Genomic DNA, 115,343 nt, shown 5'->3' with positions numbered 1-115,343 from the left:
CCGCCCGCGCCCACCCCGGCGGCCAGCACGACGACGACCGCCGCCAGCCGCCCCCGCACTCTCTCCGCCAGGGCCGGCACGAGAGCCGCCCCCCGCCCGATCAGCCGGCGCGGCCGACCGGCCGGAGGCGACGGGGAGGGCGGGTCAACGGCCCGCCGTCCCGGACGCCCGCCCGGACCATGCGGGCGGGCCGGTCGGACCGGCCGGTCGGCCGGAGGTGGGGGCGACGGCGGCACGGCGATCACGTGGCGCGCCGCGCGGCCCGGCCGATCAGGGCGGCCGGGCTCGGGTGGTGCGGGCGACGGCACGCTAGCTGCACGCCGCCTGGATGTCGGAGAGGTACTTGGCGGTGTCGGTGGCGGCCTGCTGGGCGCTGTCGATCGCGCTGTTGACGTCGCTGACGTCGAGCTTCTGGTAGGCGTCGGCCAGGCCCTGCAGGGCCTCCTGCAAGGTGGTGTCGCCGGCCTTGGCCGCGGTCTCCTCCAGCTTGGCGGCGCCTTCGTCGAGGGCCTTGCCCAGCTCCTCGGGGTTCTGCGCCAGGCCGGCGAACTTGCTGCTCACCTCGCCGACGACCTTGGTGGCCTCCAGACACGCCTGGGCCTTGTCCAGGGTGTTGGAGACCTCCTGAACCTCGCTGCACGCGGTCAGGCCGCCGATAAGGGCGGCGGCGGACAACGTCACTGCCAGTCGCGGGAGGAGTCGCATGCCTGGAACCCTACCCAAGCCGGGCCCCTCCCGCGCGATCCACGGCCGAGCCGGGCGGTCACAACTTCTCGTAGCAGGGGCCGTCCATGGTGTAGGACTGGGCGGTCGGGCCGGTGTAGAAGCCCTTGACCTCGGTCACGCCGGTCGGCGCGGCGTCGTCGGGCTTGTTGATCACGGTCTGCCTGAAGGTCGCGGCGTTCGGGTCGCCCGCGTAGTTGCCCGCCTCTGGCGGCAGCATGCCCTCGTAGTCCACGGTGGTCAGCGACTTGACCGCGGCCAGCAGGCCCTTCCTGCTGATGTCGCCGCCCGCGACCATCTTCTCCAGCGCGGCCTTCAGCGGGTAGGACCAGGCCCAGCCGGAGGTGTAGCCGTCGTTGGGCTCCACATCGCCCAGGGCCTCGCGCATCGCCCGGTGCCCGGGGGTGTCGGCGCCCCACGCGCGGCCGGGGGCCGACTGCTCGTACAGGGCCTTCAGCGCGGGCGCGGCCGGGCTGTCCAGCAGGGCGGGGTTCCAGGTGGGGCCGGTGCCGATGAAGCGGCCCGAGAACTTCGCCGCGGCGGCCTGACCGACGATCGCGGCGGCGTCGGCGGGGCCGGTGGTCAGGATGACCAGGTCCGGCTTGTTCTTGGTGATCTCGGTGATGGCCCGGCCCTGCTCGGTGGCGCCCTGCGGGGTCTCGACCGCGGTGAACTCCAGCCCGTTGCGCTCGGCGGCCACCTTGGCCCCGGCCGCGGCGTCGGCGCCGTAGTCACCGGCGTAGTGCACGGCCATGACCGACTTGGGCTTGTAGGTCTCCACGGCGTAGTCCACCGCGTTCATCGACTCGATGCAGTAGTTGGCGCCGGTCTCGACGATGACGTCCTCGAACTCCCAGCCCGAGGTCCACGACGCGGGCGCGGCGACGACGCTGTTGGCCTTGAGGTCGTTGATGATCGCGGCGGTGGTGGGCGAGCCGAGCGTCTGGGCCAGCCCGAGCACGTTGTTCTTGATCTCCTGATAGACCTGGTTGTGCACCTCGGGGTTGTACTTGTTGTCGCGCACGTACGCCTGCACGTCCACCTCGTACTTGCCGCCGATGCCGCCGGCCCGGTTCACCCGCTGCCAGAACGCCTTCTGCGCGTTGGTGATCGGCACGGCCTGCGCCGCGAACGGGCCCTGCGTCAGGTCGGAGACCGTGCCGAGGTAGATGCAGCCCTTGTTCTTGTCCACCGCCAGCGGGCACGGCTCCCGGGTGACGCCCGTCGTCACGGCGCCCCTGCTGTCCTCGTCGTCCCCCCGGATGACGCCGCACGCGGACAGAAGGGGAGCCGCACCCACCAGCAGTGCGGTCAGCAGCGCGAGGTGGCTCCTCTTCATCGCGGATTCCTTTCCAGTCGGCGGCCCGGCCCTTCAGTAGGAGAAGGGCCAGCTCTTCCAGTAGTTGCGTACGCGGATCCAGACGCCGAACAGGCCGCGCGGCTCGAAGACCAGGAACAGCACGATGAGCAGGCCGTACAGCACGGTCTCGACCTGGAACACGTTGGGCGTCTGGGTGGTGTCGGCGCTGATGACGGGCACCAGCGCGGGCAGCTCCCGGGTCAGGCGCGGCAGCAGCGTGATGAACAGCGCGCCCGCGATCGAGCCGGAGATCGTCGCGACGCCGCCGATCAGCACCATCGCGATGAACTGCACCGACATGAGCAGGTTGAACGAGCCCGGGTCGAAGAACCCGGTGACGGTGTACAGCAGCGCGCCCGCGCATCCGGCGTAGAAGGAGGAGATCGCGAAGGCGAGCAGCTTGTAGCGGGTCAGGGGGACGCCGATCACCTCGGCGGCGATGTCGCGGTCGCGGATCGCGGCGAAGCCGCGCCCGATCCGGGAGCGGGCCAGGTTGCGGGCGGCCACCGCGAACACCACGAGCAGCACCAGCATCAGCAGGTAGAGCTGCTGCTCCTTGGAGCCCAGCGGCCCCGGCCGGTCCAGCCGCAGCCCGAACAGCTCCACCACCGCGGCCGGCCGGCCCACCCCGGGGCCGCCGGTGAGCTGGTCCCACTCCTTGAAGATGTGCTCGCCGAGGAAGACCAGGCCCAGGGTGACGATCGCGAGGTACAGGCCGCGCAGCCGGGTGGCCAGCGGCGCCACGATCACCCCCGCCAGCGCCGCGGCCAGCCCGGCGGCGGGCAGCCAGACCAGGATGCTGGTCACGCCCAGGCCGAGCACCCTGCCGTCGGGGTCGCCGGAGATCGCCGCCCCGGTGTAGGCGCCGATCGCCAGGAAGAAGGCGTGGCCGAGCGAGACCTGCCCGGCGTACCCGGTGACGATGTTCAGGCCGATGGCGCCGATGGCCACGACGTACGCCATGGCCAGCAGCGACAGCATGTCGTCCACGAGCACCTGCGAGGCGAGCAGCGCGGCCAGGACGATCCCGTAGAACCAGATCTTCTTCGCCCGGGTGTCCAGCAGCGCCATGTCCTGGGCGTAGGAGGTGTAGAGCAGGGGGCGCCCACCGGGCCGCCGGGCGCGGCGGCGGGCGGCGGCGGGGCGTCCGGCCGCCTCCGGGCGGGCCGTCTCGGGCGGGGCTCCGGTGCTCATACCCGCTCCACCTCCCGGGTGCCGAACAGCCCGTACGGCCGCACGAGCAGGACCAGCAGCATCACGACGTACGGCGTGACGATCGCGAAGTTCTGCCCCAGCCACGGCGCGAGGTCGCTCTGGTAGGACTGGACCAGCGACTCCACCACCCCGACGATCAGCCCGCCCGCGACCGCGCCGCCGAGGGAGTCCAGGCCGCCGACGATGATCGCGGGCAGCGCCTTGAGCGCGATGATCCAGGTGAGCTGGTCCACGCCCTGGCCGGTGCCGACGAAGGTGCCCGCGATGGCGGCCAGCCCGCCCGCGAACGCCCACGACAGCGCGAACACCGTGCCCACCGACACGCCCTGCGCCAGCGCGGTCTCCTGGTCCAGGGCGGCGGCCCGCATCGCCAGCCCGTAGCGGGTGTAGCGGAAGAACGCGAACAGCAGGCCGACCAGCAGCGCGGCGGCGGCCAGCATGGCGAGCCAGCGCTGCTGCACGGCCAGCCCGCCGATCTCGACCAGCGACAGCCCCCACGGGTCGCCGACCTGGCGCACGTCCAGGCCGATGAAGCCGTTGACCACCACCCGCACCACGACGTCGATGCCCAGCGTGATGATCGCCACCACGAAGACCGGGCGGCCGACCATGGGCCGGATCGCGACCCGCTCGATGCCCAGCGCGACCGCGGCCACCAGCAGGGCCGCCAGCACCATCGCCAGGTAGAAGCCGGTCACCTCGGCCAGGTAGCTGACCGCGACCGCGCCGCCGATCATGAACGACGGCTGGGCGAAGCTGATCACCCTGGTCGCCTTGTAGACGATCACGAAGCCGAGCGCGAGCAGCGCGTACACCGACCCGTTGCCCAGCCCCCGGATGAGCGACTCCAGGAGTGCCTTCACGTGCGGTACATCCCTTCGACCAGGTCCTCGAAGAGGTTCGCTATCGCCCCGCGCCTGACCTTCTGGGTGGCGGTCAGCTCGCCGTCCTCGTGGTCGAGCTCCTTGGGCAGGAACGCGAACCTCTTGATCTGCTCGACGCGGGCGAACCGCGCGTTCACCGCGGTCACCACGCCCTGCACCAGCTCCCGCACCTCGGGTTTCTCCGACAGGTCGCGGTAGGTCGTGTACGGCAGGCCGCGCCGCCGCGCCCACTCCCCCACCGTGTCCTGCTCGATGCCGATCAGCGCGGTGAGGTACGGCCGCCGGTCGCCCACGACCACGGCCTCCTTGATGTACGGCGACGCCTTCAGCGCGTTCTCGATCTCGCTCGGCGCGACGTTCTTGCCGCCGGCCGTGATGATGATGTCCTTCATCCGGTCGGTGATCTTCAGGTGCCGCATCGGCTCCTCGCCGGGGCGGCGGGGCGGGGTCTCCACCCACTCGCCGACGTCCCCGGTGTGCAGCCAGCCGTCCTCGTCGAGCACGTCGGCGGTGGCGCGCGGGTCGCGCCAGTAGCCGGCGAAGTTGCCCGGGTGCCGGGTCAGGATCTCGCCGGTGGCCTCGTCCAGCCGCACCTCGACGCCGGGGTGCGGCTCGCCGACCGTGCCGAGCACCACGCGCCCGGGGCGGTTGCCGGTGGCGATGGCGGTGTTCTCGGTCATGCCGTACAGCTCGTGCATCGGCACGCCGATGCCCATGAAGAACTTCAGCACGTCCGGGGCGATCGGGGCCGCGCCGGAGGCGGCGTACCTGACGCGGCGCATGCCCAGCCGCTCGCGCAGCGCCCGGTAGCACATCACCCAGCCGACGGCGTACACCAGGCGGGTCAGCGGGGTGTGGTTGCCGTGGTTGCGGACCAGCGCGTCGCCGATCCGGTCGGCCACGCGCAGCCAGAAGCGGGTCAGCGCCCGCTTGGCCGGGGTCGCCGAGCCGACCCGGATCTCCACCGAGGCCAGCACCTTCTCCCAGATGCGCGGCACCCCGAACAGGATCGTGGGCTGCACCTCGCGCAGGTTGGCCTGCACGGTGTCGATGGACTCGGCGAAGTTCACCTGAACCCCGGCCGCCGCGTTGTACCAGACGGTGAAGGCCCGCTCGGCGACGTGGCACAGCGGCAGGTACGACAGCGACAGGTCGCGCTCGGAGGGCGGCGGCGAGGTGAACCCGCCGCCCAGGACCAGCCGCTCGACGGCGTACTCGATGTTGGCCACGGTCAGGATCGCGCCCTTGGGCGGGCCGGTGGTGCCGGAGGTGTAGATCAGCGTCATCGGGTCGTCCGGCCGGGCGGCGGCCATGCGCTCGGCGACCGCCTCGGGGTGTGCCCGCGCGTGCTCGGCGCCGAGCGCGAGGAAGTCCGGCCAGGCCATCAGGCGCGGGTCGGAGTACCGCCCGCGTACGCCGCGCGGCTCGACGTAGACGACGCGCTCCAGCGCCGGGCACTCGTCCGCGACCGCCAGCGCCTTGTCCACCTGCTCCTGGTCCTCCGCTACCAGCACCTTCGCCCCGGAGTGCCCCAGCAGGTACGCCACCTCCGGCGCCGGGTTCGTCGGGTACAGCCCGACCGTGATCCCGCGCACGGCCACGGTGCCCAGGTCGCAGTACAGCCACTCGCGCCGGTTCTCCATGTGCACCGCCACCCGGTCGCCCGGCTCGACCCCGAGCGCGAGCAGCGCGGCGGCGACCAGCGTGACCTGCTCCCAGTACTCCGCCCAGGTCACCTCGCGCCAGATGCCGAGCTCCTTCTCCCGCATCGCGACCCCGTCCGGGGTGGCGGCGGCCCGGTCCCGGACCCGGGTCACGATGGTCGTGGTGGTGGTCCTGATGGCCGTGCTCATGAGGAGCCCCCCAGGTAGGCTTCGATGACCTTGGGGTCGCGCTGGACCTCGGCGGGGGTGCCGAGCGCGACCCGGCGGCCGAAGTCCAGCACCAGCACCCTGTCGGCCAGGTCCATGACCAGGCCCATGTCGTGATCGACCAGCACGATCGGGATGCCCAGCTCGTCGCGGATGTCCAGCACGTAGCGGGCGGTGTCCTCGGTCTCCTCCAGGTTCATCCCGGCCACGGGCTCGTCCAGGAGCAGCAGCCGGGGCTCCATGGCCAGCGCCCGGCCCAGCTCCACCCGCTTCTGCACGCCGTACGGCAGCAGGCGGACGGGGTGGCGGCGCCAGGCGGCGAGTTCGAGGAAGTCGATGATGTCCTCCACCGCCGCCCTGGCGGCGAGCTCCTGCCGCCGGGCCCGGCCGAGCCAGGCCAGCGCGGCGAGGGCGCCGTAGCGGAAGTGGTGGTGGCGGCCGAGCATCAGGTTGTCCAGCACGGTCAGGTTGTGGAACAGCTCGACGTTCTGGAACGTGCGGGCCAGGCCCATGGCGGCGATCTCGTGCGGCCTGCGGGACAGGATGTCCTCGCCGAGGAAGCGCACCCGCCCGCGCTGGGGCCGGTAGACGCCCGACAGCACGTTGAAGACGGAGGTCTTGCCGGCGCCGTTGGGCCCGATCACCGCGAACAGCTCGGCCGGGCGCACGTCGAAGGACACCCCGTCGATGGCCGTGACGCCCGCGAACGCCAGCCCGACGTCCTCGACCTCCAGGACCGGCGTCCCGCCGTCGCCGGTCACGACAGCCACCTCTTGCGCCGCCTGTAGTGCTTGACCGCGCGGAAGGACCTGGCCGCGCCCTCCGCGCCGAGCCCGAGGTAGAACTCCCTGATGTCCTCATCCGACAGCAGGTCGGCGGCCGGCTTGTCCATGACGACCTTCCCGGTCTCCATCACGTAGCCGTGCGCGGCGATGGACAGCGCCATCGTCGCGTTCTGCTCCACGAGCAGGACCGTGGTGCCCTGCGCGTTGATCTCCACGACGAGGTCGCGGATCTGCCCGACCAGCGCGGGTGCCAGGCCCAGGCTGGGCTCGTCCAGCAGCAGGAACCTGGGCCCGGCCATCAGCGCCCTGCCGACGGCGAGCATCTGCTGCTCCCCGCCGGACAGGTAGCCGGCGATCCCCTTGCGCCGCTCCTTCAGCAGCGGGAACAGGCCGTAGACGCGGTCCAGGTTGGCGGCCAGGTCGCGGGGGGCGGTGTGCGCGCCGACCCTCAGGTTCTCCTCGACGGTCAGCTCGCCCAGGATGCGGCGCCCCTCCATGACCTGGCTGACGCCGCGGCGCACGATCTGGGCCGGGCGCAGGTGGTGCACGGGCTCGCCGTCCACCGTGACCGAGCCCTTGGTCACCTCTCCGTCGTGCACGCCGAGCAGGCCGGAGATCGCGCGGAGCAGCGTGGTCTTGCCGGCGCCGTTCGCGCCGAGCAGGGCGACGATGGAGCCCGCCGGCACGCGCAGGCTGACCCCGCGCAACACGAGCATCACGTCGTCGTAGACGACCTCAAGGTTGCGGACCTCCAGCATGGAGGGCTCCCAGGGGCTCGGTAATGTGGCCTATGTCACTCCCCGATGTAGCTCAGAGTCCTCCTCACCCCGACCCTGATCAAGGGCGGGGCACGAGTGGTCACCAAATTGGAATGTTGCTCTAGAAGTACGATCGTGAGGTGGCATGGCATGCCACCGAGACGCGTCACCGAGACGCGCCGCTCAGGCATGCCACCGAGACGTGCCACGAAGGCGTGTCACGGATGCCTCGTGCCAGTGAGGGGGAGACATGGAGATCTGCGAGCACATCGTCAAGGCGGGCGACCCGCCGGCCCGCACGCCCAACGGGTGCGAGGAGTGCCTGGCCGCGGGGAGCCGCTGGGTCCACCTGCGCCGCTGCCTCGACTGCGGCCACATCGGCTGCTGCGACTCCTCGCCCAACCGCCACGCCACCGCCCACTTCCGCGCCACCTCCCACCCGGTCATCCAGTCCTTCGAGCCGGGCGAGGACTGGACGTGGTGCTACGTGGACGAGGCCCTGGGCACCTGACCGCGGTCGGGGCGGGGCCTCAGGGGCGCTCCAGGATCGCCTCCTCGAAGTCCAGCTCCTGCATGACCCGCCGCAGCACCTCGTCGTCGATACGGCGCGCGTCGCGCAGCCGGACGAACACCTCGCGCTCGGCGCTGAGCATCTCGCGGCGCAGCCTGCGGTAGACCGCGCCCGGGGTCTCCTCGCCCTCGGGCCCGGTGCCGCCGCCCAGGCGCTCCCAGGCGTTCAGCGTGCGGCGCTCGCTCTTGCCGCGCAACTGGTCCAGGATGTCGGGGTACAGCTCGGCCAGGCCCTCGCGCTGCGCCACCTCCTCCAGGCGCTCCAGCCCGGCGCGGGCCGCCGCCTGCTGGGCGCCGGCCTCGGCGAGGTTGTCGGCGTACGCCTCGCGCTCGGTGCTCACCCGCAGCCGCCTGATCAGCGCGGGGAAGGACAGGCCCTGGAGCAGCAGCGTGCCGATCACGACCGCGAAGGTGAGGAACAGCAGCAGGTTGCGGCCGGGGAAGTCCTCGGGGATCGCGAACGCCGCCGCCAGCGACACCACGCCGCGCATCCCGGCCCAGGAGATGATCGTGGCCTCCGCCCACGGCGGGCGCGACTCCCGGGCCCGCACCCGGCGCGACAGCGCCCAGGGCAGGAACGTGCCCGGCAGCACCCACACCACCCGGGCGAGGACGGCCGCGCCGAACACGGCCAGCGCGTAACCGGCCAGGGTCCAGGGGTCCTCGTCGTCGAGCACGCCCATCACGATCGCGTGCAGTTGCAGGCCGATCAGCGCGAAGACCACGGTCTCCAGGAAGAAGTCGGTCACCCGCCACACGGCGTCCGACAGCAGCCGGGTGCCGAATCCGGTGCGGTGCATCCGGTTGCCGACGTACAGGCCGACGACCACCACCGAGATCACCCCGGAGGCGTGCACGACCTCCGCGGCGAGGTAGGACCCGAAGGGGATCATGAGCATGATCGTGTTCTCGACCAGGGCGTCGCGCACCCGGGCCAGGACCTGGCTCACCGCCCAGGCCACGGCCAGCCCGATCACCAGCCCGCCCGCGGCGGCGTACAGGAACTCGCCCACCCCGCCCAGCAGCGTGATGCCGTGCCCGGTGGCCGCCGCGATGGCCACCCGGTACGCCGTCAGCGCGGTGGCGTCGTTGAACAGGCTCTCGCCCACCAGCACGGTGATCACCCGGCGGGGCAGCCCCAGCCGCCGCGCCACCGCCACCGCGGCCACCGCGTCGGGCGGCGCGACGATCGCCCCCAGCGCGAACGCCGCCGCCAGCGGGAGCGAGGGCACCAGCAGGTGCGCCACGAGGCCCACGACCGCGGTCGTGAACAGCACCAGCCCCACCGACAGCAGCCCGATCGCCCGCTTGACGTCGCGCAGTCGCTGGTAGGAGCTGTCCAGCGCGGCCGAGTACAGCAGCGGCGGCAGGAACACCAGCAGCACGATCTCGGGGTCGAGCGCGTAGACCGGCACACCCGGCACGAACGACACCAGCAACCCGGCCACGACCAGCAGCAGCGGCGCGGGCCACCCCCTGCGCCGCGCCACCGCCGCCAGCGCCACCGCCCCGGCGGGCAGGGCCAGCAGTTGTATCGCCGCCACGGTGTCCAAGCCGCCCCCCAATCCCACGGTCGGCCCCAGCGTAAGGCCATCGCCCGCGAGGTCGCGCCCGGCGGTGCGCGCCCCGGGCGCGGCCACCGTACGGGCGGGCGCCCGCGGGCCCGGGCCGGGGTCACCAGTCGGTGCGGGAGTCCCGGTCGTCGTGGCCGGGGCGGCCGTGCTCGGGGCGCAGGCGCTCGCCGGTCGCGTACATGCCCTGGCCTAGGCCGAGCGGGTCGGCGGGGTCCACGGGGGCGCCGCGGCCCGGCTGCGGGTCGCCGTAGGCGGGGCGGTCGTCCGGGTAGGACGGGGTGCCGTACGGGTCGGGATGGGGCACCTGCCTGCCGTAGGTGCGCCCCTGCGCGTACGGGTCGTGCTGGTCCACCTCGTCGGCCGGGAAGCCGTACGGGTCGGTGGGCGGGCCGCCGCTCTGGGAGCGGGGGCCGGCCGGGGGACGGACGGACGGCGAGGTGCCGTACGCGTCCTGAGGCGGGCCGTACGGGTCGCCGGCGGGCATCGGGTAGCCGGGGTCGGTGCCGTGGTGTGACGGCTGGTGCGGGGGCTGGCCGTACGGGAGGGAGTCGCCCACGATCATGTTCTCGCGCGGGACGGCCGCGTCGGGGGCGGTGGAGTGGCCCGCCACGAGCTTGTCGGTGGGCGGCGTGCCCCGGGCGACGAGGACGTCGTTGGGGCCCAGGGCCGCGGCCGGGCGCTCCTCCTGCGGGGGCAGGGGACGCTCGGGCTCGCCGTAGTGGCCGCCGGGCTGGTGGTAGTCGGCGCCCGGACCGTAGTCGGCGGGCTGGTAGTCGGCGGGCTGGTAGTCGGCGGGCTGGTACTCGCCGCCCCGGTACTCGGGGCCGCCCTGGTAGTCGGGCGCACTCTGGTAGTCGGAAGCGGTCTGGTAGTCGGGCGCGCCCTGGTAGTCGGTGTTCTGGTAGTCGGTGTTCTGGTAGTCGGCGCCCTGGTAGTCCTGGGCCTGGTAGTCGGCCGCGTAGTCGCCCGGCGGGTAGTCGCCCTGGTAGTCGCGCTGCGGCGGGCGGGCGTAGTGGCCGGTCTCGGGGTAGTCGCCCTGGTAGTCGGCCGCGGGCTGCTGGTAGTCGGCGGCCGGCTGGTAGTCGGCGGGCTGGCCGCCGTCGGCCTGCGGGTAGACGACGTGCTGGCCCGACTGGACGAGCTCGTCGCCCCCGGCCTCGGCGTAGCCGTCGTCGAGCGTGTCGAGCAGGCGTCCGACGTCCTCCAGCGGCATGCGGAAGCTGGCGGTGCACATCTCGCCGCGCCACAGGCTCAGCACCAAGGTCCCCTCGTGCCAGGTGACCCGGAGGACCCGGTCCTGACCTCGGGAATCGAAGAACACCTCACCGAACGACGGCAATGGGACAACTTCCGACATGGCAGACATAGTGCAGTTACCAGCCTTTATTCGTCCACTCGACCCCGGAGAACCCTACCGAACCAGCCCTTTCGTCCCTATCTCTGACCCCCACCCATCACCGATGGCAGATCGTCTTCGATCATCGGGGAGAGCCGCTCGGGCTGGTGCCAGTCTGCCACGCGGCGTCCCGTCCGGCTCCGGGAATGCCGGGATGCGTCCAGCCGGTCACTGCCCGGACACCGTCCGGACACCCCCCGCCGGGGCGCGGGGGGCGCGTATCGGCGCGACTGTCCGTCCGAGCGGGTAGCGTTGACTGCCGTGCCGGACGCCACCATCGACCCCAGCCGCACCGCCGCCCCGTCCACCGGACGCGAGCGTTCCCCCCGCGCGAGGAAGGCGAAGGGCGCCGAGCTCCTGCCTCCTGTGGAGAAGCTGCTCGGCGCCGCCGTGAACGCGCTGGGCGGCAGCGAGCGGCCCGGCCAGGTGCGGATGGCGCGGGCCGTCCAGGACGCGATCGACCGCGAGGAGCACGTCGCCGTGCAGGCCGGCACGGGCACCGGCAAGTCGCTGGCGTACCTGGTGCCCTCGATCCGGCACGCGATGCTGTCGGGCTCGGCCGTGGTGGTCTCCACCGCCACGATCGCGCTGCAGCGCCAGCTCGTGGACCGCGACCTGCCCCGCCTGGCGGAGGCGCTGGCCCCCGAGCTGCCCCACCCGCCGACGTTCGCGATTCTCAAGGGCCGCAGGAACTACCTGTGCCGCTACAAGATGACCGCGTCGTGGCCGGAGGAGGAGCAGGACCAGCTCTTCGACCCGCGCGAGGTCAGCGCGACCGGGCGCATGGTGCAGCGCATCCAGGAGTGGGCCGAGGAAACCGAGACCGGCGACCGCGACGAGCTGGTGCCGGGGGTCAACGACAACGCCTGGCGGCAGTTCTCGGTCAGCGCCAGAGAGTGCCTGGGCGCGCAGAAGTGCCCGAGCGGCGCCGAGTGCTTCGCCGAGCTGGCCCGCGCGCGGGCCGGCGAGGCCGACATCGTGGTGACCAACCACTCCCTGCTCGCCATCGACACGATGGAGGACTTCGAGCTGCTGCCCGAGCACGACGTGGTCGTCGTGGACGAGGCGCACGAGCTGGTGGACCGGGTCACCTCCGTGGTCACCGGCGAGCTGTCCGAGGCCACGGTCAGCCTGGCCGTGCGCCGGGTGGGCCGGCTCATCGAGCAGCAGGTCGCCGACCGGCTGCAGGAGGCCGCCGAGGACCTCAAGGCCCTGCTCGCCGCCGCGCCCCCGGGGCGCGTGGACGACCTGCCCCCGGTGCTGGGCCAGACCCTCGCCCTGGTACGCGACGCCGCCCGCGCGTGCATCACCGCCCTCGGCCCGCGCGGCACCGGCAAGGACGACGCCGAGGCCGCGGGCGCCCGCAAGGCCGCCTTCACCGCGCTGGACGAGGTGCACGACACCGCCCAGCGGATGCTCGACGCGTACGGGCACGCCGAGGAGGTGGACCGCGCCGAGGTGGTGTGGCTGGACGAGGGCGGCGGCAGGTTCCCGCCGACGCTGCGCATCGCCCCGCTGACGGTCGCGGGCATGCTGCGCGAGAAGCTGTTCGGCAACCGGACCGTGGTGCTCACCTCGGCCACGCTGGCGCTCGGCGGCACCTTCGACGGCCTGGCCGCGCAGTGGGGCCTGGGCCGGAGCGGGTCGGACGACGCGTCCGAGTGGACCGGCCTGGACGTCGGCTCGCCGTTCGACCATCCCCGCAGCGGCATCCTGTACGTCGCCAAGCACCTGCCCCCGCCCGGCCGCGACGGCCTCCAGGACGCCTACCTCGACGAGATCGCCGAGCTGATCGAGGCGGCGGGCGGGCGCACCCTCGGGCTGTTCTCCTCCATGCGCGCCGCCAAGGCGGCCACCGAGGCCCTGCGCGACCGCCTGGACGTGCCGCTGCTGTGCCAGGGCGACGACTCCACGATGCTGCTCGTCAAGCAGTTCGCCGAGGACGAGCCCACCTGCCTGTTCGGCACCCTGTCGCTGTGGCAGGGCGTGGACGTGCCCGGCCCGTCGCTGCGCCTGGTGATCATCGACCGCATCCCCTTCCCGCGCCCCGACGACCCGCTCGCCTCGGCCCGGCAGCGGCACGTGATGGCCAAGGGCGGCAACGGGTTCATGGCCGTGGCGGCCACCCACGCCGCGCTGCTGCTCGCCCAGGGCGCGGGCCGGCTGCTGCGCGCGCAGACCGACAAGGGCGTGGTCGCGGTGCTCGACCCGCGCCTGGCCACCGCCCGCTACGCCGGGTTCCTGCGCGCCTCGCTCCCGCCGTTCTGGACCACGACCGACCCCGGCATGGTCCGCGCCGCCCTGAAGCGCCTCACCGCCGCCGGAGGCTGATCACCCCGGCCGATCACCCCGGCTGATCACCCGCACAGGTCGCCGGATCACTCGTACGGCGCCAGCTCCGGCCGCTTGGGCGTGATCGTGTCGCCGGAGGAGGTGCCCCTGATCCGGCGGCCCACCCACGGCAGCAGGTGCTCGCGCATCCACCGGGCGTCCTCGGCGCGCCGGTCCCGGGGCGCGACCACCGGGCGCGGCGGCCACTCCTTGCGCCAGGAGCCGCCGCCGGGCACGCCGAGCACGTCCAGCACCCGGGCCGCCACGAGCCGGTGGCCCTCCTCGTTCATGTGCAGCCGGTCCTCGCTCCAGGCCCGCCAGTCGCGCAGGCCCTGCATGGACCACAGGTCCACCAGGCGGCAGCCGTACAGGTCGGCGATACTGCGCACGTGCAGGTAGAAGATCGCGAACCGGCCGCGGGCGCGGCGCATGATCGGCGTGTCACGCGGATCGACGCCGGTGAACAGCAGCACCTCGGCGCCCGTGGCGCGCAGCTCGCGCACGGCGCGGGCGAAGGTCTTGGCCATCCGGTCGGGGTCGGCGCCCGGCCGCAGCAGGTCGTTGGCGCCGGCGCAGAAGCTGACCAGGTCGGGCCGCATCGCCACGGCCACGGGCACCTGGTCGGTGACGACCTGCTCCAGCAGCTTGCCGCGCACCGCCAGGTTGGCGTAGCGGAAGCCGGGCTCGTCCAGGGCCAGGCGCTCCGCCACGCGGTCGGCCCAGCCCCGGAACCCGCCGTCGGGGCCGGGGTCGTTCAGGCCCTCGGTGAAGCTGTCGCCGACCGCGACGAAGGAGGCGCGGGCACGCCCGTTGGAGGTGGCGCTCACGCCCCCGCGACCTCCAGGGACGCGATGGCCTGGAGCGCCAGCACGTACGAGTGCAGGCCGAAGCCGGCGATCGTGCCCGTCGCGACCGCCGCGACCACGGAGGTGTGCCGGAACTCCTCGCGCGCGGCCGGGTTGGAGATGTGCACCTCGACCAGCGGGGCGGTGCGCATGGCGATGGCGTCGCGCACGGCGTAGGAGTAGTGGGTGAACGCCGCCGGGTTGAGCACCACCGGGATCTTGCCGTCGGCGGCCTCGTGCAGCCAGCCGATCAGCTCGGCCTCGTCGTCGGTCTGCCGCACGTCCACCGACAGGCCCAGCTCGCGGCCGGCGTCGCGGCACAGCGCCGCCAGGTCGGCGAAGGTCTCGGCCCCGTAGACGTCGGGCTCGCGGGTGCCGAGCCGCCCCAGGTTGGGCCCGTTGAGTACGTACACCTGCCTCACGCCCGCCGCCCTTCCAGCCGCGCCGCCACTGCCTCGATCATCACCTGGACACCTCCGCGTACGCGGCCTCCAGCAGCTCCTCCGGCGGGTCCTCCAGCCTGCCCACCTCGGCCAGGCCGTCGAGCACCACGAACCGCTGCCTGGCGCCGCGGTTCTTCTTGTCCAGCCGCATGTGGTCGCGCAGCGCCGGCCACGCCTCCGCCCGGTACGCCGTGGGCAGCCCGACCGAGGTCAGGATCGACCGCGTACGATCCACGAGGTCGGCGCCGATCCGGCCCGACAGCCGCGACAGCTCCGCGGCGAACACCATGCCGATCGCGACCGCCTCGCCGTGGCGGATCGTGTAGTCCTCCACCCGCTCGATCGCGTGGCCCAGCGTGTGGCCGTAGTTGAGGATCTCGCGCAGCCCCGACTCGCGCAGGTCGGCCCCCACGACGTCGGCCTTGACCTGGATCTTGCGCTCGATCAGCTCGCGGGTGTGCCGGCCCTCGGGGGTGCGCGCGCCCTGCGGGTCGTCCTCGATCAGGGTCAGGATCGCCGGGTCGGCGATGAACCCGCCCTTGATCACCTCGGCCAGCCCGCCGACGTAGTCGTCGCGCGGCACCGAGACCAGCGTGGCCAGGTCGCACAGCACGCCCGCCGGCGGGTGGAAGGACCCGACGAGGTTCTTGCCCTCGGGGGTGTTGATGCCGGTCTTGCCGCCCACCGCCGCGTCGACCATGGCCAGCAGCGTGGTCGGGACCTGCACCACCTTGACGCCGCGCAGCCATGTGGCGGCCACGAACCCGGCCAGGTCGGTGGTGGCGCCGCCGCCGACGCCCACCACGGCGTCGGACCTGGTCATGCCGTGGCGGCCGAACTGCGACCACAGGCCCGCCGCGACCTCGGCGGTCTTGGCGCGCTCGCCGTCGGGCACCGGCAGCGCGACGACCTGGAACCCGGCCCGCTCGACGGGGCCGCACACGGGGCGGGCGATCTCGGGCAGGCTCTCGGGGTGCACCACCGCGACCGTGCGCACGCCCTCGCCGAGCAGCGACGGCAGCTCGCCGAGCACGCCGGTGCCGACCACGACGTCGTACGGCCGCTCGCCCTTGACCGGGATGCGGGTGACGGTCACCGGCCGAACACCCCCGCGATCTCCTCGGCGATGTCGTCGGGCTCGCGGTCGTCGGTCTTGACGGTCAGCTTGGCCAGCGCCTCGTAGACCGGGCGGCGCTCGTCGAGCAGCTTCTTCAACCTGCTGCGCGGGTTGAGCACCAGCAGCGGCCGGGCCGAGGCCAGGCCGACCCGCTGCACCGCCTGGGCCAGGCTCACCTCCAGGTACACCACCGGGTGGCCGCCGAGCAGGCGCCGGGTCTCCTCCTTCAGCACGGCGCCGCCGCCCAGCGACAGCACGCCGTCGTGGCTCGCCAGCGCCCGGCGCACCGCCTCGGCCTCCAGTTCGCGGAAGCGCTCCTCGCCGTCCTCGACGAAGATGTCGCCGACGGGCTTGCCCGCGACGGCCTCCACGTCGTCGTCGGTGTCGCGGTAGCCGACCCCGAGCCGGTCGGCGAGCAGGCGGCCGACGGTGGACTTGCCCGCGCCGGGCGGCCCGATGAGCACGGCGTGGATCATGTGGTCACCGCCGACTGCGGGTGTGGTGGCTTGAGCATGGAGGAAAGATAGCCGCTCAGGTTGCGCGCGACCTCCTCGACGGAGTCGCCGCCGAACTTCTCCACCGCGGCGTCGGCGAGCACCAGCGCGACCATCGCCTCGGCGACGACGCCGGCCGCCGGGACGGAGCACACGTCGGAGCGCTGGTTGATGGCCTTGGCGGGCTCGCCGGTGCGGACGTCCACCGTGGACAGCGCGCGCGGCACGGTGGAGATCGGCTTCATGGCCGCGCGCACCCGCAGCGGCTCGCCGTTGGTCATGCCGCCCTCGATGCCGCCGGCGCGGTTGGTGACCCGGCGCACGCCGCCCGGCTCACCGACGATCTCGTCGTGGGCGTGGGAGCCGCGGCGCCGGGCGGTCTCGAAGCCGTCGCCGACCTCGACGCCCTTGATCGCCTGGATGCCCATCAGCGCGCCCGCCAGGCGGGAGTCGAGGCGCCGGTCCCAGTGCACGTAGCTGCCCAGGCCCGGCGGCAGGCCGTAGGCCACCACCTCGACGACGCCGCCGAGCGTGTCGCCCTCCTTGCGGGCGGTCTCGATCTCGTTGACCATCGCGGCGCTGGCGTCGGGGTCGTAGCAGCGCACCGGGTCCTCATCGACCGCGGCCAGGTCGCCCGGACCGGGGATGACGCCCTCGGGGGCCTGGGCCCGGCCGATCGACACCACGTGGCTGACGATGTCCACACCCAGCGCCTGCTTCAGGAACGCGGTCGCGACCCGGCCGAGCGCCACCCGGGCGGCGGTCTCGCGCGCGCTGGCCCGGTCGAGCACCGGGCGGGCGTCGTCGAAGCCGTACTTCTGCATGCCGGACAGGTCGGCGTGCCCCGGACGCGGGCGCGAGAGCGGCGCGTTGCGCGCCTGCCCCTCCAGCACCTCGGGATCGACGGGGTCGGCCGCCATGACGGTCTCCCACTTGGGCCACTCGCTGTTGGCGACGCGCACGGCGACGGGGCTGCCCAGCGTGCGGCCGTGGCGCACCCCTCCGACGATGGTCACCACGTCCTGCTCGAACTTCATCCGCGCGCCCCGGCCATAGCCGAGCCGGCGCCGCCGCAGCGCCTCGGCGATGTCGGCGGTGGTCACCTCCACCCCGGCGGGCAGGCCTTCCAGGATCGCGACGAGTTCGGGGCCGTGTGACTCCCCTGCGGTCAACCAGCGCAACATGAAATCAATTGTTCCATGTCACTCGCGCGGCGCCGCCACGGCTCACCCGCCCGCGCCCGCGTGGCAGATCACCGCCAGCGCCCCGAGCAGCATGAACGGCCCGAACGGCAGCTCCGTCTTGCGTCCCGCGCCGCGCAGCGCCATCAGCCCCAGCCCGTACGCGGCCGCCAGCGCGTACGCCGCGAACGTGCCCGCGGCGACCTGCCCCCACCCGTACCAGCCCAGGGCCGTGCCCAGCGCGCCCGCCAGCTTCACGTCCCCCAGCCCGACGCCCGCCGGGCTGATGACGAACATCACAAGATAGAACCCCGCCAGCGCCACCCCGGCCAGCGCCGCCCGCCCCAGCGCGTCGTACCGCCCGGCCGCGACGGCGGCGCCCCCCAGCGCCGCCAGCACGCCCACGTACGCCAGCCCGGTCAGCGGATCGGGCAGCCGCAGCAGCCCCACGTCGATCAGCACGAGCGGCACCCCCACCACGACCAGCCACCCGGCCGCCACGACCTCCCCGGGCCGCCCGCCGAGCGCCACCCCCACGGCGAGGAGCCCGAGGACCGTGACCGCCGAGAACCGCCCCCACCCCAGCCCTCCGGCCCCGCCCAGCCCCGCGACCCCGGCCTCCCGCCACCGCTCGGCGACCACGCACTCCCGCTGCAACCGCCCCGCCGCGACCCCCACCACGACCGCCAGCCCCACCGCCCACCCCACCACGCCCCCGACCCTACGCCGCCCTCCCCCGCCCCACAGCGGTATGCCGAAGCCGGCATGCCCCGGGGCGGGGAGGGCCGACGCCTGCCAACGCCGGTCACTGCGCGGCGATAGCCGCCACCGGCTACTGCTGGCAACGCCCGAAGTCGACCACGTAGGTGCCTCCGCCGCTCCCGCCCGCCCCGGCCGGGTCCGCCGCTCCGGCCGCGACGCCCACGCCGAGCTGGGTCAGCGTCGGGCTCAGGACGATCTGGCGATGCCCGTACGTGCTGACGTGCACCCACCAGTGAACGGCGGCCCTCGGCGTCCCCGAGCCGCCCCACCCGGTGTACGTCGTCTCGGCGTAGGCCCACGACACCGGGTTCGGGCAGTAGCCCGCGCCCGTGATGCGGCTCCACGGCGTCGAACCGGTCTGCGGGTTGGTGTGCGAATCCGCTCCCGGGCTCCACCACTTCAGGCTCGCCGCGGCAGCGGCGTGCCCGGACGCCGCGGCGTCCAGCGAGCTCACCCGGGTCAGCGGGGGAAGCCCGGCCGCGGCCCGCTCGGCGTCGATGAGGCAGTGCACCGCATTGCTCACCATGGCGATGTTGCCGCTGTTCGGAGCCGTGTCGTAGTAGGCCGCCGCGACATCGCATCCGGGCGCGGCACTCACCGCCGCGCTCGCCGTAGCCCCCAGGCCCGAAACGCCCAGGACGAGGACGCCGGCGACCGCGGCGACTTCGAGAAAACGATTGGTGCGCTTCACCGTGATCTCCTTCAGTGAGTCCTTCAGTGAGCACGACACCGCCCGGCACGGGCGGTCGTGACAGGCCCCCTTCTCGCCGGTCCTCCAGTGATACGCCGCCCTCCGGCACACGGACATGAGTAACCCCCTACTCACCCGCCGTCCCGCCCAGCCCTCAGCGCGCCGGATACGGCGTACGCCCCCCACGTCAGGACGCCGCGTGTCAAGCCAAGGGGGAAGCGGCGACCACCCGCCACGTTCCGTCCACTCCTGAGGGGCAGCACGAGTCCTGAGGGGCAGCACGAGCAGCGGAGGCGCCGAGCGGCGGCGGTCACACGCCATGCCCCGTCCCCGCACAAAGGGTGCGGCGCGAGGGCCGGAGCCTTGGGGAAGTGGGCGCGCCCGTCCCCTGGAGGGTCAGCGGGGGCGGCGGAGCCAGGGGAAACGGCGGCGGGGAGGAGGGGTGGGGGCCAGGCGGGCGACGGTCACGCCGGTGCCGGACAGGCGGGCGGCCAGGGTCTCCGGGGGGCCGTCCATGGCGGCCAGGGCCTGGAGGAGGGTGCCTTCTATGACGAAGGGGACGGGACCCGCGACGTCCACGACCACGGCGGCGGCCTGTTCCTGGACGGCGGCGCGGCAGACCTGGGGGCCGGTGGCCTGGATGGGGCGGGCGTCGGGGCGCCAGCGGGTGAGGGAGTCGGTGCCGGTGAAGGCGAGCACCGCCTCGCGGCCGTCCTCGCCGATCAGCTTGGGGAGGGCCATCTCGCTCTCCTTCTCCTGCCGGATGCCGTGCGCGCCCACCTCGGACTCGGTGAGCAGCGCGACGACCGGCACGAGCACCCGGGCGGTGCTGAGCGCGGTGAGCACCTGCACGGCGTCCGCCGTGCCTGCGGAGAAGGCGGCCAGGGCGGCCGACACGGAGGCGTCGGCGCTGCCGTCGTCGTCGGGCACCAGGGGCCGGGGAATGCTCACCACGCTCATGCAGCGTAGTCGGTCGTGCGGGCGGGGCCGGGCGCAGGTCGTCAGGCTGCGCCCGGCCTGGGTCAGACTGCGTCAGGCTGACGTCAGGCGGCGATCAGCCTAGGTCGGCGATGGCGGCTACGGGGCCGCCGCCGGAGGGGCCCTGGTGGACGGCGGCCACGGAGACGAAGACGGCCGGGTCGCCGGTCACGCTGGCGGCCACGCCGCCGACGGTGGCCTTGATCTGGCGGTGCCAGTGGACGTCGCTGTCGTCGAGCATGATGTTGCGCCGCCCGCGTACGCGGCCCGTCGGGTCGGCCTCGCACTTCATGAACACGTTGACCAGGCGTCCGCGCAGGTCGCTGGGGTGGGGGCGCTCGGGCAGGTCGATGCCGCTGGAGCGGATCGCCTCCCAGATGCCGTCGGCGTCCAGGGCGTCCTTCATCACGCTGTGGCCGATGCGGTAGCGCCCGCCGATGCCGCGTACGTTGCCGACCACCACGATCTGCGCCCGGTCCAGCTCGACCCCGCTGGAGCAGGAGGCGACCGAGGAGTACAGGGACAGGTCGCGGTGGATCTGGTCGGCCCTGGGCATCTCGATCTCGCCCAGGGCGACGGCGATGCCGAGGGCGGTGGTGGAGTTGGAGATGTCCATGGAGGGGCCGGTGTCCTCGGTGACCACGTCCTGGCCGCGCGATTTGGCGTCGTTGATGGTGGCCAGCGTGAGCAGCGGGGTCTTGGTCTGCACGTAGTGGACGTCGGCGGGGTCGTCGATGCCGGCGATCTTCATGGCCTCGCGCACTCCCGCGGCGACCTTCTCCACCATGGCGGGCCTGCCGATGTCCTCCGGCAGGATGACCTCGCTCATGGCCACGCCCACCGAGATGCGGGGCTCCTCGGTACGCGGGGCGGTGGCCGGGTCCACGGTGGCGAAGATGGTCGCGTGCGGGCTGAGCACGCCGTCGGTGCCGCCCGACCACACCAGCGGGATCTGCGCGACCTCCTCGGGGGTGCGGGTGCCCTTGGCGATCAGCACCTCGCGGAACGCCCGGTCGGCGAGGATGCGGGTGTAGTCGTTCACGCCGCCGTTGCCCTCGGTCTTGCCGATGACGGCGAGCACCCGGTCGGCCTCGATCACTCCGTCGTCGATCAGCCGGGCGAGCCCGGACGCGTCGGTCACGCTCTCGATGGGAACCTTGCGTACCTCGATCGGATCCGGCATTTCCATCCCTCTGCTCAGCATGTCGTCATGGTCGGTGTCGGGCCTTTATCGGATCGCCTTCTATCGGACCGTCTTCTATCGGACCGTCTTCTATCGGACCGCCTTTTATCGGACCACCGTCCCGGCAGTGCCGGTGATCGCCGCGCCCAGGTCGTCCAGGGAGCAGATCACGGCGCGGGCGCCGCCGTGCTCGACGAAGCGGAGCGCGGCCTCGACCTTGGGGCCCATGCTGCCACGCGCGAAGTGGCCGGCCGCGTGCAGGAGGCGCAGCTCGGCGGCGGTGGTCTCGCGGATCGGGCGGGCGGCGGGGGTGCCGTAGCCGGCGACGGCGCAGGGCACGTCGGTGGCGATGACCAGGGCGCTCGCGCCGATGGAGCGGGCGAGCAGCGCCGCGGCCAGGTCCTTGTCCACCACGGCCTCGACCCCGCGCAGGCGCCCGTCGGTGCCGCGCACCACCGGCACTCCCCCGCCTCCCGCGGCCACCACGACGTACCCGCGGTCCAGCAGGGCGGCGGCGGCCGGGGCGTCCAGGATCTCGCGCGGCTCGGGCGAGGCCACGACGCGCCGCCAGCCACGCTCGAAGCGGCGCCAGGTCTGGCCGAGGCGTTCCAGGCGGCGGGCCTCCTGTTCGGTGAAGTAGCGGCCGATGGGCTTGACCGGGTCCTCGAAGGCGGGGTCGGCGGCGTCCACGAGGGTGCGGGTGACGACGACCGCGGCGGGGTGGGTGAGCGCGTTGAGGATCAGCGTGCCGATCGTGCCCTGGGTCTGGGCGCCGCACCAGTCGAGCGGGACCGGCGGCACCACGTCGGCGGCGATCTGGTTCTTCAGCAGCAGGTTGCCCACCTGCGGGCCGTTGCCGTGGGTGAGCATCACCTGATGGCCGGCGGCGGCGAGGGAGCCGACGTGCTTCATCGCCGCCTCGACGGCCGCGCGCTGGTCCTGCGGCGAGGCGCTGCCGTCGGGCGCGGTCATGGCGTTGCCGCCGAGCGCGATCACGAGCCGTTCTCCCACAGCGGCAAGCTAACCAGGTGCGGGGCCGGGTTCATTGGCAACATGCGCCCATAGACGGCGGCTTTTCCGGCAGGCCGTGTGCTCCGGGCGTGGCGGCGAGGTGAGGCCGGGCTGGTCCGGGTGGCCCGATCACCTGGTTGGGGCGGTCAGGCAAGCGGTGAAGACGGCGGTCAGGCGATCGACCACGGCCTCGCGGTCGTAGTCGCGTACGGCGTCGGCGCCGAAGAGCTGCCGCAGCGTGCCGGTGCCCATGATCAGGGCGGTGGCCAGGCCGGCGCGCAGGCGGGCGTCGGGGCCGGTGATCCGGTCCTGGAGAGGGCCGAGGATCGCGGAGTCGACCCGATCGCGGATCAGCTCGTGGATCTCGGGGCTGGAGGACGAGCGGCTGAGCGTGGCCACGACGGGGCTGCCGGTGTCGGAGGCGAGCCGGTCGGCGACGTACTCGGCCAGGGCGCGCGGCAGGTCGGCCTCGTCGCGCACGTCGAGCACCCCGGGGAAGCGGCCCTGCTGGGCCAGGACCTCGGCGAACAGCTCGCGCTTGGCGCCGAAGTAGCGGTTGATCAGGGCGATGTTGGCGCCGGCCTCGGCGGCGATGAGCCGCATGGTGACGTGCTCGTAGCCCAGCTCGGCGAACAGCCGCCGGGCGGCGTCGAGTATGCGCTTGCGGGTGCCCTCCTTGTCGCGCACCCGTACCTCGTCCACCTCCCCATCCTCCCAGATTTGACGGGTAAACACGCGTCTACTACTTTTATGTGCATCGTACAGGTATTAGGGGGGTTCCTTGCTGACCGAACAACCGGCCAAGACGGACGCCGCGCCACGCTTCACCCACAGGCAGGTGCTGGAGATCCTGGCCGGTCTGATGCTGGCCATGCTGACGTCGATGATCTCGACGTCGGTCGTGGCGACCGCGCTGCCCACGATCGTGGGCACACTGGGCGGGCAGGACCAGCTCGCCTGGGTCGCGAGCGCCACGCTGCTGACCATGACCGCGTCCACCCCGCTGTGGGGCAAGCTCTCCGACCTGTACGGCAGGAAGCGGATGTTCCAGGTCGCCCTGGGCGTGTTCACCATCGCCGCCATCGCCGCCGGGTTCGCCCAGAACATGGGCCAGCTCATCGCGGCCCGCGCGTTGCAGGGCATCGGCGCCGGCGGCCTCCAGGCGCTGCCGCAGATCATCCTCGGCGACGTCGTCGAGCCGCGCGAGCGCGGGCGCTACTCCGGCTACATCGGCGCGGTGTTCGGGGTCTCCACCGTCGCGGGACCGCTGCTCGGCGGGTTCATCGTGGACAACCTGTCCTGGCGCTGGTGCTTCTGGATCAGCATCCCGTTCGCCGTCGTCGCCTTCTTCGTCATCCAGCGGGTGCTCAAGCTGCCCTTCGTGCGCCGGGACGCCCGGGTGGACTGGTGGGGCGCCACGACCATCACCGGCGGCACCACGGCCCTGATGCTGCTGCTGTCCTTCGGGGGCACGGAGTTCGAGTGGAACTCCGGCTGGACCTACGGCCTGGGCGCGCTCAGCGTGGCGCTGTTCGGCCTCGCCGTGCTCGCCGAGCGCAGGGCGGCCGACCCGATCCTGCCGCCGCGGCTGTTCCGCAACCGCACCTTCGTGCTCACCTCCGCGGCGTCGCTGCTGGTCGGCGGCTCCATGTTCGGCGCGCTGATGTTCATGCCGCAGTACCTGCAGATCGTCAAGGGCATGAGCCCCACCACCTCCGGCCTGATGACCCTGCCGATGGTGCTGGCCCTGCTCGTCGCCTCGATCGCGGTCGGCCGGTTCGTCACCCGCACCGGACGCTGGAAGGTCTTCCCGGTCGCCGGCATGGTCCTGGTCGCGCTCGGGCTGTACCTGCTCTCGACGCTGCACGTGGACAGCCCGCTGGTGCTCATCGGCGTCTACATGGCCGTGCTCGGCGCCGGCCTCGGCGCCTGCATGCAGATCCTCATCCTCGCCGCGCAGAACGCCGTCACCCGCGCCGACATGGCCGCCACCACCTCCGGCGTGGCGTTCTTCCGCTCCCTCGGCGGCGCCGTCGGCGTGGCCGCCTTCGGCGCCATCCTGACCAACCGGCTCTCCGCCGAGCTGGCCTCCGGCCTGCGGGCCGCGCACATCCAGGTCGGCGGCGGCGGCACGCCCAACCTGGGCGCCCCCGAGGCGATCCGCGGCCTGCCCGCCCCGCTGCTGGAGGTGATCCTGGAGTCCTTCACCCGGGCCCTGCACATGGTGTTCCTGGTCGGCGTGCCGGTCGCCCTGCTCGGCGCCCTCGCCGCCCTGGCCCTGAAGGAGCTCCCCCTCCGCTCCGCCCGGTCGTCCTCCGCTCCCGCGGAGTAGCGCCCGTACGGACGTAAGCGGCCCGTACGAACGAAGGCGGCCCGTACGAACGAAAACCGCCTGTACGGACGAGAGCGGCCTGTACGGACGAGAGCGGCCCCGCGCGGCGTACGCGCGGGGCCGCTTCACGTGCCCGGGGCCGGGCGTGGCGAGGTCCGGCCCGGTCGATCAGACGGTGGCGGTCAGGGCCGCCTCGGCCTCCAGCGTGGCCGCGACCGCGTTCACCGTCGCGGCGATCCGCAGCGCCTCCTGGATCTGCTCGCGCGGCATGCCCGACTCGCGCAGCACCTTCTCGTGCGACTCCAGGCACCGCCCGCACCCGTTGATCGCCGAGACCGCGAGGCACCACAGCTCGAAGTCCACCTTGTCCACGCCCGGGTTGCCGATCACGGTCATCCGCAGCTTGGCCGGGAGGGTGGCGTAGGTCTCATCGCCGATCAGGTGGACCGAGCGGTAGTACACGTTGTTCATCGCCATGATGGCGGCGGCGGCCTTGGCCGCCTGGGACGCCTCGGCGGTGAGCCGCCCGGCGGCCTCCGCGGAGATCTCGGCGATCACCCGCGGCGACCGGGTGGCCGCGGCGCAGGCCAGCAGGGCGCCCCAGAGCTGCTGCTCGGTCAGCGACGAGGTCGTCACCACCGAGCCCAGGTTCAGCCTGATGTCCTTGGCGTAGGCGGGCAGGGCCTCCTTCAGCGCGTCGATGCTCATACGGCCAGCAGCGCCTTCGCGTCGAGGCCGGCCTCGCCCTTGTTCCAGTTGCACGGGCACAGCTCGTCGGACTGCAGCGCGTCCAGCACCCGCAGCACCTCCTTGACGTTGCGGCCCACCGAGCCGGCCGTCACCATCACGAACTGGATCTCGTTGTCGGGGTCCACGATGAAGGTGGCCCGCTGCGAGACGCCGTCCTTGCCGAGCACCCCGCACGCCTCCGACAGCTCGCGCTTGACGTCGCTCAGCATCGGGTACGGCAGGTCGCGCAGGTCGGGGTGGTTCTTGCGCCAGGCGTGGTGCACGTACTCGTTGTCCACCGACGCGCCCAGCACCTGCGCGTCACGGTCGGCGAACTCCCCGTTCAGCCGCCCGAACTCGGCCAGCTCGGTCGGGCAGACGAAGGTGAAGTCCTTCGGCCAGAAGAACACGACGCGCCACTTGCCCTGGTAGGTCTTCTCGTCGATCTGCTCGAACGCCTTGTCGGGGTCGAGCGAGACGCACGCGGTGAGGTTGTAGGACGGGAACTGGTCACCCACGGTAAGCAAGTTCGGATCTCCTTATCCTGATGACGGCACTGTCGTCCCGGCAAGATTGCCGCACCTACAATTGATTTGAGAAATCAAGGAGTCCGACCATTCCGAGAGGTGATTGTTATCAGTGAACCGCTGCCGACGGTCGCCCAACTGCGGGCTTTCGTGGCGGTTGCCGATCACCTCCACTTCCGCGAGGCCGCCGCGACCCTGCGCATGAGCCAGCCCGCCCTGTCGAGCGCGGTCTCGGCGCTGGAGGAGGTGCTCGGCACCCGGCTGCTGGAACGGACGACCAGAAAGGTGCTGCTGACTCCGGAGGGTGACCGCGTCGCGGTGCACGCCGCCCGGGTGCTCGCCGCGCTCGACGACCTGGTCAACGAGGCGGCGCAGAGCCGCGAGCCGTTCAGCGGCCCGGCCCACCTCGGCGTCATCCCCACCGTCGCGCCGTACGTGCTGCCCGCGCTGCTGCCGATGTTCGCCCGCAAGTACCCCCGGCTCTCGCTGACCGTGCACGAGGCCAAGACCGAGACCGTCCTCGCCGAACTGCGCGAGGGCCGCCTGGACATGGTGCTGCTCGCCCTGCCCACCGAGGTCGCGGGCCTGGTCGAGGAGCCCCTGTACGACGAGGAGTTCCTGCTGGCCGTCCCCGCCGGCCACCCCCTGGCCGAGGACCGCGGCCCGCTGGACCGCGACGTGCTCAAGGGCCTGGAGATCGTGCTGCTCAACCAGGGCCACTGCCTGCGCGAGCAGGCCATCGACGTGTGCCGCGAGGTCGGCGCCCACGCCGCCTCCACCACCTACGCCACCAGCCTGCCCACGCTGGTCCAGCTCGTCGCGGGCGGCCTCGGCGTGACCCTGGTGCCCGAGTCGGCCGTCCCGGTCGAGACCGGCAAGAGGGTGCGCATCGCGCTGCGCCGCTTCCGCCCGCCCGCGCCCGGCCGCACGATCGGCCTGGTCTACCGGGCCAGCTCCGCCAAGACCGCCGAGTACGTCGAGCTGGCCGCCGCCATCCGCGCGGCGATCGGCGCCAAGCGGGTGCCGGTCACGATCAGGAGGTGACCGCGATCGGGAAGTCGCGGATCACGAATTCATGAACACCGTGTTATCACGACAAGTCGGTCAGGTCCGCCATAGGGTGGAGCCACAGTCGGGGCGGCCGAACGTGGGGCGACTGACGCGATGGCACGAGGCGAGGGCCCGCCGGCGGGCCGGAGCACGGCGGAACAGACGAGCGGCGAGACGACGGGGCGGCGTCGGACGCGGCGGAGCCGCGGCGCGAGCGTGACCGACACGGTCGCGGGCATCTCCGTCGGCGCCCTGTTCGCGCTGGTCGCCTCCGCACCGCTGGAGGAGCTGCCCCTGCGTGCCCTGATCATGGCCGGGCTGGCCGTCCTCGGCGGCGTGCTGTTCAACGTCTTCGGGCGGATGCCCGGCCTGCTCGACGGCTTGCGCGCCGCCGCCGTCAAGTCGGCCCGATTAGCCGCCGCGGCCGTACGGGCGAGCGCCCGCGCGGGGGCCACCGTGCTCGGCCACCTCGCCCGCGCCTTCCTCGCCCTGGCCGGAGGCGCCGCGGGCCTGTTCAAGGGGGCGCCGCGGCGGGCCGGAGCCGCGTCGGCCGCCGTCGTCCTGGCCGCGGGCGGCGCCCTCCTCTACACCCACAACCCCTGGGCGTCCTGCCCCATCCCCCGCGAGATCCCGGTCACCGCGTCGAGCGAGACCGCCCCCGCCGTACGCCTGATCGGCGAGGCGTACGGCCGCGACAGCGCCGACTGGCGCGGCTGCCGCACCGCGCACGTCACCGTCACCGCCCCGGAGTCGGCCGAGGAGTTGCGCGCCCGCTTCGCCGGCGGCTGGAACGGCGAGGCCCCCGGCCCTCGCCCGGTCCTGTGGGTCGCCGACTCCCCCGCCGAGGTCGAGCAGGTCCGCCGCGCCGAGCCCGTCACCCTCGGCCGGGCCACCACCGTCGCCACCTCGCCGCTGGTCCTGGCCGTGCCCAGGGCCACCGTCGACTCGGCCGCCGACCCCCGGCCCGGCAGGCTCGACTGGGCCAAGCTGATCAACGGGGTCAGCAGTTCCCGTTCCGTCGTACGCACCTACGCGCGCACCTCCAACACCGGCCTGCTCGCCACCACGGGCATGTACGGCACGCTGGGCGGCGACGCCCGCGCCCCCGAGCGCGCCACGCTGGAGGCGCGCGTCTCCCGGGACGCCGGCCCGGCCGAGGACGCCCACGACGTGATGTGCCGCTACCTGCGCGCCGACGACGGGCCCGCCGGCCGCATCCCCGCGATGATCCTCACCGAGCAGCAGCTCTACGAGTTCAACAGGGCCCGCGCCGGAGCGGGCGGCGGCGCCTGGACCGGCGCCGACTGTCCCGCCCCCGCCCCGGCTCCCGGAACCGTCCCGCCCCTGTACCCGCTCTACCCCGCCGGCGGGCACGCCCTGAGCTACCAGTGCGTCCCCGTCACCTGGCCCGACCGTCCCGAACTGGGCGACGACCTCGGCGGCCTGCTCGCCGGCCTGTGCGACCGCCTGGCCCGCGACCTGCCCGGCCTCGGCTTCCGCGACGCCGACGGCGACCTGCCCCGCCTGGACCACGCCGAAGGGCTGGCCCGCGACGCCGCCGTCACCCCGGGGTGGCCGCCCGAGATCGACACCGCCCTGGCCCAGGCGGGCACGGCCGTGTTCGGCGACCACGTCCTGATGGCCCTGGACGTCTCCGGCTCCATGAGCAACAAGCTCGACACCGCCGGCTCCCGGCTGCGCGCCGCCACCGACGTCGCCCGGGAGCTGGTCACCCACATGCGCGGCCGGCTGACCACGGGCCTGTGGACCTTTCCCTCCGGCCCCGGCGGCCCGGACGCCCCGCACGCCGAGGCGGTCCCGCCCGAGTTCGTCCGCGACGACGGCGCGCGGCTGCTCGCCCTGCTCGACCCGATCGCCCTCGCGGGGCCGCACCCCGACGGCTCCCTGCGCGAGCTCGTCCGCGACGGGATCGCGGCCCTGCGCGGCAAGGACGGCCGCCGCGTACTCGTGATCCTCACCGACGGCGGACGCCCCGACGGGCTGAGCGCCGCCGACCTCGCCGACCACGAGGGCACCGAGGTCGTCGTGCTCGCCTTCGGCGGCGCCGGCTGCGGCAAGCCGGCCATCGCCGGCCTCGCTACCGACGGCCTGCTGACCTGCTACCAGGTCGATGGAACCCCTCCCGACGAGGCGCTCAGCACGATCAGGACCGACCGCGCCACGGGCGCCACCGGAGGCACCGGGAACACCGGGAGCACGGGGAGCACCGGGAACACGGGGAGGACGCCATGACGGCCCGCCCCGCCCGCGCCGCCCGCGCCGCTCGTGCAGCCCATGCCGCCCATGCCGCCCGCGCCGCGCATGCCGCCCGCGCCGCCCATGCCGCCCGCGCCGCCCATGCCGCCCGCGCCGCCCATGCCGCCCGCGCCGCGCATGCCGCCCATGCTGGCCGCGCCGCGCGCGCCGCCCTGGCCGTCCTGCTCGTGCTGGTGTGCGCCGCCGCCTGCACCGGCGGGGCCGCGCCCGAGCCCGGCAACTGCGTGCTCACCATCGCCACCGGCGTGGACGTCTCCGGCGGCGTGCGCCAGCAGGTCCTGGACCGCTGGAACGCCGGCCACCCGGCCACCCGCGCCTGCTTCCGCACGATCTCGCCGGTCGCCGACGAGCAGCGCGGCGAGATGATGGCCGCCGCGCAGTCGGGCGGCGGCGCCTACGACGTGTACAACCTGGACATCCAGTGGATCCCCGAGTTCGCCCAGGGCGGCCACCTCGCGGCGCTGGACGGGTGGCGGCACGAGGCCGTCGCCGAGGTGCCCGGGGCGGTGTGGCGGGCGGGCGCCTGGGACGGCGTGCAGTACGCGGCCCCGTTCAACACCGACGTCCCCCTCCTGTTCCACCGCGCCGACCGCGTACGCGCCGCGCCGCGCGACTGGGCGGCGCTGATGGCCGAGGTACGCGCCCACGCCGGCGCCGCCCCTACCAGGACCGGGCTCGCCGGCCAGTACGCCGCCTACGAAGGGCTCGTGGTCAACGCCATGGAGGCCGTGTGGGCCCACGGTGGCGCGTGGGCCGGTCCGGAAGGCGAGGTGACCATCGACACCGCCGAGGGCCGCGCCGGGCTCGACGCCCTCATCCAGGCCGTACGCCCCGGCAGCGGCGGCGGCCCCGCCGCGATCCCGCCGCACACCCTGTGGCACACCGAGGACGACGCGCTCACCGAGTTCCGCGAGGGCCACGCCCTGTTCATGCGCAACTGGGCCTACGCCTACGAGGTGCTGTCGGGCGAGGAGCGGGAGAACCGGGTGCCGTTCGCCGCCGAGCCGCTGCCGTGGCCGGGCGTCCTCGGTGGGCAGTACCTCGCGGTCTCGGCGGCCACCGACCACCCGGCCGAGGCGCAGGACCTGGTGGCCGCGCTCACCGGCCGCGAGGCCGCGGCCCGGCTGTACCACTGCGGCGGCTTCGCCCCGGCGCGGCCCTCGGCCTTCACGGCCACGGTGTCGTGCCCGAACCGGCCCACGCCGGAGGCCACCGCCTCGCCCTCGGCCCCGGCGCAGACCCTGTCGGCCATCGCCCCGGCGGGGGTGCTCGAAGCCGCCCTGCGCACGGCCAGGCCGCGCCCGCCCACGCCGTACTACACCCAGTTCAGCCGGCTGCTGCAGGACGAGCTGCACCGGCTGCTGCGCTGCCACGCCGCCGGTGAGGCCGACTGCGAGAGCGCCGCCGCGTTCGCGCGCAGGGTGACGCCGCTGCTGGAGGCCGCGCTGGACGGCAAGATCAGCGGTTAGACCCTTTACCAAGTAAGGCAAGGCGTCTCGCGGCCTCGTCGATCACCTCGTCCTGCTTGCAGAAGGCGAAGCGGACGAAGTGGCGGCCGTACTCGGGCCGGTCGTAGAAGACCTGGGTCGGGATCGCCACCACCCCGGCCAGCGACGGCAGCTCGCGGGTGAGGGCGAGGCCGTCCTCGAAGCCCAGCGGGCGGATGTCGGTCTGCACGAAGTAGGTGCCCGACGGGCGCAGCACGCCGAACCCCGCCGCCGCCAGCCCCGCCATCAGCCGGTCGCGCTTGGCCTGGAGGTCGCGGCGGAGGGCGGCGACCCAGGGCAGCTCGTGGGTGAGCGCGTGGGCGACCGCGAGCTGCCACGGCGCGCTCGCGGTGAACGTGGTGAACTGCTTGACGGTCTGCACCGCGCGGGTCAGCTCGGGCGGCGCGCACACCCATCCGGTCTTCCAGCCGGTGACCGAGAACGTCTTGCCCGCCGAGGAGATCATCACCGTGCGCTCGCGCATGCCGGGGAAGGTGGCCAGCGGGATGTGCTCGACCCCGTCGAAGGTGAGGTGCTCGTACACCTCGTCGGTGATCGCGATCAGGTCGTGCTCCCGGCACACCGCCGCGATCTCGGCCAGCTCCTCGCGGGTGAACACCGTGCCGGTGGGGTTGTGCGGGGAGTTGACCAGGATCGTACGCGTGCGCGGTCCCACCGCCGCCCGCAGCTCGGCGGGGTCGAAGGTGAAGCGGCCCTCGACCGGCCGCAGCGCGACCGGCCGGCGCACGGCTCCGGCCAGCGCCACCGCCGCGGCGTAGGAGTCGTAGTAGGGCTCGAACAGCACGACCTCGTCGCCCGGCTCGCACAGCGCGAGCACCGCCGCCGCGATGGCCTCGGTCGCGCCCACCGTGACCAGGATCTCGCCGTCGGGGTCGTAGGCCAGGTCGTAGTGGGCCTTGCGGTGCTCGGCGACGGCCTGGCGCAGCTCCGGGACCCCGGGGCCGGGAGGGTACTGGTTGAACCCGCCGTTGATCGCCGCCACCGCGCGCTCCAGCATCGCCGGCGGCCCGTCGGTGTCGGGGAACCCCTGCCCGAGGTTGATCGACCCCGTGCGCACGGCAAGCGCCGTCATCTCGGCGAAGACGGTCGTGCCGAACTCCCTCATCCTGGCCACCAGACGCTCAGTCACGACTGCGCCCACCGGTTCGCTCGCTCCGCTCACTCACGGCAGCCAGCCTACGACCCCCACTCACGAGGACGCGCGGATGTGCTCGGCGAACCACCGGTAACTGGCCTTCGGGGTGCGCGCCTGGGTCGTGTAATCGACGTGCACCAGGCCGAACCGGGCGTCGTACCCGCGGGCCCACTCGAAGTTGTCGATCAGCGACCAGCAGAAGTAGCCGCGCACGTCCACGCCGTCGGCGATGGCCCGCCTCGTCGCGGCCAGGTGGTCGTCCAGGTAGGCGACGCGGCCCCGGTCGTCCAGCTCGCCGTGGTCGCCGTAGCCGTTCTCGGTGACGAAGACGGGCGGCAGCCCGGGGTAGCGGGCGGCCAGGCCGGTCAGCGTGTCGTACAGGCCCTGCGGCTCGACCACCCAGCCCAGGCCGCTGGTACGGGGATTCGGCGGCGCGACCGTGCGGGCGCCCAGGTCGAAGGCGGTGCGCCGGGCCGGGTCGGGCTCGGCGTACGGCGCGGCCACCGCGTGCAGCCGGTAGTAGTAGTTGACGCCCAGGAAGTCCAGCGGGGCGGAGATGACCTTCAGGTCGCCCTCGTGCTGGAAGGAGAAGTCGCTGATCGCGCCGTAGACCTCCGCCAGGTCCTCGGCGTACCTGCCGGCCAGCAGCGGCTCGGTGAACTGCCGGTTCACCATCAGGTCCATGCGGCGGGCCGCCGCGGCGTCCTCGGGCTCGGGGCCGCCGGGCAGGGTGGGCGACATGTTGAGCGTGACGCCGATCCGCTCCCCCTCGCGCGCGCCCGCGCGCAGCCGCTCGGCGGCCAGCCCGTGGCCGAGCAGCAGGTGGTGCGCGGCGGCCAGCGCGCCGTGCCCCTCGCGGGCGCCGGGCGCGTGCCGGCCCTCGGCGTACCCGACGATGGCGGAGCAGTAGGGCTCGTTCAGCGTGATCCAGTACGGCACCGCGCCGTCCATCGCCTCCTGCACCAGGGCCGCGTAGTCGGCGAACCACAGAGCGGTGTCGCGCGACCTCCACCCGCCGGTCTCTTCCAGGGCCTGCGGCAGGTCCCAGTGGTAGAGCGTGACGAACGGGGTGATGCCGCGCTCGTGCAGGGCGTCGGCGAGCCGCCGGTAGAAGTCCAGCCCGCGCCGGTTCACCGCGCCGCGCCCCTCGGGCAGCACCCGGGGCCAGGCCACCGAGAACCGGTACGCGCCCGCGCCGAGCCCCGCGATCAGGTCCAGGTCCTCGGGCCAGCGGTGGTAGTGGTCGCAGGCGGGCTCGCCGGAGGAGCCGTCGGCGATGGCGCCGGGCCTGGCGCAGAACGCGTCCCAGATGGACGGCCCCCGTCCGTCCTCGGTCACCGCTCCCTCGATCTGGTACGCCGAGGTCGCCACGCCCCAGACGAAGCCGGCCGGATACAGGCTCATCCTTTGACCAATCTTTTGTAACCGGTTTCATGAAAGCGGTTACAGAATATGGGCTAATGTGTCCCCGTGGCAACGATCCGCGAACTGGCCCGCCGCGCCGAGGTCTCGGTGGCGACCGTCTCGCGCGTGTTCAACAACCCCGACCTGGTGACCAGGCGGACCAGGGAGCACGTGCTGCGGGTGGCGGACGAGCTGGGCTACCAGCCCAACGAGTCCGCCCGCACACTCGCCACCGGCAGGTCCCGCATGGTCGGCCTGGTCTGGGACACCGGCCACCGCGGCCCCGGCTGGCGCCACCCGTTCCTCCAGGAGATCCTGATCGGCCTGAAGACCGCGCTCAGCGACCACGGACACCACCTGCTCATGCTGGCCGCCGAGCCGGGCGCCGGCGGCTACGCGCGCGCGGCGAAACGGCACGATCTGGACGGCATCGTGTTCATCGACGCCGGCGCCCCCGACCCCGCACTCGCCGACCTCGCCGCCTCCGGCCTGCCCTGCGTGGCCCTCGACAGACCGGTGACCGGCCCCCGGGCGACGTACGTGACCTCCGACAACGTGGGCGGCGCCCGTGCGGCCGTCGCCCACCTGCACGCGCGCGGCCGCAGGCGGATCGCCACCATCGCCGGCCCCCGCCGCACCTGGCCCGGTGCCGACCGCCTGGCGGGCTACCGCTTGGAGCTGAGCGCCCTGGGCCTCCCCTACCGCGAGGAACTGGTGGCCGAGGGCGACTTCTACCTCGACAGCGGCCACGCCGCCATGCGCCGCCTGCTGGCGCCGGACGAGCGCCCCGACGCCGTGTTCGCCGCCGGCGACCAGATGGCGATCGGCGCCCTGCGCGCCCTCGCCGAGGCGGGCCTGCGCGTCCCCGAGGACGTCGCGCTGGTCGGCTTCGACGACATCGAGCTCGCCGCCCTGGTCCCACCCGGCCTGACCACCGTCGCCCAGGACAAGACCGCCTTCGGCACCGCCGCGGCGCGGGCCCTGATCGCCATGCTGCCCCCGTCGCCCGCCACCCCGCACCCGCCCGCGATCCTGCCCACCCGCCTGGTCATCCGCGGCACCACCTGACCCACGCCGCACCAACGCGGCCTCGAACAGCAGGCGCCGCCCACGCCAGGCCGCTCCCCGCAGCGCGCGTTCACCTGCTCAGCATCAGGGCCGCAGACCGCTCCCCCGCAGCGCGGGTTCACCCCCGCCGTTCCTGACGGCCGGGCCGGCGCGGGCGGCCAGGCGGCCCGCGCCGGCGTCGGGGACCGGCCGCGTGTGGGCGGGGCTCAGGCGTGCAGGTTGCGGGTGAGCAGGTCGAGCAGGGGCTCGCGGCGGGCGCAGTTGCGCAGCGCGAAGGAGTCGGCCAGGGCGATCAGGTCCTCATCGCCCAGGCCGCGGAACAGCTCGGCGTACTCCGGCACCAGGGCCTGGGCGATCAGGACGTGCCTGATCAGGTCGTCGATCTGGTAGCGGGCGCCCCACGGGTAGGGGTTCCAGTTCGGGAACTCGCGCTCCATCAGGTCGTACAGCGGGGCGAGCACGTCCGCGGCCTCCTCCATCGTGGAGCCCCACCGGTCGGCGCCGAGGCGGCCCTTCTTGGCGATGAAGTCGCCGAACCTGCGCAGGTACGCGCCGTCGGAGTCGGCGTACACCAGGCCCTGAAGGCCCACGTCCTTGTACGTCCACAGCGACCAGCCCGCCTCGTGCTCGTCGTAGATCTCAAGCTGGTCGGTCAGGATCTGGTAGCGCTGGGCGTCCACGGCCGGGTCGCCGGTGTAGACCGGGCCGAACTCGCCCACCCACAGCGGCGTGCCGGTCTCGCGCTGGAAGCGGGTGCGGCGCTCGAACTCGCTCTCCAACTGGGCGCGGTCGCACCACTCGCCCCGGGTGTAGCCGGGGTACGGCCCGCCGTGCGCGAAGCCGGCCAGCGCGTAGTCGTGGCAGACGAAGACCGTGTTCGGATACAGCTCGCGGAAGACCGAGAAGTCGGTGGAGTAGGTGTTGCCGTCGAGGAACAGCACGTGCGACGGGTCGGCCCCGCGGATCGCCTTGACCAGCCGGTCGTAGAACGGGCCGATCACCTTGCCGGTGTCGTCGCCCGGCTCGTTGACCGGGTTGTAGCCCGCCACCCACGGGTTGTCCCGGTAGTGGGTCGCGATGGCCTCCCACAGGTTGACCACGCGGTCCTGGAAGCCGCGGTGCCGCCACAGCGCGGCGATGTGCGTGGGGTTGTCGGAGTGCCAGTGCTGGTTCTGCGAGCCGGGAAGCGCGTGCAGGTCGATGACCGAGTAGATGCCCCTGGACGCCAGCAGATCGATCACGCGGTCGAGGTGGCGGAATCCGTCCTGGACGATCTCCATGGGCCGCTCGTCGGACTCGAAGCGGCGGTAGTTCACCGGGATGCGCACGCAGTTGGCGCCGACGGCGGCCAGCAGGTCGGCGTCCTCCTCGCCGAAGAACGAGGTCAGCAGCCGCTCGAAGAACAGCTCGTAGCGTTCCTCGCCCAGGACGTCGCGCACGGCCGCGCGCATGGTGGTCTCGTTGGCCGGGTAGCCGGTGATGAAGTTCTCCATGTTCATCCAGCCACCGAGGCCGACCCCGCGTAGCCGTACCGGTTCGCCGGCGCCGTTGACGAGCCGCGATCCGGACACGCGCAGGGCCACCTGGTTGTCGAGCATCAACTCTCCTTCGTGGCGTCGTAACCCGGCCTGGCCTGAAAGTTTCGGATTGTCACCGAATGTTTTCGTGGATCGGAGCGTACGTAATCTTGGCGTTACGGTCAATAGATCCTGGTGAGATGCCTCGGCCTTCCCCGCGCCGCATGGCGACCCCGGGCTGCGAGATGCCGAAAGTTTTCGTTAGAATCGGCGGTGGCAGCGCCGGTCAGGGCCCTCGCAGGCAGGAACCCGCCCCGGTTCGCATCGCCATGACGAGGGGGTGGCCAGTGAAGAGACGAGTGACGATCGCGCTGATCGCGGAGGAGGCCGGGGTGTCGGTGCCCACGGTCTCCAAGGTGATCAACGGGCGGCCCGAGGTCGCGCCCGAGACCCGCCAGCGGGTGGAGAAGCTGTTGCACAAGCACGGCTACCAGCGCCGCGGCGGGCACGGCGACGGGCCGGTCGGGCTGGTCGACCTGGTCTTCGCCGAGATCGAGAGCCCGTGGGCGATGGAGCTGATCCGCGGCGGCGAGACGGCCGCCCGCGAGGCCGACGCCAGCGTGGTCATCTCGGTGATGCACACCCACTCAGGACCCGGGCGCGACCTGCTGGACCGCATCGCCGCACGGCGTACCGACGGGGTGGTGATCGTCGGCTCGCGGCTCTCGCCGGTGCAGCACGGCCAGCTCAGCGCGCGCATGATCCCGTTCGTGGTGGTCGATCCCGAGGGCGAGCCGAGCCCCGACGTCGCCTCGGTGGGCGCCACCAACTGGAACGGCGGCCTGTCGGCCACCCGTCACCTGCTGGAACTCGGCCACCGCCGCGTGGCGGTCATCGGCGGCCCGCCCGACATGCTGTGCAGCCGGGCCAGGATCGACGGCTACCGCGCGGCCCTGGAGACCGCGGGCATGCCGGTCGATCCCGACCTGATCCGCTACGGCGACTTCCTCGTCGGCTCCGGCCACGACCAGGGCCACGCCCTGCTCGACCTGCCCGACCCGCCGACCGCGATCTTCGCCGGCAGCGATTTGCAGGCGTTCGGGGTGTTCGAGGCCGCCCGCCAGCGCGGCCTGCGCATCCCCGACGACCTCAGCGTGGTCGGCTTCGACGACCTCCCGCTGGCCCGCTCGGCCTGGCCGCCCCTGACCACGGTGCGCCAACCGCTACAGGAGATGGCGGCCCTCGCCACCCGCATGGTCATGGCCATGTCGCGCGGCGAACCCCCGGAGACGCGCCGCGTGGAGCTCGCCACCGACCTGATCGTGCGCGACAGCACAGCGGCCCTCCGCCCCGCCGCCCACGACGGAGCCGCCCGCCGCCGCTGACCGGGGGACGGATCGGCGAGAGCCGGCGATCCGGGGCGGGCGCCGACGGTGATCCGACGACGGAGACCCGCCGCCCGTCGGGTCGCCATTCGCCCGGCCCGGCGCTCGTCAGGTCGCCGCTCGTCGGCTCGTTCGACCCGCGCTCGTCAGGTCGCCGGGGTGGGCGGCATCGACGGGGGCACGGCCGTCGGGCCCGGGTCCTCGGGCGGCTGGCCCAGCGTCGGGTTCTCCGAGGGCGTCTCCTCCGAGGGCGACGGCGCGGGCTTGGGCGACTTCGCGGGTGCCGGCGTCTTCTTCGGCGGGGCCTTGGTGCGGCTCTTGGACGGTTTGGGGGTCGGGGTCGGCTTGGGCGGCGGTGCGGGCCGCACCGGCGGCGCCTCCGCCCGGCGCGCCTGCGAGGTCGGCCGGGGCGCGGGCCGGGTGGCCTTGGCCGGTTTCGGGCTGCGCGTACGCGACGCGCTCGGGGCCGGCGCCGGGCTCGGGGCCACCGTCGCGGCCGGGGTGCCGGCGGCCGGGCTGCCCACGGTAGGACTGGGCACGGGCGTGCCCGCGGCGACCACGGCCTCGTCAACGCCCGCGGGCGTGTCATAGTGCATGGTGGCGAACAGCCCCGCCACCATGAGCACCGCGACGACCGCGGCGAGCACGGTGCTCACGCCGGGGTGCGCTCGGGCGCGCTCGACGGCGGAGTCGAGGAGGCTGCGCAAGTCGTGCATGGGTCGGACCGCCCTCGGGTGTTGCGCGGCCGTGGCCCGGCCGCCGCGCTTGGGTAGCCGTCGTCACCATGATGCCGCCACGCCCCCAGCGTCACACCCGCGCCCGCAGGGGTCAGGGCTCCCATGGCCCCCCGGATCACCTTTCCCACCCCGCCACCACCGGAAACGTTTCGACTCCGAGGCGGGGCGGGCTTCCCCTGCTCTGGTCGGCGCACCCATCGCTTCTCCGACACTTCTCGGTGGCTGTGCCGAAACTTTCATGAGCAATGGCGGCCAGGGAGCACCCCGACGCGGGCACCGGCCAGGTGCCGCCGCCACCAGTGCCTGCGGCCGACCAGGTGCCGCCGCCACCAGTGCGGGCGGCCGACCAGGTGCCGCCGCCACCAGTGTGTGCGGCCAGCCCGGCGCGCCTCGCCGGGCGTGGCCGGGACCGGGGGCGCGGGCGAGAACTCCAGACGCCTTCCTATGCTTCGCCACCGGCCCCGGCGATGACCGCGCTCGCCGAGCCCGGCCCTGTCGGCGGCTGCCCACCGATCCAGGAAGCCCACCAATCCAGGAAGCAGCGGCCCGAAGCATGGAGCAAGGCATGGGATGGGCGTGGGGTCACAACTCAGCGCCCGTCACGCCGGGCAGCGATCGTCGGCCCAGACGCCAAGCGGGTGCGATGGGCCTGGGCGCGGGTCATGTCCGGGCCAGCCGCCAGTGCCGAGCACGAGCGATGAGCACGCCCCGCCCGTGCCGAGCACGGGCCGCAGGCACGGCCCCCGTCCCGAGCAGGCGCCACAAGCACAGCCCACCCATGCCGGGCACGCGCCACAAGCACAACCCGCCCATGCCGAGCACGCACCACACTCCCCCCATGCCGAGCACGGGCGGCAGGCACAGCCACCCATGCCGGGCACGGGCCGGAGGCACAGTCCGCCTGTGTCGAGCACCCTCCGCGACCACACCCCGTCCAATGCCGAGCACGCGCCACACCCCACCCATGCCGGGCACGGGCCGCAGGCACGGCCCACCCGTGCCGAGCACCCTCCGCGACCACATCCGTCCAATGCCGAGCACGCGCCATGAGCACAGCGCCGAGCGCGGCATTAGCCTGGGTCCTTGTGATCCCCGCGCCAGCCGCCCGTGCCCCCGTCCCGATCGGCGCCGTGTTCGCGGCCGTGTCACCCTGGTCGTGGTGATGGCCGAGAAGGAGCGCATCCACGAGCTGGACGCCGTGCGGGGCCTCGCGCTGTGCGGGATCATGGTGGTCAACACCTGGCAGCACACCCGGGGCAGGCTGGGCAACGCGCCGCACGTCGGGGTCGACTGGGTGATCGAGAGTCTGCTGCAGGCCCGGTTCTACCCGATCTTCTCCTTTCTGTTCGGCATCGGCCTGGTGCTGTTCCTGCGTTCCGCGGACAGGATCCGGCTGGTCTGGCGGCTGGTGATCCTGGCCGGGTTCGGCTGTCTGCACCAGTTGCTCGTCCCGGGCGGCGAGGTGCTGCTGCCGTACGCGGTGATCGGGCTGGTGGTGCTGCTGCCGGCCTCGTTCCTGCCCAGGCTCGCGGTGCTGATCCTGGGCGTGCTGGCGACGGCGTTCGGGTGCTGGAAGGGCGGCGGCTACTGGGTGATCCCGGGGCTGTTCCTGCTCGGCATGGCGATGATGCAGTACCGGCCGCCGCGCGAGGTGGTGCCGCCGGTGTTCGTGGCCTCGGCCCTCGGGGGCGGGCTGCTCACCTGGCTCACCGTCTACATGCGCCTGAATCCGGGCGAGTTGTGGATCGCGGCCGTCCCACCGGTCGCGGGGCTGCTGGACGCGCTCGCGTACGCCACCGGCCTGCTCCTGCTGCTGCGCACCCGGTTGCGCCGCCCGCTGCTGGCCGTGCTCGCCCCGCTCGGCCGGATGGCGCTGACCAACTACCTGACCAGCACCCCGGTCATCCTGGCCGCGCTGCCGTTGCTGACCGCCGACCCGACGCGGCGCGCGGGCATCGTGCTCAGCGTGATCACGCTCGCCGTACAGGTCCTCTTCTCGCGGTGGTGGCTGTCCCGGTTCGACTATGGCCCGGCCGAATGGCTGTGGCGGCGTCTCACCTGGAACGCTCCGGTCCCGAATAGGGTGGAGAAGTGACGACCATCGCGCTGTGCCAGATCCCCGTCTCCGTCGATCCCGCCGTCAACCTGGAGCTCGCCCGCGCGGAGATCGCGCGTGCGGCCGCCCGCGGCGCCGAGCTGGCCGTCTTCCCCGAGTCCACGCTGACCAGGTTCGGCAAGCGGATCGCCGACCTGGCCGAGCCTCTCGACGGGCCGTTCGTCAGCGGGCTCGCGGCGGCGGCCCGCGAGCACGGCGTCGCGGTCATCGCCGGGGTGTTCGAGCCGGGCGACTCCGCCGACGGGCGGGTCTACAACACGGCGGTCGCGCTGGACGAGCGGGGCGCGCTGGCGGCGGCGTACCGGAAGATCCACCTGTTCGACTCCTTCGGCGCCCGCGAGTCCGACCTGGTGGTGCCCGGCGGCGAGCCGGTCGTCGTCGAGCTGGCCGGGCTGCGGATCGGCCTGATCACCTGCTACGACGTGCGCTTCCCGGAGCTGGCGCGGGCGCTGGTGGATCTGGGCGCGGAGATGTTCGCGGTCATCGCGGCCTGGGGCTCCGGGCCGTTGAAGGAGGACCACTGGGCGACGCTGGTGCGGGCGCGGGCGATCGAGAACACCATGTGGACGGCCGCGGTGGGCCAGGCGCACGACCCCGACAGCAGAGACGGCTTCGGCATCGGGCGCAGCATGCTGGTCGATCCGATGGGCGTCGCGCGGGCGACGCTCGGCTCGTCGGGTGAGGTGCACGTGTGCGAGGTGGACACCTCGGTCACGGCCGCGGCCAGGGCCACGCTCCCCTGTCTCGAACATCGCATTCTCGGGGTCGCCCGATCGTAAACTAGGGCTCGTGAACGAGCCGGGCCGCAGAACGCAGATGCTGAAGGTAATCCCGCCTCGCCTGCTGGTGCCCTATCTGTCCGGCAAACGCACGGTCATCTCCGGCTACGTCTACCGGGCGCAGGACTGCGCCAGGCTCACCACGCCGCGGCAGCTCTTCTACGCCCTCGACCTCCACTTCGAGGGCTCCGAGCTGACCGCGGACGTGCCCGAGCTGTACATCATGCGCTGGGTGGCCCGTGACGTCGATCACTACGTCGTGCCGTACGGCCCGCACATGGGCGGCGACTGGAGCGACAACCCGCCCTTCGCGGGCAACGCGTTCACCACCTCTCGCGAGCACGTCGTGCCGCAGTTCCACACCATGCCGATGCCGATCCCGGCGGGCGCCAGGATCGGCCACCTCACCGCCGAGGGCGAGAGCCTGTTCGGCGTGTACGACGGGCTCACCTGGCGGCCCGCCTCCGACGGAGGGGAGCGCCCGTGAGCGCGCACAGCCGGCGAACCGACGGGCACGGCCGCCAGGCGTTCACAGCGCCGACGAAGGAGATGTTGTGAACGCCGAGATCGAGGTGGTCGCCTCGGGTTTCGTCGCCCACTTCGGCGAGCGTTCCTACGCCGCCGCACTGGGCGGCGACCCCGACGAGGTGGTGCTGTTCAGCGAGGAGGCCGAGGAGGGCTTCGAGGCCGCCTCCGGCTACTGGCGGCGGGTCGTCTCCCGCGCCGACCTCGACTGGCTGGTCATGGTGCGCACGGTCGGCGCGTTCGGCGGCGAGCCGTGCGTGGTGCTCGACGAGGACGAGGACGGCCTGCACATCGCCTACACCGGGCACAACGGCATGAAGGCCGAGGCGCTGGGCTACTGGATGGTCGATCACGGCGCGTACGAGGTCGTGGTGCCGCGCGAGGAGGTCTTCTCCATCCGGATCGAGCGCATCCCCGTCTCGCTGACCCCCGAGCGCCCCGGCCCGTAGCGGCGTTCTCCCCAGGAGCCTCACGCGGCGCAGTCCAGACCAGAACCGGCACGGTCTGTCAACCCGCGGGCCCGCCAGGTGTCTTCCGTAGTGTGACCGGCGTTCACCCGGCGCCCGCGCGGGGCGGCGCCCGGCCGCGTCGCGAAGGAGGAGACCCGTGACCCCCGACCTGGAGGCCCGCCTGCGCGCGGCGCTGAGCGAGCGCGCGGACAGCTCCGAGATCAGCCCGGACGCCTGGTCGAACCTCCAGGCCCGCACCCGCGCGGTGCGCCGTAGGCGGCGCGCGGCCCTGACCACGCTCCCCCTCGCGGCGGCGACCGGCGCGGCCGCGCTGGCCGTGGCGCTGCAGGCCATCGCCCCAGGCGGGATGGACGGGTCCCCGGGCACTGCCGGCAAGGCCCCGGGCACCACCGGCGGGGCGACGGGCACGACCGGTGGGGCGGCCCCGGGGGCGTCCGGCCGGGCGCCGGTGGGCGAGGCGGCCTCGCTGCCCGTTCCCGGCCGGGCCGATCCGCTGCGGGTGTGGTTCGTGCGGGAGGGCGGGGGCGGGTACGCGCTCTGCTCGGCCGCCCGGTGCGTGCCGGCGGCGCCGGGGGCCGCGGGCGGTCTGGCGTCCGGGGGCAGCGTGGTCGCGTACGGCCCGGCGCCTGGGCAGGCGGCCCTGGTGACGGCCCGCACGCTCTCGGGCGAGCCCGTCGCCGGAACGTTCCACAGGCCGCCGGGCGCGCCCATGGCGGTGTGGACGGTGACCTACGCCGCGGACGCCGGGGTGCGGCGGGTGGAGGTGTGCGACGCGCTCGGCCGGGTGCTGGCCCGCGTGGACACCGTTCAGGCCGAGCCGAGGGCCCGGTAGCGGGCGGTGCGGGCGGCGAGCCGGTCGCCGGGGGGCCGGCCGAGCAGCCCGGCCAGCTCGTACTCCAGGGCGCGGGCGATCCTGCGGCAGAACGCCTCCGGCTCGTACGCCGCGTCGGGAAGCTCGGGCACGATCCGGTCCACGATGCCGTCGCGCTGCAGGTCGGCGGCGCCGACGCGCTGGGCGCGGGCGATCTCGGGGGCGAAGTCCACGCTGCGGTACAGGATCGCCGAGGCGCCCTCGGGCGGCAGCGGGGACAGCCAGCCGTGCTGCGCCGCCACCACCCGGTCGGCGGGCAGCAGCGCCAGGGCCGCGCCGCCCGCGCCCTCGCCCAGGATCAGGCAGACGGTCGGGGCGTCCAGGGTGACCATGTCGGCGAGCGAGCGGGCGATCTCGGCGGCCAGCCCGCCCTCCTCGGCCGCCTTGGACAGCGCCGCGCCCGCGGTGTCGATCACGGTGACCAGGGGCAGGCCCAGGTCGGCGGCCAGGCGCATGCCGCGCCGGGCGACCCGCAGCCCGCCGGGGCCGAGCGGGGCCACCGCCCGCTGCCGGGTACGGTCCTGGCCCAGCACGACGGCGGGCGCGGCGCCGAAGCGGGCCAGGGCGAGCAGCATGCCCGGGTCGGCCTCACCGGCGCCGCTGCCGTTGAGCGGGGTCACGTCCGTGGCGCCGAGCTTCAGCAGGGCCCGCACGCCGGGCCGGTCGTCCCGGCGGGAGCGGGTGATGGCCTCCCACGCCTCCACGGGACGCGCCGGGACCGCCGGCTCCGGCCCCTGCTCCAGCCCTTCAGTGGGCGCGCACAGCACCGACAACGCCCGTATGGCGGCCTGCCTGGCCTCGGCGGCCGAGACGACCGCGTCGATCAGGCCGTGGGCGTACAGGTTCTCCGCGACCTGCACGCCCTCGGGGAACGGGTAGCCGTGCAGCGACTCGAACACCCTGGGGCCGAGGAAGCCGATCAGCGCGCCCGGCTCGGCGGCGACGACATGGCCGAGCGAGCCCCACGAGGCGAGGACGCCGCCGGTGGTGGGGTGGCGCAGGTAGACGATGTACGGCAGGCCGGCCGCCTTGTGCGCCGCGACCGCCGCGGTGATCTTGATCATCTGGGCGAACGCGAGCGCGCCCTCCTGCATCCGGGTGCCGCCCGAGGCGGGGGCGGCCAGCAGCGGCAGCCGCTCACGGGTGGCGCGCTCCACGGCGCGTACGAGGCGGTCGGCCGCGGCCACGCCGATCGAGCCGGCCATGAAGGAGAACTCGCACACGGCCACCGCGACCCGGCGCCCGCCGAGCAGCCCCTCCCCGGTGACGACGGCCTCGTCGTAGCCGGTCTTGGCGCGCGCTGCGGCCAGCTCGTCGGCGTACGGGGAGCCGGGCTCGGCCGGGTCGGCGGGCGGCTCGTCCCAGGACCTCCAGGAGCCGGGGTCGAGCACGATGCCGATGAGTGTGCGCGCGTCGGGCCGGGGCGGGGGGCCCGCCGCCTCCCCTGCCCCCTGGCCTGCCGGCGTGGTAGCGGGGGGAGGCGTCACCGCTCCCGCTCCTCCAGCCACACCAGGACCTCGTCATTGTGCTGGCCCAGCGCGGGCGGCGCGGTGTGCGGGAAGGGCGGCGCGCCGTCGAACCGCAGCGGCGGGCCGGGCAGGCTGATCGTGCCGAGCACGGGGTGATCGACCTCCACCACCAGGCCCTGGGAGCGGGTCTGCTCCCACTCGTACACCTCGTCGATGCTCCGGATGGCGCCGGCGGGCACGCCGAGCCGGTCGAGCTCGGCGAGCCAGTGGGCGCGGTCGTGCTTGGCGAGCGCGGTCTCCATGTCCCGGATCAGGTCGTCGCGGTGCGCGAACCGGTCCCGGTTGGTCGCATATTGCGGGAGATCTGGGTCTATGTCGAGGAGGGTGGCGACTTTTCGCCATAGGGCGTCATTCGCCGCGGCGATCTGCACCATCCCGTCGGCGCACCGGAAGGCACCGTACGGCGCGATGGACGCGTGGTGGTTCCCGTTGGCCCGCGGCACCTGCCCGCCCACGGTCCAGGCGGTCCCGTGGTAGGCGTGCACACCGGTGATCGCGGCCAGCAGCGACGTGCGCACGACCGCCCCCTTTCCGGTACGCGCCCGCTCGTGCAGCGCGGCCAACACGCCGTACGCGCCGTACATGCCGGCCAGGACGTCCCCGATCGAGGCCCCCACCCGGTACGGCTCGTCCGGCGAGGGCCCGGTCAGGCTCATCAGCCCCGCCTCGCCCTGCGCGATCTGGTCATACCCCGGCCGCCCGCCCTCGGGCCCGTCGTGCCCGAACCCGGTGATCGACAACACCACCAGCCGCGGGTTCAGCTCCCGCAACCGCTCCACCGGGAACCCCAGCCGGTCCAGCACCCCGCTCCTGAAGTTCTCGATCAGCACGTCGCTCTGCCGCACCAGCCGCTCGACCAGCGCCTTGCCCTCGTCGGTCTTCATGTCCACGGCGACGGACTGCTTGTTGCGGTTGGCCGACAGGAAGTAGGTGGAGATGTCCTGCTCCGGCCCCACGAACGGCGGCCCCCACCCGCGCGACTCGTCGCCGCCCGCCGGATGCTCCACCTTGATCACCTTTGCCCCGAGATCCCCGAGCATCTGGGCGGCATGCGGCCCGGCCAACGCCCGCGAGAGATCGAGGACAACGATGTCGCCAAGGGGTCCCTGCAAGATCAACCTCCAGTGATGGTCGCCGAGCTTAGCCCACCGGCCCCCGAACCGCACGACTGCCCCCGACGATATCTCCCCGCCCTCAACACCCCCACCGCGGTACCCTTTCCCCGCCGCCTCCTGATGGGGGGAGTGGAAGTGAGCCGGGTGGACCGCCGGACGACGGAAGCCTGGGCTTCGCGCTGCCAGGTGACAGTCCGTGTCGGGACGGGTACACTAAGGGTGCCGCCCATCGCCGATGGGAGTGGAAGTGGGCCCGGGTGGACCGCCGGACGACGGGAGCCCGGGCTTCGCGTTGTCCGCGGTCAGTTCAGCTCGAAGCGCTCGATCGCCAACTCGGGTCCCAGCTCCTTCCAGAAGCGCTCCTGACCAGCCGTAGCCAGCGACGCCGCCCCGGCCACGATGTCGGGGATCCAGATCAGCGGCTCCCGCTCCGCCTCCTGCCAGCGCACCCTGAGCTGCGGAGACACCGAGTTCTGCACGCGCATGACGTCCACCACTCGGCGGTCGTCCTCATCGAGACCCCGGCCGCGCGACTCGAAGACGACCTCGCCGACACCCCGGGCGCCCAGTTCCCACAGCAGGCGTTCCATGCACTTGCGGCGGGCGCGCTCCTGCCGCTTCGGGTCCAGGCCCGACGCGACGACCACCACGCCGCTCAGCCGGAGGGCGGCCAGCGCCGTGATGAGGTGGGCGCGGCGGCGGTCGTTCTCGTCGCGCCAGTGCAGGCGGCGCTGGCGGCGGTAGAGCAGGCCGCGCAGCACCGCGCGATGGCCGTCGGCCCGGGTGGGGGTGACCAGGACCGCGGCCATGAGATCGCGGCCATGAGATACAGCCTGGCCGGGATGCGCATGGACTCGTCGGCGTACGCCGACAGAGGGGGGATCACCCGTGCATCGTAGCCAGGTTCGTCACTTTCCGCACACGGAAGTGCACGATGGGTCAGATGAGGTCCACGTCCGGGTGGGGGTGGCCGTTGGCCAGGCGGGGGTAGCCGGGGCCGCGGTCGAAGAAGGGGGCGTTGGCGGGGAGTGCGGCGCGGAGGCGGGTTCGCAGGTCGGTGGTGGCGGGCTTGTCCACCTCGCCGTCGGGGTCCAGGACCACGCCGTAGTCCGATTCCGCGCCCTCTCGCGAGACCTTGCCGTCTCGGACGTCCGCCGCGACGAGGTCCGGGTCGCGGTCGTACGGGCAGCCCCAGCCGCCGCCGCCCGTGGTTCTGATCCTGATCACCTCGCCGGCGCGTACCGGGGAGTCGTCCACCAGGCCGTCCATCTCGCGGCCCTCGATGGTGACCAGGAAGGGACGGCCGGCGCGGCCGCCGTTGACGCCCCAGCAGGACAGGATGGAGCGGTCGGCGATGGACATGAAGGAGGCGTCGCGGAGCATGCGGATGTGCTTGTCGTAGCCCAGGCCGCCGCGGTACATCCCCGGGCCGCCGCTGTCCACGGCGAGGCCGAGGCGCTCCACCCGGAACGGCCAGCGCGACTCGGCGAACTCCACCGGGATGTTGCGTGAGTCGGGCACGACGTGGATGGTGTCCTCGCCGTCGGCGTACCAGCGTCCGCCCGAGCCGCCGCCGAGGACCTCGCGCATCAGGTACGGCGCGCCGTCCTCGCCGGTGCCGTACACGCCGGTGTAGCGGATCGTCTCCTGGTCGGCGGGCATGCGCCCGCCGGTGGCCTTGGCCAGGACGCCGGCGAGCACGCCGAGCAGGCGCAGGATGACGAAGGTCCGGGCGTTGGTCGGGGCGGGGAAGACCGGGGTGAGCAGCGTCCCCTTCTCCGGGAAGATCATCTTCATCAGGGGGACGACGCCCTCGTTGACGTCCAGCTCGGCCATCCGCTCCGGCGTGTCGGCCAGGTTGCGCAGGATCGGGGCCAGCCACTTCTTCAGGAACACCCCGTCGGCGTAGTCGCCCGCGTGGTTGATCGGGCCCTTGGCCTGCGGTGAGGTGCCGGTGAAGTCGATGATCAGCGGCTCGGGGGCCGAGTGGTCCACGGTGAGGGTGATCCGCTGGGCGTGCAGGCGGGGCTCGTCCACGCCGTCGTGCTCGGCGTAGTCCTCCCACACGTACGTCCCCTCGGGGATCTTGGCCAGCAGCTCGCGGCGGAACGTCTCGGTGGTCTTGGCGATGATCGCGTCGAAGCACGCCTCGACGGCCTCGCGGCCGTACCGGTCGAACAGCTCGCCGAGCCGGCGCGCGCCCATGAGGCAGGCCGAGCACTCCGCGTCGAGGTCGCCGGCGAGCGAGTCGGGCATGCGCGAGTTGCGGGTCATGATGGTCAGCGCGGCCCGGTTGGGGACGCCGCGGTCCCACAGCTTGATCGGCGGGACCATCAGGCCCTCCTCGAACACGCTGGTGGCGTGCGAGGGCATCGAGCCGGGCACCGCGCCGCCGATGTCGTCGTGGTGGCCGAACGCCTGGACGAACGCGACCACCTCGCCGCCGTGGAAGACCGGCACGGTGACGCACAGGTCGGGCAGGTGGCCGATGCCGCCCTCCGACAGGTAGACGTCGTTGTGGAAGAACACGTCGCCGGGGTTCATCTCGGCGATCGGGAAGTCGCGCACCACGGGCTGGACGAGCGCGGAGTAGGAGCGGCCGGTCAGCTTGCGCAGCCGTACGTCGTGGATGCCGGCGCGGAAGTCGTGCGCGTCGCGGATCATCGGCGACCTGGCGGTGCGCGCGATGGCGGTCTCGACCTCCTTCTCGACCGAGGCGAGCGTGCCCTCCACGATCTCGATCAGAACCGGGTCAGCGGGCACGGCGGACCTCCAGGTTGCCGTAGGCGTCGACGGTGGCGGTGAAGCCGGGATGGACGGGCAGCGTGGAGCCGTACTCCTCGATCACGGCCGGGCCCGCGACCACGGTTCCCGGCCCGAGGGCGGCGCGCTGGTGGATCGGGGCCGGCTCCGGGGCGTCCTCGAAGCACACCGGGCGGGTGCCGGGCTCGCCCGGCGCGGCCGGGCCGGTCAGGGGGCGGATCACGGGGCGGGTGATCGGGCCGATGCCGGAGACCCGCAGGTTGACCCATTCGACGCCGTGCCGCGGGTCGTTCCGGTAGCCGTAGCCGTACAGCTTCTCGTGCGCTTCGTGGAAGGCGTCCACGACGGCCTGGCGCCAGCTCTCGTCCAGCGGCCCGGACGGCGCGGGCACGCGCACCTCGTACGCCTGCCCGTAGTAGCGCAGGTCGGCGCTGCGGGCGTAGACGTGGTCGGTGAAGCCCTCGCGGTCCAGCGCCTCGGCGGCCTGGGCCTCCAGCTCGCCGAAGATCGCGGACGCGGCGGCCAGGTCGAGGTCCCGGGTGACGTGCGTACGCACGTAGTCGTTCTTGACGTCCACGGTGAGCAGGCCGAACGCCGAGACGTTGCCCGGATCGGGCGGCACCAGCACCGAGGGCAGGCCGAGGATGTCGATCAGGCGGCAGGCCAGCAGCGGCCCGGAGCCGCCGAAGGCGACCAACGGGAAGTCGCGCACGTCCAGGCCGCGCTGGACGGTGATCTGGCGGATCGCGTTGCACTGGTTGAACGCGCTGATCTCCAGGATGCCGGTCGCGGTGCGCTCGGGGGTGAGGCCCAGCTTCGCGGCCAGCCCCTCGATCCCCGCGCGGGCCGCCTCGACGTCGAGCGGGATCTCGCCGCCGAGCAGGTGCGGCGGCACCCGGCCGAGGAAGACGTGCGCGTCGGTGACGGTGACCTCGGTCCCGCCCTTGCCGTAGCAGAGCGGGCCGGGGTCGGCACCCGCGGACCTCGGGCCGACCTTGAGCGTGCCCTCCGGCGAGATCCACGCCACCGAGCCGCCGCCCGCCCCGACCGTGACGATGTCGATCATGGGGATCTTGCACGGGTAGCGGCCCACGCTGCCCTCCGTGGTCAGCGAGGGCTCGCCGTCCACCACCACGGCCACGTCGGTGGACGTGCCGCCGCCGTCCAGGGTGATCACGCTCGGGTGCCCGGCCGTGGAGGCGATCAGCGCCGCGCCGAGCGCGCCCGCGGCCGGGCCCGACAGCACGGTGGTGATCGGCTGGTGCACGACCTCGGCCGCCGACAGCACTCCCCCGTTGCTCTTCATCACCGAGAACGGCGCCCGCAGCCGGGCGGAGAGGTTGGCGATGTAGCGGCGCATGGTGGGCTTGACCGCCGCGTCGACCAGGGTGGTGACGGACCGCTCGTACTCGCGGTACTCGCGCAGCACGTCGCTGGAGATCGACACGACCGCGCCGGGGTGCTCCCGGGCCAGTACGTCCCGCATGCGCAGCTCGTGCTCCGGGTTGGCGTAGGAGTGCAGGAAGCAGACCCCGATGGCGTCGATGCCCTGCTCGCGGAACCAGCGCGCGACCCGCGCCGCCTCCTCCTCGTCGAACGGCCGCACCTCGCGCCCGAGGTGGTCCAGCCGCCCGCCGACGGTCTTGACCCGGTGCACCGGCACGATCCGCGGGGGTTTGACCCAGAAGTAGGAGTTGCCGTAGCCGTCGGGCACGCTCTGCCGGGCGATCTCCAGTACGAACTCGAAGCCCTCGGTGGTCACGAAGCCCAGCCCGGCGATGCGGTCCTCCAGGAGCTGGTTGGTGGCCACGGTGGTCCCGTGCACGATCCCGGCCACGTCCGCGCCGGCCCGGTCACGCAGGATCTTCCCGATGCCGGCCAGGAACCCCTCGGCGGGGTCGGCGGGTGTCGAGGGGGTCTTGGTCGTGACGATCTCACCGGTCTGCTCGTCCACCACGACCACGTCGGTGAACGTTCCCCCGGTGTCGACACCGATACGGACGCTGCGCATGTCCCGTGTCTACCCATCCGCCTGCTGGGCCCGAATCGGCACACGCTGCCGAACAACCCGCGGGTACGTCGTCACCTTCCGCCCACGGCGGGGGCGGCGCTCACGTGGCGGCGTCCATGTCGTCCATGCGCGCCGCGAGCTGCGGCCCGTCGCCGTCCACCAGCGCGGACACCGCCCGCCACCAGGCGAACCACTCGCCGCTGCGCCACATCCAGTCGACCCGCTCGATGGCCGCGACCACCTCGCCCTTGCGCCGCCACGGGTCGCCGGTCTGCTCCACGGTGGCCCCGTGGCGCAGCGCCCAGGAGCGCAGCGTGTCGGCCGAGGACCGGTCCACCTGCGCCGCGTACGGGTCGGGGTCCTCCCCCTCCAGCGGGTGCGGCCCGAGCCCGGCCGCGACCCCCCAGCTCCACTGGGCCTCGGCGGGGCGGGAGTAGCGCAGGGAGGAGAAGTCGAGGTTGGAGCCGAGGCCGTCGTCGGCGCGGCGCACCACGACGGCGTCGAGCCGCCCGCCCGCGTCGAAGGAGACCACCAGCCGCTCGCCCGGCTTGACCCCGGCGGGCAGCCTGACGCGGTCCTCCGCCTGCCAGGAGTTGAGGTCCACCGAGCCGACCGCCCCGCCCCACCGGGCGTCGGCGGAGTCGTCGGCGATCCAGGCGGCCAGCATCTCCAGCACGGTGAGATCGACCCACGGCTCGATGGCCGTGCTCGACCACACCACCTCGTCGGGCGGGGGCAGCTTGCCGCCCCTGCTCCGCTCCCACCAGCCGGTGCCCAGCTCCCGGGTGCCGATCAGCAGCCCGGCCAGCGCGGCCAGCTCCGCCGAGCGCCGCGTCAGCGGCGCCCAGCGTACGAGGTCGAGACACCGGCGCGTCCGCTCGGCCCCGAGCGCCCGCTCGCTCTCCCGGGCCAGCGTGGCGACGGTGGGCCGCTCCTCGCCCAAAAGGTCGCGGATGAGCTGCCTGGCCTGGTTCCGGGCATCCTCCGCGCGCGCCTCCCGCATACTCGCCACGTTACGCCGAGAGATCCTCTTCCGCGAGGGCACGTAACACCCCCGCCCCCCGTCACGTGCCTAGCCGCCCTCACCGGTCGGCCAAGTCCGCGCCACAACAGGCCGGCGGCGGTCCCGCCGGCCGAGCAGCCAGGCCGAGCCCAAATGGACGGCCGCGGCGATCGTGGCGCCCGGGACCATGCCGAGCCGGCCGCTCACGACACCGACCAGGATGTCCGCGACCTGGACGCCGCCGGCGAGCACCAGCATGGGGAACACCCCGCGGCCGGTGGCGACGAGCCAGATCACCGCTGCGGCGATGAGCGCGGCGCGCACGCCGTACATCGCCGCGAAGAACGTGGCGGCGTGGGTCACCCCACCGGCGACGCCCGGGTAGCCGGCAGGGGTCAGCATGGCGAGCACCCCGAACGCCGCTGAACCCAGCGCCACCAGCACGTTCAGACCTCGCACGATGATGTCAGAACGTGAACCATTCAATATGTGAATCGTTCTGGGACGGTACCATCTTGCGAATGGCGAAGAGAAGCGCGCGCACGCCGGTCGGCACCGTCTCGTTCAGGCTCGGTGTGCTCGGCGCCGGCCAGGAGGCGCGCTACGCCGAGCGGCTCGCCGACCTCGAACTGAAGCCCAAGCATGTCGCCCTGCTCAGCGCGCTGCGCATCAAGGGCGCCGAGTCGCAGTTGGAGGTGGCCGCCGTGATGCGGGTCGCGCCGAGTCTGGTGGTCCTGCTCGCCGACCAGCTCGAAGCGCGCGGCGCGATCGAGCGGGTCCGCGACCCGTCCGACCGCCGCCGCCAGCGCCTGCACCTGACCGAGGAAGGCGTCCGCCTGCTCGACGCCGCCACGGCCGCCGCCGCGGCCCTCGACGAGGAGCTGACCGCGCCACTGGACGCGGCCGACCGGGCCGCACTCGCCCGCATCCTGGAGCGCCTCGCCATCGCCAACGACCTCCTGGCAGAGGACATCTAGCGCCTCAGCCCCGCCCGTGGCGGGGCAAGGGCCACACGTACGCCGTCAGGCGCGTCGGGTGGCGCGGCCGAGGAGCCAGCCGATGGTGGCGCTGCCGAGCGCCACGCCGGCGCCCATGCCGAAGGCGGCGAGCATCGTCCAGGCGGGCACGGCACTGCGCGGGGCGGGCGCGCGTTCCGGCGCCGGCCGTACGTACACCTGCCCGGCCTCCCGCGCCGGGACCTCCGCCGCGGCGGCCCCCTCCGTGACCGGGGCGGACTCGACGGCGGCGGGTTCGGCGGCGGGCTGGACGGCGGCGGGCTGGACGGCGGCGGGCTGGACGGCGGCGGGCTGGACGGCGGCGGGCTGGACGGCGGCGGGCTGGACGGCGGCGGGCTCGGTCACGGGCTCCTCGGTGAGGTGGCGTTCCAGGGCGGTGAAGAACTCGTCGGCGGTGCGCTTGGCGACCGAGGTGAGCATCCGCTGGCCGACGCCGCCGATCATGCCGCCGACCACGGCCTCGGCGTCGTAGTCGATCCGCGTGCCGCCGCCGTCGGCGTCGCTGAGGCGGATGTTCACGGTCGCGTCCACCGTGCCCGGCGCGCCCTGGCCGCCGGCCTTCATCACGAACGCCTCGGGCTCGCGCATGTCGGTCAGCGCGACCTCGCCCTGATAGACGCCCTTGATGGAGGCCACCCCGGCCGTCACCGTCATCCGGTACGCGTCGCCGCCCAGCGCCTCCAGCCGCTCGCAGCCGGGGATCGTGCGCACGAGCACGTCCGGATCGAGCAGCGCGTCCCACAACCGCCGCCTGCCGACCCCGACCAGGGCGCTTCCGACGACCTTCATGACCACCTCCCAGACCCCAGAGACTAGACAATCCCCGCTCACGCCCAGAAGGGCAACATCTGCCCGCCGGACACGCCCCGGATTGTGGAGTGGGACGACTTCCCGGAGGGGAGACCCGGTCGGATGGGGCAGCCTGCGCGACAGGATGGAGGGCATGTCAGCTCGCCGGCGTGTGCCGGGTCGCGATGATCTCGGCGTAGACGGACAGGGCGATCTCGGCGGGGGTGCGGGCGCGTAGGTCGAGGCCGGCGGGGGTGTGGACGCGGCTTCCGCCGTCGAGTGCGGACACCACGGCGGCGCCGCGCTCGCGGCTGGCGATCAGGCCGATGTAGGGGACGCCGGCCTGGAGCGCCGCCTGGAGGACGGGGGGCTCGTTGACGCCGTGGGAGGCGACGATCAGTGCGATGGTGTCGGGGGCGATGGGCGCGCTCGGGGCCGTGGTCAGGGTCACCTCGTACGCCAGTGCCTCGCCGAGCGTGCGGAGGGCCTGGGCGATGGGGCCGTCGCCGTACACGTGGACGAGGGCGGGCGGGAGCACGGCTTGCAGGAAGATCTCCAGGGTGCCGCCGGACAGGCAGGGCTGGCCCACCGCGACCAGCCCCTCCTCCTCGTACGGCTCGGCCGCCTCGGGCGTGATGCGCAGCAGCGTGGACGCCCCGCGGGCGAGGACGCGCATGCTCTGCGCGCGCACCGCCGAGGTGGCGCAGTGGCCGCCGACGAAGCCCTCGATGGTCCCGTCGGCGAGCACGAGCGCGCGGTCGCCCGGTTTGGCGCTGGTGGGGCGGGCGGCGCGCACCACCGTGGCGATGACGTACGGCTGCCGGGACCCGGGCTCCGGGGAGGGGCGGCGGGGTCCGGGCATGCCGAGGAAGTCGGTGCTCATGGGATCGCCAGGTCGGTCCTGAAGGGGCGGCCCTGGATGGTGAGCCAGACGTTGGCCGGGGTGAGCGGCATGTCGGCGTGGCGCACGCCGTACGGGCGCAGGGCGTCGACGACCGCGTTGACCACGGCCGCCGGGGAGCCGACCGTGGCCGACTCGCCGACGCCCTTGGCGCCGATCGGGTGGTGCGGCGAGGGGGTGACGGTCTCGCCCAGCTCCCAGGAGGGGCACTCGACCGCGGTGGGCAGCAGGTAGTCCATGAAGGACGCGCCCAGGTGGTTGCCCTCCTCGTCGAAGGCCATGAGCTGCATCAGCGCCATGCCGACGCCGTCGGCCAGGCCGCCGTGGATCTGGCCCTCCACGATCATCGGGTTGATCCGGACCCCGCAGTCGTCCACCGCGACGAAGCGGCGCACCTTGACCTGCCCGGTGCCGGGATCGACGTCCACGACGCACACGTACGCGCCGAAGGGGTAGGTCAGGTTGGGCGGGTTGTAGACGCACACGGCGTCCAGGTGGCCCTCGACGCCCTCGGGCAGTTCCAGGCCGGAGTGCGCGGCGAGCGCGATCTCGGCCATGCTCTTGCCGGTGGCCGGGTCGCCGCGCACGGCCCAGCGGCCCTCGGCCCACTCCAGGTCCTCCGGCGACGCCTCCAGCATGGCGGAGGCGACGACCCGGGCCCGCTCGCGCACCTTGCGCGCCACCATCGCCGTCGCCGCGCCGGAGACCGGGGTGGAGCGGGAGCCGTAGGTGCCCAGCCCGAACGGCGTCTGGTCGGTGTCGCCGTGCACCACCTCCACGTCGCCGGGGGACATGCCCAGTTCCTGGGCCACGATCTGGGCGAAGGTGGTCTCGTGGCCCTGGCCCTGCGACTGGCAGGAGACCCGCAGCACGGCCTTGCCGGTCGGGTGCACCCGCAGTTCGGCGCCGTCGGCCATGCCCAGGCCGAGGATGTCCATGTGCTTGCGCGGGCCCGCCCCGACGGCCTCGGTGAAGAAGCTGATGCCGATGCCCATCAGCGGGCCGCCGGCGGCGCGCCGGTCGGCCTGCTCGGCGCGGAGCTTGTCGTAGCCCGCCATGTCCAGGGCGAGTCTGAGCGTCCTGGGGTAGTCGCCGGAGTCGTACTCCCAGCCGGTCGGCGAGGTGTAGGGGAACTGGCCGGGCTTGAGCAGGTTGCGCATGCGCAGCTCGGCCGGGTCCATGTCCAGTTCCACGGCCAGCACGTCCACCAGGCGCTCGACGAGGTAGACGGCCTCGGTGACCCGGAACGAGCACGCGTACGCCACGCCGCCCGGGGCCTTGTTGGTGTAGACGCCGGTGACCTCGCAGTGCGCGGCGGCCAGGTCGTAGGAGCCGGTGAATACGTGGAAGAAGCCGGCCGGGTACTTGGTGGGCTGGGCTGTGCCGTTGAAGGCGCCGTGGTCGGCGAGCACCTTGACGCGGATCGCCTGGATGCGGCCGTCGCGGGTCGCGGCGATCTCGCCGTGCATGTGGTAGTCGCGGGCGAAGGAGGTGCTCATCAGGTTCTCCGAGCGGTCCTCCATCCACTTGACCGGGCGGCCGGTGACGATCGAGCCGACGATCGCGCACACGTACCCGGGGTAGATGCCGACCTTGTTGCCGAAGCCGCCGCCGATGTCCGGCGAGATCACCCGGATCTTGTGCTCGGGGATGCCCGCCACCATCGCGTACAGGGTGCGGTGGGCGTGCGGGGCCTGGGTCGGGCACCACACCGTGAGCTTGCCGGTGACCCTGTCGAAGTCGGCGACCGCGCCGCAGGTCTCCAGTGGAGCCGGGTGCACGCGGGGGTAGAGCATGTCCTGGGCCACGGTGACCTGGGCGCGCTCGAAGATCGCGTCGGTGGCGGCCTTGTCGCCCGCCTGCCAGTCGAAGATGTGGTTGTCGGCCTTGCCGTCGAGGTCGTCGCGGATGACCGGCGCGTCCTCGTCCAGGGCGCGGCGGGCGTCCACGACGGCGGGCAGCGGCTCGTACTCGACGTCGATCAGCTCCAGCGCGTCGCGGGCGGCGTACCTGTCCTCGGCGACGACGAAGGCCACCTCCTGGCCCTGGAAGCGCACCTTGTCGGTGGCGAGCACCGCCTGGGTGTCGCCGGAGAGCGTGGGCATCCAGGCCAGCCGGAGCCCGGCCAGGGTCTCGCCGGTGATCACGGCCTTGACCTTGGGGTGCGCCTCGGCGGCGGAGGTGTCGATGGAGACGATGGCGGCGTGCGCGTGCGGGCTGCGCAGCACCGCGCCGTGCAGCATCCCGGGCAGGTTCACGTCGTCGGTGTAGGTGCCGCGGCCCCGGATGAAGCGGGCGTCCTCCTTGCGGTGCATCCGGCCGTACGCGCTCATGACGCCGCCTCGCTCTCCGCCGCCCAGCGCACCGAGCGGACGATGTTCTCATAGCCGGTGCACCGGCAGAGCTGCCCCGAGATCGCCTCGCGGATCTCGGCCTCGGACGGGTCGGGGTCGCGGTCCAGCAGCCAGCGGGCGGTCAGCATCATGCCCGGGGTGCAGAAGCCGCACTGCAGGCCGTGGCACTCCACGAAGCCCTTCTGGACCGTGTCCAGCTCGCCGTCGCGCTCCAGGCCCTCGACCGTGGTCACCTCGTGCCCGTCGGCCATGACCGCGAGCACGCTGCACGACTTGACCGGGGTGCCGTCGAGATGGACGACGCACACGCCGCAGTTGGAGGTGTCGCACCCCCAGTGGGTGCCGGTCAGGCGCAGCTCGTCGCGCAGGAAATGCACCAGCAGCATCCGGGGCTCGACGTCCCGGGTGTGCGCCTGGCCGTTGACCGTGACCGTGATCATCATCGGAGGCCTCCCCGGCCTGCTCGTTCCGCGGCCCGCGCCAGCGCGCGGCGTACCAGCTCACCGACCAGGTGCCGCTTGTAGTCGGCGGGGCCGCGCTGGTCGGACTGGGGCTCGCAGTGCGCGGCGGCGAGCGCGCCGGCCCGCGCGTACGCCTCCTCGCCGGGCACCTGCCCGATCAGCGACTCCTCGGCCTCCGGGGCGGCGAAGTGGGCCGCGCCGACGGCGGTCAGCCCGATCCCGGCCTCGGCGATCACGCCGTCGTGGATCACCAGCACCGCGCCGGCCGCGGCCACGGGCCAGTCACCGACCCGGCGCTCCACCTTCTGGTACGCGCTGCCGCTCCCCGGCCTGATCGGGACGCGCAGCTCGGTGAGCAGTTCGCCCGGCTCGACGGCGGTCTCGTACGGGCCGGTGTGGAACTCCCGGATCGGCACGGTGCGGGCGCCGCCCGGCCCCTGGATCACCGCGGTGGCCCGCAGCGCGCTGAACGCCGCCGACAGGTCCTCGGACGGGTCCGCCTGGCACAGCGAGCCGCCGACCGTGCCCCGGTTGCGCACCACGGGGTCGGCGATCACCCGCTCGGCGTCGTGGAGTATGGGGAACAGCCGCCCGGCCTCGGCGTCGGCGAGCAGCCGCGCGTGCCGTACCAGCGCTCCGACCACCAGCTCGTCGCCCTCCACGGCGAGGTGCGACAGCTCGGCGAGGTCGTTGATGTCCACCAGCGCCTCGGGCTGGGCCAGCCGCAGCTTCATCATCGGGATGAGGCTGTGGCCGCCCGCGACGACCCTGGCCTCGGGGCCGAGTCTCTCCAGCAGCATGAGGGCGTGGCCGACGCTGGACGCCCTCTCGTACTCGAAGCGTGCGGGGACCTGCATGCGGACACACTGATCCCGTGGCCGCTACCCGACAATCGAGAAATAAGGGATTCCTTAATGTGGCTCACGGCTCTATGAAGGGACTGTGACCCTCACGCAGTTGAGCGCGTTCGTGTTCGTCGCGCGGCTCGGCTCGGTCAAGGCGGCGGCCCGCGCCCTGGGCGTGAGCGAACCCGCGGTCTCGCAGGCGCTGGGGGCGCTGCGCCAGCGCTTCGGCGACCCGCTGGTCACCCGCGGCGGCGACGGGATGACGCTCACCGAGGGCGGCCGGCGGCTGCTCGGCATCGCCGCGCAGATGGTCGCGCTCGGCGCGGAGGCGGAGGCCGCGGTGCGGTCCGGCCGCCCGGAGCGGCTGCACCTGGTGGTGGGCAGCGAGCTGGGCGAGTTCGTGGCCGGGCCGCTCGGCCTGGCCTACGCCGCCCGCCGCGCCATCGAGGTCACCAGCGGGGTCGCGACCAGCGGCGAGATGCCGCTGCTGCTGTCGGCCCGCCTCGCCGACGTGGCCCTCGGCCCGCCGCTGTCGGGCTCCGGGCTGGTCTGCGAGCCGGTGCTGCGCTGCCGGATGATCGCCGTCGGCGCGCCGGGCGGGCGCAGGGACACCTGGCTGGTGGACCCCTCGGGCACCGACCCGGGCAGCGACGCGGCGCGGCTGCTGCGCAGACTGCGCATCCCGGAGGACCGCGTACGCGTCTTCGCCAACCAGGCCGTCGCCTGGGACGCCGCCGCCGACGGCGCGGGCGTGGCCCCGGCCGTGGGCCACCTGGTCACCCCCCGGCTGCGCCGCGGCGACCTGACCGTGGTGGAGACCGCGGCCACGCCGATGGACGCCTGCTGGTACGCCAGCACGCTGGTACGCACCCGCCGCTCCGGCGCCGCCGGCTCGCTGCTGGACTTCCTCACCACCCCGCCCGCCACCCAGGTCATGCTGTCACCGGCCGCCGGGGTGCCGCGCGCCCGCTTCCGCCCCACCGTACGCGTGTCCATCTGGGATTGAATGGGGCCATGAGACATCTCGTGGAGACGGTCGGCAAGTGGCGGGCCGGGGGCGTTCGCGCGGTGGTGGCCAGGCCGGTCAGCGAGCACGGGCTCGGCGCGCGCGACGCCGGGCAGGCGATGGCGATCAGCGAGGAGGGCGCGACCGCGGGCGGCCTGTACGGCGGCGTCGCCGACGCGGCGCTGCGCCGCGGCGCCGAGGAGGTCCTGGCCGGGGGGACGCCGCGGCTGCTCGACGTCAGCGTGACCGAGCCCGAGGCGGTCGCCGCCGGGCTGGTGTGCGGCGGCCACGCCACCGTCCTGCTCCAGCCGCTGCCCGCGATCCCGCCCGCGTGGTGGGAGGCCATCGCCGACCCGTCCGGCGCCGCGCTGGTCACCGCGCTCGACGGCGGGCCGGGCACCTCGGCGGTGGTGCGGGCGGACGACGTACAGGGCTCTCTGGGCGATCCCGGGCTGGACGCCGAGGCGGTGCCCGCCGCGCGCCGGGTGCTGAGCCGCAGCCGCGGGGCGCGCGAGATCCGCGAGATCGCCGGGCGCAGGGTGCTCATCGAGAGCGTGGCGGCGGCGCCGCACCTGGTCGTGGTCGGCCGCGGCGACCTGGCCGGGGCGCTGGACGCCCAGGCCCGCCTGCTCGGCTGGGCGGCGAGCGTGGTGGACGACCCGGTGGCGGCCTCGGCGCTGTTCGCCGCCCACGGCCGCTCGGCCTGCCTGGTCGTGCTCAGCCACGACCCCGCGATCGACACACCGGTGCTGGCCGAGGCGCTGGCGGCGGGCATCGGCTACGTGGGCGCGCTCGGCTCCCGGCACACCCAGGCCGGCCGCGCCGAGCGCCTGCGCGAACGCGGCGTTCCGGCCGAGGCGCTGGCGGTCATCCGCGGCCCGGTCGGCCTGGACCTCGGCGCGCGCAGCCCGCAGGAGACCGCCCTGGCCATCTGCGCCGAGATCCTGGCCGTGCTCGGCGACCGCGCCCCCACCCCGATCCGCGACACCCAGGGCCCCATCAACCGCTGACCGGAGCCAGCCGCTCGCACAGTTCCCACACCGCGGCCCGCACCCGAGGGTCGCCGGTGGTGGGCGGCCATGCCGCGTTCTCGCCCTTGATGTCGAAGTACGCCCCGGTCACCCCGTCCAGCGCGGGGTCCGACGCCAGCCTGATCCCGTTGCGCGCGGGCTTCTCCAGGTCGCCGTAGACGTACGGCATGATCAGCCGCAGCACCGGCACGATCGGCCGCAGCAGCACCGGGAAGGCGCTCATGCGGAGCGCCCGGTTCATCGACGTGTACGCGTGCCCGGGATAGGCCACGTTGACCGTCACGTCCCCCTCGCCCGCCGCCACCTCGGCCAGCGTCCGGCTCATGGCCATGAGGGCGAGCTTGGACCGGTTGTACTGCGTGTCGGTGAGCCATCCGATGAAGAACTTCTCGGCCTGGAGGTTGGCCGGATCGAGCCTCCCTCGTGGCACGCCGCCGGTGATGTTCACCACCCGTCCCCGCCCGGAGGCCCGTAGCAGCGGCAGCAGCAGCCGCGTCAGCAGGTAGGGCGCGACGACGTTGCCGGCGAAGGTGGTCTCCACGCCGTCCTCGGTCAGGGTGCGGCCGGGCGGGCTCACGCCGGCGTTGTTGAGCAGCACGTGCAGCGCGCCGATCTCCTCCACCCGCCGGGCCAGCGCGCGCAGGTCCTTCTGCCTGGTGACGTCGGCGGTCAGGGCGCGTACGTCGTCGTTGCCGGTGTCGCGCCGCAACTCCCGCGCCGCCGCCTCCGCCCGCGCCGCGTCGCGCCCCACCAGCAGCAGCCTGGCCCCCAGCCGCGCCAGCCCGCGCGCCGTCTCCTTGCCGATCCCTCCGGTGCCGCCGGTCACCAGCACGGTACGCCCGTTCATCTGAGTCATGCCGTCCAGCCTGTCATCGAGTGACACTAACGTCAACCAATGCCAGTAAGTACACTTTCGGTCGTGACCGACGATGGCGGGGTGCGCGGCCGGGCGAGGCGCGCCGTACGGGCCGAACTGGCCGAGCTGGCCCTGAAACTGTTCGCCGAGCGCGGCTTCGAGGCCACGACCATGGACGACGTCGCCCGCGAGGCGGGCCTGTCCAAGCGCAGCCTGTTCCGCTATTTCGCGACAAAAGAGGACATGGTGCTCGGCGCCGTGGACGCCATGGGCGAGGGCTTCGCCGCCGAACTGGCCGCCCGCCCCGAAGGCGAGGACCCCTGGGACTCCCTGCACGCCGTCACCCTGTCCTGGGAGGCGACGATCAGGCAGTCCACCACCCAGGTGCAGCGCCTGCGCCTGATCGAGTCCACCCCCGCCCTGCGCGCCCGCTTCCACCAACGCCGCGAGGAGTCCCGCCGCCTGATCACCGCCGCCCTCCGCGCCCGCCCCGGCACCGACCTGGACGACTTCACCGCCGCCCTCTACACCGCCGTGGCCGGCGCCGCCCTCGACACCGCCACCGCCGAATGGGTACGCACCAACGGCACCACCGACCCGGCCACCCTCATCACCCGAGCCTTCACCGCCTTCCGCCCCGGACACGGCCACGACAGCCCTCCGGCCTGAGGCGCGGCGACACCCCGCGCGCAGACCGAGACAGCCGGCAGGCAGTGCGCGAGCGGGGTCAGGTGGCGGCACCGCACGCAAGCGGGGCGTCCGAAACGGGACGGCGCGCGCATCGGCGGGACCAGCGGACCAGCCGGCACCGGAGCGGGGTGGGACGCACCGCAGGCACAGGACACGGAACCGGCCGGGCATGCCGCATGGGCGCCCGGGCGGGACCGCCGCACGCACAGGACACGGACCCGGCCGAGGCATCCGGCACGGGCGCCGCCCGCAGCACCGGGAGGCGCTGCCGCCCATGACCGGCGACGCGGCGAGCACCGCGCACCGGCCGGCTCCAGGGCCACCGCAGACGAGTGGGTTGGGGGACGGGGACGGGGGGATCAGCAGACAGCGCGGCATGCGAACAGGCCGGGGCGACGTGGCACGCGGGCGCGGAGCCGGACGACCGCGGTGAGAGCCGGGTGGAGGCGCGGAGCACGCGCCACAAGCACACCCGCGCCGGCACGCTCCACCGGCGCACCACCGTCGCGCGCACGCCCCATGAGCACAGCCGCCGTCAGGAGCACAGGCGAGCCCGGCCGGGCGGCCGGCTTCGGCAGGGCCGCAGCGCGGCGGACGCCCCCCGACGGAGGCCACCCTGGTGGCCAAGACGCAAGCCACACTGCCCGAGCGACGCGGGTCTTCCGCCAAGGCGGATGGAGGTGGATGCCGACACCTGCGAAAACGCGACGCCCGCCCACCGCCTCCTCCCCGAACGGGGACACACTGGGGCGCACCCATGCCGGGGGCGTGGCCGCTCGGCGCGCGCATGCCGGGCCGGTCAGCCCGCCCACCCCCGCCCCGGCCCGCGACCGGCGCGGCGGCGTATGGGGGGATCAGCCTGGAGGGGGACGACCCCCGGGGGCGGGGTGCGGGAGTATCGGGCGGGGTCGGGCGGCCGGGGGCGGAAGTCCCCGGCATGACCGCAGCCCCATCGCAGCACGCGCCATCAGCGCAATCCCCCATCGGCGAGCACGCGCCATCAGCGCAGCCCCCATTGGCGGCACGCGCCATCAGCGCAGCCGGGTAGCCCTGGGCACGGGCTCTGAGTCCAGCCGGGGAGCGACCTCCCCCGGGCGGTGTATGGGGGGATCAGCCTGGAGGGGGACGACCGCCGGGGATGGGGTGCGGGAGTATCGGGCGGGGCCAGGGGGCCGGGGGCGGGGGCGTCGGTGTGACGAAGATCGCAGAGGGTTGGGGGCCCGTCTCTGCGCGTTGCTCTACGGGCTGTAGTACTACTTGGAGTAGAGCGGTCCCGCCGGGGCTCCGAGAACCGTGAGGGGATGATGGACGCACTTGATCTGGCGCGGTGGCAGTTCGGGGTGACCACCGTGTACCACTTTCTGTTCGTGCCGCTGACGATCGGGCTCGGGGTGTTCGTCGCGGGGCTGCAGACCGCGTGGCATCGCACGGGGAAGGAGCACTACCTCACGCTCACCAAGTTCTTCGGGAAGCTGTTCCTGATCAACTTCGCGATGGGCGTGGTGACGGGGATCGTGCAGGAGTTCCAGTTCGGGATGAACTGGAGTGAGTACTCGACGTTCGTGGGGGACGTGTTCGGGGCGCCGCTGGCGCTGGAGGCGCTGCTGGCGTTCTTCATGGAGTCCACGTTCCTGGGGTTGTGGATCTTCGGGTGGGGGCGGCTGCCCAAGCGGGTGCACCTGGCGACGATCTGGGCCGCGGCCATCGGGTCGAACCTGTCGGCGTACTTCATCCTGGCCGCCAACGCCTGGATGAAGCACCCGGTCGGGTACGAGGTCGTGGACGGCCGGGCGCGGATGACCGACCTGTGGGCGGTGCTGACCAACTCGACGGCGCTGGCGCAGGTGCCGCACGTGATCGGGGCCGCGTTCGTGGTCGCGGGCGGGTTCGTGATCGCGGTGTGCGGCTACCGGATCGTCAAGGAGCGGCGGGCGCGGGGCTTCCGCGGCGGCGACGCGGTGATGTGGCGCAGCGGGATGCGGGCGGCGCTGCTGATGACCGCGGTCGCGGGGGTGATCGTCGCGGGCACGGGCGACATGTCGGCCAAGCTGCTGCACGAGCAGCAGCCGATGAAGCTGGCCGCCGCCGAGGGCCTGGAGCGTGACACAGCGGGGGCGCCGTTCTCGGTGGTGCCGGGGATCGAGATCCCGCAACTGCTGAGCTTCCTGGCCACCAACGACCCGAACGCGACCGTGGCCGGGACCGAGGATCTGCAGGCGCGCTTCGAGAAGGAGTTCGGCCCCGGCGACTACCGGCCGAACCTGCCCGTGGTGTTCTGGTCGTTCCGGGTGATGATCGTGTTCGGGCTGTCCACGGTGGCGCTTTCGGTGCTGGGGCTGTGGCTGACCCGCCGCCGGCGGGAGGTCCCCGGCTGGTTCGCCCGCGCCTGCCTGCTCGCGCTGCCCCTGCCCACGCTCGCGATGGTCGCGGGGTGGCTGCTGAGCGAGATCGGGCGGCAGCCGTGGACCGTCGCGGGCGAGCTGCTGACCGCCGCCAGCGTCTCGCCGGGGGTCACGCTCACCGAGGTCGCGGTCTCGCTGACGATCTTCACGGTCCTGTACGGCGCCCTGGCCGTGGGCGAGGGCGTGCTGCTCGTCAAGTACGTGCGCAAGGGACCGGACGTCCCGCAGCCCGCGCCCGCCGACCCCGAGCCCGTGACCGGCGAGAGCCGGCTGCAGCCGACGCTGATGTACTGAGGGGCCTACGACGATCATGGAACTGACCACCTTCTGGTTCGTGCTCATCGCCTTCCTGTGGACCGGCTACTTCCTGCTGGAGGGGTTCGACTTCGGGGTCGGCGTGCTGGCCCCGGTCCTGGCCCGCGACGAGGCGCAGCACCGGCAGATCGTGCACACGATCGGGCCGGTGTGGGACGGCAACGAGGTCTGGCTGATCACGGCGGTGGGCGCGATGTTCGCCGCCTTCCCCGCCTGGTACTCCGGGATGCTCAGCCAGTTCTACCTGCCGCTGGTCCTGGTCCTGTGCGGGCTGATCGTGCGCGGCGTCGGCCTGGAGTGGCGGGGCAAGGTGACCACCCCGGCCGGGCGCGCCTGGTGCGACCTCGGCGTCATGGCGGGCAGCGGCCTGCCCGCGTTCCTGTGGGGCGCGATCTTCGCCGACCTGCTGCTCGACAGCGGGCTCGCGGCGCTGGTCGGCGGGCTGTTCTCGCTGTCGATGTGCCTGCTGCACGGCGCGGTGTTCATCGCGCTGAAGACCGAGGGCCCCGTACGCCGCAGCGCGCGCAGCGCCGCCGTGGCCGCCGCGCTCGCGGCCGTGCCGCTCGGCGTGGTGTCGCTGTCGGCGATCCCGGGCGGCGGGCCGTGGCCGGTGTGGGCGCTCGCCCTGGTGGCGATGGCCGGGCTGGCCGCCTCGGTGGCGCTGATCTGGCGCCGGCGCGAGGGCTGGGCGTTCACGGCCACGGCGACCGTGATCGTGGCGGGCACGGCGGCGCTGTTCACCTCGATCTGGCCCGAGCCGCTGCCGGGGCTGACGGTCGCCGAGGCGGCCTCGGGGCCGTACACGCTGAACGTGCTGACCTGGATCGGGCTGGCCGCGCTGCCGTTCGTGGTGGGCTACCAGGCGTGGACGTACTGGGTGTTCCGCAAGCGGCTCACCCAGGAGGCCGCCGCAGTCTGAGCTCGTGCAGCTCCGACGGCGAGATCGGCATCCGGGTGATCGGGATGCCCTCGGCGTCCTCGATCGCGGAGGCGATCACGGCGGGGACGGGGATCACCCCGGCCTCGCCGGCGCCCTTGATGCCCAGCGGGTTGAGCGGCGACGGGGTCTCCAGGTGGGCGGTCTCGATCCGGGGCACCTCGGTGGCGTACGGCATGAGGAAGTCCATGAACGAGGCGTTCAGGAGCTGGCCGTGCGAGTCGTACACCATGCGCTCGTACAGCGCGCCGCCCACGCCCTGCGCCACTCCCCCGTGGATCTGGCCCTCCACGATCATGGGGTTGATCAGCTTGCCGCAGTCGTGCACGACGGCGTAGCGGAGGATCTTGATCTCGGCGGTGCCGGGGTCGGTCTCCACGATCGCGGCGTGCATGCCGGAGGCGAACGTGGAGCGCACGGGCGAGTAGTAGTCGCGGCCCTCCAGGCCGGGCTCCTGGCCCTCGGCGACCGGCGGGCGGTCCAGCGCGGCCGTGCCGGTGAACTGGGTGGCGCGGCGGGCCTCCTCGTCGAAGGCGTAGCGCAGCGGGTTGGCCAGCACCGCGACCGTGGCCAGCGGGATCGAGGCGGTGGGGGTGCCGGCGACGTGCACGATGCCGTCGTCGATCTCCAGGTCGGCCGGGTCGGCCTCCAGCGCGTCGGCGGCGATGCGCAGCGCCTTCTCGCGCACCTTGCGGCAGGCCAGGGCGATGGCGTTGCCGCTCATCACGGCGGCGCGCGAGGCGAAGGTGCCCACGGCGTAGCCGAACCTGCGGGTGTCGCCGGTGACCACCGAGACCCGCTCGATGGGCACGCCCAGCTCGGTGGCGGCGATCTGGGCGAAGACGGTCTCGTGGCCCTGCCCCTGTGAGGTCAGGCCGGTGGAGACGTGCACCCGGCCGTCGGAGGTGATCTGCACGTGCCCGCCCTCGTACGGGCCGACGCCGGTGCCTTCGACGTAGCAGCCGATGCCGATGCCGATCCGCCGCCCCTCGGCCGCCGCGGCGGCGCGCCGCTCCTCGAAGGAGTCCCAGCCGATCAGCTCCTTGAGCATCCGCAGCGACTCGGGGTAGTTCCCGCTGTCGTAGATCAGCGGGCGGCCGTCCTGGAACATCATCCCCTGGTCGTAGGGGAACTCCTCGGGCTGGATGAAGTTGGCCGCGCGCACCGCCGTACGGTCCAGGCCGAGGTAAGCGGCGATGCGGTCCATGGTGCGCTCCATGCAGAACACGCCCTGCGGGCGGCCCGCGCCCCGGTACGGCGTGACCTGCACCGTGTTGGTGTAGATGGAGGAGAACTCCACCCGGTACGCCCCGATCTTGTACGGCCCGAGAAGCTGGGTCGCGGTCACGATCGGCACGATGATCCCGTACGGCGTGTAGGCGCCGTGGTCGTGCAGGATCGTCACGTCCAGCCCGAGCACCCGGCCCTCGTCGTCGAAGCCCACCTTCACGTGTTGCACCTGGCCGCGCTCGTGGGCGGAGGAGACGAAGTGCTCGCGCCGGTCCTCGGTCCACTTGATCTCCCGGTCGAGCAGCATGGCCGCCCACGGGATCAGCACCTCCTCCGGCCACGGGTGCACGATCTTCACGCCGAAGCCGCCGCCGACGTCGGGCGCGATCACCTCGACGGAGGGCAGCGGCAGGCCGAGCTTGGCGGCCAGGGCCATCCGGACGCTGGTGGAGGTCTGGGTGCTGGAGTAGACGCGCAGCGACCGGTCGTCGGGATCCCACCGGGCGTACACGCCGCGGCCCTCCAGGGGCATGGACGCGCTGCGCTCGATGTCCAGCCGGAAGCTCAGCGAGTGGGGCGCGGCCTCGATCTCCTCCGCGGCCGTCCGGCCGCGCGCCGAGGGCACCTCCTGCACCAGGTGCGCGCCCACGTTGCCGGGCACGTCCTCGTGCACCCGGTGCGCCCCGACCAGGGCCTCCTCGACCCCGACCACCGGCTTGAGCGGCTCGTAGTCCACCCGGATCAGCGCGCAGGCGTCCTCGGCGAGGTAGCGGTCGCGGGCCACCACCATCACCACGGGTTCGCCGACGTGCCGCACGGTGTCGCGGGCCAGCGGGTACGCCGTGCGCCCGTGCGTCAGCGCCGGGTGCGGGATCAGCAGCGGCAGCGGCTCGGCGACCCTCGGGGGCAGGTCCTCCCAGGTGTAGATCGCGACCAGCCCGTCCACGTCGAGCGCGCCGGAGACGTCGATGTCGCGGATGCGGGCGTGCGCGTGCGGCGAGCGCACGAACGCGGCGGCCAGCGCGCCGGAGCCCAGGTCGTCCAGGTAGCGGCCCTGGCCGGTGAGCAGCCGGGGGTCCTCGCGGCGCTGCACCGGCTCGCCGAACAGCTTGGTCGTCACCGGGACTCCTCTCCGCGGGGCGCGTGCCGGGGCGTCACGACTCCTCCGCGATCAGCTCGGCGGCGCGGTGGACCGACTTGACGATGTTCTGGTAGCCGGTGCACCGGCACAGGTTGCCGGACAGGCCCTCGACGACCTCGGCGTCGGTCGGGGCCGGGTTCTCGCGCAGCAGGGCGGTCACCGTGCACAGGAAGCCGGGGGTGCAGAAGCCGCACTGCAGGCCGTGGCACTCGGCGAAGGCCCGCTGCACGGGCGACATCCGGCCGCCGGGCCCGGCCAGCCCCTCGACCGTGGTGATCTCGTGCCCGGACACGGTGACGGCGAAGGTCAGGCAGGAGCGTACGGGCTCGCCGTCGAGCAGGACCGTGCAGCAGCCGCATACGCCGTGCTCGCAGCCCACGTGGGTGCCGGTGAGGCCGAGGTCGTGCCGCAGGCAGTCGGACAGCAGGCGGCGCGCGGGCACGGTGGCGTGCCGCACGACGCCGTTGACCGTCAGCGTGATGTCGTGCGTGCGCTCAGGCATTGGCGCGTCCCTCCAGCGCCGCCTCGCGCAGCGCCTGCTCGGCGAGTACCCCGGCCAGGTGCCGGCGATACCCCGCGGTGGCGTGGATGTCGTCCTCCGGCTCGGCCCGCTCGCGTACGGCCCGCGCCGCCGCGGCCCAGTCGTCGCCCGCGGACTCCTCGGTGACGTCCAGCACCAGCGGCACCGGGCCGACCCCGACGCAGGCGACCCGGGCCTGCGCCACCCGCAGGTCGTCGTCCAGCGCGACCAGGGCGGCGACCCCGGCGAGGGCGTAGTCGCCGTGCCGCCGGGCCACCTCGCGGAACGCGGTGCCCGAGCGGGGCGGCGGAGCGGGGAAGAACGCCGAGACGGCCAGCTCGCCGGGGCGTACGGCCGACTCCATCGGACCGGTGAAGAACTCGGCCGCGGGCACGTCGCGTGGCGCGGCCCCGGCGCGCGCCAGGCGTACGGAGCCGCCGAGGAGGGCCAGCACGGCCGGCAGCTCGGCCGCCGGGTCGGCGTGCACCAGGCTGCCGACCACCGTGCCCCGATTGCGGATCGCCGGGTGGGCGACCAGCCGCAGCGCCTGGCCGAGCAGCGGCTGCGCCTCGGCGGCCTCGGCCGACCGCTCGACCCGGGAGTGCCGGGCCAGCGCGCCGACGGTGACCCCGGCGGGCCCGGCCTCCAGCGTGTCCAGCTCGGCGACGCCGTTGATGTCGATCAGGTGCTCGGGCGCGGCCAGGCGCATGTTCAGCATGGGGATCAGGCTCTGCCCGCCCGCGAGCACCTTGCCGCGCGCCCCGGCCTCGGCGAGGGCGGCGAGCGCCGCCCCGAGGTCGCGGGGCGCGTGGTGGTCGAAGGGCGGTGGCTTCACGAAGCTCCTTCCGTCGGGGCCGGCGGGATCACGTCGCGGCCCCCTTCTCGAAGCCGATCTCGCCGGCGGAGACCTGCTTCGGCGGGGCCCCGCGGTTCGCCAGGGCGCGCAGCACGTGGTAGCCCACCAGCACCACGATGGTGCCGAGCGCGATGCCCTCCAGCGTGAAGTCCTCGGTGATCATGTGCCGCACCGGGCCGATCGCCAGGATGATGCCCGCCCCGATCGGGACCATGTTCACCGGGTCGGAGAAGTCGACCCGGTTCTCGACCCAGATCTTCGCGCCGAGCAGGCCGATCATGCCGTACAGGATGACGGTCACGCCGCCGAGGACGCCGTTGGGCGTGGCCGCGATCAGCGCGCCGAACTTCGGGCACAGGCCGAACAGGATCGCGATGACCGCCGCGATGTAGTACGCGGCGGTGGAGTAGACGCGGGTGGCGGCCATGACGCCGATGTTCTCGGCGTACGTCGTGGTGGGCGAGCCGCCGACCGCGCTGGTGACCATGGTACCGACGCCGTCGCCGATGATCGCCCGGCCGACGTACGGATCGACGTCCACGCCGGTCATCTGGCCCACGGCCTTGACGTGGCCGACGTTCTCGGCGATCAGCGCGATCACCGCGGGCAGCACCAGGACGATCGCGGAGACCTGGAACTCGGGGCCGTGGAAGCTGGGCAGCCCGAACCAGGGGGCGTCGGCGACGGCGTCGAAGCTGACCCGCATGTGCGTGTCCACCTGGCCGGTGCCCGCGTTGAACGCGGTGATCGCGCCGAAGATCCGGTCGGCCGCCCAGGAGAGCGCGAAGCCGACGATCAGGCCGAGCAGGATGCCGATCCGGCCGAGGAAGCCGCGCAGCAGCACGATGAACAGGAACGTCGCGACCATCGTGATCAGGGCGATCCACGGGTCGGACGGCCAGTAGACGTCGGCCACGACGTAGGCCAGGCCGAAGCCGATCAGCATGACCACGGCGCCGGTGACGACCGGCGGGAAGATCCGGTGGATGATCTGGATGCCGAGGAAGTGCACGGCCACACCCGCCAGCGCGAGCACCAGGCCGGCCACCAGGATCGCGCCGGTGACGGTGGCGTCGTCGCCCTGCGCCGCCCGGATCGCGGCCACGGCCCCCACGAAGGAGGCGCTGGTGCCCAGGTAGCTGGGGATCTTGCCCTTCACGATCAGCAGGAACAGGATCGTGGCGACGCCGGACATCATCACCGCGACGTTCGGATCGAGCTCCATCACCAGCGGGAACACGAACGTCGCGCCGAACATCGCGATGACGTGCTGGGCGCCGAAGCCGACCATGCGCGGCCAGGACAGCCGCTCGTCGGGTCTGACCACCTCTCCGGGAGCCAGATGCCGTCCGTCACCGTGTTTGGTCCAACCCGCAACCATGCAAGCCCCTTTTCCGCTCGGGCCGTCGGTCGGTGGCCGCCCCGCAGGCTTCCTCCGCGGCGGATATCTCCCTGTTAGCCGGGCACATTAGGCCAGCCGTAACCGGCCTTCACGGGCATGATCTGCCAAATTCGCGCGGTTGACCAGCGTTCCGCTCGCGCACTTTCGGCGGGCCGGGCGGTGAGCGCTTGATTACGGGGCGGCAACCACGGTGATGCGGAAATCCTCGCCGGTCACGGTATGGCCGGGCCGGATCTTGCGGGCCTTGCGCAGTTCGACCTCGCCGTCCACCTTGACCTCGCCCGCGGCGATGAGGTGCTTGGCGGCGCCGCCGGTGTCGGTGATGGAGCAGACCTTCAGCAGGTCGCACAGGGGGATGTAGTCGGTGTCCAGCTCAAAGGTCTCGTCCACGGTTCCAGCATATGGACCTGGGTCAGATGCCCCGCATGCGCAGTACGTGCAGCGCCAGGGTCAGGTTGAGCCGCAGGTGGGCGTCCTCGGTGAAGTTGCCGAGCAGGCGCTCCAGCTTGCCGATCCGGTAGCGCAGGGTGTTGTAGTGGAAGTGCAGCCGCCGGGCGGTCTCGGCGACGTTCAGGTTCGTCTCCAGCAGCACCTGGAGCGTGCGCCGCAGGTCGGCGTTCTCCGCGTCGTCGTCGGCGGCGAGCGGGCCGAGCGTCTCGCGGACGAAGGCGTGCAGCTCGGCCGTGTCGTTGACCAGCGACAGCAGCCGGTAGACGCCGAGCTGGTCGAAGTGCGCGACCGCGCCCGAGCCGTGGAGCTGGCGGCCCACCCTGGCCGCCTTCAGCGCCTGCCCGTACGCCTCCGGCAGCGCGTCCGCGCCGGGGGCCGTGCGGCTGGTGCCGGTGGAGAACGTCGCGGGCAGCGCCTCGGCGAAGGAGGCCGCGGCGTCCTTGGCCAGCCGGGCGGCGTCGCAGGACGCCCCGACGACCGCGACCACCTCGTGCGAGAACCCGGCGACCGCGCCGCGCGGGTCGTGGCGGCGCATCGCGGCGGTCCAGGACGACACCAGCCGGTCCTGCGCCGTGCGCTCGTCGCACTCGGGGTCCAGCTCGGCCACCATCACGGTGACGGAGCGCTCCAGGTCCCAGCCGAACGCGCGGGCGCGGGCGGCCACCCGCTCCGCCGTGCCCGCCCGGCCGGTGAGCACGTCGCGCAGGAAGTCGGCACGGTACTTGCTCTCCACCGCGTTCACCGCCTCCTGCCGGGTCACCACCAGGGCGGCGACCGTGGCGGCGCGTTCCAGGATGCCCACATCGCTGTCGCGTATGCCGCCGGTGGGGCTGTAGGCGACGATCCGGCCGTGGTGGTGGCCGCCCGCCACCACGGGCACGGTGGCGAAGGCGCGCCCGCCGGGGTGGGCCGAGGGGGTGTGCGCCACGCCGTACGGGTACGGGCCCGGCCCGGCGGCGGCCATCTCGCGCAGCGCGGCGACGTGCTCGGCCGGTCCCGCGGCGGCCAGCACGTGCCCGGCCCCGTCCAGCGCGGCCACGGCGACGTCCAGCAGCCCGGCCACCTCGGCGCTCACCTCGCGCAGCCCGCCGCCCGCCAGCACGACCTGCACCATCGCCCGGTGCGCCTCCTCGGCGCGGGCGAGCACGGCCGCCTGCCGGTTGAGGATGTCGGTGAGCACCTGGTTCAGGATGTCGTCGAAGCCGACGTCGTTGGGGAGCTGGATCAGCGGGAAGCCGAGCCGGTCGGCCTGCTCGACCATGTCGTCGGGCAGCTCGTCGAGATAGCGGCCGAGCTTGATGGCCAGCGCGGCGAGCCCGCGCTCGTCCAGGTCGGCGACCAGCCGGTCCAGCGACTGCGGGGTGTTGCGCAGCGGGTAGCCGGTGGTGAGCAGCAGCTCGTGCGGCTTGACCCAGGCCAGGATGTCCGGCACCTCCATCACGTTGAGGCGCTGCACGATCCTGCCGAGGCCGCTCTCCCCCGCGATCAGTCTCGCTCCGGCGAGGGTCGAGACGCCCAGCACCTCGCCGACTGCGACGCCGTGGATGATCGTGCCGGTGCTGGCCAGGCGCACGGGGGGTTCCATGAGGGGAATTGTGACTGATGTCCTGTCTGGCAGGAAGAGCCAACAGATGAGCTGACTGTTGGCAGCTTTTCCCGTACGGAGGTCGTAGAAGCTCGTTCTACCGTCGGGTTCAGGGTTCGCCGCGCGGGGGCAGGCATCCGTACGGGGCGCGAAGCACGCGCCCGACGTGCGCGAACCGCTGACGTCTTGGAGGTCTGGTGACCATTGGAACGCGCCCGAGGGCGCGGCGAGCCCCGGCGCGGGCGACCGCCCGTACGAACGTGTCCGGCGCCGCGAGCGCGGCGCTGCGTCCGGTCCTCGACTCGCCGCGCAAGCCCGCGCGCGTGCTGGCCGCCTTTCCGGCCGGGCTGTATCTGGAGGTCAGGACCGAACTCGAACCGCACGTGATCGCGGTGCTGACCGGCGAGGCCACCCGGCTGCCCAACGCCGTCGTCCTCGCCGGCGAGCTGCCCCGGGTGACCGTCGGCGACGAGGCGGTGGTCGGCGACGGCGCGATCGAGGTCGGCCGGATCAGCCTGCGCGCCCGCCGCTGGTGGAACCCGGCCCCGCCGCTCGGCTCCGCCGACCCCGCGCGCCTGGCCCAGGCCGCGCCCGCGATGGCGCAGATCTGCCGCGCCTCCTCGCGCCGCCCCGGCCTGGAGCACAACGGCGCCGCCGAGATGCTGGCCGACGGCTGCGTGACCGGCTCCCTGGTCGGCATGATCACCGCGGCCGAGCACCTCGTGGGCCTCGGCCCCGGGCTGACCCCGAGCGGCGACGACGTGCTGGCCGGGCTGATGGTGGCGCTGCGCCACCTCGGCCACGCCAGCGGCGCGCCCCGCGCGGTCTGGCTCGCCGACTGGCTGGCCGCCGCCGTCACCTTCGACGCGCGCACCCGCACCACGCCGATCTCGGCCACGCTGCTGCACTGCGCGGCGCGCGGCGAGGCGAGCCTGGAGGTGCTGGCCGTGCTGCGCGGCATCGCCGGCCGCCAGGCGCTGGAGCCCGCGCTCGCCCGGCTGCTCACCCTCGGCCACACCTCCGGGGCCGACCTGGCCTGCGGGCTGCGCATCGGCCTGGACGCGGTGCTCGGCCTGACCGCGGAACGGGCCGCTTGACCGCGCCCGGGGAGACGAACGTCATGAACGGCGACAACGGGGACGGCGAGCTGGTGCTCGTACGGGCCGGGGTGTACCACGACTCGGTCAGCCTGATGCGGGTCAGCCGGACCCTGAGCGCGATGCCCGGGGTGGATATCGCGATCGTGGCCATGGCCACCGAGCTGAACCTGGGCCTGGCGGCGGAACTCGGCTTCGCCGTGCCGCCGGCCGAGCCCGCCGACCTGCTGGTCGCGATCCGGGCCGCGGACGCCGCGGCGGCGTCGGCGGCGCGCGAGGAGCTGGACCGGCTGCTGGCCGCGCTGGGCCGCCCGGCCTCCTCCGGGCCGGGCGGCGCGGCCGATCCGCCCCGTACTGTGCGGGCCGCCGCCCGCGGCCACGACGCGACGCTCGCGCTGGTCTCGGTCCCCGGCGAGCACGCCTTCGCCGAGGCGCTGGACGCGGTGGAGGCCGGCCTGTCGGTGATGGTGTTCAGCGACAACGTGCCGGTGGAGCGGGAGATCGCGCTGAAGGAGCGCGCGGCGGAGCGCGGCGTGCTCGTCATGGGCCCCGACTGCGGCACCGCCGTGATCGGCGGGGTGGGCCTCGGCTTCGCCAACGTGCTGCGGCCGGGCCCGGTGGGCGTGGTGGCGGCCTCGGGCACCGGCGCGCAGCAGGTCACCTGCCTGCTGGACGAGGCCGGCGCCGGGGTGAGCCACGTGCTCGGCGTGGGCGGGCGCGACCTGTCCGCCGAGGTCGGCGGGCGCTCCACGCTGCGCGCGCTCGCGGCCCTGGACGAGGACCCGGCGACCGAGCTGATCGTGCTGATCTCCAAGCCGCCCGCGCCCGAGGTCGCGGGCAAGGTGCGGGCCGCGGCCGAGAGGCTGGCGACCCCCGTGGTGACCGCGCTGCTCGACCCTTCCGGCGACGACCTGACCGCCGCGGCGGAGAAGGCGCTGCGCGCGCTGGGGGCCTCGGTGCCGTCCTGGCCCGCGTACCCGGCGCCCGGCGACCGGCCCGGCGCCTACCCCGGCGGCCTGTACGGGCTGTACTCCGGCGGCACGCTGTGCACCGAGGCACGGTTCCTGGCCGGCCGGGGCGAGTTCACCGACTTCGGCGACGACGCCTACACCCGGGGCCGGCCGCACCCCATGATCGACCCAGCGCTGCGCCTGGAGGCCCTGGCCGCGGTGCCCGGGGGCGCGGTGGCGCTGCTGGACGTGGTGCTCGGGCACGCCGCCGACCCCGACCCGGCCGCCGCGCTCGCCCCCGCCGTCGCGGACGCCGTGGCCCGGGGCACGGCCGTCGTGGTCGCGCTGATCGGCACCGCGGGCGACCCGCAGGGCCGCGACCGCCAGGTGGCCGCGCTCACCGGCGCGGGCGCCTCGGTCTTCGCCTCGAACGCCGAGGCCGCGAGGTACGCAGTGTCTCTCCTCGGCCCCGGCGAGGGGCAGCAGACGGGAGGGGTTCGATGACGCCGGCGCTGCTCGGGCGGGAGCCCGTGGTGATCACCGTCGGGGCGGAGCCGCTGGGCGAGGCGCTGGACGCGCAGGCCGTGCCGCGCGTCCCGGTGGCCTGGAGGCCGCCGATGGCCGGCACCGCCGCCGCGCTTGACACGGTGCTGGCCGACCCGCGCCGGGAGCGGGCCAACGCGCTCGCCGTGGACCGGATGACCTCGGCGCGCCCGCAGCTCGTCGGCGTGCGCCCGGCGCGCGAGGTGCTGGGGCTCACGCCCGGCGCGTTCCTGCACGCCGGGCCGCCGATCACGTGGGAGCGCGCCTCGGGCCCGATGCGGGGCGCGCTGGTCGGCGCGATGCTGCTGGAGGGGCTGGCCCGCGACCCGCAGGACGCCGAGCGGCGGCTGGCCGCGGGCGAGGCGTCCCTGGAGCCCTGCCACCACCACCGCACGGTGGGGCCGATGGCCGGGGTGGTCAGCCCGTCGATGTGGATGTTCGAGGTGCGCGACGCCGAGCACGGCGGCGTGGCGTACTGCTCGCTGAACGAGGGCCTGGGCAAGGTGCTGCGCTACGGCGCGTACGGCCCGGAGGTGCTGGAGCGGCTGCGCTGGATGGGCGCGGTGCTCGGCCCGGTGCTCGCGGCGGCGCTGGCCCGCTCCGGGCCCGTCGATCTGCGCGCGCTGACCTCCCAGGCGCTGCAGATGGGCGACGAGCTGCACAACCGCAACCGCGCCGCCACCTCGCTGCTGGTCCGCGAGATCGCCCCCGCCGTGGTCGAGGCGTCGCCGGAGCACGCGGCGGAGGTGCTGCGCTTCATCAACGGCAACGACCACTTCTTCCTGAACCCCGGGATGGCCGCGTGCAAGGTGAGCGCCGACGCGGCGCGGGGCGTGCCGGGGTCGTCGATGGTGGTGGCGATGGCGCGCAACGGCACCGACTTCGGCATCCAGGTCTCCGGCCTGGGCGACCGCTGGTTCACCGGACCGGCCGGGGTGCCCGACGGGCTGTACCTCGGCGCGTACGGGCCGGACGACGCCAACCCCGACATCGGCGACTCCACGATCACCGAGACGGCCGGGCTGGGCGGGTTCGCCATGGCCGCCGCCCCGGCGATCGTCCGGTTCGTGGGCGGCGACGTGTCCGACGCGACGGCCGCGACCCGGTCGATGTACGAGATCACGCTGGCCGAGCACCCGGCGTACCAGATTCCGGGGCTGGGGTTCCGCGGCACGCCGGTCGGGATCGACGTCGCGCTGGTGGCGCGCACCGGCCTGCTGCCGGTGGTCAACACCGGCATCGCCGGGCGGGTGGCGGGCACCGGCCAGGTGGGCGCGGGCCTGGTGAGCCCGCCGGCGTCGGCCTTCACCGAGGCGCTGGCCGCACTCGCCGACGCCGTTGATCGCGGTTCACAAGATCGGTAAGTGGCAGCAAATGCCGCAGTTCCCGGCAAGTTAACTTTTCGCCGTTTGCCATCCCGTAACCTACCGATCCCCATTACCATCCCGATAGCGTGGCCACCCTCGCAATCTGCACGAATCGCGGCTCATGTCGTGGGGCCTGAGAGACGGATGGGTCGGTTGGGACTGGATATAGGGGCCGTCGTATGACAGATCGCTTGCTCGGCGATCCCTCCGCGCCGGAGGGCCGCGACGCGGCCCGGGGAGTCCCCGACGGCCAGGGCAGACTGGTCGGCAGGCGCTACCGTCTGCTGTCGCCGGTCGGCCGTGGCGGCATGGGCATGGTGTGGCACGCCCACGACGTGCTGCTCGACCGCGACGTCGCGGTCAAGGAGCTGATCCTGCCCTTCGGCCTGGACCACTCGGGCAAGCAGGTCGCCCACCGGCGCATGATGCGCGAGGCCCGCTCGGCCGCGCGGCTCAGCCACCCCGGCATCGTCACCGTCCACGACGTCGTGGAGGAGGACGGCCGTCCCTGGATCGTGATGGAGCTGGTCCGCGCCTGGTCTTTGGAGCAGGCCGTGCGCACCAACGGGCCGCTGTCGGTCCTCCAGGCCGCCGAGATCGGCATCCGGGTGCTGGACGCGCTCAGGCACGCGCACGCCGCCGGCATCCTGCACCGCGACATCAAGCCCGGCAACGTCCTGCTGACCACCGACCGGGTCGTGCTCACCGACTTCGGCATCGCCGCCATCGAGGGCGACGTCACCATCACCCAGACGGGCCTGCTCATGGGCTCGCCCGCGTACATCCCGCCGGAGCGGCTGCAGGGCCACTCCATCACCCAGGCCGCCGACCTGTGGTCGTTCGGCGCCACCCTGTACGCCGCGGTCGAGGGCCGCCCGCCGTACGAGGGGCCGGACGCCGTGGCCGTGCTCGGCGCGGTGCTCACCCAGGAGCCCTCGCGCCCCGAGCGCGCCGGCGCCCTGCTGCCGGTGATCGAGGGCCTGCTGCGCAAGAACCCCGCCGACCGCATCTCCGCCGAGCAGGTCGCCGACCTGCTGGAGCGCATCCTGCGCACACACGGCTCCACCGCCGCGGGCCACACCACCGGCTCCCACGGCGTGCCCGTGGCGCCGCATCCCGCCGACTCCTACGCCCAGTACGCCGACCCGCTGGCCAAGACCGGCGACGCCCTGCCGGTGCACCTGATGCCGCCCCTCGACCCGCCGCCCGGCCCGATGCCGTCGCGGATCATCGAGACGCCCTCGGGCCCGGTGCGGGTGCCGTACGACCCGGGATCGGGCGGCTACGAGACCCCCTCCCGGCGCTCCCCCGCGGCCGAGACCACCGACGGCTACGGCAGGCCGGTGCCGTACGACCCGTTCTCCGGGCCGACCGGCACGTACAGCACCAACGCGATCCTGCGCCCCGTACAGCCGCTCGGCGCCCCCTACGACGCGATGAGCAGCCCTTCCGGCCCGCTGCCCACCACCGGCTACGACGCCTTCGGCAGCCCCTCCGGCCCCCAGCCCGGCACCGGCCCGCAACGCCACGACGACTTCGGCGGCCCGTCGGGACCTCACCGCTACGACGACTTCGGCGGCCCGTCCGGCCCTCAGCCGACGGCGCCCCCCGGCTTCGACGCGTTCGGCAGCACCTCCGGCCCGCAGCAGGCGGCCCCCGCCTTCGACGCGTTCACCGGCCCGTCCGGCCCTCACCCCGGCACCGGCGCCGGCCCACGACGGGCCCCCGGCCAGGACGCCGCGTTCGGCGGCCCGTCGGGCCCCCACCGCTTCGACGCCTTCGGCGGCCCGTCCGGACCCCAGCCGGCCGCGGCCCCCGGCTTCGACGCCTTCGGCAGCGCCTCCGGCCCGCAGACGCAGCCCCGGATGGGGGGAACGACCCCCGGGACGACCGCCCCGACCGGCCCCGGAGCGACCGGCGCTCCCCCGACCGGCCCCGGAGCGACCGGCGCTCCCCCGGCGGGCCGCATCAACAGCGGCGCCTTCGAGGCGATCCGCGCCGCCCGCGCCAACCGCGACCCGGGCTTCCCGGTCGGCGGCGACACGCGCCAGGCCGACCCCGGCACCCGCTCCGGCGGCACGGGCGGGCGCGGCGACGGCCCAGGCGCGCGTACGGGCGGAGCGCGGCGCACCGGCACGACCGGCGAGATCCCCCGCGTCGGCGCACGAGGCCGCGCGGCGGCCGAGGAGGGCCGCGCCAGGGGCGCCGCGAGGCGCGACGAGGGCCGTGCCCGCGGCGGCGGAAGGGGCGATTTCGGCAGGCCGCCCCGCCGCAGGCCGGACGGAGGGACCTGGTTCCGGCACGGCCGCCCGACCCCACGCCTGCTGCTGGCCGCGGCCGGCACGGCGGGCGCGGTGCTGCTGGCCGTGCTGCTCCTGCGGGCGGGCGGCTCGGGCGAGGAGCCCGCCCGGTTCACCTCCAGCGCCGCCCCGACCGCGCAGACCTCGCAGACCTCGCAGCAGCCGGTCAGCGGCACCGGCGAGGTGCCCGAGGGCTACAAGGCGCGCACCCAGATCGGCGTCACGGTCACGGTCCCCGAGGACTGGAAGGTGTCGGCGACCGACACCAAGGCGACGTTCAGCGACCCCGACGGGGGCCAGCAGACGATCACCGTGGAGAAGGCCCCCAGCGCCTCCGACGGCGGCCTGGCCACCCTCGGCGAGGAGCGCGAGAAGTCGGAGCTGGCGGAGTACATCCAGGTCCAGCTCCAGCCCGTCACCTGGGGCTCCTGGCGCGCGGCCGACTGGGAGTACACCCACACCCTCTCCAACGGCGTGCCCGCGCACACGCTCACCCGCTTCGTCACCGTGGACGCCGAACGCGCCTACAAGATCACCTTCTCCGCCCCGGACCTGAAGTGGGACGAGGGCGCCGAGATACGCGAAACCTTCTTCGCCGGCTTCACCCCCGCCTGACCCCGCTCCCGCCCCCGGCTTCCCGACCCCCGCCTGACCCGCTCCCGGCCCCAGCTTCCCGACCCCCGCCCGCCCCCGGCTTCCCGGCCCCCGCCTGACCCCGCTCCCGCCCTCGGATTCCCGGCTCCCGCCTGGCCCGCTCCCGGCCCCCACCTGACCCGGGATCCCTCGCTTCCCGGCCCCCGGCCTGACCCGCACCGGCCACCGTTTCCCCTTCGCCGGAAGGAAAACGCACGGCGGGAGGACTGGGGGGTTGGGGCGATGACACACTGCACTGGTGACGTTTGGGGCGGTTAGGGATGAAATCTCCGGGTCTCCTGATACGCGGAGAGTGCAGCGGCGGACGCTCGTGGTGCTCGCGGGGGCCCAGATCGTGGGCGGCGTCGGGGTCGCGGTCGGGCTGGCGCTGAGTTCGCTGCTGGTGTTCCGGCTGTCGGGGTCGGAGGCGATCAGCGGGCTGGCCGGGACGGCGACGGTGCTGGGCGCGGCCTCGCTGGCCGTGCCGACGGCCAAGGCGTCGGGGCGGGGCGGGCGGCGGGCGGGGCTCTCGCTCGCGTACGGCGCGGCGCTGGCCGGGTGCGTGATCAGCGTGGCCGCGATCGTGCTGGGGTCGTGGCCGCTGCTGCTCGCGGGGCTGGTCCTGGTCGGCGGCGGGAGCGCGGGCAACCTCGCCGCGCGCTACGCCGCGACCGACCTGTCCCCGCCGGGGCACTCGGCCCGGCACCTGTCGCTGGTGGTGTGGGCGGCGACCATCGGCTCGGTGGCGGGGCCGAACCTGGCGCAGCCCGCCGCGGACCTCGCGGGGGCGCTCGACGTCGTGCCGGAGGCGGGGCCGTTCACGCTGGCGGGGATCACGTTCGCGGTCGCCCTCGGCGTCGTGGTGCTCGGGCTGCGGCCCGACCCGCTGCTGCTGGCCCGCGCCACCGCGCGGACGGACGCGGCCTCGGGCCCCGGCGGGCGCGGGGAGCGGGCGCTGCGGCAGGCGTGGGAGGTGCTGCGCGCCTCGCGGGCGGCGCGGCTGGCGCTGCTGGCCATCGCGGTCAGCCACACCGCGATGGTGTCGGTGATGTCGATGACGCCGGTCCACCTGGACCACGGCGGGGCGAGCGTGTCGGTGATCGGCGTGGTGCTGAGCCTGCACATCGCCGGGATGTTCGTGCTGTCGCCGGTGGTCGGCTGGCTCGCCGACCGCGTGGGCCGGGTGCCGGTGCTGGTGCTCGGCATGGCGCAGCTCCTGGCCGCGGCGGCGCTGGCCGGCACCTCCGGCGAGCACGGCGTGGTGCAGATCACCGTCGGCCTGTTCCTGCTGGGGACGGGGTGGTCCTGCGGCCTGGTGGCGGGCTCGGCGATGCTGAGCGAGGCCGTGCCGATCGAGCGCCGCCCGGCCGTGCAGGGCCTGTCGGACCTGCTGATGAACGTGTGCGGGGCGAGCGGCACCGTGGTGGCCGGGGCGATCGTGGGCGGCCTGTCGTACGGCGCGCTGGGCGTCGCCGTGGGGGTCATGGTGGTGCTGTGCGCGGCCCGGCTGCTGACCTCGCCTGTTTCGCGGCCTATTTCGCGTCCGCGTAACACGTGACGGGCACGGCCTCCATGGGGAAGCGCACGGGCGTCGCGCCGAACAGCAGCCGGGTGGCCTCCTCGGCGGCGGCGCCCACCGCCGCGACGACCTCGGCGGCGAGGCCGGCCGGGCAGTGCACCATGACCTCGTCGTGCTGGAAGAACACCAGGCGGGCCGGCTCGGGCAGCCGGCCGCGCAGCACGGCCATCATGACCAGCGCCCACTCGGCGGCCGTGGCCTGCACCACGAAGTTGCGGGTGAAACGGCCCCGGTCGCGGGCCGCGCGGGCGCCCTCGGGGCCGGAGACCAGCTCGCGCCAGCGCGGCGACGGCGGCGGGGAGGTGCGGCCGAGCCAGGAGCGCACCACGCGGCCCTCCTCGCCGGCTCGGGCGGCGTCCTCGACGAACGCGTACGCCTGAGGGAAGCGCTGGCGCATCACGGCCAGCAGCTTGGGGGCGTCGCCGCTGGTGCCGCCGTACATGGCCGAGAGCATGGCGATCTTGGCGTGCTGGCGCTCGCCGCCGAACGCCTGGGCCAGCGCGGCGTACAGGTCGATCTCGCCCGCGGCGCGGGCCAGGCCACGATCGCCCGCCATGGCCGCGAGCACCCGGGGTTCGAGCTGCGCGGCGTCGGCGACGACGAGGGTCCAGCCCTCGTCGGCGACGACGACCCGGCGCATGACCTTGGGGATCTGCAGCGCCCCGCCGCCGCTGGTGGCCCACCGGCCGGACACGACGCCGCCCACGACGTACTCGGGGCGGAAGCGCCCGCCGCGCACCCACTGGTCGGCCCAGGTCCAGCCGTGGAAGCTGAACAGCCTGGCCAGCTCCTTGTACGCCAGCAGCGGCCCCACCGCCGGATGGTCCACGCCCTTCAGGACGTGGGAGCGGGTGGACGGGACGGACAGCCCGGCCGACTTGAACGCCTTGACGATCTGCTGCGGGGAGTCGGGGTTGACCGGGCGGCCGAAGGCGGCGCTCACCTCGTCGGCCAGCGCCTGCAGCTTGGCCGGGCGCATGCCGTGGACCGGGCGGGGGCCGAGCAGTCCGGTGAGCAGCTCGTCGTGGACGTCCTCGCGCCAGGGCATGCCGTCGTGGCTCATCTCGGCCGCGATCAGCGCGCCCGCGGACTCGGCGGCGACGAGCAGCCGGAAGCGGTGCGGGTCGGGGGTCTTGTCGATGCGCCGGAGCTGGTCGGCGTAGACCTCCTCGACGACGTCGATGGCGGGCACGGCGGGCCCCTCGGGCTCCGGCTCGAACAGCGTGGCCTGCGCGGGCCGGGCCCCGTCGTGCTCCTCGGGCACCGGCAGGCCGCGCAGCCGCGCGTACGCCGCCCGCGCCGATCTGGGCTCGCCGTACCGGCCCTCACTGGCGAGCAGCAGCCCCTCGGTCAGCGCGATGTCGTGGCAGCGGCCCAGGCGCACGCCGGCCGCGAGCAGCCCCGGGTAGACCTCGCCGGCGTCGGCCCACACCCAGCGCGGGCGGTCGCCCTCGCGCTCGCGCACCGCCGCGGCGAGGTCGGCCACGTGGCCCCCGGGACGCAGCTCGCCGCCCCCTCCGGCGGGATCGGCCGCCACCGCAACATGCACATCCCCAGGCTGCCATGAGGGTGTGACAGTCCGGCACGGCGGCGGGGGACGGCGGCAGGCGGCTCAGCGCAGCGGGATGCGCACCTCGTCCTCCATCGGGACCTCGATCTCCTGCGCCCGGCAGCCGGTGGCGGCGAAGCAGCGGATGACCAGCTCCGCGGGCGTGACCGCGATGTGCAGGAAGCTCTTGAAGAACGGCGGGGTGTCCCAGTCGGACAGCTCGGAGAGGTAGCGGTGGAACGCCCGGCCCACCGGCAGGCGCAGCGGCATCGGCCACGCCCCGAGCAGCCGCGCCGCCCAGCGCATGCGCCGGGTGATCCGCACCTGGCGCGAGACCGGGCGCACCGGATCGTTGCCGATCCGCTCCCGCATGATCGCCGCGGCCTCCTCCGGGCTCAGGTAGAGCCAGCGCATGCGCAGCCTGCGGCTGTAGAGCAGGCTGTAGAAGGACAGCGAGTCGCCGCGCAGGGGGTAGCAGCGGAAGTCGTCCTCGCGCACGCCCCCGACGTCCACCCGGCCGATCGTGTGGGTGGCGTGCATGAACGCCCCGGCGCCGCCGGAGACGATGTACTGGATGGTGCGCCCGCCGACGTCCACCGGGTAGCGCTGGTAGTTGTGCACGTCGCCGCCGATCGCGGCGACGTAGTTGTGGGCCGGGTCGCGCACGATGTCGTCCACGGTGCCGCCGCCCTCGATCGGGCCCGGCCTGCGCTCGTTGCGGACGTACAGCGGCTTGCCGGTGATGAGCAGCTTGGGGCGCGGGTCGGCGGACACCCGGCGCAGCCAGGCGCCCTGGTCGCGGTCGATCGCGCCGGTGATGCCGGTGTCGATGGCCACGATGAGCAGGCTCTCGGTCTCCATCACCCAGTACGGCCCCGGCTGCACCGCCCGCTGCTCCGGCCGGCCGCGTAACGCCCGCGCCTCGGCGAGGAGGTCCTCGTCGATCGGCTCCGGGCGGCGCCACAGCAGCCCGCGCAGGCCGCGCGGCGAGAGGCTGAAGCCCTCCTTCTGCACCTCCAGCGGGGGCGCCTCGCAGAAGACCCGCATGAAGCCGCCGAGCCCGTCGTACCAGTCGTGGTTGCCGGGGATCGCGTAGATCGGCCGGGGATAGTCCTGGTAGGGGCGGAAGAACTTCGCGCCGTACTCGTTGCCGGAGCCGGTGGGGTAGACCACGTCGCTGGCGACGACCGCGAAGTCGGTGCCGGCGCCGACCTTCAGCATGCCGGGCACCACGGCGTACTGGGACGCGTCGCCCTCGCCGGGGTCGCCGAGCAGCAGGAAGGAGAACTCCGGGCCGACGCCGGGGTCGATGCGGCAGCCGGGGTCGGCCCCGCGCGCCCGCTGCGCCTCCATCCAGCGCCGCCGCACCTCGCCGGACGGGTCGCCGAACAGCCCGGCCAGGATCTCGTTGCGGGAGCGCCACAGCGTGGCCGGGTTCAGCCAGCTGAAGCTCTCGTTGCCCGGCTGCAGGTCGCGGAACGAGCCGACCTCGGCGCAGGCCCACCCCGCGCCCTCCTCGGACACCCGTGAGGACGCCTGCCTACCGCGCTCCGCCGCGACTTCGACCATGGTCATATCTTCGCCGGGACGCCCCCGGCCGCGCGACCGATTCCCGGTCAAGAAGCCGGGAGAAGCGCGTCAGGGAACGCCGGGGATCACCAGGGATCGCCAGGGGACGCCGGTGACGAGGGCGTCAGGGGACCAGCACGCCCGGGTTGAGCACGCCCGCCGGGTCGAGGCGTTCCTTGACCGCGCGCAGGATCTCCACGCCCACCTCGCCGATCTCGGCGGCGTACGCGGCCAGGTGGTCGCGGCCGACGCCGTGGTGGTGGGAGATCGTGCCGCCCGCCGCGACGATCGCCTCGTTCGCCGCCCGCTTCGCCCGGGCCCACTCCCCCACCGGGTCGGGGCCCTGGGCGGTGACGACGGTGAAGTACAGCGAGGCGCCGGTCTCGTACACGTGCGAGATGTGGCACATGACCAGCGGCGAGCCGAGCGCCTCGCGCAGCGCCGCGCGTACGGACTCGTACAGGGCGGGCAGCGCGGACCAGAACCCGGCCGTCTCCAGGGTCTCGGCCGTGGCGCCCGCGGCGAGCAGCGCGTCGCGCAGGTAGGGCGCGGAGTAGCGCCCGCGCGCCCAGCCCTCGCCCGGCTCGGGGCCCAGGGGCTCGCCCCCGTACGCCGACAGCGCCGCGGCGGTCCGCTCGCGGGCGGCGGCGACGTCCTCGGGCGTGGCGCCCTCGTGCCCGGCCACCAGCAGGCAGCCCGCGCCGGGGCCGCCCTCGCCCAGCTCGTCCGGCCTGGCCAGGCCCACCATGGTCTCGGTCTCGTCGGACAGGCGCAGCACCGCGGGCAGGCGCCCGCCGCCCTGGGCGAGCGCGCGCACGGCCCGCGCGCCCTCGGTGAAGGACCCGAACCGCCACCCCTCGTACGCCGCCGCCCCCGGCCGGCGCCGCACCCGCAGCCGCAGCGAGGTGATCACGCCGAACGCGCCCTCCGACCCCAGCACGAGCTGGCGCAGGTCGGGCCCGGCGGCCGAGCGTGGCGCGCGGCCGAGGTCGAGGGTGCCGCGCGGGGTGGCCACGGTCAGCCCGGCCACCATGTCGTCGAAGCGGCCGTAGCCGGCCGACGCCTGGCCGCTGGACCTGGCCGCGGCGAAGCCGCCCAGGGTGGCGTACTCGTAGGACTGCGGGAAGTGGCCCAGCGTCAGGCCGTGCGCGCCGAGCAGCCGCTCGGCGTCCGGGGCGCGCAGCCCGGGTTCCAGCTCGGCCAGCATGGACTCCTCGTCCACCGCGACCAGCCGGTCCAGGCGGCGCAGGTCCAGCGCGATCACCCCGGCGAAGCCGCCGCGCTCGGGGGCGAGCCCGCCCACCACCGAGGTGCCGCCGCCGAAGGGCACCACCGCGATCCGGCGCCCGGAGCACAGGGCGAGCACCCGCTCCACCTCGGCGTGCGAGCCGGGGCACACCACCGCGTCGGGCGCGTCGGAGCCGTCGCCCCGCCGCATCCGGATCAGGTCGGGGGTGGACTTGCCGCGCGTGTGGCGGACCCGGGCCTCGGCGTCGTCGCGCACGTGCTCGGCGCCCACGGCGGCGCGCAGCTCCTCCAGGGCGCCGGCGCCGAGCGCGACCGGCGGCAGGCGCACCTCGTCCAGCCCGGCGGCGGGAGCGGCGGGCGCGCGCACGCCCAGCAGCGCCTCCAGCAGCTCGCGCACCGGCTCCGGCAGCGGGGCCTCCTTCTCGGGCTCGCCCCAGCCGCGCCACAGCATCTCGGGCCGCTCCGCCCGTCCCGGGTCATCCGCCATGACTACACTGTTACATATGACGTCCATCCGTCACAATCCGGGTCCGCAGCGCCCGCACGCGGACGCCGTGCTCGACGCGGCGCGGGCGTGCGTGCTGGCCGTCGGCGTGCGCCGGACCACGCTGACCGACGTGGCCAGGCGCGCCGGGCTGTCCCGCATGACGATCTACCGGCACTGGCCCGACGTGCGCGCCCTGGTGGCCGACCTGATGACCCGCGAGTGGACCGCGGTCACGGCCGGGGTGCGGGCGGAGGACCCGGTCGAGGCGGTGGTGGCGGGCGTGCGGGCGCTGCGCGCGCACCCCCTGTGGCGGAAGATCGTGGAGGTGGACCCCGAGCTGCTGCTGCCGTACCTCATCGACCGGCGCGGCGCGAGCCACGAGGCGATGCTGGCCACGATCGAGGAGATGCTGGCGGCGGGGCAGGCGAGCGGGCGGGTGCGCCCCGGGCGCACGGCGCCGATGGCCCGCGCGGTGCTGCTCACCGCGCAGTCGTTCCTGCTGTCCGCCCCCACGATGACCGACCCCGCGGTCTCGCTCGGCGACCTCGACGCCGAGCTGACCGCGCTCCTGGAAGGGTACGTGCGGCCGTGATCACACCCCCCGAGGGCACCTCGCTGAACGCGGCCAGGCGCGAGCGCGAACTGGCCGAGGCGCGCGAACTGGTGGCCGACGTGCTCGTCGTCGGCCTCGGCGCCACCGGCGCGGGCGCGGCGCTCGACGCGGCCTCCCGCGGCCTGTCCGTGGTCGCCATCGACGCGCACGACCTGGCCTTCGGCACCTCGCGGTGGAGCTCGAAGATGATCCACGGCGGGCTGCGGTACCTGGCGAAGGGCCAGGTGGGGGTGGCCCGCGAGAGCGCGGTGGAGCGCGGAATCCTGCTCGCGCGCACGGCGCCGCACCTGGTCCGGGCGTTCCCGTACCTGCTGCCGCTCACGCCCGGCGTCCCGCCGGGCAAGGCCGCCACGGTGATGGCCGGCTACGCGCTCGGCGACGCGCTGCGGGCCGCCGCCGGCACGCCGCGCCGCCTGCTGCCGGGGCCGTCGGCGATCGGGGCGGAGCGGGCGCTGGCGCTCGCCCCGCCGCTGCCCCGGCGGGGGCTGCGCGGGGCGCTGCTGTCCTGGGACGGCCGGCTGGCCGACGACGCGCGCCTGGTCGTCGCGCTGGCCAGGACCGCCGCCGGGTACGGCGCGCGGGTGCTCACCCGGTGCCGCGCGCTGGCCCTGTCCGGCGAGGGCGCCGAGGTCCGGGACGAGCTGACCGGCGCGGTCTTCGCGATCAGGGCCAGGGCGGTGGTCAACGCGGCCGGGGTGTGGGCGGGCGGGCTGGCGCCCTCGGTGGAGCTGCGCCCCTCGCGCGGCACGCACCTGGTGCTGCGCCCCGGCACCCTGCCCGGCCTGCGGGCGGGCCTGCACGTGCCGGTTCCGGGGACGGCCAACCGGTTCGCGCTGGTGCTCCCGCAGCCGGACGGGCGCGTGTACGTCGGCCTGACCGACGAGCCGCTGGACGGCCCGGTCCCGGACGTGCCCGAGCCCCCCGAGGAGGACGTGCGGTTCCTGCTGGAGCTGCTGGGCACGGTGCTGGAGTCCCCGGTGCCGCGCGGGGAGGTCGCGGGGGCGTACGCGGGGCTCCGGCCGCTGCTGGCGGGCAACGGGGCGCGCACGGCCGACCTGTCGCGCCGGCACGCGGTGCTCGCCTCGCCCGAAGGCGTGGTGACGGTGGTCGGCGGGAAGCTGACGACGTACCGGCGGATGGCGCAGGACGCGGTGGACCGCGCCGTGGCCCTCAGCGGCCTTCAGGCGGGCGCGAGCCGCACGGCCCTCCTCCCACTGGTCGGCGCGCCCGCGGGGCCCCTGAGAGGCCCCTGGGCCCCGCCGAGGCCCATGGACGCGCGCACGGCGCGCCTCGCGGCCCTGTACGGCACCGAGGCCCCGGCGGTGCTCGCCCTGAGCGAGGCCGACCCCGCGCTCGCCGAGCCGGTCGTGCCCGGCCTCCCGGTGACCCGGGCCGAGCTGGTCTGGGCGGTGCGCCACGAGGGCGCGCTCGACGCCGCCGACCTGCTGGACCGCCGCACCCGCATCGGCCTGGTGCCCGAGGACCGCGCCGCCGCCCTCCCCGCCGCCCGAGCCGCGCTCGCCTGACCCCCGGGCCGCGCCGCCCGATCGCTGCGTTTGCGCAACCGCTCCCCCAGACGTTAGGTTAGGGTTACCTAAGTCGAGGTCGGAAAGGGGACGACGGTGTCCGAGGGGCAGGGGGAGCGAGCGGCCGGGGAACCGGTGACGTTCAGGGGATGCACCCACCCGCCCTCGTGCCACACCGGCGAGGCGCCCGTTCTGGCCAGCGCCACCACCAAGGCCCGCTACTGGCTCCTGATCGAGCACAACGGCCCCTGGGCGGCGCAGGTCCCCGACACCCGGATGCCCGGCCACATGGCGGCGCTCATCGAGCGGGCCACCGCGCTGGGCATCCGCACGCAGCTCATCCGGCGCCCGGGACGGCGGCCCCGCGCGGAGGGGCGAGAGGTCCATGTGCTATTGGCGTACGGCGTCGGGCCCGCTCCGTGGCTGGCCGAGGGCGTTTTCGCTGATCCGGACGATCTTGACCTGGACGCGCTCGTGCACGGAGTGGTCCCGGAGTCCTGCATACTGGTGAGCGAGCCGGTATTTCTGGTCTGCACGCACGCAAAGCGCAACGCGTGTTGTGCCCGCATTGGACAGCCTCTGGCCCGACTCCTGGGGGAACGCCTCCCGGAATCGGTGTGGGAAACGTCACACGTTGGCGGCGATCGATACGCCGCCAACCTGGTGTGCTTGCCACACGGGCTTTACTACGGCAGCATGTCTGGGGCCGCCGCGATCGCGGCGGCTGACGCGTACCGGCACGGCGAGGTGGTTCTCGACCGTTACCGGGGACGCGCGGGCATCCCTGAGCCACTGCAGGCCGCTGAGCATTTCGTCCGTGAGCGTACGGGGGAACTCTCGGTCGGCGGAGTGGCCGTGGAATCCTCGAGGGCGGACGGCGACGTCACCGAAGCGGTAGTGCGCTCCGGCGACGTCCGGGTCCGGGTTGTGGTCGAACCGGTGGCGTTCCAAGCGCCGTGCGGTACGGCTTGCGCCGAAACGATCACGACCTACCGGCTGGTTTCGCTGGACAGGCTGGAGCCTGTGCGGTATGCCACGCCGGTCCTGACCTGACACCCGGGAACAACCACGGCCGTTCCACGCGTTGCAAACAGGGACGTCACAAGCGTCCAATGCGGCACAAACACGAAATACCTCTCACTAAGGTGGTTGTCTCATGTCTCAGGTACGTCGGCAGATCGCCCGCCCGCGGCCCAGTTGGGGCTGGCAGGATGATGCCGCGTGCCGGGGTGAGGACCTCGTACTCTTCTTTGGCCCCGACGGTGAGCGTCAGCCGGAACGGGACATCCGCGAGCGCAAGGCCAAGGCCATCTGCGCCCAGTGTCCGGTCCGCGCCGAGTGCCTCGACTACGCCCTGTCCCGGCCGGAGAAGTACGGCACCTGGGGCGGGCTGAACGAGGACGAGCGCGCCTCGGAGCGCCGTCGTCGTATGCGCCGCGCCGCCAGCGCCGGCATCAGCGCCGCCTGATCCCCCTTCACCCCGCACACCCCCGCCGCGCGCGTGATCTCGCCGATCCAGCGAGATCACGCGTGAGCATGCTCACGCACACCCCCGGGCCCCCGCGGGCACGCCCGCCCTACCGGCGCCCGAGGATGTCGAGCACATCCTCATCGGAAAGCTGGTCGAAGCGGTCATACCACTGACCGACCGCCATGAAACGTACCGGCGTGGCCAGCACGACGACTTCGTCGGCCTCCTGGAGCATCGACTCCACGGTGTCGCCGGCGCCCACCGGCACGGCCAGCACCAGACGCGCCGGCCCCCGCGACCGCGCCATGCGCAGCGCCGCCCGCGCCGTCACCCCCGTGGCCAGCCCGTCGTCCACGATCACCACGTCCCGCCCGGCCATCTCCGGCGGCGGCCGATCCCCCCGGTACGCCCGCACCCGCCGCCGCACCTCCTCCCGCTCGGCGGCGGCCACCTCGGCCAGATCCTCCTCCTCCAGCCCGAGCTTGCGCATCAGCCCCGCGTCGTAGACGGGCTCCCCTCCCTCGGCGATGGCCCCCACCCCCAGCTCGGGCTGCGGCGGATACCCGATCTTCCTGGTGACGAGCACGTCGAGCCTTCCCCCCACCCGCTCCGCCACCGGCCGGGCCACCTGCACACCCCCACGCGCCAGCCCCAGCACCTCGGCCCCGCCCAACTCCAGCTTCTCCAGCCGCCCGGCCAGCATCCGCCCCGCCTCCTCCCGATCGGCGAAGGGCAGGAAATCCGGCATTTCACTCATACCCGCCCCCTACCCCCACCCACCGCCCCCTCCCCTCGCCCCACCCCGGTACGCGGTCACCCGCCCCTCCCTCCGGAAGCAGGCGGCGGCCAGGGCGGGTGCCGGTTGCCCGCCCCCTTCCTCGGGGTGCGGCCATCCGCTCTTCCCCTCGGCGACCGCGAAGAGAGCGTGTAGGCATCCCTCCCCGATGCGGGACCAGGAGGCGGAGCAGGGATGCCCTCTCTCCCCGTGGGCGGGTGGCCTGGGGAAGGGCCCGGGCTCCGGTCAGGGGCGCTCGTGCTCGCCCACCTTCCCCCACCGACGACCGCTTGAAGGGGATGACCTGCGGCCGGTGCCCGTTGCGGTTGCCCGCCCCTCCCTATGAGAGGGACCGCAGGGAGGGAGTGGCATCCGCCCTGCCCTTCGGCCCGCTACCACGAAGAGAGCGTGCACGCGTCCTCTCCCCGATGCGGGCCCCGGAGGGCCCACCCCTGTCCCCCCCGCGACGGGCGGGGCTGCGATGCCGCTCCCTCCCCTTCGGCGGTGCCTGGGGAGGGGGCGGCTCCGGTCAGGGGCGCTTGTGGTCGCCCACGTCCCCGACGACCGCCGGCAGGAGACGACCGGTGGCCGGGGCCGATTGCCCGCACCACGCCCTCGGCCACCTCCGTGGCGAGCGCGGTGAGGGGAGCGGGCGGCCCGGGTCGGTGCGCTGTCGCCGGCTCTTTCCCGCGTCGGCGACCACGAGGAGGGGTGGTACCAGACCGGCCGGGGCCGGTTGCCCGCCCCTCCCTCCGGGAGCGGCCATAGGGAAGGGGCGGCGACGCCTGTTGCGGTCGCCCGCCTCTCCCCAGGAGGGGACGGGGCCGGGGCGGGGGTGGCCGCCCGGCCCTGGACCCGCGGCTACCTCGCTGAGCTGCGGCCGCCCGCCTCTCCCTCCCGGAGCGGGCGGCGGATGGGGCCGGGGCGGGGGTGGCGCGCCCGGCCCTCGCACTGGAGCCGCGGCCACCTCGACTGAGCGGTGGGGCCGGTTGTGCTCGGCCCCGCCTCAGTGGGTGGTGGGTCAGGGGCGGTTGCGGTTGCTTCGGCGGATCTCCTTGTGGATGATCTTCCACTTGCGGGTCTGTTCGGCGCGTAGGCGGGCGTCGGTGCGTGCGGCCATCCAGGCGGCCTCGCGCTGGAGCTTGTACCAGCTTGCCAGGCGGCGTTCGGGCAGGTCGCCGGACTCCACGGCCTCGATGACGGCGCAGCCGGGTTCGCCGTTGTGGCCGCAGTCGGAGAAGCGGCACCGTTCGGCCAGTTCGTCGATGTCGGCGAAGACCCGGTCCACGCCGTCGCTCATGTCGTACAGGCCGATCCGGCGGATGCCGGGGGTGTCGATGACGAGGCCGCCGCCCGGGAGGGTGATCAGCTCGCGGTGGACGGTGGTGTGCCTGCCGCGGCCGTCGCCGGCGCGGACCTGCTGGGTGACCATCACCTCGGCCCCGGCCATGGCGTTGACCAGGGTGGACTTGCCCGCGCCCGACGGGCCGAGCACGACCGCGGTCCTGCCGGGCGGCAGGTAGCCGCGCACGGTCTCCACGCCCTCCCCCCGGTGGACGGAGACGGCGTGCACGTCCACGCCCGGGGCGGCCGCCGCCACGTCGGCGAGGAGGTCGGGCAGGCCCTGGTCGAACAGGTCGGCCTTGGTGATGACGACCACCGGCGTGCCCCCGCTCTCCCAGGCGAGCGCGACCAGCCGTTCGATGCGTCCCAGGTCGGCGAAGTCGGTGGCGTGCATGGCCGGCTCGGCCACGAACACCACGTCCACGTTGGCGGCCAGGACCTGCCCCTGCCCGTCGCCGGACAGGCCGCCGCGCGAGTCGCGGCTCACGCCGCCGCGTACGAACGACGTGCGCCGCGGCAGCACGGCCTCCAGCTCGTAGCGGCCCTCGGCGAGCAGGCGCAGCGCCACCCAGTCGCCCACGCACGGCAGCGCGACGGGGTTCTCGGCGGCGGCGCGGCGCACCCGCGCGGAGTACTGGGCGTGGTGCGGCCCGTCGGCGGCGGCCACCTCGGCGGCCCCGCGGTCCACGCGCGCGACCCGCGCGGGGACGGTGCCGCCCGGCAGGGCGGCGGCGAAGGTGTCGTCCCAGCCCAGCGCGGAGAGGCGGGAGATACCGGAAGTACCAGTGGTCACTGGTGAAGACATCGGTGAAGCATCCTTTGCGGCGGGATGCCACGCGCAGGCGTCAGCGAGACGCGGGCATCCGGGTGGAAAGAGGAGTCGACGGGCACGTCAGAAAGACCCGCATAGTCCTCACCCCCTCGGATGCCGGGACCGCGCCGTTCGCGGCCACTGGAGCGGAAATCTAGCACACCCCTCCGCCGGGGCTCACCGGGTTTTCCCCGCACACGGCGACGCCGCCCTCGGCCTGGGGCCGGGGCGGCGTGCGGAGCGGGGTGGGTCAGGCGGTCAGGCCCGGCGTGGGGTACTTGCCGGTGAGGGCGCTGACCTCGGCGTGGACGCGGGTGATGACATCCTCGGCGTCGCCCTTGGCGACGGCGGTGACGACCTCGTCCATCCAGGCGGCGATCTGGCGCATCTCGGCCTCGCCCATGCCCCGCGAGGTGACCGACGGGGTGCCGATGCGCAGGCCGGAGGGGTCGAAGGGCTTGCGCGGGTCGAACGGGACGGTGTTGTAGTTGGTCTCCAGGCCGGCGCGGTCCAGGGCCTGGGCCGCGGGCTTGCCGGCGACGCCCTTGGAGGTCAGGTCGATCAGGATCAGGTGGTTGTCGGTGCCGCCGGAGACGAGGTCGAAGCCGCGGGCGAGGAGCTCGTCGGCCAGGGCCTTGGCGTTGGCGACCACCTGGTGGGCGTACGCGGAGAACTCGGGCGCCGCGGCCTCCTTGAGCGCGACCGCGATTGCGGCGGTGGTGTGGTTGTGCGGGCCGCCCTGGAGGCCGGGGAAGACGGCCTTGTTCAGCGCGGTGGCGTGCTCGTCGGAGTCGGCCATGAGCATGGCGCCGCGCGGGCCGCGCAGGGTCTTGTGCGTGGTGGTGGAGATGACGTCGGCGTGGCCGACCGGCGAGGGGTGGGCGCCGCCGGCGACGAGGCCGGCGATGTGGGCGATGTCGGCGGCGAGCACGGCCCCGACCTCGCGGGCGATCTCGGCGAAGGCCGGGAAGTCGATGGTGCGCGGGATCGCGGTGCCGCCGCAGAAGATCAGTTTGGGCCGGTGCTCGCGGGCGAGGTCGCGCACCTCGTCCATGTCGATGCGGCCGGTGTCGCGGCGCACGCCGTAGCGGACGGGGTTGAACCACTTGCCGGTGGCCGAGACCGACCAGCCGTGGGTGAGGTGGCCGCCGAAGGGCAGGCCCATGCCCATCACGGTGTCGCCGGGCGAGGCGAAGGCCATGTAGATCGCCAGGTTGGCCGGGGAGCCCGAGTAGGGCTGGACGTTGGCGTGGCGCACCCCGAACAGGGCCTTGGCCCGCTCGATGGCCAGGGTCTCGATCTGGTCGATGACCTGCTGGCCCTCGTAGTAGCGCTTGCCGGCGTAGCCCTCGGAGTACTTGTTGGTCAGGACGGTGCCGGTGGCCTCCAGCACCGCCTTGGAGACGTAGTTCTCCGAGGGGATCAGCTTGACGGTGTCGGCCTGCCTGCGCTCCTCGGCCTTGATGAGCTCGGCGATCTCCGGATCCACGTGGGCGAGACTCATCGCTCCTCCTTGAGTTGGCGTCCCGCGAAGACCCAGGCGCACGGCCTCCGCTCCTTCCGCTCCCCGGTGGTTTTCCCACCTCGATGCGCCAGTCGCGACCCTTACGACCCTATCCGATGGCGGACCCCGGCTTCAGGCCGTCGTACGCTCCGCGCGCCCCTGCCTGACGGCGCCCTGCACCGGCCACAGGCGGTCCAGCTCGGCGTTGAGGGTGGCGCCGATGAGCACCGCGAGCGCGGTGATGTACAGCCACAGCAGGACCGCGATCGGCGCGGCGAGCGAGCCGTACACCGACAGCGGCGTGAACCAGGCGGCCAGCACGGCGCGCAGCACCGCCGCGCACAGGATCCAGATGATCAGCGCGAGCACCGCGCCGGGCACCTCGCGCCACCAGCGGGTGCGCACCGGCACGCTCACGTGGTACAGCAGGCTCAGGAACACCACCGAGCCGACGATCAGCACCGGCCAGTACAGGATCGCGGCCATCGTGTCGTACGGCCTGGGCAGCACCTCGGCCACCAGCGTGGGCCCCACCACCAGCACCGGCACCACGATCAGCGCGATCAGCAGGGCCACGATGTACAGGCCGAAGGACATGATGCGGGTGCGGATGATCCCGCGCTCCTCCCCCAGCCCGTACGCCACCGAGATCAGGTCCACGTACACGAACAGGGCCCGCGACCCCGACCACAGCGACAGCAGGAAGCCCAGGGAGATCAGCGGCACCCGGCCGCCGCCGCTGAGGACGTCGTCGATGAGCGGGGTGACCACCCGGTCCACGGCGTTGTCGGTGAACAGCACGTGGGCCTGGCGCTCGATCCAGGCCCGGATCTCGTCGATCGTGGCCGGGCCGAGCGCGGTGCTCAGGTGGGCGAGGATGCCGACCAGCCCGAGCACGAACGGCGGCAGCGACAGCAGCGCGAAGAACGCCGCCTCGCCGGCCAGGCCGGTGACGCGGTAGGTGACCCCGGCCATGGTGGTGGCGCGCACCAGCGCCCAGGTGTTGGTGCCGCGCACCCACGACAGCGACGCCCTGGCCTGGGAGGCGGCCACCGAGGTCCTGGCGCGGACCGTGCTCAGCCGGGGCAGGCGCCTTCTGGGGCGGCGCTGCCTCGGCGGAGCGTCGGTCGAAGTCATGGCACACCAAGGTATTCGCAGGACGAAGCCGCCCGGACGGCCCTCGCGCAACGATCGGATCTCGTGTCGCCGGCCTGGAATTCCAGGTCGTCTACCCGGCGCGTGTGGACGGAAACGGTCACCCGGGGACCGGCCACGCGTCGTCGGAGTCCACGATGCGGGCCCCCAGGGGCAGCAGCGAGATCGGGATCATCTTCAGGTTGGCCCAGCCGAGGGGGATGCCGATGATCGACAGGAACAGCGGCACCGAGGTGACGACGTGGCCGATGGCCAGCCACACGCCGGCGAAGATCAGCCAGATGACGTTGCCGACGGCGGTCAGCGCGCCGGAGGACGGGTCGCGTACGACGCTGCGCCCGAACGGCCACAGCGCGTACGCCGCGATCCGGAACGAGGCGATGCCGAACGGGATGGTGATGATCAGGATGCAGCAGACGATCCCGGCGACGACGTAACCGATCGCGAGCCACAGCCCGGCGAAGATCAGCCAGATGACGTTCAGGAGCGTCCGCATGTCTCCAGCATGCCCGACCCGCCGTCGCGCGTCCCCCGCACGGAGCCGATAATGCGGTTGTGATCTGCGAGAAGTGCAAGGATCGCCGGCACGAGGAGTGCAAGGGCCGGTCGTGGTGCGACTGCCAGCACCAGGACCCCCGCAGGCCCGCCGAGCCCGGTGTCGGCTGGCGCCGCCAGGGCTGACCCCACGGGCCTCCCGTCCCTCTCGCGTTGTCCACAGTGTGGACCCGACATTGGACATCCGGGACGAGGAAGGTATCGTTTGGGACATGCCAGCGGATCCGCTTCTCGTCGTGCGACGCCACGTCGACTTCCTGCGTGTCCGCAGCGCGATCTGTATCGACGCCCGCTGACCATCGCCCCCGTTCTCTCTTCCGGGCGCGTGGAAGACCAGGCGTCGTTTTTCATGCCCGACCCCCGCACTCGACGATGAGGCGGGAGGCCGCCTGGCCCGCGCGTCCAGCACGCATCGGTTGACGCAAAGGACGCGCCATGACTACCCCGGCCAGGCCGGCGAACCGCCACCACAAGCGCCCGCGCGGCGAAGGCCAGTGGGCCCTCGGCTACCGCGAGCCGCTCAACAAGAACGAAGAGAACAAGAAGAACGACGACGGGCTCAACGTCCGCCAGCGGATCATCGACATCTACTCCAAGCTCGGGTTCGACTCCATCGACCCGGCCGACCTGCGCGGGCGCTTCCGCTGGTTCGGCCTCTACACCCAGCGCAAGCCCGGCATCGACGGCGGCAAGACCGCGATCCTGGAGCCGGAGGAGCTGGACGACCGCTACTTCATGCTGCGGGTGCGCATCGACGGCGGCCAGCTCGACCTGGCCCAGCTCCGCACGATCGCCGACATCTCCAACGACTACGCCCGCGGCACCGCCGACGTGACCGACCGGCAGAACATCCAGCTCCACTGGATCGAGATCGAGTCGGTGCCCGACATCTGGCGGCGCCTTGAGGCGGTGGGCCTGTCCACCACCGAGGCGTGCGGCGACACCCCGCGCGTGATCCTGGGCTGTCCGCTGGCCGGGATCGACCACGACGAGGTGATCGACGCCACGCCGCAGATCCGCGACATCTACGACCGCTACATCGGCGATCCCGCCTTCTCCAACCTGCCGCGCAAGTTCAAGACGGCGGTGAGCGGCTGCCCCGCCCACTGCACCGTGCACGAGATCAACGACGTGGCCTTCGTCGGGGTGGAGCTGGCCGACGGCACCAAGGGGTTCGACGTGTGGGTGGGCGGCGGCCTGTCCACCAACCCGATGCTGGCCAAGCGGCTGGGCGCGTTCGTCCGGCCCGAGCAGGTGCACGAGGTGTGGGCCGGGGTCTGCGGGATCTTCCGCGACTACGGTTACCGCCGGCTGCGCCACCGGGCCCGGATCAAGTTCCTGGTCAACGACTGGGGCGCGGAGAAGTTCCGCGACGTGCTGGAGAAGGAGTACCTCGGCTACACGCTGCCCGACGGCCCGGCTCCGGAGCTGCCGCGCGGCGGGCGCCGCGACCACGTCGGCGTCTTCCCGCAGAAGGACGGCAACTTCTACGTCGGGTTCGCGCCGAAGGTCGGCCGGCTCAGCGGCGACCAGCTCCACCAGATCGCCGACATCGCCGAGCGGCACGGCTCGGGCCGCGTGCGCACCACCGTCGAGCAGAAGATGGTCATCCTGGACGTCGCGCCGGCCGAGGTGGACGGCCTGGTGGCCGACCTGGAGGCCGCCGACCTCCGGGTCAACCCGTCCACGTTCCGCCGCCAGACCATGGCCTGCACCGGCATCGAGTACTGCAAGCTGGCCATCGTCGAGACCAAGGCCACGGCGAGCGAGCTGATCGACGAGCTGGAGCGGCGGCTGCCGGAGTTCTCCGAGCCGCTGACCATCAACGTCAACGGGTGCCCCAACTCCTGCGCCCGCATCCAGGTCGCCGACATCGGCCTGAAGGGCCAGCTCGTCGTGGACGGCGAGGGCAACCAGGTCGAGGGCTTCCAGATCCACCTCGGGGGCTCGGTCGGCGTCAACCCGGGCTTCGGGCGCAAGGTGCGCGGCCTGAAGGCCACCGCGGCCGAACTGCCCGACTACGTCGAGCGGGTGGTGCGCAACTTCGAGGCGCAGAAGAAGGACGGCGAGACCTTCGCGGAATGGGTGCAGCGCGCGGAGGAGGCGGACCTGAAGTGACCGAGAGAGCGGTGCCCTTCCACTGCCCGTACTGCGGTGAGGAGGACCTGGAACCGCACGAGGGCGACGGCGGCTGGTACTGCCGGTCCTGCGCCCGCGCCTTCAAGCTCAAGTTTCTGGGGATCGGAGTTCGTACGTCATGACGCTGGTGGACATCGAAATCGGCCTGCGAGAACAGCGGGGGACTCTCGACATGCAGGCCATCGTGGAGTCGGCCGCGGAGTACCTTGAGGAGGCATCCGCCCGCGAGATCATCCGCTGGGCCGCGGCGACGTTCGGCGACCGGCTGTGCCTGACGTCCTCCATGAGCGACGCGCTCCTGATCGACCTGGTCAGCCGGGTGAAGCCCGGGGTCGATGTGCTGTTCATCGACACCGGCTACCACTTCGCCGAGACCATCGGCACCCGCGACGCGGTCAAGCAGGTCTACGACGTTAACTTGATCGAGGTCAAGCCGTCGCGCACGGTGGCCGAGCAGGACCGCGACCTCGGGCCGCGGCTGTTCGGCCGCAACCCCGACCTGTGCTGCTTCCTGCGCAAGGTCGAGCCGCTGAACCGGGCGCTGGAGCCGTACCTCGCCTGGATCTCCGGCATCCGCCGCGACGAGTCGCCGAGCCGGGCGAACGTCAAGGTCGTCGAGTGGGACGCCAAGCGCCAGATGGTCAAGGTCAACCCGATCGCGCGCTGGACCCAGGAGGACGTCGACAACTACATCGCCGACAACGGCGTGCTGATCAACCCGCTGCACTACGACAACTACCCCTCGATCGGCTGCGCCCCCTGCACGCGGCAGGTCCTCGACGGCGAGGACCCGCGCAGCGGCCGGTGGGCCGGCACGGGAAAGACCGAGTGCGGCATTCACCTTTGATCCTCGATCCGGCCGTAGCACCGCGAGCGGGCCTGCCCCTGGTCGCGGTGGCACACGGGTCACGCGACCCGCGCGCCGCCGCGACCGTGGAGGCGATCCTCGACGAGGTACGCCGCCTCCGCCCGGCCTTCGACGTCCGCGCGGCCTACCTGGACCACTCCACGCCCACCCTCCGCCGGGCCCTGCACGGCCTGACGGAGGCGGTCGTGCTCCCGCTGCTGCTGACGGAGGCGTACCACAGCCGGGTGGACATCCCGGCCGCACTCGCCGAGATCACCGCCCGCCGCCCCCGCCTGCGCGTCCACCGCGGCGCCACCTTGGGCCCCGACCCCCTGCTGACCACCGCCCTGGAACGCCGCCTGGCGGAGGCCGGCGTGCCCGCGGGCGCCCCCGGCACCGCCGTGGTCCTGGTCTCGGCCGGCTCCAGCGACCCGGCCGCCAACCAGGTCGTCGCGCGCATGGCCCGCGCGTGGGCCCGTGAGCGCCCCTGGTGGGCCGTCATGCCGGCCTACGCCTCCGCCGCCTCCCCCACCCCCGCGGAGGCCGTGACGGCGCTCCTGGAGGCGGGCGCGCCCCGCGTGGCGGTCGCGCCGTACCTGCTGGCCCCCGGCTACTTCGCCGACAAGGTACGCCACGACGCCCTCGCGGCCGGCGCCGCCGTCGTCGCCGACGTCCTGGGCCCGGCCCCCGAGCTCGCCGACATCGTCCTCACCCGCTACGCCCAGGCCCTGCACGCCCGCCCGCGCGCGACCGCCTGACCGCCACCGGTCGTCCCCAATGCTCCGGCCTTAGGCCGAGGGTGAAGCGGATCCGGGGCGGGAAAGGCCGGCCGCCGCCGAGCCGGAACGGCGCTTGGCGGTAGGGCCGCTTCGGCGGCACAGGCCGGGCGAAGCAGGAGGCCACGGAAGCGCCGCACGCGCGGCACAGGCCGAATCCCCGGCCTGCACGCCGAATCGCGCGTCGATCAAGCGGGTCTGGCCGCTCGGGACCGAGATCGTCACCACACATCCGTAAGGCGACCCCGGCGCGGGCGGCATGCGCGAGGGGCGGCGTCCCGGCTACGGGGCGCGCGTGAGCGGCGAGCCGGTCCAGCGCTCGCCCACCAGCGGTGCCGCGACACGGAGCCCGGCGGCAAGCGCCACGCGCGACCCGGTGACAAGCGCCACGCACAGCCCACTGCATGCGCCACGCAGCCCACCGGCACGCACCACACGCAGCCCAGCGGCACGCGCCACGTACAGTGCGGCGGCAGGCGCCACCCGCACCCCCGCCACGAGCGTCACCCCCTCGGTCGAATCCCGTGCAGCACGATGGCGGGGCAGCGGTGCAGGCATCGCAGCGGCACCACCGCATCCGCCCCGAACGCGAGGCGAGAACGCGCCCTTCCAGCGCTGCCCAGCGCGCGGGTCACCAACGGGACGCGGCAGCGGCGCAGGCGCCGCAGCGGCACCTCCACATCCGCCTCGAACGCAAGGCGAGAACGCGCCCTTCCAGTGCTACAGGGCGCCGGGGGTGACCAACGGGACGCGGCAGCGGCGCAGGCGCCGCAGCGGCACCACCGCATCCGCCCCGAACGCGAGGCGAAAACGCGCCCTTCCGACGCTGCCCAGCGCCAGAGATCATCCACGGGACGCGGCAGCGATACAGGCGCCGCAACGGCACCACCGCATCCGCCCCGAACGCGAGGCGAGAACGCGCCCTTCCGGCGCTGCCCAGCGCCGAGGATCACCCACGGGACACGGCAGCGATACAGGCATCACAACGGCACCTCCGCATCCGCCTCGGAGGCGGGGCGAACACGGGCCCTTCCGGTGGTGCCGCGCGGGCGGTCACCAGCGGGGCGGGGAGGGCGGAGGGGGTGGGGGCGGGGGTGTGGGAGGGCGGTGGTGGCCGTGGGGCCACTGGTGGTGCGGGGGGCGGGGTGGGTGCGGGGGTGGGGGCAGGTGCGGAGGGCGCGGGGGGTGGGGTGGGATCGGGTGGCCGAAGAGGTCCTGGCGGAGCTGGTGCCATTGGTCGCGCCAGGCGGCCCAGGGGCGGTTGATGCGCTCGGCCCGCGAGTCGCCGATGATCTTCACGTCGCCCATCAGGGCGAACGCCTTGACCCGGATCACCGGGACGTTCATGCCGGGGGCCGCCTCGGCCACCTCGACGCGTTTGTCGCCCATGATGGCCATGCCGTCGAGATCGACGTCCACGCCGTCGGGAACGATGATCTTGACGTCGCCCATGACGGCGGTGGCCACGATGTCCACCTGGCCGGTGCGGACCTCGGCCTCGCGCAGGTCGAGGGTGACGTCGCCCATGACGGAGACCGCGCCGAGCTCGCGGTCGATGCGCCACTTGCCGCGGCGCTTGGTGTCGCCCATGATCGCCACGAACCAGCGGCGGGCGCGGCCGGTACGGGCCGGCGGCGCCGCGGACCCGGGCGCGACCGCGTCGGCGGGCCCGGGGAGGTCGGAGAGGATGACGTCGAGCTCGGCACGCGTGGTCGCGGAATAGGCGGCCTCGGTGCGCTCGGTCAGCTCGCCCAGGGTCAGCCTGCCCTCGACGGAGGCGTTCTTGAGCTGCTCCACGACGGCCTCGCGCTCGGCGTCGGAGGCGCGTACTCCACCCGGCTCGTTCACGCTCCCAATCTAGCCCGCCGGGCCCGGGTTCCCGTCCTCCCAAGGGAGGAATCGCATCATACGTTCGAGGCAGTCACGGCCCCGACAGGGCGGGGGCGCAGGCCAGCACCTCGCGGGCCAGGGCGGCGTCGCCGGACAGTTCGGCGCGGAAGGCGTCGGGGGCGCCCCGCCCGCCGAGCAGGAAGCAGAACTCGACCACGTCGCAGGAGATCGCGGCGTGCTCGCCGCCCCGGGCGCCCTCGACGGCCACGCCGTCCTCGACACCGAGCGGGACGTGCCACTCGCCGCCGCCGGGGCCGGTCAGGGTGAGCCGGAGGGTCCGGCCCGCGCCGTCGGCGCCGGACAGCAGCATGGTCCACGGCAGCAGGCGGGCGCACAGGTCGGCGGTGGGGTGGATGTGCTCGGCCGGCGGGTGGGGCAGCCGGAGCCCGAAAGTACGGGCGGCGTCGTCGGCGTGGATCCAGGTCTCCAGGCCGCGGGCCAGCACGTGGTCGCCGGCGGCGAAGGTCAGGCCCTCGGAGGTGATCGGGGTGTCGCGGTCGAGGCCGGCCAGGTGGCGGCACAGGGCGTCGGCCTGCGCCCGCCAGTCGCGGCGGGTCTGCTCGGGCGCCCGCCCCCGCTCGTACGCCTGCACCTCGGCGGTGCGGCCGAGCGCGTCGCCGGCGCCGATGGGCGGGCCGAGCACGGGCGCCCCCGCGGCGGCGGCGACCAGGCCGTCCTTGGCGGCCAGGTGGGCGACGAGCTCCTGGAGGGTCCAGCCCTCGACGATCACGGTGTCCCAGTCGGAGGCGGAGGCGAGCACGGCGTCGAAGGCGGCCACGCGGGCGGCGTACGGGGCGGCCCACTCCGGCCCGGGGGCCATGGGGCGGCGGCGGGCGCGCGCGGCGGCGAGGAGCTGGGAGCGCGCCGGGGCCTCGGGGACGGCGCCGGCCTCCATCAGGGCGTCGAGGTAGAGCCGGCCGGTCGGGTCGCCACCGCGACCGGCGGCATCGTGGTCGCCACCGCGACCGGCGGCGTCGTGGTCGCCTCCGCGACCGGGGGCATCGTGGTCACCGCGCATCTCACACCTCCTCGTCCGCGAGAGAGTCGGCCAGGGTCCGCAGGCCGAGCCGTATGCGGGACTTCGCCGTGCCCTCGGGCAGGCCCAGCTCCCGGGCGACCTGCCGGTACGTACGCCCACCGTAGTAGGCCAGCTCGATGACCTGGCGCAAGCCCTCGGGCAGCCGCCTGACGGCCTCGCGCACCCGCGCGGCCTCGTCGGCGTCCAGCACCTGTTCCTCGGGGACCGGGGGCCGGGGATCGACCAGCTTCGGGCCGAGCGCGCCGGCCTTGCGGCGTTCCTCGGCCCGCACGTGGTCCACCGCGCGCCGGTGGGCGATCGTGGCCAGCCACGACCGCAGCGAGCCCCGGTCGGGGTCGAACGCGAGCGGCCGTTCCCAGAACGTGATGAACACCTCCTGCGTGATGTCCTCGGCCACCGTCCTGTCCCGGGTGACCCGGACGGCCAGCCCGAAGATCAACGCCCCCAGGCGGTCGTAGATCTCGCCCAGCACGGACTCGTCCCCGCCCACGACCCTCTGGTGCAGCAGACGGTCGTCCATCACCGTGTCCGGTGCCTCCACTGGCACCACGCTCCCGTGATCCCGTCCAGGTTTCCGCGACCTGAGCATGTCACTATTCGCGAGCGAATTCCGCGTGGATGACAAAGCACCACGAAAAGGCCGCGGCGCGGGGCGACGGCGGGTGACCATATGCTCGCCTCATGGATCGAGGACTGCGTGACGCGGTGACCGGGAACGACGTGGAGCGGGTGCGGGAACTGCTCGGCGGGGGTGCGGCGGCCGATCCCGCCCCGGGCGAGGACGCGTCCACCCCGCTCTATCTCGCCGCCGTGGGCGGCGACGCGGAGATCGTACGGCTGCTGCTCGCGCACGGCGCCGACCCCAACCGGCTCAGCGGCGGCGAGGACGAGGGGCTGCCGCTGTGCGCCGCCGCGGCCTGGAACCACGTGGAGGTGGCCGAGGCGCTGCTCGCCGCGGGCGCCGACCCGCGCGGCAAGGAGGGCGACGGCTGGAGCGCGCTGCTGTGGGCGGCCACGAACGGCCACCACGACGTGGCCGCGGCCGTGCTGGCGGCGGGCGCCGACGCCGACGACGCCAACGACGCGGGCGACACGGCGCTGACCCTGGCGGCCCGGCGCGGCGCGCCCGGCGTGGTGCGCGCGCTGCTCGACGCCGGCGCCGATCCCGAGCTGGCCGACGGCGACGGCGACACCGCGCTGGCCATCGCCGAGGACTGGCTGGGCGTGCACCTGGAGGCCGCGCTGCTCGAACAGCTTGAGGAGGAGATCGCGGAGTCGGGCGAGCGGGACGTGCGGCCCACCGTGACCAGGGCCTTCACCGGCGACGGCACGGAGCTGGTCCGGGTCTCGGGCGGCGGCGCCGCGATCGAGGCGCAGCGCGGGCACGCCGCGGTGGCGACGCTGCTGGAAGCCGCCACCGGCACGTACGTGCCGGTCCCCGACCTGGTACGCCGCGCGCTCGCGCACCGCGACACCGACCGCGACCACGAGACCTGGTGGGTGATCGTGGACGCCCTGGGCGCCCGGGGCGACGAGGAGACGCTGGAGGCCGCCGTGGGCCTGTGCACCAGCGACGACACCCGCGAGCGCGAGCTGGGCGCCGACGTGCTGTCGCGGCTCGCCCCCGGCGAGGACGGGGATGCCGCGGGCGTCGCGGCGCGCGCGGTGCCGGTGCTGCGGCGGATGGTGATCACCGAGGGTTCGGAGGCCGTGCTCGACTCGGTGCTCAACGCGCTCGGCCGCTACGGCGACCCGGCCACGCTGCCGGACGTCCTGGACATCGTCCGCCGCCCCGGGCGCACCCCGACCCCGGCCGACCCGGTGGCGCTGGCCGCGGTGCTGCCCCCGGCCGGTGAGGACGGGCACGCCGAGGCGGTGGACCTGCTGATCGAGATGAGCCGCGACCCCGATCCGGAGGTGCGCGACTGGGCGACGCTGGGCCTGGCGGGCGTCGAGGCCGGCGGCGAGCGCGTACGGGAGGCGCTGGCCGCGCGCCTGGAGGACCCGAGCCTGACCGCGGTGGCCGAGGCGGCGCGCGGTCTGGCCGCTCTGGGCGACGAGCGGGCGGCGGCGGGCGTACGCCGGGTGCTGGCGGAGAGCGACGACGATTACGCGCGCGAACGGGTGGCCGAAGCGGCCGAAAAACTCGGCATATCCCCCGAATCGCCAGAAAGGCCGTAAATCCCGGGATGAGATAAAAGAAGTATCCAATCGGCCACACACCCGGAGGCCTGCCGTGACGCACGACGTCTTCAACCAAGCCCCGCCCCTTACCGGCCACGACGTTTCCGACGACCCGGCGCTCATCGAGGGCGTCCGCCGCGAGGACGCCGACTGGGCCCAGGGCGAGCTGCACCGCCTCGGCACCCTCGCCGGGAGCGAGCAGGCGCAGGAGTGGGGCCGGCTGGCCAACGAGCACCCGCCGGTCCTGCGCACCCACGACAGGTACGGCCATCGCATCGACGAGGTCGAGTTCCACCCCTCCTGGCACGAGCTGATGTCGGTGGCGGTGTCGAACGGCCTGCACGCCTCGCCCTGGGCCGCGGCCCGGCCGGGCGCCCACGTGGCGCGCGCCGCGAAGTTCTACGTGTGGTCGCAGGTCGAGGCCGGGCACGGCTGCCCGATCTCGATGACCTACGCCGCGGTGGCCGCGCTGCGCCACTCCCCCGCGCTGGCCGCCGAGTGGGAGCCCCTGCTCGCCTCGCGCAGCTACGACCCCGGGCTGCGCCCGCCGACGGGCAAGCGCGGGGTGCTGGCCGGGATGGCGATGACGGAGAAGCAGGGCGGCTCCGACGTGCGGGCGAACACGACCACCGCGACGCCGCTGGGCGACGGCACGTACGCGCTGACCGGGCACAAGTGGTTCAACTCCGCGCCGATGTGCGACATGTTCCTGGTGCTCGCCCAGGCGAAGGCCGGCCTGTCGTGCTTCCTGCTGCCGCGCGTGCTGCCCGACGGCACCCGCAACGCCATGCGCCTGATGCGGCTGAAGGACAAGCTGGGCAACCGGTCCAACGCCTCGGCCGAGGTCGAGTACGACGGCGCGGTCGCCTGGCTGGTCGGCGAGGAGGGCCGCGGCCTGCGCACCATCCTGGAGATGGTGAACATGACCAGGCTCGACTGCGTGATCGGCTCGGCGGCCGGCATGCGCTACGGGCTCACCCGGGCGCTGCACCACGCCCGCCACCGCGAGGCGTTCGGGCGCGCCCTGGCCGAGCAGCCGCTGATGCGCAACCTGCTCGCCGACCTGGCCGTGGAGTCGGAGGCCGCCACCGCGCTGATGATCCGGGTCGCCGGCGCCACCGACAAGGCGATCCGCGGCGACCGGGCCGAGAGCGCCCTGCGCCGCACGGCGCTCGCGGTGGCCAAGTACTGGGTGTGCCGGCGCGCGACCGGCCACGCCGCCGAGTCGCTGGAGTGCCTGGGCGGCAACGGCTACGTCGAGGAGTCGCAGATGCCGCGGCTGTTCCGCGAGTCGCCGCTGAACGGCATCTGGGAGGGCTCGGGCAACGTGGCCGCGCTGGACGTCGTGCGGGCGATCTCGCGCGAGCCCGAGGCGCTGGACGCCTTCTTCGCCGAGGTGACGCAGGCCGCGGGCGCCGACCGGCGGCTCGACGACGCCGCCGACCGGCTGCGCAAGTCGCTGGGCGACCCGCACGACATGGAGTCGCGCGCCCGGCGGCTGGCCGAGGACATGGCGCTGGTGCTGCAGGGCTCGCTGCTGGTGCGCCACGCGCCGCCCGCCGTCGCCGACGCCTTCTGCGCCTCCCGCCTGTCGGGCGACTGGGGCCGCGCGTACGGCACCCTGCCGCCGGGGCTGGATCTGGACTCGATCTTGTCCCGTTGCATGGGCAGGTGACGTGCGGCGCGCCGCCGGGCACCCCCTAGGCTTCTGCCTGACGAAGGGAGAAACACAATGGCGACGACGCGTACGGCGACGACCCAGTGGAAGGGCGCGCTGCTCGACGGTTCCGGCACTGTCTCGCTGGACACCTCCGGCGTGGGCAGCTTCGAGGTCACCTGGCCGTCCCGGTCGGAGGAGGCCAACGGCAAGACCTCGCCCGAGGAGCTGATCGCGGCGGCTCACTCCTCGTGCTTTTCCATGGCGCTCTCGCACGGCCTCGCGCAGGCCGGCACCCCGCCGCAGGCCGTGGAGACCAAGGCCGACGTGACCTTCCAGCCGGGCCAGGGCATCACCGGCATCGTGATCTCGGTCAAGGCCCACGTGCCCGGGATCACCGCCGAGGACTTCCAGGCCGCGGCCGAGAACGCCAAGGCCAACTGCCCGGTGAGCAAGGCGCTGGCCGGCACCACGATCACGCTCAACGCCGAACTGCTCGGCTGAGGCGCCGCGGCGGCCCGCGCCCTCCGCGCCCGCGGAGGCGCGGGCCGTCCCGGTTCTTGCGCACCCCGCGTTGGGGTTACAACCTGGAGATCGGGATGCGCGGTCACGATGGGCTGGAGGACAATGGGGCCACATGCGTGAGGTCTGGCCTGGAGAAGCGTATCCGCTCGGCGGCACCTGGGACGGGGTGGGCACCAACTTCTCGGTGTACTCCGAGGTGGCCGAGCGGGTTGAGCTGTGCCTGTTCGACGAGGGCGGGCGCGAGGAGCGCGTCGAGCTGCCCGAGGTCGACGGCTTCGTCTGGCACGGCTACCTGCCCGGCATCATGCCGGGGCAGCGCTACGGCTACCGGGTGCACGGCCCGTACGACCCGGCGCGCGGGCACCGCTGCAACCCCGCCAAGCTGCTGCTCGATCCCTACGCCAAGGCGGTCGAGGGCGAGCTGCGCTGGCACGAGGCGGTGTTCTCCTACCACTTCACCGACCCCGGCAGGCTGAACACCCTCGACAGCGCGCCGTACATGCCGAAGAACATCGTGGTGAACCCGTTCTTCGACTGGGGCACCGACCGGCCGCCGCGCACGCCGTACCACCAGACGGTGATCTACGAGGCCCACGTGCGCGGGCTGACCATGCGCCACCCGGCCGTGCCGGAGGAGCAGCGCGGCACCTACGCCGGGCTGGCGCACCCCGCGGTGATCGAGCACCTGCTCAGCCTGGGCGTGACCGCGGTCGAGCTGATGCCGGTGCACCAGTTCGTCCCCGAGCACGCGCTGGTGGCCCGGGGGCTGACCAACTACTGGGGCTACAACACCATCGCCTACCTCGCCCCGCACAACGGCTACGCCTCGGGCGGGCAGCGCGGCGAGCAGGTGCTGGAGTTCAAGGCCATGGTGCGCGCGCTGCACGAGGCGGGCATCGAGGTGATCCTCGACGTGGTCTACAACCACACCGCCGAGGGCGACCACATGGGCCCCACGCTGGGCTTCCGCGGCATCGACAACGCGGCCTACTACCGCATGCACGACGGCGACCGGCGCTACTACCTCGACTACACCGGCTGCGGCAACTCCCTGAACGTGCGCTCGCCGCACGCGCTCCAGCTCATCATGGACTCCCTGCGCTACTGGGTGCTGGAGATGCACGTCGACGGGTTCCGCTTCGACCTGGCCGCGGCGCTGGCCCGCGAGCTGCACGACGTCGATCGGCTGAGCGCGTTCTTCGACCTGATCCAGCAGGACCCGGTGATCTCGCAGGTGAAGCTGATCGCCGAGCCGTGGGACGTCGGGCCCGGCGGCTACCAGGTGGGCAACTTCCCGCCGTTGTGGACCGAGTGGAACGGCAAGTACCGCGACACCGTGCGCGACTTCTGGCGCGGCCACGGCTCGGCGCTGCCCGAGTTCGCCACCCGGCTGACCGGCTCGCAGGATCTGTACGCCTCCTCCGGCCGCCGCCCGGTCGCCTCGATCAACTTCGTCACCTGCCACGACGGGTTCACCCTGACCGACCTGGTGTCCTACGACCACAAGCACAACGAGGCCAACGGCGAGGACAACCGCGACGGCACCGACGACAACCGGTCGTGGAACTGCGGCGCCGAGGGCCCGGTCGAAGATCCGGCGATCGTGCGGCTGCGGCACCGGCAGCGGCGCAACTTCCTGGCCACGCTGTTCCTGTCCCAGGGCGTGCCGATGATCTCCCACGGCGACGAGGTGGGGCGCACCCAGGGTGGCAACAACAACGCCTACTGCCAGGACAACGAGGTCGCCTGGGTCGACTGGAGCGCGGTGCACGCCGAGAAGGACCTCCTGGACTTCGTGCGCATGCTCTCCGAGCTGCGCCGCGCCCACCCGGTGTTCCAGCGGCGGCGCTTCTTCCGCGGCCGCGGCGCCGGCGGCGTGCGCGACATCGTGTGGCTCACGCCCGCCGGGGTCGAGATGTCGGCGGCCGACTGGCACACCGGATACGCCAAGTCGCTCACGGTCTACCTCAACGGCGAGGCCATCACCGAGCTCGGGCCGCGCGGCGAGCGGATCACCGACGACTCGTTCCTGATCCTGATCAACGCCCACCACGAGAACATGGCCTTCACCCTGCCGGGCGCCGAGTTCGGCGACGGGTGGCGGACGGTGTTCGACACCGCCGACGACCGGCCGCGCGACGAGCCGTTCCCCGACGAGTCCTGGTCCGCCGGGGCCCTGGTGGCGGTGACCGCCCGCTCGCTGCAACTGCTGCGCCGGCCGCGTACGCCCCAGGCCGCCGCCCCGTAGCCCGGGGTGCCGCCGCGAGGGCTCAGCAGTCGAGCATGACCGTGGCGAGCAGGATCAGCACGAACGTCGCCACGCCGCCCGCGCCGTGCAGCACCACCGCGGCCTTCGGGAAGCCGCGCTCGGCGCCCCGGGCGTGCCGTCCGGCGCCCAGCCAGCGGGTGAACATCGCGAAGCCGAGCAGCGCGGCCAGCGCGACCAGGCCGAAGGCCGCCCAGGCGAGCGCGCGGTGGCCGGTCAGCAGGTGCCCCACCCAGGAGCCGAGCGCGCCGGAGGCCAGCAGCGGGTGCGAGAGGGTCAGCGTGACCGGGAACCTGGTCACCTTGGCGGCCTGGCGCCGCCGCGCCGCGCCGGGCAGCCACAGGCACAGCAGGTGCGCCCCGGCCACCGCGGTGACCAGCCACATGACGATCACGGCAAGCCGCACCGGTTCCCCCGTTCCTGTGACGCCGCCGTAACCGTACGCACACGGTCACGGGCGGCACCAGCGCATGCGACCAAGCGGTATCCCCCGTCGAGTGCTCCCTCCCCCGCATGGTGATCTGTCAAGCACGCTGTGACAAGGTGGCCGTCATGCGGCGCATCTTCCCCACGCAGGAGTCCGGCGAGGTCGATCTCGCCACCGCCTACGCCTACCCCGCCGACCGGCCCTGGCTGCGGCTGAACATGGTCGCCAGCGCCGACGGCGGGGCGTGGCTGAAGGGGTTGTCGGGCGGGCTGTCCGGCCCGGCCGACAAGCGCGTGTTCGGCGTGCTGCGCGGGCTGGCCGACGTGGTGCTCGCGGGCGCGGCCACCGTACGGGCGGAGGGGTACGGGCCGGCCCGGCCACGCGAGTCGTGGCGGGCGCTGCGCGAGGGCCGCCCGGCCGTGCCGCCCGTCGCCGTGGTCACCCGGGGGCTCGGCCTGGACCTCGGCGGCCCGCTGTTCACCGAGGCGGCGCCCGGCGCGCGTACGATCGTGATCACCTGTGAGGCGGCGCCCGCCGGGCGGCGCGCGCAGGCCGCCGCAGTGGCCGACGTGGTCGTGGCCGGCGCGGAGCGGGTGGACCTGGCGCTCGCGCTGGAGGCGCTGCGCGAGCGCGGCCTGACCCGGGTGCTGTGCGAGGGCGGGCCGCGGCTGAACGGGCAGCTCGCGGCGGCCGGGCTCGTGGACGAGCTGTGCCTGACCTGCGCTCCCGTGCTGGTGGGCGGCGCGGCGGCGCGGGTGCTCAACGGGCCTGACTGCGAGGTTAGATTGGGCCTGGCCCACATCCTGGAAGAGGACGGCTACCTCTTCGCCAGATACGTTCGGGAGTCGCCGTGAAGCTGCCCGTCGAACCGCCCGTGCCGCCCATGCTGGCCAAGGCGGTCAAGAAGATGCCGCCGCAGGACGGCTCGCTGCTGTACGAGCCCAAGTGGGACGGCTTCCGGTGCATCGTGTTCCGCGACGGCGATGAGGTCTACCTCGGCAGCCGCAACGAGCGCCCGTTCACCCGCTACTTCCCCGAGCTGGTCGAGGCGGTCAAGGCCGAGCTGCCCGACCGGATCGTGCTGGACGGCGAGATCGTGGTGCGCCGGGGTCAGGTGCTCGACTTCGACACCCTGCAGCAGCGCATCCACCCCGCGGCCTCGCGGGTGAAGCTGCTGTCGGAGACCACGCCGGCGTCCTTCGTGGCCTTCGACCTGCTCGCGATCGGCGAGGAGAGCCTGATGGAGACCCCGTTCGGCGAGCGCCGGGCCAGGCTGGCGGCCCTGTTCGACGGCAAGCCCGCGGGCAGCGTGCGGCTCACCCCGATCACCGACGACGCCGAGCGGGCGCACGAGTGGTTCGAGATGTTCGAGGGCGCGGGCCTGGACGGGATCGTGGTCAAGCCGCGCGACCTGCTGTACGAGCCCGACCGGCGGGTGATGTTCAAGGTCAAGCACGAGCGCACCGCCGACGTCGTGGTGTGCGGCTACCGCGAGCACAAGTCCGGCCCGGTGGTCGGCTCGCTGCTCCTCGGCCTGTACGACGCCGCCGGCCGCCTGCACCACGTGGGCGTGGCGGCCTCGTTCCCGATGGCGCGCCGGGCCGAGCTGGTGGACGAGATCGCCCCCTACCGCACCGACCTGGCCTCCCACCCGTGGGGGATCTGGATGACCGGCGCGGCCGACGCCGCCCCCGAGGGCGAGGTCACCCCGCCGCCACAGCGCCGCCCCGGGAACGTGTCGCGGTGGAACGCGGGCAAGGACCTGTCGTTCATCCCGCTCCGGCCCGAGATGGTGATCGAGGTGGCCTACGACCACATGGAGGGCGACCGGTTCCGGCACACCGCGCAGTTCCGGCGCTGGCGTCCCGACCGCACGCCGGAGTCGTGCACCTACGAGCAGCTTGAGCGCCCGACCTCCTACGACCTGGACGACATCCTGGCGAGGTGATCACGGCGAGGTGAGCCGCGCGAGCCCTCCGGGGAGGGATCAGGGACATCCCCGATGGACGCCGCCCGGCCGCTCGGATACATCTCGACTATGACCGGTTCTCCCCCCCAAGCCGCCCCCGCAGCGGCGCCCGCCGACACCGCGGCCACCGACCTGCACGCCGCGCTCGCCGCCCGCCGCGACCTCGGCCCCGACTACGAGGACGCCGTCGTGGCCGGGTTCCTGGAGAAGGTGGAGGAGCAGATCGAGCGCCGGGTGGACGCCCGGCTGACCGCCGCCCGGCCGCACCCGGCCCGCACCCGCACCCAGGACGCGCAGGCGCTGGCCCTGGCCATCGTCTCCCTGGTCCTGGGGGTGGGCGGCTCGGCCATAGCGCTGAACAGCGAAAGCAACGCCTTCGAGGGCGCCCTGCTGATCTGGATCGGCGTCATCGCGGTGAACGCGGTCTTCGCCTTCTCCCGCCGCCGCGGCTGAACCGGGGCTCCCACAGTCGCACGACCAAGCGTACGCTTGGGCACCATGGACGTGTACCGCAACCTCATCGGCGGCGACCTGGTGCCCGCGGCCGACGGCCGTACGCTCGACTCGGTCAACCCGGCCACCGGCGAGGTCTGGGCCCGCGTCCCGGCGAGCGGCCGGGCCGACGCCGAGGCCGCGGTGGCGGCGGCGCGGGCCGCGTTCCCGCGCTGGTCCGCCCTGCCCGCGCTCGCCCGGGGCCAGGCGCTGCGCCGGGTCGCCCGGGTCTTCGCCGAGCACGCCGAGGAGCTGGCCCGGATCGAGACCACCGACAACGGGCGCATCCTGCGCGACACGCTGCACAAGGACCTGCCTGGGATGACGGTCCTGTGGGAGCTGGCCGCGGGCCAGGTGCTCGACGCCGTCCGCGGCGACACGGTCATCCTCGGACCCGACACGCTCGGCCTGACCCGGCGCGAGCCGTACGGCGTGGTGGTCGGCGTGATCCCGTGGAACTCCCCCATCTCCACCTTCTCCGCCAAGGCCGCGCACGCGCTCGCCGCCGGCAACACCGTGATCGTCAAACCCGCCGAGCAGGCGTCGGCGTCGGTGCTGCGGCTGGGCGAGCTGCTGGCGGACGTGCTGCCGCCCGGCGTGCTGAACATCGTCGGCGGGCTCGGCGAGGAGGTGGGCGAGGCGCTGGTGCGGCACCGCGACGTGGCCAAGATCAGCCTGACCGGCTCGACGGAGACCGGGCGGGCGATCACCCGCGCCAGCGCCGACGCGCTCAAGCCGCTCACCTTCGAGCTCGGCGGCAAGTCGCCCAACATCGTCTTCGCCGACGCCGACCTCGACGCCGCCACCGAGGGCGTCACGGTGAACTCGATCTACACCGGCAACGCCGGGCAGGTGTGCGTCGCGGGGTCCAGAATCCTGATCCAGCGCCCGATCTGGGAGGAGATGCTGGCCAGGATCGGCGCGGCGGCGGCCGGGATCACCCTGGCCGACCCGCTCGACCCGCGCACCACCATGGGCCCGATCGTCTCCGCGGGCCAGTACGAGCGCGTGCGGTCCTACCTGGAGCTGGCCGCCAAGGAGGGCACCGACCTGGTCTTCGGCGGCCGGACCGGCGCGGACGTGGTGCCCGCGCTGCCCGGCGGCTACTGGGTCGAGCCCACGCTGTACGCCACGACCGACAACTCGCTGCGGGTGTGCCAGGAGGAGATCTTCGGCCCGGTGGCGGTGGCCCTGCCGTTCGACACCGAGGAGGAGGCGCTGGCCATCGCCAACGACTCGCCGTACGGCCTGGCGGCCGGGCTCTGGACGCGCGACCTGGGCCGCGCCCACCGCTTCGTCCGCGACCTCCAGGCCGGCAACGTCTGGGTCAACACCTTCCGCCAGATGCCCCCCGGCCTGCCCTTCGGCGGCGTCAAGGACAGCGGCTACGGCCACGACTCGGTGCTGTCCTACACAAGGGAGAAGACGGCGATCCTGAACACCCGATCCTAAACACCCGATCTGAACAGCCGGCCCTGAAGACGGTCACGCCCCGGCCCGCGCCCGGAACGCCGCGGTCTTGACCCGGTTCTGGCAGGCGGTGGAGCAGAAGCGCCGGGTGCCGTTGCGCGAGACGTCCACGTAGACGCGGTCGCAGGCCGGGGCGGTGCACACCCCCAGCCGGTCGTACAGCTCGCCGCCGAGCACGATCGCCAGCCCGGTGGCGCAGCTCGCCGCCCAGTCGCGTACCGCGGTGCCGCCCGCCCCGTGGAAGTGCAGGTGCCAGGGCTCGCCGTCGTGCCGGTCCAGGTGCGGCCTGGCCTCGTACTTCTCCAGCAGCGCGTTGAGCCGCACGGCCGCCGCGTCCACGTCGCCGCGCGCCACGCCCTCGAACACCTCGCGCAGCTCGCGGGCCACGTCGCAGAACTCCCCGGCCTCCTCCGGGGTGACCTCCGCGACGCGGGAGCCGGTGCGCAGCGCCTCGGCGACCGCGGCCCGGCGCTCCTCCCCGGCCGGCGGCCGGTACGCCCGCCCGCGCCGCTCCCCCGGGGTGAGCGTGTTGACCAGCGCGACCGCCACGGCGATCACGGCATCCGTGTGACTGTTGAAGTTCACTTGACCAGTTACTACTTTCCGGCTTATGGTCGTAACTGCCGAAAGCTTAAATGACAGTGACAAGGAGCTCAAGGTGGCCGAGATCGCGTTCGAGGTGGCCCGCGAGTGGATCGACCGCTGGGACCGGCAGCAGGAGGGCTACCTGCCCGACCGGGAGGACAGGTTCACCGCCCTGATCGACGCCGTCGAGGCGGGCACCGGGCGCACCGACCCGCTGGTGATCGACCTCGGCTGCGGCCCCGGCTCGCTGGCCGCCCGGCTGCTGCGCCGCCTGCCCGAGGCGACCGTGGTGGCGGTGGACACCGACCCGCTGCTGCTGGCGCTGGGGCGGGCGGCGTACGGGCATCTGGCCGGGCTGCGCTTCACCGACCTGGACCTGCGCCGCCCCGGCTGGACCGGCGCGCTCGGCCTCACCCGCCGGGCCGACGCCGCGGTGAGCACCACCGCGCTGCACTGGCTCCCCGAGCACCACCTGCGCGACGTGTACGCCGAGCTGGCCGGCGTGCTGCGCCCCGGCGGCCTGCTGCTCAACGGCGACCACATGGACGTCGAGGACACCACGCCCACGCTGGCCAAGCTGGAGCGCGCCCTGCACGAGCGGGCCACCAACCGCCGCTTCCCCCGCGAGATGCCGGAGAACTGGCGCGACTGGTGGGACGCCGTGGACGCCGACCCGGCCCTGTCGGTCCTGGCGGAAGAACGCCGCGGCCGCAACGAGGCCGCCGCGCACCACGGCTCGGAGTCGCTGCACCTGTCCACCCACGTCACCGCCCTGCGCGAGGCCGGGTTCACCGAGATCGGCACGGTGTGGCAGAACGGCGACAACCGCCTCCTGGCCGCCCTGCTACCCTGACGCGCCGTCCTCCGGCCGCGCCTTGCTCGGCTGCACCCGCTTCGGCTCGCCGGGCATCTTCGGATAGTTCGGCGGGTACGGCATGTCGCCCCGCCCGTCGCGCTCGTACCACTCGATCAGGGTCTCCATCGAGTACGCCCGGTCGTCGATCGCCGCGTGCACGTCGCCCACCTTGGCGAAGCGGGCCGGCATCGTACGGATGTCGAAGTCGCCGGGCTCGGCGTCCTCCAGCTCCTCCCAGGTCAGCGGCGCCGACACGGGCGCGTGCGGCCTGGCCCGCACCGAGTAGGCGGCCACGACGGTGCGGTCGCGCAGGTTCTGGTTGAAGTCGATGAACACCCGCTCCCCCCGCTCCTCCTTCCACCACGCCGTCGTGGCCAGTCGCGGCGCCCGCCGCTCGATCTCCCGGGCGAGCGTGATGGCGCCGTACCGGACCTGGGTGAAGTCCCACCGCGGCTCGATCCGCACCCCGATGTGAATCCCCCGGCTCCCGGAGGTCTTGGGGAACCCGGTCATCCCCAACTCCCCGAGCACCTCCCGAGCCAGGAACGCCACCTCCCGCGCCTGCGCGAACCCCGTCCCCGGCTGCGGATCGATGTCGATCCGCAGCTCGTCGGGGTGCTCCACGTCGCCGGCCCGGACCTGCCACGGATGAAAGTCGATGGTCCCCAGATTCGCGCAGTACGCCAGATCGGCCACACCGGTCACCCGCAACGCGTCAGCGGTACGCCCACTGGGAAAGCGCACGGTCACGGTCTGGATCCACTCGGGATGCCTGGCGGGGAACCGCTTTTGATAGATGGCGTCGTTGAGCACACCATCGGGATGCCGCTTCAGATGCGTCGGCCGATCCCGCAACGCCCGCAGCGCCCCCTCCCCCACGCTCACGTAGTACTCGACGAGCTCCCGCTTGGTCGCCCCGATCTCCGGAAAATACACCTTGTCGGGATTGGTGACCTTAACGGTCCGCCCCCCGACCTCAAGCTCGATAAACGGCGACGCCATGGCCCGAGCATACGTCCCACCCCACCCGCCCACCCCGTGACCGCCCCACCCGGTAACCGGGCACCAAACCAAGATCCACGTGACGGGGTTGTGGCGGCTTGGGCGCGGGTCGTGTCTGGAGGAGGAGCGCAGGGAGCGCAGCGACCAGAGCGACGAGGGAAGACACGACCCTGAAGAGCGCCCAAGCCCGCCCGTGCGAAGCACGGGCCATAAGCACAGCGCGGGTCGTGTCTGGAGCAGGAGCGCAGGGAGCGCAGCGACCAGAGCGACGAGGGAAGACACGACCCTGAAGAGCGCCCAAGCCCGCCCGTGCGAAGCACGGGCCATAAGCAC

102 protein-coding genes and 1 riboswitch (1 of these 103 running past the window's edge) are annotated in these 115,343 nt (G+C 73.7%); of the genes, 42 read left to right on the top strand and 60 right to left on the bottom strand.

The genetic code is table 11. The features are described from left to right. The 8 genes from HNP84_RS04085 to HNP84_RS04050 form a co-directional block, all read right to left on the bottom strand. Window positions 1-80: the beginning of a DUF8711 family protein gene (locus HNP84_RS04085; RefSeq protein WP_185047988.1), read on the bottom strand. Its footprint begins 328 nt before the window's first position; only the first 80 of its 408 coding nucleotides appear in the window; its start codon is at window positions 78-80; its stop codon lies beyond the left edge, outside the window. A gap of 229 nt (window positions 81-309) precedes the next feature. Beyond that, window positions 310-705, bottom strand: coding sequence for a DUF8711 family protein (locus tag HNP84_RS04080; RefSeq protein WP_185047987.1), 396 nt, complete (start codon window positions 703-705; stop codon window positions 310-312). A gap of 58 nt (window positions 706-763) precedes the next feature. Further along, the gene (locus tag HNP84_RS04075) at window positions 764-2,062 is read right to left on the bottom strand and encodes an ABC transporter substrate-binding protein (RefSeq protein ID WP_185047986.1); all 1,299 of its coding nucleotides are present in this window, start codon (window positions 2,060-2,062) and stop codon (window positions 764-766) included. Between the two features lie 33 nt (window positions 2,063-2,095). Then, window positions 2,096-3,277, bottom strand: coding sequence for a branched-chain amino acid ABC transporter permease (locus HNP84_RS04070; protein WP_185047985.1), 1,182 nt, complete (start codon window positions 3,275-3,277; stop codon window positions 2,096-2,098). Continuing rightward, window positions 3,274-4,161, bottom strand: coding sequence for a branched-chain amino acid ABC transporter permease (locus HNP84_RS04065; RefSeq protein WP_185047984.1), 888 nt, complete (start codon window positions 4,159-4,161; stop codon window positions 3,274-3,276). Before HNP84_RS04065 ends, HNP84_RS04070 begins: the two co-directional genes overlap by 4 nt. After that, the gene (locus tag HNP84_RS04060) at window positions 4,158-6,035 is read right to left on the bottom strand and encodes an AMP-dependent synthetase/ligase (RefSeq protein WP_185047983.1); all 1,878 of its coding nucleotides are present in this window, start codon (window positions 6,033-6,035) and stop codon (window positions 4,158-4,160) included. Before HNP84_RS04060 ends, HNP84_RS04065 begins: the two co-directional genes overlap by 4 nt. After that, window positions 6,032-6,814 carry an ABC transporter ATP-binding protein gene (locus HNP84_RS04055; RefSeq protein WP_312923661.1) on the bottom strand — a complete coding sequence of 261 codons (783 nt, stop codon included), beginning with the start codon at window positions 6,812-6,814 and terminating at the stop codon, window positions 6,032-6,034. Before HNP84_RS04055 ends, HNP84_RS04060 begins: the two co-directional genes overlap by 4 nt. Next, window positions 6,811-7,596, bottom strand: a complete 786-nt coding sequence (locus HNP84_RS04050) for an ABC transporter ATP-binding protein (protein ID WP_185047981.1) — start codon at window positions 7,594-7,596, stop codon at window positions 6,811-6,813. Before HNP84_RS04050 ends, HNP84_RS04055 begins: the two co-directional genes overlap by 4 nt. 250 nt (window positions 7,597-7,846) lie before the next feature. Here HNP84_RS04050 and HNP84_RS04045 point away from each other — a divergent pair, with 250 nt between their 5' ends. Next, window positions 7,847-8,107, top strand: coding sequence for a ubiquitin carboxyl-terminal hydrolase 14 (locus tag HNP84_RS04045; RefSeq protein WP_185047980.1), 261 nt, complete (start codon window positions 7,847-7,849; stop codon window positions 8,105-8,107). Window positions 8,108-8,126: 19 nt separating this feature from the next. On the opposite strand, the gene HNP84_RS04040 is transcribed toward HNP84_RS04045, so the two are convergent. Both HNP84_RS04040 and HNP84_RS04035 read right to left on the bottom strand, forming a co-directional pair. Then, a complete protein-coding gene (locus tag HNP84_RS04040; RefSeq protein WP_312923990.1) occupies window positions 8,127-9,710 on the bottom strand; it encodes a Na+/H+ antiporter in 1,584 nt (527 codons plus the stop codon). 130 nt (window positions 9,711-9,840) lie between these two features. Continuing rightward, the gene (locus HNP84_RS04035) at window positions 9,841-11,097 is read right to left on the bottom strand and encodes a chromosomal replication initiator protein DnaA (RefSeq protein WP_185047978.1); all 1,257 of its coding nucleotides are present in this window, start codon (window positions 11,095-11,097) and stop codon (window positions 9,841-9,843) included. A gap of 396 nt (window positions 11,098-11,493) precedes the next feature. Here HNP84_RS04035 and HNP84_RS04030 point away from each other — a divergent pair, with 396 nt between their 5' ends. Continuing rightward, window positions 11,494-13,467 (top strand): ATP-dependent DNA helicase, encoded by a 1,974-nt coding sequence (locus HNP84_RS04030; RefSeq protein WP_185048421.1) that lies wholly within the window; start codon window positions 11,494-11,496, stop codon window positions 13,465-13,467. 47 nt (window positions 13,468-13,514) lie between these two features. Here the strand turns inward: HNP84_RS04030 and HNP84_RS04025 are convergent, their stop codons facing one another. The 11 genes from HNP84_RS04025 to HNP84_RS03975 form a co-directional block, all read right to left on the bottom strand. Next, entirely contained in the window at window positions 13,515-14,294 is a 780-nt protein-coding gene (locus tag HNP84_RS04025) for an SGNH/GDSL hydrolase family protein (RefSeq protein ID WP_185047977.1), read from the bottom strand. Next, window positions 14,291-14,734 carry a type II 3-dehydroquinate dehydratase gene (aroQ, locus tag HNP84_RS04020; protein WP_185047976.1) on the bottom strand — a complete coding sequence of 148 codons (444 nt, stop codon included), beginning with the start codon at window positions 14,732-14,734 and terminating at the stop codon, window positions 14,291-14,293. Before aroQ ends, HNP84_RS04025 begins: the two co-directional genes overlap by 4 nt. A 40-nt stretch (window positions 14,735-14,774) precedes the next feature. Next, a complete protein-coding gene (gene aroB / locus HNP84_RS04015) occupies window positions 14,775-15,851 on the bottom strand; it encodes a 3-dehydroquinate synthase (RefSeq protein WP_185047975.1) in 1,077 nt (358 codons plus the stop codon). Beyond that, a complete protein-coding gene (locus tag HNP84_RS04010) occupies window positions 15,848-16,348 on the bottom strand; it encodes a shikimate kinase (protein ID WP_185047974.1) in 501 nt (166 codons plus the stop codon). Before HNP84_RS04010 ends, aroB begins: the two co-directional genes overlap by 4 nt. Beyond that, a complete protein-coding gene (gene aroC, locus HNP84_RS04005; RefSeq protein WP_185047973.1) occupies window positions 16,345-17,550 on the bottom strand; it encodes a chorismate synthase in 1,206 nt (401 codons plus the stop codon). The genes HNP84_RS04010 and aroC overlap by 4 nt, the downstream gene beginning before the upstream one ends. Before the next feature lie 42 nt (window positions 17,551-17,592). Further along, entirely contained in the window at window positions 17,593-18,258 is a 666-nt protein-coding gene (locus HNP84_RS04000; protein WP_221335851.1) for a prepilin peptidase, read from the bottom strand. A gap of 121 nt (window positions 18,259-18,379) precedes the next feature. Further along, a complete protein-coding gene (locus HNP84_RS03995) occupies window positions 18,380-19,000 on the bottom strand; it encodes a CAP domain-containing protein (RefSeq protein WP_221335850.1) in 621 nt (206 codons plus the stop codon). Between the two features lie 396 nt (window positions 19,001-19,396). Next, window positions 19,397-19,954, bottom strand: coding sequence for an SseB family protein (locus tag HNP84_RS03990; protein WP_185047971.1), 558 nt, complete (start codon window positions 19,952-19,954; stop codon window positions 19,397-19,399). Window positions 19,955-20,054: 100 nt separating this feature from the next. Then, window positions 20,055-21,161: a barbiturase gene (bar, locus tag HNP84_RS03985; RefSeq protein ID WP_185047970.1), complete on the bottom strand. Its 1,107-nt coding sequence runs from the start codon at window positions 21,159-21,161 to the stop codon at window positions 20,055-20,057. A gap of 105 nt (window positions 21,162-21,266) precedes the next feature. Continuing rightward, on the bottom strand, window positions 21,267-22,172 hold the full coding sequence (locus tag HNP84_RS03980; RefSeq protein WP_312923654.1) for a carbamate kinase: 906 nt from the start codon (window positions 22,170-22,172) through the stop codon (window positions 21,267-21,269). A gap of 129 nt (window positions 22,173-22,301) precedes the next feature. Next, window positions 22,302-22,874 (bottom strand): TetR/AcrR family transcriptional regulator, encoded by a 573-nt coding sequence (locus tag HNP84_RS03975; protein WP_185047969.1) that lies wholly within the window; start codon window positions 22,872-22,874, stop codon window positions 22,302-22,304. Between the two features lie 79 nt (window positions 22,875-22,953). Here HNP84_RS03975 and HNP84_RS03970 point away from each other — a divergent pair, with 79 nt between their 5' ends. Next, on the top strand, window positions 22,954-24,504 hold the full coding sequence (locus tag HNP84_RS03970) for an MDR family MFS transporter (protein WP_185047968.1): 1,551 nt from the start codon (window positions 22,954-22,956) through the stop codon (window positions 24,502-24,504). 168 nt (window positions 24,505-24,672) lie between these two features. On the opposite strand, the gene ahpD is transcribed toward HNP84_RS03970, so the two are convergent. Beyond that, window positions 24,673-25,212 (bottom strand): alkylhydroperoxidase, AhpD family, encoded by a 540-nt coding sequence (gene ahpD, locus HNP84_RS03965; protein ID WP_185047967.1) that lies wholly within the window; start codon window positions 25,210-25,212, stop codon window positions 24,673-24,675. Then, a complete protein-coding gene (locus tag HNP84_RS03960; RefSeq protein ID WP_425586079.1) occupies window positions 25,209-25,751 on the bottom strand; it encodes a peroxiredoxin in 543 nt (180 codons plus the stop codon). The genes ahpD and HNP84_RS03960 overlap by 4 nt, the downstream gene beginning before the upstream one ends. Window positions 25,752-25,859: 108 nt before the next feature. Here HNP84_RS03960 and HNP84_RS03955 point away from each other — a divergent pair, with 108 nt between their 5' ends. The 3 genes from HNP84_RS03955 (at window position 25,860) to HNP84_RS03945 (ending at window position 30,556) form a co-directional block, all read left to right on the top strand. Continuing rightward, complete coding sequence (locus HNP84_RS03955; RefSeq protein WP_185047965.1) at window positions 25,860-26,804, top strand: LysR substrate-binding domain-containing protein; 945 nt, start codon at window positions 25,860-25,862, stop codon at window positions 26,802-26,804. A gap of 222 nt (window positions 26,805-27,026) precedes the next feature. Further along, on the top strand, window positions 27,027-29,063 hold the full coding sequence (locus HNP84_RS03950; RefSeq protein ID WP_185047964.1) for a vWA domain-containing protein: 2,037 nt from the start codon (window positions 27,027-27,029) through the stop codon (window positions 29,061-29,063). Beyond that, window positions 29,060-30,556 carry an extracellular solute-binding protein gene (locus HNP84_RS03945; protein WP_185047963.1) on the top strand — a complete coding sequence of 499 codons (1,497 nt, stop codon included), beginning with the start codon at window positions 29,060-29,062 and terminating at the stop codon, window positions 30,554-30,556. The genes HNP84_RS03950 and HNP84_RS03945 overlap by 4 nt, the downstream gene beginning before the upstream one ends. Here HNP84_RS03945 and HNP84_RS03940 read toward each other — a convergent pair. Both HNP84_RS03940 and HNP84_RS03935 read right to left on the bottom strand, forming a co-directional pair. Further along, window positions 30,546-31,724, bottom strand: coding sequence for a pyridoxal phosphate-dependent aminotransferase (locus tag HNP84_RS03940; protein WP_312923649.1), 1,179 nt, complete (start codon window positions 31,722-31,724; stop codon window positions 30,546-30,548). The genes HNP84_RS03945 and HNP84_RS03940 overlap by 11 nt on opposite strands. A gap of 60 nt (window positions 31,725-31,784) precedes the next feature. Then, window positions 31,785-33,134 (bottom strand): GH1 family beta-glucosidase, encoded by a 1,350-nt coding sequence (locus HNP84_RS03935; protein WP_185047962.1) that lies wholly within the window; start codon window positions 33,132-33,134, stop codon window positions 31,785-31,787. A gap of 66 nt (window positions 33,135-33,200) precedes the next feature. On the opposite strand from HNP84_RS03935, the gene HNP84_RS03930 reads away from it, so the two are divergent. After that, entirely contained in the window at window positions 33,201-34,202 is a 1,002-nt protein-coding gene (locus HNP84_RS03930) for a LacI family DNA-binding transcriptional regulator (RefSeq protein ID WP_185047961.1), read from the top strand. Between the two features lie 206 nt (window positions 34,203-34,408). On the opposite strand, the gene HNP84_RS03925 is transcribed toward HNP84_RS03930, so the two are convergent. Then, entirely contained in the window at window positions 34,409-35,800 is a 1,392-nt protein-coding gene (locus tag HNP84_RS03925) for a glycoside hydrolase family 5 protein (RefSeq protein WP_185047960.1), read from the bottom strand. A 248-nt stretch (window positions 35,801-36,048) separates the two neighbouring features. Between HNP84_RS03925 and HNP84_RS03920 the strand changes: the two genes are divergently transcribed. Continuing rightward, a complete protein-coding gene (locus tag HNP84_RS03920; protein WP_185047959.1) occupies window positions 36,049-37,104 on the top strand; it encodes a LacI family DNA-binding transcriptional regulator in 1,056 nt (351 codons plus the stop codon). 146 nt (window positions 37,105-37,250) lie between these two features. On the opposite strand, the gene HNP84_RS54720 is transcribed toward HNP84_RS03920, so the two are convergent. After that, window positions 37,251-37,820 carry a hypothetical protein gene (locus HNP84_RS54720; protein WP_185047958.1) on the bottom strand — a complete coding sequence of 190 codons (570 nt, stop codon included), beginning with the start codon at window positions 37,818-37,820 and terminating at the stop codon, window positions 37,251-37,253. Window positions 37,821-39,003: 1,183 nt separating this feature from the next. On the opposite strand from HNP84_RS54720, the gene HNP84_RS03910 reads away from it, so the two are divergent. From HNP84_RS03910 to HNP84_RS03890, 5 genes are all read left to right on the top strand, one after another. Then, the gene (locus tag HNP84_RS03910) at window positions 39,004-39,936 is read left to right on the top strand and encodes a DUF418 domain-containing protein (protein WP_185048417.1); all 933 of its coding nucleotides are present in this window, start codon (window positions 39,004-39,006) and stop codon (window positions 39,934-39,936) included. Continuing rightward, the gene (locus tag HNP84_RS03905) at window positions 39,933-40,736 is read left to right on the top strand and encodes a carbon-nitrogen hydrolase family protein (RefSeq protein ID WP_185047957.1); all 804 of its coding nucleotides are present in this window, start codon (window positions 39,933-39,935) and stop codon (window positions 40,734-40,736) included. The genes HNP84_RS03910 and HNP84_RS03905 overlap by 4 nt, the downstream gene beginning before the upstream one ends. Window positions 40,737-40,746: 10 nt before the next feature. Further along, a complete protein-coding gene (locus HNP84_RS03900) occupies window positions 40,747-41,223 on the top strand; it encodes a hypothetical protein (RefSeq protein WP_312923642.1) in 477 nt (158 codons plus the stop codon). A gap of 67 nt (window positions 41,224-41,290) precedes the next feature. Then, window positions 41,291-41,710, top strand: coding sequence for a UCP033725 family protein (locus HNP84_RS03895; RefSeq protein ID WP_185047956.1), 420 nt, complete (start codon window positions 41,291-41,293; stop codon window positions 41,708-41,710). A gap of 157 nt (window positions 41,711-41,867) precedes the next feature. Next, window positions 41,868-42,563, top strand: coding sequence for a hypothetical protein (locus tag HNP84_RS03890; RefSeq protein ID WP_185047955.1), 696 nt, complete (start codon window positions 41,868-41,870; stop codon window positions 42,561-42,563). On the opposite strand, the gene HNP84_RS03885 is transcribed toward HNP84_RS03890, so the two are convergent. From HNP84_RS03885 to HNP84_RS03855, 7 genes are all read right to left on the bottom strand, one after another. Then, window positions 42,539-43,993, bottom strand: a complete 1,455-nt coding sequence (locus HNP84_RS03885; RefSeq protein WP_312923988.1) for a carboxyl transferase domain-containing protein — start codon at window positions 43,991-43,993, stop codon at window positions 42,539-42,541. The genes HNP84_RS03890 and HNP84_RS03885 overlap by 25 nt on opposite strands. Before the next feature lie 92 nt (window positions 43,994-44,085). Further along, window positions 44,086-45,243 (bottom strand): CaiB/BaiF CoA transferase family protein, encoded by a 1,158-nt coding sequence (locus HNP84_RS03880; RefSeq protein ID WP_185047953.1) that lies wholly within the window; start codon window positions 45,241-45,243, stop codon window positions 44,086-44,088. Between the two features lie 305 nt (window positions 45,244-45,548). After that, window positions 45,549-46,055, bottom strand: coding sequence for a hypothetical protein (locus HNP84_RS03875; RefSeq protein ID WP_185047952.1), 507 nt, complete (start codon window positions 46,053-46,055; stop codon window positions 45,549-45,551). A 130-nt stretch (window positions 46,056-46,185) separates the two neighbouring features. Beyond that, complete coding sequence (locus tag HNP84_RS03870; protein ID WP_185047951.1) at window positions 46,186-48,009, bottom strand: hydantoinase B/oxoprolinase family protein; 1,824 nt, start codon at window positions 48,007-48,009, stop codon at window positions 46,186-46,188. Continuing rightward, window positions 47,999-50,020, bottom strand: a complete 2,022-nt coding sequence (locus HNP84_RS03865) for a hydantoinase/oxoprolinase family protein (RefSeq protein ID WP_185047950.1) — start codon at window positions 50,018-50,020, stop codon at window positions 47,999-48,001. The genes HNP84_RS03870 and HNP84_RS03865 overlap by 11 nt, the downstream gene beginning before the upstream one ends. A gap of 100 nt (window positions 50,021-50,120) precedes the next feature. Then, window positions 50,121-51,023 (bottom strand): hypothetical protein, encoded by a 903-nt coding sequence (locus HNP84_RS03860; protein ID WP_185047949.1) that lies wholly within the window; start codon window positions 51,021-51,023, stop codon window positions 50,121-50,123. A 69-nt stretch (window positions 51,024-51,092) separates the two neighbouring features. Beyond that, window positions 51,093-51,482: a hypothetical protein gene (locus HNP84_RS03855; RefSeq protein ID WP_185047948.1), complete on the bottom strand. Its 390-nt coding sequence runs from the start codon at window positions 51,480-51,482 to the stop codon at window positions 51,093-51,095. A gap of 62 nt (window positions 51,483-51,544) precedes the next feature. Between HNP84_RS03855 and HNP84_RS03850 the strand changes: the two genes are divergently transcribed. Further along, complete coding sequence (locus HNP84_RS03850; RefSeq protein ID WP_185047947.1) at window positions 51,545-52,000, top strand: MarR family winged helix-turn-helix transcriptional regulator; 456 nt, start codon at window positions 51,545-51,547, stop codon at window positions 51,998-52,000. A gap of 45 nt (window positions 52,001-52,045) precedes the next feature. On the opposite strand, the gene HNP84_RS03845 is transcribed toward HNP84_RS03850, so the two are convergent. From HNP84_RS03845 to HNP84_RS03825, 5 genes are all read right to left on the bottom strand, one after another. After that, window positions 52,046-52,828 (bottom strand): SRPBCC family protein, encoded by a 783-nt coding sequence (locus HNP84_RS03845; protein WP_185047946.1) that lies wholly within the window; start codon window positions 52,826-52,828, stop codon window positions 52,046-52,048. Window positions 52,829-52,985: 157 nt separating this feature from the next. Then, the gene (locus HNP84_RS03840) at window positions 52,986-53,711 is read right to left on the bottom strand and encodes an XdhC family protein (RefSeq protein WP_221335847.1); all 726 of its coding nucleotides are present in this window, start codon (window positions 53,709-53,711) and stop codon (window positions 52,986-52,988) included. Then, the gene (locus HNP84_RS03835; RefSeq protein WP_185047945.1) at window positions 53,708-56,062 is read right to left on the bottom strand and encodes an aerobic carbon-monoxide dehydrogenase large subunit; all 2,355 of its coding nucleotides are present in this window, start codon (window positions 56,060-56,062) and stop codon (window positions 53,708-53,710) included. Before HNP84_RS03835 ends, HNP84_RS03840 begins: the two co-directional genes overlap by 4 nt. Next, window positions 56,059-56,526 carry a (2Fe-2S)-binding protein gene (locus HNP84_RS03830; RefSeq protein ID WP_185047944.1) on the bottom strand — a complete coding sequence of 156 codons (468 nt, stop codon included), beginning with the start codon at window positions 56,524-56,526 and terminating at the stop codon, window positions 56,059-56,061. The genes HNP84_RS03835 and HNP84_RS03830 overlap by 4 nt, the downstream gene beginning before the upstream one ends. After that, a complete protein-coding gene (locus HNP84_RS03825; RefSeq protein WP_185047943.1) occupies window positions 56,523-57,401 on the bottom strand; it encodes an FAD binding domain-containing protein in 879 nt (292 codons plus the stop codon). The genes HNP84_RS03830 and HNP84_RS03825 overlap by 4 nt, the downstream gene beginning before the upstream one ends. Window positions 57,402-57,486: 85 nt before the next feature. Between HNP84_RS03825 and HNP84_RS03820 the strand changes: the two genes are divergently transcribed. Then, entirely contained in the window at window positions 57,487-58,395 is a 909-nt protein-coding gene (locus HNP84_RS03820; RefSeq protein WP_185047942.1) for a LysR family transcriptional regulator, read from the top strand. A gap of 8 nt (window positions 58,396-58,403) precedes the next feature. After that, complete coding sequence (locus HNP84_RS03815; RefSeq protein ID WP_185047941.1) at window positions 58,404-59,405, top strand: XdhC family protein; 1,002 nt, start codon at window positions 58,404-58,406, stop codon at window positions 59,403-59,405. On the opposite strand, the gene HNP84_RS03810 is transcribed toward HNP84_RS03815, so the two are convergent. Further along, window positions 59,395-60,282 carry an SDR family NAD(P)-dependent oxidoreductase gene (locus tag HNP84_RS03810; RefSeq protein ID WP_221335846.1) on the bottom strand — a complete coding sequence of 296 codons (888 nt, stop codon included), beginning with the start codon at window positions 60,280-60,282 and terminating at the stop codon, window positions 59,395-59,397. The two genes, HNP84_RS03815 and HNP84_RS03810, sit on opposite strands and share 11 nt — an antisense overlap. 63 nt (window positions 60,283-60,345) lie before the next feature. Here HNP84_RS03810 and HNP84_RS03805 point away from each other — a divergent pair, with 63 nt between their 5' ends. The 3 genes from HNP84_RS03805 (at window position 60,346) to cydB (ending at window position 64,608) form a co-directional block, all read left to right on the top strand. After that, complete coding sequence (locus HNP84_RS03805; protein ID WP_221335845.1) at window positions 60,346-60,951, top strand: TetR family transcriptional regulator; 606 nt, start codon at window positions 60,346-60,348, stop codon at window positions 60,949-60,951. 1,325 nt (window positions 60,952-62,276) lie between these two features. Next, window positions 62,277-63,668 carry a cytochrome ubiquinol oxidase subunit I gene (locus HNP84_RS03800; protein WP_185048413.1) on the top strand — a complete coding sequence of 464 codons (1,392 nt, stop codon included), beginning with the start codon at window positions 62,277-62,279 and terminating at the stop codon, window positions 63,666-63,668. A 16-nt stretch (window positions 63,669-63,684) separates the two neighbouring features. Beyond that, on the top strand, window positions 63,685-64,608 hold the full coding sequence (cydB, locus tag HNP84_RS03795; protein WP_185047939.1) for a cytochrome d ubiquinol oxidase subunit II: 924 nt from the start codon (window positions 63,685-63,687) through the stop codon (window positions 64,606-64,608). Here cydB and cutA read toward each other — a convergent pair. The 6 genes from cutA to HNP84_RS03765 all read right to left on the bottom strand — a co-directional run bounded on the left by cutA (window position 64,583) and on the right by HNP84_RS03765 (window position 71,810). Continuing rightward, complete coding sequence (gene cutA / locus HNP84_RS03790) at window positions 64,583-66,976, bottom strand: aerobic carbon-monoxide dehydrogenase large subunit (protein WP_185047938.1); 2,394 nt, start codon at window positions 66,974-66,976, stop codon at window positions 64,583-64,585. The genes cydB and cutA overlap by 26 nt on opposite strands. Before the next feature lie 34 nt (window positions 66,977-67,010). Then, on the bottom strand, window positions 67,011-67,499 hold the full coding sequence (locus HNP84_RS03785; protein ID WP_185047937.1) for a (2Fe-2S)-binding protein: 489 nt from the start codon (window positions 67,497-67,499) through the stop codon (window positions 67,011-67,013). Then, window positions 67,492-68,352 (bottom strand): FAD binding domain-containing protein, encoded by an 861-nt coding sequence (locus tag HNP84_RS55850; RefSeq protein WP_185047936.1) that lies wholly within the window; start codon window positions 68,350-68,352, stop codon window positions 67,492-67,494. Before HNP84_RS55850 ends, HNP84_RS03785 begins: the two co-directional genes overlap by 8 nt. A gap of 28 nt (window positions 68,353-68,380) precedes the next feature. After that, window positions 68,381-69,754 (bottom strand): uracil-xanthine permease family protein, encoded by a 1,374-nt coding sequence (locus HNP84_RS03775; protein ID WP_185047935.1) that lies wholly within the window; start codon window positions 69,752-69,754, stop codon window positions 68,381-68,383. 192 nt (window positions 69,755-69,946) lie between these two features. After that, window positions 69,947-70,165, bottom strand: coding sequence for an RNA-binding S4 domain-containing protein (locus HNP84_RS03770; protein ID WP_185047934.1), 219 nt, complete (start codon window positions 70,163-70,165; stop codon window positions 69,947-69,949). A gap of 22 nt (window positions 70,166-70,187) precedes the next feature. After that, complete coding sequence (locus tag HNP84_RS03765) at window positions 70,188-71,810, bottom strand: PucR family transcriptional regulator (RefSeq protein WP_185047933.1); 1,623 nt, start codon at window positions 71,808-71,810, stop codon at window positions 70,188-70,190. A gap of 197 nt (window positions 71,811-72,007) precedes the next feature. Here HNP84_RS03765 and HNP84_RS55845 point away from each other — a divergent pair, with 197 nt between their 5' ends. From HNP84_RS55845 to HNP84_RS03740, 5 genes are all read left to right on the top strand, one after another. Further along, a complete protein-coding gene (locus tag HNP84_RS55845; protein WP_185047932.1) occupies window positions 72,008-72,907 on the top strand; it encodes an oxamate carbamoyltransferase subunit AllH family protein in 900 nt (299 codons plus the stop codon). Between the two features lie 23 nt (window positions 72,908-72,930). Then, window positions 72,931-74,361, top strand: coding sequence for an AllF/FdrA family protein (locus HNP84_RS03755; protein WP_185047931.1), 1,431 nt, complete (start codon window positions 72,931-72,933; stop codon window positions 74,359-74,361). Beyond that, on the top strand, window positions 74,358-75,764 hold the full coding sequence (locus HNP84_RS03750; RefSeq protein ID WP_185047930.1) for a YlbE family protein: 1,407 nt from the start codon (window positions 74,358-74,360) through the stop codon (window positions 75,762-75,764). The genes HNP84_RS03755 and HNP84_RS03750 overlap by 4 nt, the downstream gene beginning before the upstream one ends. A gap of 182 nt (window positions 75,765-75,946) precedes the next feature. After that, window positions 75,947-78,682 (top strand): protein kinase domain-containing protein, encoded by a 2,736-nt coding sequence (locus HNP84_RS54715; protein WP_281396016.1) that lies wholly within the window; start codon window positions 75,947-75,949, stop codon window positions 78,680-78,682. A 331-nt stretch (window positions 78,683-79,013) separates the two neighbouring features. Continuing rightward, a complete protein-coding gene (locus tag HNP84_RS03740; protein WP_312923625.1) occupies window positions 79,014-80,258 on the top strand; it encodes an MFS transporter in 1,245 nt (414 codons plus the stop codon). On the opposite strand, the gene HNP84_RS03735 is transcribed toward HNP84_RS03740, so the two are convergent. The 3 genes from HNP84_RS03735 to HNP84_RS03725 form a co-directional block, all read right to left on the bottom strand. Continuing rightward, entirely contained in the window at window positions 80,233-81,828 is a 1,596-nt protein-coding gene (locus tag HNP84_RS03735) for a bifunctional 3'-5' exonuclease/DNA polymerase (protein ID WP_185047929.1), read from the bottom strand. The two genes, HNP84_RS03740 and HNP84_RS03735, sit on opposite strands and share 26 nt — an antisense overlap. 63 nt (window positions 81,829-81,891) lie before the next feature. Then, window positions 81,892-83,397: a metallophosphoesterase family protein gene (locus HNP84_RS03730; protein WP_185047928.1), complete on the bottom strand. Its 1,506-nt coding sequence runs from the start codon at window positions 83,395-83,397 to the stop codon at window positions 81,892-81,894. Between the two features lie 124 nt (window positions 83,398-83,521). Continuing rightward, on the bottom strand, window positions 83,522-85,132 hold the full coding sequence (locus HNP84_RS03725) for an FAD-binding oxidoreductase (RefSeq protein ID WP_425586091.1): 1,611 nt from the start codon (window positions 85,130-85,132) through the stop codon (window positions 83,522-83,524). Between the two features lie 16 nt (window positions 85,133-85,148). On the opposite strand from HNP84_RS03725, the gene HNP84_RS03720 reads away from it, so the two are divergent. From HNP84_RS03720 to HNP84_RS03705, 4 genes are all read left to right on the top strand, one after another. Beyond that, window positions 85,149-85,724 carry a TetR/AcrR family transcriptional regulator gene (locus HNP84_RS03720; protein ID WP_185047927.1) on the top strand — a complete coding sequence of 192 codons (576 nt, stop codon included), beginning with the start codon at window positions 85,149-85,151 and terminating at the stop codon, window positions 85,722-85,724. After that, window positions 85,721-87,271, top strand: coding sequence for a glycerol-3-phosphate dehydrogenase/oxidase (locus tag HNP84_RS03715; protein ID WP_376771819.1), 1,551 nt, complete (start codon window positions 85,721-85,723; stop codon window positions 87,269-87,271). The genes HNP84_RS03720 and HNP84_RS03715 overlap by 4 nt, the downstream gene beginning before the upstream one ends. Before the next feature lie 96 nt (window positions 87,272-87,367). Beyond that, window positions 87,368-88,324: a sucrase ferredoxin gene (locus tag HNP84_RS03710; RefSeq protein ID WP_312923622.1), complete on the top strand. Its 957-nt coding sequence runs from the start codon at window positions 87,368-87,370 to the stop codon at window positions 88,322-88,324. A gap of 103 nt (window positions 88,325-88,427) precedes the next feature. Further along, a complete protein-coding gene (locus HNP84_RS03705; RefSeq protein WP_093171423.1) occupies window positions 88,428-88,739 on the top strand; it encodes a WhiB family transcriptional regulator in 312 nt (103 codons plus the stop codon). Between the two features lie 109 nt (window positions 88,740-88,848). Here HNP84_RS03705 and HNP84_RS03700 read toward each other — a convergent pair whose 3' ends face one another. The 5 genes from HNP84_RS03700 to HNP84_RS03680 form a co-directional block, all read right to left on the bottom strand. Further along, window positions 88,849-89,499 carry a phosphoribosyltransferase gene (locus tag HNP84_RS03700; protein WP_221335844.1) on the bottom strand — a complete coding sequence of 217 codons (651 nt, stop codon included), beginning with the start codon at window positions 89,497-89,499 and terminating at the stop codon, window positions 88,849-88,851. Window positions 89,500-90,538: 1,039 nt separating this feature from the next. Next, the gene (rsgA, locus tag HNP84_RS03695; RefSeq protein WP_185047926.1) at window positions 90,539-91,666 is read right to left on the bottom strand and encodes a ribosome small subunit-dependent GTPase A; all 1,128 of its coding nucleotides are present in this window, start codon (window positions 91,664-91,666) and stop codon (window positions 90,539-90,541) included. A gap of 256 nt (window positions 91,667-91,922) precedes the next feature. Beyond that, on the bottom strand, window positions 91,923-93,176 hold the full coding sequence (glyA, locus tag HNP84_RS03690; protein ID WP_185047925.1) for a serine hydroxymethyltransferase: 1,254 nt from the start codon (window positions 93,174-93,176) through the stop codon (window positions 91,923-91,925). Window positions 93,177-93,199: 23 nt separating this feature from the next. Then, window positions 93,200-93,282: riboswitch (ZMP/ZTP riboswitch) on the bottom strand. A gap of 26 nt (window positions 93,283-93,308) precedes the next feature. After that, window positions 93,309-94,313, bottom strand: coding sequence for a YihY/virulence factor BrkB family protein (locus tag HNP84_RS03685; RefSeq protein WP_185047924.1), 1,005 nt, complete (start codon window positions 94,311-94,313; stop codon window positions 93,309-93,311). Between the two features lie 118 nt (window positions 94,314-94,431). Then, on the bottom strand, window positions 94,432-94,827 hold the full coding sequence (locus tag HNP84_RS03680) for a YccF domain-containing protein (protein ID WP_185047923.1): 396 nt from the start codon (window positions 94,825-94,827) through the stop codon (window positions 94,432-94,434). A 59-nt stretch (window positions 94,828-94,886) separates the two neighbouring features. Between HNP84_RS03680 and HNP84_RS54710 the strand changes: the two genes are divergently transcribed. The 5 genes from HNP84_RS54710 to HNP84_RS03660 all read left to right on the top strand — a co-directional run bounded on the left by HNP84_RS54710 (window position 94,887) and on the right by HNP84_RS03660 (window position 98,630). Then, window positions 94,887-95,012 (top strand): hypothetical protein, encoded by a 126-nt coding sequence (locus tag HNP84_RS54710; RefSeq protein ID WP_281396015.1) that lies wholly within the window; start codon window positions 94,887-94,889, stop codon window positions 95,010-95,012. Between the two features lie 309 nt (window positions 95,013-95,321). Beyond that, complete coding sequence (locus tag HNP84_RS03675; protein ID WP_185047922.1) at window positions 95,322-97,004, top strand: nitrite/sulfite reductase; 1,683 nt, start codon at window positions 95,322-95,324, stop codon at window positions 97,002-97,004. Continuing rightward, the gene (locus tag HNP84_RS03670) at window positions 97,001-97,147 is read left to right on the top strand and encodes an Insertion element protein (protein ID WP_185047921.1); all 147 of its coding nucleotides are present in this window, start codon (window positions 97,001-97,003) and stop codon (window positions 97,145-97,147) included. Before HNP84_RS03675 ends, HNP84_RS03670 begins: the two co-directional genes overlap by 4 nt. Further along, window positions 97,144-97,872, top strand: coding sequence for a phosphoadenylyl-sulfate reductase (locus HNP84_RS03665; RefSeq protein ID WP_185047920.1), 729 nt, complete (start codon window positions 97,144-97,146; stop codon window positions 97,870-97,872). The genes HNP84_RS03670 and HNP84_RS03665 overlap by 4 nt, the downstream gene beginning before the upstream one ends. A 47-nt stretch (window positions 97,873-97,919) precedes the next feature. After that, on the top strand, window positions 97,920-98,630 hold the full coding sequence (locus HNP84_RS03660; RefSeq protein ID WP_185047919.1) for a sirohydrochlorin chelatase: 711 nt from the start codon (window positions 97,920-97,922) through the stop codon (window positions 98,628-98,630). 1,071 nt (window positions 98,631-99,701) lie between these two features. Here HNP84_RS03660 and HNP84_RS54705 read toward each other — a convergent pair. The 3 genes from HNP84_RS54705 to HNP84_RS03645 all read right to left on the bottom strand — a co-directional run bounded on the left by HNP84_RS54705 (window position 99,702) and on the right by HNP84_RS03645 (window position 102,118). Beyond that, on the bottom strand, window positions 99,702-100,496 hold the full coding sequence (locus HNP84_RS54705; protein ID WP_185047918.1) for a DUF1707 SHOCT-like domain-containing protein: 795 nt from the start codon (window positions 100,494-100,496) through the stop codon (window positions 99,702-99,704). A gap of 73 nt (window positions 100,497-100,569) precedes the next feature. Beyond that, window positions 100,570-101,556 (bottom strand): maleylpyruvate isomerase family mycothiol-dependent enzyme, encoded by a 987-nt coding sequence (locus HNP84_RS03650; RefSeq protein ID WP_185047917.1) that lies wholly within the window; start codon window positions 101,554-101,556, stop codon window positions 100,570-100,572. 1 nt (window position 101,557) lies between these two features. Further along, window positions 101,558-102,118: a sigma-70 family RNA polymerase sigma factor gene (locus HNP84_RS03645; RefSeq protein WP_221335841.1), complete on the bottom strand. Its 561-nt coding sequence runs from the start codon at window positions 102,116-102,118 to the stop codon at window positions 101,558-101,560. Between the two features lie 140 nt (window positions 102,119-102,258). Between HNP84_RS03645 and HNP84_RS03640 the strand changes: the two genes are divergently transcribed. The 4 genes from HNP84_RS03640 (at window position 102,259) to glgX (ending at window position 108,191) form a co-directional block, all read left to right on the top strand. Next, entirely contained in the window at window positions 102,259-103,758 is a 1,500-nt protein-coding gene (locus tag HNP84_RS03640) for an ankyrin repeat domain-containing protein (protein WP_185047916.1), read from the top strand. 55 nt (window positions 103,759-103,813) lie between these two features. Beyond that, on the top strand, window positions 103,814-105,436 hold the full coding sequence (locus HNP84_RS03635; protein ID WP_185047915.1) for an isovaleryl-CoA dehydrogenase: 1,623 nt from the start codon (window positions 103,814-103,816) through the stop codon (window positions 105,434-105,436). Window positions 105,437-105,493: 57 nt separating this feature from the next. Beyond that, entirely contained in the window at window positions 105,494-105,922 is a 429-nt protein-coding gene (locus tag HNP84_RS03630) for an OsmC family peroxiredoxin (RefSeq protein WP_185047914.1), read from the top strand. Window positions 105,923-106,055: 133 nt separating this feature from the next. Further along, window positions 106,056-108,191: a glycogen debranching protein GlgX gene (glgX, locus tag HNP84_RS03625; protein ID WP_185047913.1), complete on the top strand. Its 2,136-nt coding sequence runs from the start codon at window positions 106,056-106,058 to the stop codon at window positions 108,189-108,191. 22 nt (window positions 108,192-108,213) lie between these two features. Here glgX and HNP84_RS03620 read toward each other — a convergent pair whose 3' ends face one another. Next, window positions 108,214-108,615: a hypothetical protein gene (locus tag HNP84_RS03620; RefSeq protein ID WP_185047912.1), complete on the bottom strand. Its 402-nt coding sequence runs from the start codon at window positions 108,613-108,615 to the stop codon at window positions 108,214-108,216. A gap of 146 nt (window positions 108,616-108,761) precedes the next feature. Between HNP84_RS03620 and HNP84_RS03615 the strand changes: the two genes are divergently transcribed. The 4 genes from HNP84_RS03615 (at window position 108,762) to HNP84_RS03600 (ending at window position 112,549) form a co-directional block, all read left to right on the top strand. Continuing rightward, entirely contained in the window at window positions 108,762-109,490 is a 729-nt protein-coding gene (locus HNP84_RS03615; protein WP_185047911.1) for a pyrimidine reductase family protein, read from the top strand. Next, the gene (locus HNP84_RS03610) at window positions 109,487-110,584 is read left to right on the top strand and encodes an ATP-dependent DNA ligase (RefSeq protein ID WP_185047910.1); all 1,098 of its coding nucleotides are present in this window, start codon (window positions 109,487-109,489) and stop codon (window positions 110,582-110,584) included. Before HNP84_RS03615 ends, HNP84_RS03610 begins: the two co-directional genes overlap by 4 nt. Window positions 110,585-110,674: 90 nt before the next feature. Then, a complete protein-coding gene (locus tag HNP84_RS03605) occupies window positions 110,675-111,058 on the top strand; it encodes a hypothetical protein (protein ID WP_185047909.1) in 384 nt (127 codons plus the stop codon). Between the two features lie 45 nt (window positions 111,059-111,103). After that, entirely contained in the window at window positions 111,104-112,549 is a 1,446-nt protein-coding gene (locus HNP84_RS03600; protein WP_185047908.1) for an aldehyde dehydrogenase family protein, read from the top strand. Window positions 112,550-112,582: 33 nt separating this feature from the next. On the opposite strand, the gene HNP84_RS03595 is transcribed toward HNP84_RS03600, so the two are convergent. Beyond that, window positions 112,583-113,152 (bottom strand): CGNR zinc finger domain-containing protein, encoded by a 570-nt coding sequence (locus HNP84_RS03595; RefSeq protein WP_185047907.1) that lies wholly within the window; start codon window positions 113,150-113,152, stop codon window positions 112,583-112,585. Between the two features lie 73 nt (window positions 113,153-113,225). On the opposite strand from HNP84_RS03595, the gene HNP84_RS03590 reads away from it, so the two are divergent. Continuing rightward, a complete protein-coding gene (locus HNP84_RS03590) occupies window positions 113,226-114,005 on the top strand; it encodes a class I SAM-dependent methyltransferase (RefSeq protein WP_312923600.1) in 780 nt (259 codons plus the stop codon). Here HNP84_RS03590 and ligD read toward each other — a convergent pair. Then, complete coding sequence (ligD, locus tag HNP84_RS03585; protein ID WP_185047905.1) at window positions 113,997-115,010, bottom strand: non-homologous end-joining DNA ligase; 1,014 nt, start codon at window positions 115,008-115,010, stop codon at window positions 113,997-113,999. The two genes, HNP84_RS03590 and ligD, sit on opposite strands and share 9 nt — an antisense overlap. Window positions 115,011-115,343: the final 333 nt, after the last annotated feature.

This window comes from Thermocatellispora tengchongensis, from assembly GCF_014202315.1.
In the GTDB taxonomy this organism is placed as follows: domain Bacteria; phylum Actinomycetota; class Actinomycetes; order Streptosporangiales; family Streptosporangiaceae; genus Thermocatellispora; species Thermocatellispora tengchongensis.
This window is presented reverse-complemented; position numbering and strand designations above follow the sequence as displayed.

Coding starts and splice junctions, on each gene's coding strand:
- HNP84_RS04080 (WP_185047987.1), bottom strand. CDS start 705: ATGCGACTCCTCCCGCGACTGGCAGTGACGTTGTCCGCCGCCGCCCTT.
- HNP84_RS04075 (WP_185047986.1), bottom strand. CDS start 2,062: ATGAAGAGGAGCCACCTCGCGCTGCTGACCGCACTGCTGGTGGGTGCG.
- HNP84_RS04070 (WP_185047985.1), bottom strand. CDS start 3,277: ATGAGCACCGGAGCCCCGCCCGAGACGGCCCGCCCGGAGGCGGCCGGA.
- HNP84_RS04060 (WP_185047983.1), bottom strand. CDS start 6,035: ATGAGCACGGCCATCAGGACCACCACCACGACCATCGTGACCCGGGTC.
- HNP84_RS04050 (WP_185047981.1), bottom strand. CDS start 7,596: ATGCTGGAGGTCCGCAACCTTGAGGTCGTCTACGACGACGTGATGCTC.
- HNP84_RS04045 (WP_185047980.1), top strand. CDS start 7,847: ATGGAGATCTGCGAGCACATCGTCAAGGCGGGCGACCCGCCGGCCCGC.
- HNP84_RS04035 (WP_185047978.1), bottom strand. CDS start 11,097: ATGTCGGAAGTTGTCCCATTGCCGTCGTTCGGTGAGGTGTTCTTCGAT.
- HNP84_RS04010 (WP_185047974.1), bottom strand. CDS start 16,348: ATGATCCACGCCGTGCTCATCGGGCCGCCCGGCGCGGGCAAGTCCACC.
- aroC (WP_185047973.1), bottom strand. CDS start 17,550: ATGTTGCGCTGGTTGACCGCAGGGGAGTCACACGGCCCCGAACTCGTC.
- bar (WP_185047970.1), bottom strand. CDS start 21,161: ATGCCGGATCCGATCGAGGTACGCAAGGTTCCCATCGAGAGCGTGACC.
- ahpD (WP_185047967.1), bottom strand. CDS start 25,212: ATGAGCATCGACGCGCTGAAGGAGGCCCTGCCCGCCTACGCCAAGGAC.
- HNP84_RS03945 (WP_185047963.1), top strand. CDS start 29,060: ATGACGGCCCGCCCCGCCCGCGCCGCCCGCGCCGCTCGTGCAGCCCAT.
- HNP84_RS03935 (WP_185047962.1), bottom strand. CDS start 33,134: ATGAGCCTGTATCCGGCCGGCTTCGTCTGGGGCGTGGCGACCTCGGCG.
- HNP84_RS03925 (WP_185047960.1), bottom strand. CDS start 35,800: ATGCTCGACAACCAGGTGGCCCTGCGCGTGTCCGGATCGCGGCTCGTC.
- HNP84_RS03920 (WP_185047959.1), top strand. CDS start 36,049: ATGACGAGGGGGTGGCCAGTGAAGAGACGAGTGACGATCGCGCTGATC.
- HNP84_RS54720 (WP_185047958.1), bottom strand. CDS start 37,820: ATGCACGACTTGCGCAGCCTCCTCGACTCCGCCGTCGAGCGCGCCCGA.
- HNP84_RS03910 (WP_185048417.1), top strand. CDS start 39,004: ATGGCCGAGAAGGAGCGCATCCACGAGCTGGACGCCGTGCGGGGCCTC.
- HNP84_RS03875 (WP_185047952.1), bottom strand. CDS start 46,055: ATGGCCGCGGTCCTGGTCACCCCCACCCGGGCCGACGGCCATCGCGCG.
- HNP84_RS03865 (WP_185047950.1), bottom strand. CDS start 50,020: ATGCGCAGCGTCCGTATCGGTGTCGACACCGGGGGAACGTTCACCGAC.
- HNP84_RS03860 (WP_185047949.1), bottom strand. CDS start 51,023: ATGCGGGAGGCGCGCGCGGAGGATGCCCGGAACCAGGCCAGGCAGCTC.
- HNP84_RS03850 (WP_185047947.1), top strand. CDS start 51,545: ATGGCGAAGAGAAGCGCGCGCACGCCGGTCGGCACCGTCTCGTTCAGG.
- HNP84_RS03845 (WP_185047946.1), bottom strand. CDS start 52,828: ATGAAGGTCGTCGGAAGCGCCCTGGTCGGGGTCGGCAGGCGGCGGTTG.
- HNP84_RS03840 (WP_221335847.1), bottom strand. CDS start 53,711: ATGAGCACCGACTTCCTCGGCATGCCCGGACCCCGCCGCCCCTCCCCG.
- HNP84_RS03835 (WP_185047945.1), bottom strand. CDS start 56,062: ATGAGCGCGTACGGCCGGATGCACCGCAAGGAGGACGCCCGCTTCATC.
- HNP84_RS03830 (WP_185047944.1), bottom strand. CDS start 56,526: ATGATGATCACGGTCACGGTCAACGGCCAGGCGCACACCCGGGACGTC.
- HNP84_RS03825 (WP_185047943.1), bottom strand. CDS start 57,401: ATGCAGGTCCCCGCACGCTTCGAGTACGAGAGGGCGTCCAGCGTCGGC.
- HNP84_RS03815 (WP_185047941.1), top strand. CDS start 58,404: ATGAGACATCTCGTGGAGACGGTCGGCAAGTGGCGGGCCGGGGGCGTT.
- HNP84_RS03810 (WP_221335846.1), bottom strand. CDS start 60,282: ATGACTCAGATGAACGGGCGTACCGTGCTGGTGACCGGCGGCACCGGA.
- HNP84_RS03800 (WP_185048413.1), top strand. CDS start 62,277: ATGGACGCACTTGATCTGGCGCGGTGGCAGTTCGGGGTGACCACCGTG.
- cydB (WP_185047939.1), top strand. CDS start 63,685: ATGGAACTGACCACCTTCTGGTTCGTGCTCATCGCCTTCCTGTGGACC.
- HNP84_RS03785 (WP_185047937.1), bottom strand. CDS start 67,499: ATGCCTGAGCGCACGCACGACATCACGCTGACGGTCAACGGCGTCGTG.
- HNP84_RS03775 (WP_185047935.1), bottom strand. CDS start 69,754: ATGGTTGCGGGTTGGACCAAACACGGTGACGGACGGCATCTGGCTCCC.
- HNP84_RS03765 (WP_185047933.1), bottom strand. CDS start 71,810: ATGGAACCCCCCGTGCGCCTGGCCAGCACCGGCACGATCATCCACGGC.
- HNP84_RS03755 (WP_185047931.1), top strand. CDS start 72,931: ATGAACGGCGACAACGGGGACGGCGAGCTGGTGCTCGTACGGGCCGGG.
- HNP84_RS03750 (WP_185047930.1), top strand. CDS start 74,358: ATGACGCCGGCGCTGCTCGGGCGGGAGCCCGTGGTGATCACCGTCGGG.
- HNP84_RS54715 (WP_281396016.1), top strand. CDS start 75,947: ATGACAGATCGCTTGCTCGGCGATCCCTCCGCGCCGGAGGGCCGCGAC.
- HNP84_RS03730 (WP_185047928.1), bottom strand. CDS start 83,397: ATGGTCGAAGTCGCGGCGGAGCGCGGTAGGCAGGCGTCCTCACGGGTG.
- HNP84_RS03725 (WP_425586091.1), bottom strand. CDS start 85,132: ATGGCGGATGACCCGGGACGGGCGGAGCGGCCCGAGATGCTGTGGCGC.
- HNP84_RS03720 (WP_185047927.1), top strand. CDS start 85,149: ATGACGTCCATCCGTCACAATCCGGGTCCGCAGCGCCCGCACGCGGAC.
- HNP84_RS03705 (WP_093171423.1), top strand. CDS start 88,428: ATGTCTCAGGTACGTCGGCAGATCGCCCGCCCGCGGCCCAGTTGGGGC.
- HNP84_RS03700 (WP_221335844.1), bottom strand. CDS start 89,499: ATGAGTGAAATGCCGGATTTCCTGCCCTTCGCCGATCGGGAGGAGGCG.
- rsgA (WP_185047926.1), bottom strand. CDS start 91,666: ATGTCTTCACCAGTGACCACTGGTACTTCCGGTATCTCCCGCCTCTCC.
- glyA (WP_185047925.1), bottom strand. CDS start 93,176: ATGAGTCTCGCCCACGTGGATCCGGAGATCGCCGAGCTCATCAAGGCC.
- HNP84_RS03685 (WP_185047924.1), bottom strand. CDS start 94,313: ATGACTTCGACCGACGCTCCGCCGAGGCAGCGCCGCCCCAGAAGGCGC.
- HNP84_RS03680 (WP_185047923.1), bottom strand. CDS start 94,827: ATGCGGACGCTCCTGAACGTCATCTGGCTGATCTTCGCCGGGCTGTGG.
- HNP84_RS03675 (WP_185047922.1), top strand. CDS start 95,322: ATGACTACCCCGGCCAGGCCGGCGAACCGCCACCACAAGCGCCCGCGC.
- HNP84_RS03665 (WP_185047920.1), top strand. CDS start 97,144: ATGACGCTGGTGGACATCGAAATCGGCCTGCGAGAACAGCGGGGGACT.
- HNP84_RS03650 (WP_185047917.1), bottom strand. CDS start 101,556: ATGCGCGGTGACCACGATGCCCCCGGTCGCGGAGGCGACCACGACGCC.
- HNP84_RS03640 (WP_185047916.1), top strand. CDS start 102,259: ATGGATCGAGGACTGCGTGACGCGGTGACCGGGAACGACGTGGAGCGG.
- HNP84_RS03630 (WP_185047914.1), top strand. CDS start 105,494: ATGGCGACGACGCGTACGGCGACGACCCAGTGGAAGGGCGCGCTGCTC.
- glgX (WP_185047913.1), top strand. CDS start 106,056: ATGCGTGAGGTCTGGCCTGGAGAAGCGTATCCGCTCGGCGGCACCTGG.
- HNP84_RS03615 (WP_185047911.1), top strand. CDS start 108,762: ATGCGGCGCATCTTCCCCACGCAGGAGTCCGGCGAGGTCGATCTCGCC.
- HNP84_RS03605 (WP_185047909.1), top strand. CDS start 110,675: ATGACCGGTTCTCCCCCCCAAGCCGCCCCCGCAGCGGCGCCCGCCGAC.
- HNP84_RS03600 (WP_185047908.1), top strand. CDS start 111,104: ATGGACGTGTACCGCAACCTCATCGGCGGCGACCTGGTGCCCGCGGCC.
- ligD (WP_185047905.1), bottom strand. CDS start 115,010: ATGGCGTCGCCGTTTATCGAGCTTGAGGTCGGGGGGCGGACCGTTAAG.